General features: G+C 70.1%; 104 protein-coding genes, 1 tRNA gene and 2 pseudogenes (2 of these 107 running past the window's edge). 41 read left to right on the top strand and 66 right to left on the bottom strand.

Translation table 11 applies throughout. The features are described 5' to 3' along the window. The 3 genes from ACE3OG_RS04210 to ACE3OG_RS04200 all read left to right on the top strand — a co-directional run. Nucleotides 1-564, top strand: partial view of an SDR family NAD(P)-dependent oxidoreductase gene (locus tag ACE3OG_RS04210; RefSeq protein ID WP_374306254.1) — the 3' portion only. 234 nt of this gene lie to the left of the window's left edge; 564 of the gene's 798 nt are visible here — the last part of the coding sequence; its start codon lies off the left edge, out of view; the stop codon is at nt 562-564. A 61-nt stretch (nt 565-625) separates the two neighbouring features. Continuing rightward, on the top strand, nt 626-1,399 hold the full coding sequence (locus ACE3OG_RS04205) for a glutamine amidotransferase (protein WP_374306253.1): 774 nt from the start codon (nt 626-628) through the stop codon (nt 1,397-1,399). A 124-nt stretch (nt 1,400-1,523) separates the two neighbouring features. Next, nucleotides 1,524-1,952 carry a DUF3597 domain-containing protein gene (locus ACE3OG_RS04200; protein ID WP_374306252.1) on the top strand — a complete coding sequence of 143 codons (429 nt, stop codon included), beginning with the start codon at nt 1,524-1,526 and terminating at the stop codon, nt 1,950-1,952. A gap of 8 nt (nt 1,953-1,960) precedes the next feature. On the opposite strand, the gene ACE3OG_RS04195 is transcribed toward ACE3OG_RS04200, so the two are convergent. The 4 genes from ACE3OG_RS04195 to dapF form a co-directional block, all read right to left on the bottom strand. Beyond that, nucleotides 1,961-2,899: a site-specific tyrosine recombinase XerD gene (locus ACE3OG_RS04195; RefSeq protein ID WP_374306251.1), complete on the bottom strand. Its 939-nt coding sequence runs from the start codon at nt 2,897-2,899 to the stop codon at nt 1,961-1,963. Nucleotides 2,900-2,941: 42 nt separating this feature from the next. Next, entirely contained in the window at nt 2,942-3,085 is a 144-nt protein-coding gene (locus ACE3OG_RS04190) for a histidine kinase (protein WP_374306250.1), read from the bottom strand. 101 nt (nt 3,086-3,186) lie between these two features. Next, a complete protein-coding gene (gene mtaB / locus ACE3OG_RS04185; RefSeq protein ID WP_374306249.1) occupies nt 3,187-4,437 on the bottom strand; it encodes a tRNA (N(6)-L-threonylcarbamoyladenosine(37)-C(2))-methylthiotransferase MtaB in 1,251 nt (416 codons plus the stop codon). Beyond that, nucleotides 4,434-5,306, bottom strand: a complete 873-nt coding sequence (gene dapF, locus ACE3OG_RS04180) for a diaminopimelate epimerase (protein WP_374306248.1) — start codon at nt 5,304-5,306, stop codon at nt 4,434-4,436. The genes mtaB and dapF overlap by 4 nt, the downstream gene beginning before the upstream one ends. Before the next feature lie 154 nt (nt 5,307-5,460). Between dapF and ACE3OG_RS04175 the strand changes: the two genes are divergently transcribed. Then, entirely contained in the window at nt 5,461-6,165 is a 705-nt protein-coding gene (locus ACE3OG_RS04175; protein WP_374306246.1) for a GyrI-like domain-containing protein, read from the top strand. Nucleotides 6,166-6,291: 126 nt separating this feature from the next. Further along, the gene (locus ACE3OG_RS04170) at nt 6,292-6,792 is read left to right on the top strand and encodes a hypothetical protein (RefSeq protein ID WP_374306244.1); all 501 of its coding nucleotides are present in this window, start codon (nt 6,292-6,294) and stop codon (nt 6,790-6,792) included. Between the two features lie 448 nt (nt 6,793-7,240). On the opposite strand, the gene ACE3OG_RS04165 is transcribed toward ACE3OG_RS04170, so the two are convergent. Next, nucleotides 7,241-8,632: a GntP family permease gene (locus tag ACE3OG_RS04165; RefSeq protein ID WP_374306243.1), complete on the bottom strand. Its 1,392-nt coding sequence runs from the start codon at nt 8,630-8,632 to the stop codon at nt 7,241-7,243. A gap of 154 nt (nt 8,633-8,786) precedes the next feature. On the opposite strand from ACE3OG_RS04165, the gene ACE3OG_RS04160 reads away from it, so the two are divergent. Both ACE3OG_RS04160 and ACE3OG_RS04155 read left to right on the top strand, forming a co-directional pair. Next, nucleotides 8,787-9,443, top strand: coding sequence for a CoA transferase subunit A (locus ACE3OG_RS04160; RefSeq protein WP_374306317.1), 657 nt, complete (start codon nt 8,787-8,789; stop codon nt 9,441-9,443). Continuing rightward, nucleotides 9,440-10,102 carry a 3-oxoacid CoA-transferase subunit B gene (locus ACE3OG_RS04155; RefSeq protein ID WP_374306242.1) on the top strand — a complete coding sequence of 221 codons (663 nt, stop codon included), beginning with the start codon at nt 9,440-9,442 and terminating at the stop codon, nt 10,100-10,102. The genes ACE3OG_RS04160 and ACE3OG_RS04155 overlap by 4 nt, the downstream gene beginning before the upstream one ends. Nucleotides 10,103-10,107: 5 nt before the next feature. Here ACE3OG_RS04155 and ACE3OG_RS04150 read toward each other — a convergent pair whose 3' ends face one another. Beyond that, entirely contained in the window at nt 10,108-10,935 is an 828-nt protein-coding gene (locus ACE3OG_RS04150; protein ID WP_374306241.1) for a DUF3108 domain-containing protein, read from the bottom strand. Between the two features lie 203 nt (nt 10,936-11,138). Between ACE3OG_RS04150 and ACE3OG_RS04145 the strand changes: the two genes are divergently transcribed. Continuing rightward, entirely contained in the window at nt 11,139-11,924 is a 786-nt protein-coding gene (locus ACE3OG_RS04145; protein ID WP_374306240.1) for an AprI/Inh family metalloprotease inhibitor, read from the top strand. A 12-nt stretch (nt 11,925-11,936) separates the two neighbouring features. On the opposite strand, the gene pgi is transcribed toward ACE3OG_RS04145, so the two are convergent. The 7 genes from pgi to trxA form a co-directional block, all read right to left on the bottom strand. Then, nucleotides 11,937-13,577 (bottom strand): glucose-6-phosphate isomerase, encoded by a 1,641-nt coding sequence (gene pgi, locus ACE3OG_RS04140; protein WP_374306239.1) that lies wholly within the window; start codon nt 13,575-13,577, stop codon nt 11,937-11,939. Between the two features lie 197 nt (nt 13,578-13,774). Beyond that, on the bottom strand, nt 13,775-15,295 hold the full coding sequence (locus tag ACE3OG_RS04135) for an ammonium transporter (protein WP_374306238.1): 1,521 nt from the start codon (nt 15,293-15,295) through the stop codon (nt 13,775-13,777). 35 nt (nt 15,296-15,330) lie between these two features. Continuing rightward, on the bottom strand, nt 15,331-15,669 hold the full coding sequence (locus tag ACE3OG_RS04130; RefSeq protein WP_374306237.1) for a P-II family nitrogen regulator: 339 nt from the start codon (nt 15,667-15,669) through the stop codon (nt 15,331-15,333). Nucleotides 15,670-16,094: 425 nt separating this feature from the next. Next, nucleotides 16,095-17,018: an acyl-CoA thioesterase gene (locus tag ACE3OG_RS04125; protein ID WP_374306236.1), complete on the bottom strand. Its 924-nt coding sequence runs from the start codon at nt 17,016-17,018 to the stop codon at nt 16,095-16,097. After that, nucleotides 17,011-17,238 carry a Trm112 family protein gene (locus tag ACE3OG_RS04120; protein ID WP_374306235.1) on the bottom strand — a complete coding sequence of 76 codons (228 nt, stop codon included), beginning with the start codon at nt 17,236-17,238 and terminating at the stop codon, nt 17,011-17,013. The genes ACE3OG_RS04125 and ACE3OG_RS04120 overlap by 8 nt, the downstream gene beginning before the upstream one ends. Before the next feature lie 23 nt (nt 17,239-17,261). After that, entirely contained in the window at nt 17,262-17,918 is a 657-nt protein-coding gene (locus tag ACE3OG_RS04115) for an LON peptidase substrate-binding domain-containing protein (protein WP_374306234.1), read from the bottom strand. Between the two features lie 37 nt (nt 17,919-17,955). Then, nucleotides 17,956-18,867 (bottom strand): thioredoxin, encoded by a 912-nt coding sequence (gene trxA, locus ACE3OG_RS04110; protein WP_374306232.1) that lies wholly within the window; start codon nt 18,865-18,867, stop codon nt 17,956-17,958. Nucleotides 18,868-19,059: 192 nt separating this feature from the next. Between trxA and ACE3OG_RS04105 the strand changes: the two genes are divergently transcribed. Beyond that, on the top strand, nt 19,060-19,989 hold the full coding sequence (locus ACE3OG_RS04105) for a metallophosphoesterase (RefSeq protein WP_374306316.1): 930 nt from the start codon (nt 19,060-19,062) through the stop codon (nt 19,987-19,989). 1 nt (nt 19,990) lies between these two features. Here the strand turns inward: ACE3OG_RS04105 and ACE3OG_RS04100 are convergent, their stop codons facing one another. Further along, entirely contained in the window at nt 19,991-20,479 is a 489-nt protein-coding gene (locus ACE3OG_RS04100) for a CDP-archaeol synthase (protein WP_374306230.1), read from the bottom strand. 153 nt (nt 20,480-20,632) lie between these two features. Here ACE3OG_RS04100 and ACE3OG_RS04095 point away from each other — a divergent pair, with 153 nt between their 5' ends. After that, entirely contained in the window at nt 20,633-21,694 is a 1,062-nt protein-coding gene (locus ACE3OG_RS04095) for an NAD(P)H-dependent flavin oxidoreductase (RefSeq protein ID WP_374306229.1), read from the top strand. On the opposite strand, the gene argC is transcribed toward ACE3OG_RS04095, so the two are convergent. The 4 genes and pseudogenes from argC to ACE3OG_RS04075 all read right to left on the bottom strand — a co-directional run bounded on the left by argC (nt 21,691) and on the right by ACE3OG_RS04075 (nt 24,342). Further along, a complete protein-coding gene (gene argC, locus ACE3OG_RS04090) occupies nt 21,691-22,605 on the bottom strand; it encodes an N-acetyl-gamma-glutamyl-phosphate reductase (RefSeq protein WP_374306228.1) in 915 nt (304 codons plus the stop codon). The two genes, ACE3OG_RS04095 and argC, sit on opposite strands and share 4 nt — an antisense overlap. A 205-nt stretch (nt 22,606-22,810) precedes the next feature. Beyond that, nucleotides 22,811-23,290, bottom strand: coding sequence for a 30S ribosomal protein S9 (rpsI, locus tag ACE3OG_RS04085; protein ID WP_374306227.1), 480 nt, complete (start codon nt 23,288-23,290; stop codon nt 22,811-22,813). A 2-nt stretch (nt 23,291-23,292) separates the two neighbouring features. Continuing rightward, complete coding sequence (rplM, locus tag ACE3OG_RS04080; RefSeq protein ID WP_374306225.1) at nt 23,293-23,763, bottom strand: 50S ribosomal protein L13; 471 nt, start codon at nt 23,761-23,763, stop codon at nt 23,293-23,295. Between the two features lie 163 nt (nt 23,764-23,926). Next, nucleotides 23,927-24,342: pseudogene (locus tag ACE3OG_RS04075) on the bottom strand (cupin domain-containing protein). 80 nt (nt 24,343-24,422) lie between these two features. Between ACE3OG_RS04075 and ACE3OG_RS04070 the strand changes: the two are divergent. Continuing rightward, nucleotides 24,423-24,875: a CoA-binding protein gene (locus ACE3OG_RS04070; protein ID WP_374306223.1), complete on the top strand. Its 453-nt coding sequence runs from the start codon at nt 24,423-24,425 to the stop codon at nt 24,873-24,875. A gap of 5 nt (nt 24,876-24,880) precedes the next feature. On the opposite strand, the gene ACE3OG_RS04065 is transcribed toward ACE3OG_RS04070, so the two are convergent. Next, nucleotides 24,881-25,957 (bottom strand): COX15/CtaA family protein, encoded by a 1,077-nt coding sequence (locus tag ACE3OG_RS04065; protein WP_374306221.1) that lies wholly within the window; start codon nt 25,955-25,957, stop codon nt 24,881-24,883. A gap of 178 nt (nt 25,958-26,135) precedes the next feature. On the opposite strand from ACE3OG_RS04065, the gene ACE3OG_RS04060 reads away from it, so the two are divergent. Next, entirely contained in the window at nt 26,136-26,345 is a 210-nt protein-coding gene (locus ACE3OG_RS04060; RefSeq protein WP_374306219.1) for a DUF2842 domain-containing protein, read from the top strand. Nucleotides 26,346-26,356: 11 nt separating this feature from the next. Here ACE3OG_RS04060 and ACE3OG_RS04055 read toward each other — a convergent pair whose 3' ends face one another. The 4 genes from ACE3OG_RS04055 to ACE3OG_RS04040 all read right to left on the bottom strand — a co-directional run bounded on the left by ACE3OG_RS04055 (nt 26,357) and on the right by ACE3OG_RS04040 (nt 32,079). Further along, nucleotides 26,357-27,763 carry a hypothetical protein gene (locus ACE3OG_RS04055; RefSeq protein ID WP_374306218.1) on the bottom strand — a complete coding sequence of 469 codons (1,407 nt, stop codon included), beginning with the start codon at nt 27,761-27,763 and terminating at the stop codon, nt 26,357-26,359. A 105-nt stretch (nt 27,764-27,868) separates the two neighbouring features. Next, entirely contained in the window at nt 27,869-28,819 is a 951-nt protein-coding gene (locus ACE3OG_RS04050; protein WP_374306217.1) for a bifunctional 5,10-methylenetetrahydrofolate dehydrogenase/5,10-methenyltetrahydrofolate cyclohydrolase, read from the bottom strand. Nucleotides 28,820-28,959: 140 nt separating this feature from the next. Next, complete coding sequence (locus ACE3OG_RS04045) at nt 28,960-31,107, bottom strand: transglycosylase SLT domain-containing protein (protein ID WP_374306215.1); 2,148 nt, start codon at nt 31,105-31,107, stop codon at nt 28,960-28,962. Nucleotides 31,108-31,203: 96 nt separating this feature from the next. After that, nucleotides 31,204-32,079: an aldose 1-epimerase family protein gene (locus ACE3OG_RS04040; protein WP_374306213.1), complete on the bottom strand. Its 876-nt coding sequence runs from the start codon at nt 32,077-32,079 to the stop codon at nt 31,204-31,206. A 215-nt stretch (nt 32,080-32,294) separates the two neighbouring features. On the opposite strand from ACE3OG_RS04040, the gene ACE3OG_RS04035 reads away from it, so the two are divergent. Continuing rightward, nucleotides 32,295-33,740 (top strand): carbohydrate porin, encoded by a 1,446-nt coding sequence (locus ACE3OG_RS04035; protein WP_374306212.1) that lies wholly within the window; start codon nt 32,295-32,297, stop codon nt 33,738-33,740. Nucleotides 33,741-33,775: 35 nt separating this feature from the next. On the opposite strand, the gene ACE3OG_RS04030 is transcribed toward ACE3OG_RS04035, so the two are convergent. From ACE3OG_RS04030 to ACE3OG_RS04010, 5 genes are read right to left on the bottom strand one after another with little or no spacing between them, the layout of a single operon-like run. After that, nucleotides 33,776-34,930 (bottom strand): DUF1513 domain-containing protein, encoded by a 1,155-nt coding sequence (locus ACE3OG_RS04030; protein WP_374306210.1) that lies wholly within the window; start codon nt 34,928-34,930, stop codon nt 33,776-33,778. 2 nt (nt 34,931-34,932) lie between these two features. Further along, on the bottom strand, nt 34,933-36,012 hold the full coding sequence (locus ACE3OG_RS04025; RefSeq protein ID WP_374306209.1) for an imelysin family protein: 1,080 nt from the start codon (nt 36,010-36,012) through the stop codon (nt 34,933-34,935). A gap of 39 nt (nt 36,013-36,051) precedes the next feature. Continuing rightward, nucleotides 36,052-37,317 carry a di-heme oxidoredictase family protein gene (locus ACE3OG_RS04020; protein ID WP_374306208.1) on the bottom strand — a complete coding sequence of 422 codons (1,266 nt, stop codon included), beginning with the start codon at nt 37,315-37,317 and terminating at the stop codon, nt 36,052-36,054. Continuing rightward, entirely contained in the window at nt 37,314-38,780 is a 1,467-nt protein-coding gene (locus tag ACE3OG_RS04015) for a multicopper oxidase family protein (protein ID WP_374306206.1), read from the bottom strand. Before ACE3OG_RS04015 ends, ACE3OG_RS04020 begins: the two co-directional genes overlap by 4 nt. Before the next feature lie 14 nt (nt 38,781-38,794). Continuing rightward, nucleotides 38,795-40,069 (bottom strand): imelysin family protein, encoded by a 1,275-nt coding sequence (locus ACE3OG_RS04010; RefSeq protein ID WP_374306205.1) that lies wholly within the window; start codon nt 40,067-40,069, stop codon nt 38,795-38,797. Nucleotides 40,070-40,506: 437 nt separating this feature from the next. Here ACE3OG_RS04010 and ACE3OG_RS04005 point away from each other — a divergent pair, with 437 nt between their 5' ends. After that, nucleotides 40,507-41,355, top strand: a complete 849-nt coding sequence (locus ACE3OG_RS04005; protein WP_374306204.1) for an FTR1 family protein — start codon at nt 40,507-40,509, stop codon at nt 41,353-41,355. A 136-nt stretch (nt 41,356-41,491) separates the two neighbouring features. Here ACE3OG_RS04005 and ACE3OG_RS04000 read toward each other — a convergent pair whose 3' ends face one another. Further along, complete coding sequence (locus ACE3OG_RS04000; RefSeq protein WP_374306203.1) at nt 41,492-41,950, bottom strand: ferrous iron transport protein A; 459 nt, start codon at nt 41,948-41,950, stop codon at nt 41,492-41,494. Nucleotides 41,951-41,972: 22 nt separating this feature from the next. On the opposite strand from ACE3OG_RS04000, the gene ACE3OG_RS03995 reads away from it, so the two are divergent. From ACE3OG_RS03995 to ACE3OG_RS03975, 5 genes are all read left to right on the top strand, one after another. After that, the gene (locus tag ACE3OG_RS03995) at nt 41,973-42,347 is read left to right on the top strand and encodes a DUF2147 domain-containing protein (protein WP_374306202.1); all 375 of its coding nucleotides are present in this window, start codon (nt 41,973-41,975) and stop codon (nt 42,345-42,347) included. A gap of 154 nt (nt 42,348-42,501) precedes the next feature. Continuing rightward, nucleotides 42,502-44,874, top strand: coding sequence for an ATP-binding protein (locus ACE3OG_RS03990; RefSeq protein WP_374306201.1), 2,373 nt, complete (start codon nt 42,502-42,504; stop codon nt 44,872-44,874). Between the two features lie 10 nt (nt 44,875-44,884). Then, nucleotides 44,885-46,045 (top strand): adenylate/guanylate cyclase domain-containing protein, encoded by a 1,161-nt coding sequence (locus tag ACE3OG_RS03985; protein ID WP_374306200.1) that lies wholly within the window; start codon nt 44,885-44,887, stop codon nt 46,043-46,045. A 22-nt stretch (nt 46,046-46,067) separates the two neighbouring features. Further along, nucleotides 46,068-47,009: a M91 family zinc metallopeptidase gene (locus ACE3OG_RS03980; RefSeq protein ID WP_374306199.1), complete on the top strand. Its 942-nt coding sequence runs from the start codon at nt 46,068-46,070 to the stop codon at nt 47,007-47,009. A 66-nt stretch (nt 47,010-47,075) separates the two neighbouring features. Beyond that, complete coding sequence (locus ACE3OG_RS03975) at nt 47,076-47,588, top strand: hypothetical protein (protein ID WP_374306198.1); 513 nt, start codon at nt 47,076-47,078, stop codon at nt 47,586-47,588. A 7-nt stretch (nt 47,589-47,595) separates the two neighbouring features. On the opposite strand, the gene ACE3OG_RS03970 is transcribed toward ACE3OG_RS03975, so the two are convergent. From ACE3OG_RS03970 to ACE3OG_RS03955, 4 genes and pseudogenes are all read right to left on the bottom strand, one after another. Continuing rightward, nucleotides 47,596-50,682 (bottom strand): efflux RND transporter permease subunit, encoded by a 3,087-nt coding sequence (locus tag ACE3OG_RS03970; RefSeq protein WP_374306197.1) that lies wholly within the window; start codon nt 50,680-50,682, stop codon nt 47,596-47,598. Beyond that, nucleotides 50,682-51,686 carry an efflux RND transporter periplasmic adaptor subunit gene (locus ACE3OG_RS03965; protein ID WP_374306196.1) on the bottom strand — a complete coding sequence of 335 codons (1,005 nt, stop codon included), beginning with the start codon at nt 51,684-51,686 and terminating at the stop codon, nt 50,682-50,684. Before ACE3OG_RS03965 ends, ACE3OG_RS03970 begins: the two co-directional genes overlap by 1 nt. A 68-nt stretch (nt 51,687-51,754) precedes the next feature. Beyond that, nucleotides 51,755-53,311 carry an SUMF1/EgtB/PvdO family nonheme iron enzyme gene (locus ACE3OG_RS03960; protein ID WP_374306195.1) on the bottom strand — a complete coding sequence of 519 codons (1,557 nt, stop codon included), beginning with the start codon at nt 53,309-53,311 and terminating at the stop codon, nt 51,755-51,757. A 56-nt stretch (nt 53,312-53,367) separates the two neighbouring features. After that, nucleotides 53,368-54,027: pseudogene (locus ACE3OG_RS03955) on the bottom strand (UdgX family uracil-DNA binding protein); the annotation flags it as partial. A gap of 209 nt (nt 54,028-54,236) precedes the next feature. On the opposite strand from ACE3OG_RS03955, the gene ACE3OG_RS03950 reads away from it, so the two are divergent. Further along, nucleotides 54,237-54,314, top strand: a tRNA-Pro gene (locus tag ACE3OG_RS03950). 384 nt (nt 54,315-54,698) lie between these two features. Here ACE3OG_RS03950 and ACE3OG_RS03945 read toward each other — a convergent pair. The 6 genes from ACE3OG_RS03945 to ACE3OG_RS03920 form a co-directional block, all read right to left on the bottom strand. Beyond that, nucleotides 54,699-55,787, bottom strand: coding sequence for a PAS domain-containing protein (locus ACE3OG_RS03945; protein WP_374306194.1), 1,089 nt, complete (start codon nt 55,785-55,787; stop codon nt 54,699-54,701). Then, entirely contained in the window at nt 55,777-56,067 is a 291-nt protein-coding gene (locus ACE3OG_RS03940; RefSeq protein WP_374306193.1) for a hypothetical protein, read from the bottom strand. Before ACE3OG_RS03940 ends, ACE3OG_RS03945 begins: the two co-directional genes overlap by 11 nt. Nucleotides 56,068-56,175: 108 nt before the next feature. After that, a complete protein-coding gene (locus tag ACE3OG_RS03935; protein ID WP_374306191.1) occupies nt 56,176-56,505 on the bottom strand; it encodes a hypothetical protein in 330 nt (109 codons plus the stop codon). A gap of 271 nt (nt 56,506-56,776) precedes the next feature. Beyond that, nucleotides 56,777-57,688 carry a formylglycine-generating enzyme family protein gene (locus ACE3OG_RS03930; RefSeq protein WP_374306315.1) on the bottom strand — a complete coding sequence of 304 codons (912 nt, stop codon included), beginning with the start codon at nt 57,686-57,688 and terminating at the stop codon, nt 56,777-56,779. A gap of 81 nt (nt 57,689-57,769) precedes the next feature. After that, nucleotides 57,770-59,407: an arylsulfatase gene (locus ACE3OG_RS03925; protein WP_374306190.1), complete on the bottom strand. Its 1,638-nt coding sequence runs from the start codon at nt 59,405-59,407 to the stop codon at nt 57,770-57,772. 120 nt (nt 59,408-59,527) lie between these two features. Continuing rightward, nucleotides 59,528-59,875, bottom strand: coding sequence for an HdeA/HdeB family chaperone (locus tag ACE3OG_RS03920; protein WP_374306189.1), 348 nt, complete (start codon nt 59,873-59,875; stop codon nt 59,528-59,530). A gap of 155 nt (nt 59,876-60,030) precedes the next feature. Between ACE3OG_RS03920 and ACE3OG_RS03915 the strand changes: the two genes are divergently transcribed. The 7 genes from ACE3OG_RS03915 to ACE3OG_RS03885 all read left to right on the top strand — a co-directional run bounded on the left by ACE3OG_RS03915 (nt 60,031) and on the right by ACE3OG_RS03885 (nt 69,048). Beyond that, complete coding sequence (locus tag ACE3OG_RS03915; RefSeq protein WP_374306188.1) at nt 60,031-60,714, top strand: Crp/Fnr family transcriptional regulator; 684 nt, start codon at nt 60,031-60,033, stop codon at nt 60,712-60,714. Between the two features lie 314 nt (nt 60,715-61,028). Further along, the gene (kdpF, locus tag ACE3OG_RS03910) at nt 61,029-61,115 is read left to right on the top strand and encodes a K(+)-transporting ATPase subunit F (RefSeq protein ID WP_374306314.1); all 87 of its coding nucleotides are present in this window, start codon (nt 61,029-61,031) and stop codon (nt 61,113-61,115) included. 134 nt (nt 61,116-61,249) lie between these two features. Continuing rightward, on the top strand, nt 61,250-62,953 hold the full coding sequence (gene kdpA / locus ACE3OG_RS03905; RefSeq protein ID WP_374306187.1) for a potassium-transporting ATPase subunit KdpA: 1,704 nt from the start codon (nt 61,250-61,252) through the stop codon (nt 62,951-62,953). 14 nt (nt 62,954-62,967) lie between these two features. Continuing rightward, nucleotides 62,968-65,028: a potassium-transporting ATPase subunit KdpB gene (gene kdpB, locus ACE3OG_RS03900; RefSeq protein ID WP_374306186.1), complete on the top strand. Its 2,061-nt coding sequence runs from the start codon at nt 62,968-62,970 to the stop codon at nt 65,026-65,028. A gap of 11 nt (nt 65,029-65,039) precedes the next feature. After that, nucleotides 65,040-65,636, top strand: coding sequence for a potassium-transporting ATPase subunit KdpC (gene kdpC, locus ACE3OG_RS03895; protein ID WP_374306185.1), 597 nt, complete (start codon nt 65,040-65,042; stop codon nt 65,634-65,636). An 11-nt stretch (nt 65,637-65,647) separates the two neighbouring features. Beyond that, the gene (locus ACE3OG_RS03890) at nt 65,648-68,350 is read left to right on the top strand and encodes a DUF4118 domain-containing protein (RefSeq protein WP_374306184.1); all 2,703 of its coding nucleotides are present in this window, start codon (nt 65,648-65,650) and stop codon (nt 68,348-68,350) included. A 5-nt stretch (nt 68,351-68,355) separates the two neighbouring features. Further along, a complete protein-coding gene (locus ACE3OG_RS03885) occupies nt 68,356-69,048 on the top strand; it encodes a response regulator (RefSeq protein ID WP_374306183.1) in 693 nt (230 codons plus the stop codon). A gap of 15 nt (nt 69,049-69,063) precedes the next feature. Here the strand turns inward: ACE3OG_RS03885 and ACE3OG_RS03880 are convergent, their stop codons facing one another. The 8 genes from ACE3OG_RS03880 to ACE3OG_RS03845 are packed head-to-tail and all read right to left on the bottom strand — an operon-like array spanning nt 69,064 to nt 75,486. Beyond that, nucleotides 69,064-69,996 carry an acyltransferase domain-containing protein gene (locus tag ACE3OG_RS03880; RefSeq protein WP_374306182.1) on the bottom strand — a complete coding sequence of 311 codons (933 nt, stop codon included), beginning with the start codon at nt 69,994-69,996 and terminating at the stop codon, nt 69,064-69,066. Then, on the bottom strand, nt 69,993-70,835 hold the full coding sequence (gene mdcB / locus ACE3OG_RS03875; RefSeq protein ID WP_374306181.1) for a triphosphoribosyl-dephospho-CoA synthase MdcB: 843 nt from the start codon (nt 70,833-70,835) through the stop codon (nt 69,993-69,995). The genes ACE3OG_RS03880 and mdcB overlap by 4 nt, the downstream gene beginning before the upstream one ends. Next, a complete protein-coding gene (mdcG, locus tag ACE3OG_RS03870) occupies nt 70,832-71,533 on the bottom strand; it encodes a malonate decarboxylase holo-[acyl-carrier-protein] synthase (protein WP_374306180.1) in 702 nt (233 codons plus the stop codon). Before mdcG ends, mdcB begins: the two co-directional genes overlap by 4 nt. Continuing rightward, entirely contained in the window at nt 71,526-72,242 is a 717-nt protein-coding gene (locus ACE3OG_RS03865) for a biotin-independent malonate decarboxylase subunit gamma (protein ID WP_374306179.1), read from the bottom strand. The genes mdcG and ACE3OG_RS03865 overlap by 8 nt, the downstream gene beginning before the upstream one ends. Then, nucleotides 72,229-73,158, bottom strand: a complete 930-nt coding sequence (locus ACE3OG_RS03860; RefSeq protein ID WP_374306178.1) for a biotin-independent malonate decarboxylase subunit beta — start codon at nt 73,156-73,158, stop codon at nt 72,229-72,231. The genes ACE3OG_RS03865 and ACE3OG_RS03860 overlap by 14 nt, the downstream gene beginning before the upstream one ends. Beyond that, a complete protein-coding gene (gene mdcC / locus ACE3OG_RS03855) occupies nt 73,155-73,472 on the bottom strand; it encodes a malonate decarboxylase acyl carrier protein (RefSeq protein ID WP_374306177.1) in 318 nt (105 codons plus the stop codon). Before mdcC ends, ACE3OG_RS03860 begins: the two co-directional genes overlap by 4 nt. A 14-nt stretch (nt 73,473-73,486) precedes the next feature. After that, nucleotides 73,487-75,133, bottom strand: a complete 1,647-nt coding sequence (gene mdcA, locus ACE3OG_RS03850) for a malonate decarboxylase subunit alpha (RefSeq protein ID WP_374306313.1) — start codon at nt 75,131-75,133, stop codon at nt 73,487-73,489. Beyond that, complete coding sequence (locus ACE3OG_RS03845; RefSeq protein WP_374306176.1) at nt 75,133-75,486, bottom strand: hypothetical protein; 354 nt, start codon at nt 75,484-75,486, stop codon at nt 75,133-75,135. Before ACE3OG_RS03845 ends, mdcA begins: the two co-directional genes overlap by 1 nt. 118 nt (nt 75,487-75,604) lie before the next feature. Here ACE3OG_RS03845 and madL point away from each other — a divergent pair, with 118 nt between their 5' ends. From madL to ACE3OG_RS03830, 3 genes are read left to right on the top strand one after another with little or no spacing between them, the layout of a single operon-like run. Then, nucleotides 75,605-76,063, top strand: a complete 459-nt coding sequence (gene madL, locus ACE3OG_RS03840) for a malonate transporter subunit MadL (protein WP_374306175.1) — start codon at nt 75,605-75,607, stop codon at nt 76,061-76,063. Next, nucleotides 76,060-76,824 carry a malonate transporter subunit MadM gene (gene madM / locus ACE3OG_RS03835; RefSeq protein WP_374306174.1) on the top strand — a complete coding sequence of 255 codons (765 nt, stop codon included), beginning with the start codon at nt 76,060-76,062 and terminating at the stop codon, nt 76,822-76,824. Before madL ends, madM begins: the two co-directional genes overlap by 4 nt. A 2-nt stretch (nt 76,825-76,826) precedes the next feature. Next, a complete protein-coding gene (locus ACE3OG_RS03830) occupies nt 76,827-77,516 on the top strand; it encodes a GntR family transcriptional regulator (RefSeq protein WP_374306173.1) in 690 nt (229 codons plus the stop codon). Between the two features lie 27 nt (nt 77,517-77,543). On the opposite strand, the gene lpdA is transcribed toward ACE3OG_RS03830, so the two are convergent. From lpdA to zapE, 7 genes are all read right to left on the bottom strand, one after another. Beyond that, on the bottom strand, nt 77,544-78,947 hold the full coding sequence (gene lpdA / locus ACE3OG_RS03825; protein ID WP_374306172.1) for a dihydrolipoyl dehydrogenase: 1,404 nt from the start codon (nt 78,945-78,947) through the stop codon (nt 77,544-77,546). A 92-nt stretch (nt 78,948-79,039) separates the two neighbouring features. Next, the gene (gene odhB / locus ACE3OG_RS03820) at nt 79,040-80,245 is read right to left on the bottom strand and encodes a 2-oxoglutarate dehydrogenase complex dihydrolipoyllysine-residue succinyltransferase (protein ID WP_374306171.1); all 1,206 of its coding nucleotides are present in this window, start codon (nt 80,243-80,245) and stop codon (nt 79,040-79,042) included. Nucleotides 80,246-80,356: 111 nt separating this feature from the next. Further along, entirely contained in the window at nt 80,357-83,389 is a 3,033-nt protein-coding gene (locus ACE3OG_RS03815) for a 2-oxoglutarate dehydrogenase E1 component (protein ID WP_374306170.1), read from the bottom strand. A gap of 430 nt (nt 83,390-83,819) precedes the next feature. Then, complete coding sequence (gene sucD / locus ACE3OG_RS03810; RefSeq protein ID WP_374306169.1) at nt 83,820-84,704, bottom strand: succinate--CoA ligase subunit alpha; 885 nt, start codon at nt 84,702-84,704, stop codon at nt 83,820-83,822. A gap of 5 nt (nt 84,705-84,709) precedes the next feature. Beyond that, on the bottom strand, nt 84,710-85,906 hold the full coding sequence (gene sucC, locus ACE3OG_RS03805) for an ADP-forming succinate--CoA ligase subunit beta (protein WP_374306168.1): 1,197 nt from the start codon (nt 85,904-85,906) through the stop codon (nt 84,710-84,712). A gap of 231 nt (nt 85,907-86,137) precedes the next feature. Beyond that, nucleotides 86,138-87,103 carry a malate dehydrogenase gene (gene mdh / locus ACE3OG_RS03800; RefSeq protein ID WP_374306167.1) on the bottom strand — a complete coding sequence of 322 codons (966 nt, stop codon included), beginning with the start codon at nt 87,101-87,103 and terminating at the stop codon, nt 86,138-86,140. A 127-nt stretch (nt 87,104-87,230) separates the two neighbouring features. Further along, entirely contained in the window at nt 87,231-88,403 is a 1,173-nt protein-coding gene (gene zapE / locus ACE3OG_RS03795) for a cell division protein ZapE (RefSeq protein ID WP_374306165.1), read from the bottom strand. Between the two features lie 313 nt (nt 88,404-88,716). On the opposite strand from zapE, the gene ACE3OG_RS03790 reads away from it, so the two are divergent. Continuing rightward, complete coding sequence (locus ACE3OG_RS03790; protein WP_374306163.1) at nt 88,717-89,613, top strand: trypsin-like peptidase domain-containing protein; 897 nt, start codon at nt 88,717-88,719, stop codon at nt 89,611-89,613. Continuing rightward, complete coding sequence (locus tag ACE3OG_RS03785; RefSeq protein WP_374306162.1) at nt 89,600-90,031, top strand: acyl-CoA thioesterase; 432 nt, start codon at nt 89,600-89,602, stop codon at nt 90,029-90,031. The genes ACE3OG_RS03790 and ACE3OG_RS03785 overlap by 14 nt, the downstream gene beginning before the upstream one ends. A gap of 18 nt (nt 90,032-90,049) precedes the next feature. Here ACE3OG_RS03785 and ACE3OG_RS03780 read toward each other — a convergent pair whose 3' ends face one another. The 4 genes from ACE3OG_RS03780 to ACE3OG_RS03765 form a co-directional block, all read right to left on the bottom strand. Continuing rightward, the gene (locus ACE3OG_RS03780; protein ID WP_374306161.1) at nt 90,050-90,727 is read right to left on the bottom strand and encodes a 3'-5' exonuclease; all 678 of its coding nucleotides are present in this window, start codon (nt 90,725-90,727) and stop codon (nt 90,050-90,052) included. Further along, entirely contained in the window at nt 90,724-92,538 is a 1,815-nt protein-coding gene (locus tag ACE3OG_RS03775) for a putative nucleotidyltransferase substrate binding domain-containing protein (RefSeq protein ID WP_374306159.1), read from the bottom strand. The genes ACE3OG_RS03780 and ACE3OG_RS03775 overlap by 4 nt, the downstream gene beginning before the upstream one ends. Before the next feature lie 100 nt (nt 92,539-92,638). Further along, entirely contained in the window at nt 92,639-94,330 is a 1,692-nt protein-coding gene (locus tag ACE3OG_RS03770) for a cation acetate symporter (RefSeq protein WP_374306158.1), read from the bottom strand. Further along, nucleotides 94,330-94,635: a DUF485 domain-containing protein gene (locus ACE3OG_RS03765; RefSeq protein ID WP_374306157.1), complete on the bottom strand. Its 306-nt coding sequence runs from the start codon at nt 94,633-94,635 to the stop codon at nt 94,330-94,332. The genes ACE3OG_RS03770 and ACE3OG_RS03765 overlap by 1 nt, the downstream gene beginning before the upstream one ends. 279 nt (nt 94,636-94,914) lie before the next feature. On the opposite strand from ACE3OG_RS03765, the gene ACE3OG_RS03760 reads away from it, so the two are divergent. From ACE3OG_RS03760 to ACE3OG_RS03750, 3 genes are read left to right on the top strand one after another with little or no spacing between them, the layout of a single operon-like run. Further along, nucleotides 94,915-95,616, top strand: a complete 702-nt coding sequence (locus ACE3OG_RS03760) for a helix-turn-helix domain-containing protein (protein WP_374306156.1) — start codon at nt 94,915-94,917, stop codon at nt 95,614-95,616. 33 nt (nt 95,617-95,649) lie between these two features. Continuing rightward, nucleotides 95,650-96,054 carry a dihydrofolate reductase gene (locus ACE3OG_RS03755; protein ID WP_374306155.1) on the top strand — a complete coding sequence of 135 codons (405 nt, stop codon included), beginning with the start codon at nt 95,650-95,652 and terminating at the stop codon, nt 96,052-96,054. A gap of 32 nt (nt 96,055-96,086) precedes the next feature. Beyond that, nucleotides 96,087-96,773 (top strand): SDR family NAD(P)-dependent oxidoreductase, encoded by a 687-nt coding sequence (locus ACE3OG_RS03750; protein WP_374306154.1) that lies wholly within the window; start codon nt 96,087-96,089, stop codon nt 96,771-96,773. A 3-nt stretch (nt 96,774-96,776) separates the two neighbouring features. Here ACE3OG_RS03750 and ACE3OG_RS03745 read toward each other — a convergent pair whose 3' ends face one another. From ACE3OG_RS03745 to ACE3OG_RS03735, 3 genes are read right to left on the bottom strand one after another with little or no spacing between them, the layout of a single operon-like run. Next, on the bottom strand, nt 96,777-96,896 hold the full coding sequence (locus tag ACE3OG_RS03745) for a DUF2474 family protein (protein ID WP_374306152.1): 120 nt from the start codon (nt 96,894-96,896) through the stop codon (nt 96,777-96,779). Between the two features lie 25 nt (nt 96,897-96,921). Next, on the bottom strand, nt 96,922-97,929 hold the full coding sequence (gene cydB, locus ACE3OG_RS03740) for a cytochrome d ubiquinol oxidase subunit II (RefSeq protein WP_374306151.1): 1,008 nt from the start codon (nt 97,927-97,929) through the stop codon (nt 96,922-96,924). A 31-nt stretch (nt 97,930-97,960) separates the two neighbouring features. Then, the gene (locus ACE3OG_RS03735; RefSeq protein ID WP_374306150.1) at nt 97,961-99,382 is read right to left on the bottom strand and encodes a cytochrome ubiquinol oxidase subunit I; all 1,422 of its coding nucleotides are present in this window, start codon (nt 99,380-99,382) and stop codon (nt 97,961-97,963) included. A 107-nt stretch (nt 99,383-99,489) separates the two neighbouring features. On the opposite strand from ACE3OG_RS03735, the gene ACE3OG_RS03730 reads away from it, so the two are divergent. After that, nucleotides 99,490-100,275 carry an MgtC/SapB family protein gene (locus tag ACE3OG_RS03730; protein ID WP_374306149.1) on the top strand — a complete coding sequence of 262 codons (786 nt, stop codon included), beginning with the start codon at nt 99,490-99,492 and terminating at the stop codon, nt 100,273-100,275. Nucleotides 100,276-100,287: 12 nt separating this feature from the next. Here the strand turns inward: ACE3OG_RS03730 and ACE3OG_RS03725 are convergent, their stop codons facing one another. Genes ACE3OG_RS03725 through ACE3OG_RS03715 form a run of 3 tightly spaced genes read right to left on the bottom strand, consistent with a single transcriptional unit; the run spans nt 100,288 to nt 102,759 of the window. Continuing rightward, entirely contained in the window at nt 100,288-101,061 is a 774-nt protein-coding gene (locus tag ACE3OG_RS03725) for a ferredoxin--NADP reductase (protein ID WP_374306148.1), read from the bottom strand. Nucleotides 101,062-101,077: 16 nt separating this feature from the next. Further along, the gene (locus ACE3OG_RS03720; RefSeq protein ID WP_374306147.1) at nt 101,078-102,013 is read right to left on the bottom strand and encodes an electron transfer flavoprotein subunit alpha/FixB family protein; all 936 of its coding nucleotides are present in this window, start codon (nt 102,011-102,013) and stop codon (nt 101,078-101,080) included. Further along, nucleotides 102,010-102,759: an electron transfer flavoprotein subunit beta/FixA family protein gene (locus ACE3OG_RS03715; protein WP_374306146.1), complete on the bottom strand. Its 750-nt coding sequence runs from the start codon at nt 102,757-102,759 to the stop codon at nt 102,010-102,012. The genes ACE3OG_RS03720 and ACE3OG_RS03715 overlap by 4 nt, the downstream gene beginning before the upstream one ends. Nucleotides 102,760-102,908: 149 nt before the next feature. On the opposite strand from ACE3OG_RS03715, the gene ACE3OG_RS03710 reads away from it, so the two are divergent. Together ACE3OG_RS03710 and ACE3OG_RS03705 are read left to right on the top strand one after the other, a co-directional pair. Continuing rightward, on the top strand, nt 102,909-103,511 hold the full coding sequence (locus tag ACE3OG_RS03710) for a cation transporter (RefSeq protein ID WP_374306145.1): 603 nt from the start codon (nt 102,909-102,911) through the stop codon (nt 103,509-103,511). A 79-nt stretch (nt 103,512-103,590) separates the two neighbouring features. Further along, nucleotides 103,591-104,466 carry an undecaprenyl-diphosphate phosphatase gene (locus ACE3OG_RS03705; protein ID WP_374306144.1) on the top strand — a complete coding sequence of 292 codons (876 nt, stop codon included), beginning with the start codon at nt 103,591-103,593 and terminating at the stop codon, nt 104,464-104,466. Between the two features lie 19 nt (nt 104,467-104,485). Here ACE3OG_RS03705 and ACE3OG_RS03700 read toward each other — a convergent pair whose 3' ends face one another. Beyond that, complete coding sequence (locus ACE3OG_RS03700; protein WP_374306143.1) at nt 104,486-105,154, bottom strand: TetR/AcrR family transcriptional regulator; 669 nt, start codon at nt 105,152-105,154, stop codon at nt 104,486-104,488. Nucleotides 105,155-105,255: 101 nt separating this feature from the next. Between ACE3OG_RS03700 and ACE3OG_RS03695 the strand changes: the two genes are divergently transcribed. The 3 genes from ACE3OG_RS03695 to ACE3OG_RS03685 are packed head-to-tail and all read left to right on the top strand — an operon-like array spanning nt 105,256 to nt 109,645. Then, nucleotides 105,256-106,470, top strand: a complete 1,215-nt coding sequence (locus ACE3OG_RS03695) for an HlyD family secretion protein (protein WP_374306141.1) — start codon at nt 105,256-105,258, stop codon at nt 106,468-106,470. Then, entirely contained in the window at nt 106,467-108,116 is a 1,650-nt protein-coding gene (locus ACE3OG_RS03690; RefSeq protein WP_374306140.1) for a DHA2 family efflux MFS transporter permease subunit, read from the top strand. The genes ACE3OG_RS03695 and ACE3OG_RS03690 overlap by 4 nt, the downstream gene beginning before the upstream one ends. A 2-nt stretch (nt 108,117-108,118) precedes the next feature. Continuing rightward, nucleotides 108,119-109,645, top strand: a complete 1,527-nt coding sequence (locus tag ACE3OG_RS03685; protein WP_374306139.1) for an efflux transporter outer membrane subunit — start codon at nt 108,119-108,121, stop codon at nt 109,643-109,645. A 534-nt stretch (nt 109,646-110,179) separates the two neighbouring features. Here ACE3OG_RS03685 and ACE3OG_RS03680 read toward each other — a convergent pair. Continuing rightward, a protein-coding gene (locus tag ACE3OG_RS03680) for a substrate-binding periplasmic protein (RefSeq protein ID WP_374306138.1) crosses the window boundary here: on the bottom strand, nt 110,180-110,338 show its 3' portion. 492 nt of this gene lie beyond the right edge of the window; 159 of the gene's 651 nt are visible here — the last part of the coding sequence; the start codon falls outside the window, past its right edge — the gene reads right to left on this strand; it ends in the stop codon at nt 110,180-110,182.

Raw genomic sequence — 110,338 nt, 5'->3', positions numbered from 1 at the left:
GCCGCGCTCGCCGCCGCGGGCGCGCGCGTGGAGATTCTCGTCAACAACGCCGGCTTCGGCCTGATGGGCGAGGCCGGCGAGCTCGGCGAGGCCGACCAGCTCGCCATGGTCGACCTCGACGTGCGCGTTCCGACACAGCTTTGCGTGCGCTTCATGCCGCAGATAAAGGCGGCGCGCGGCAAGATTCTCAACGTCGCGTCGGTCGTCTCCTATTTTCCGGGCGGGCCGGGCATGGCGGTCTATTACGCGTCGAAAGCCTATGTGCTGTCTTTCTCCCGGGCGCTGGCGCAGGAATTGCTCGCAGACGGCGTGACCGTGACCGCTCTGTGTCCCGGCGTGACGCCGACGGGGTTTCAGGCGCGCGCGGGCATGAACGGGGCGTTCGAGGCCGTTCCGGCGACGTCCCCGGCGCGCGTCGCCGAGGAGGGGTACCGGGCGATGATCGGCGGGCGGCGGGAGGTCGCGCCGGGCCTCCTCAACGCCGCCGGGGCCTGGCTCATGCCTCTTCTGCCCGTCGGCCTGACGCTGAAGCTCGTCGCCCGCGCCCAGCGACGGCGAAGGTGACGGATCGATCGTTCCCCTGACGCAAGCAGGCCCCAGGACCTTCGGACCAAGACTCAAGATCATGACGACAGAGGCGCCGAAAAAACCCAAAGTGCTGGTCATCCTGCATCAGCATTGCTCGAGCCCCGGCCGCATCGGCCGCATCCTGACGAGCCTCGGCTACGCGCTCGACGTGCGGCGTCCGCGCTTCGACGATCCGCTGCCCGAGACGCTGGAGGGCCACGCCGGCGCGGTGATTTTCGGCGGATCGATGAGCGTCAACGACTCCGAGGCGTGGATCCGCCGTGAGATCGACTGGATCGGCGTCGCGCTCAAGGAGGAGAAGCCGTTCCTTGGCGTATGCCTTGGCGCGCAGATGCTGGCGCGCCATCTCGGTCATCGCGTCTGCGTCCACCCGGAGGGCCGGGTCGAGGTCGGCTATTATCCGATCCACCCGACCGAGCAGGGCCATCGCGTCTGCGGCCGGCGCTTTCCCGACCGCGTGTACCAGTGGCATCGCGAGGGCTTCGACCTGCCGAACGGAGCGGATCTCCTCGCCAGCGGCCAGGACTTCGAGGCGCAGGCCTTCCGCTACGGCCCGTGCGCCTACGGCTTCCAGTTCCACCCGGAGGTCACGCTGCCGATGATCTGCCGCTGGTCCGCGCGCCGCAGCGAGCGGCTCGTCGCCCCGGGAGCGCGGCCGCTGCACCGGCATCTCGCCGGCTGGCTGCGGCACGACGGCGCGATCGCGCGCTGGTCGGACGCGTTTCTGCGCAGCTGGGTCGAGGCCGGCGAGCCGCGGACGGCGGCCGTCGGCCCCACGCCGCCGCACGGCGCCGCTCCAGCCTATTCCTGACGAGGGCTCCTCGAGCGGCGAGGCGAAAGCTGAACTTTCGCGGCGACCTCTTGGCGGCGCGCGCGTTATCATGCGCCGCCGAAGCGCGAATCACGACGCGCGGGCCAAGCTCAAGGACCGTCACATGGGCATTTTCAGCAATATCGTGTCGAAGTTGTTCGGCCACTCCACGGCGCAGGCCGCTCCCGCCTCCGCCGCCGCCTCGACCGGGCCCGCCGCGACTCCGGCGGCGACGGCCGCCGCGGGCGGAGCCGCCGCAGGCGCCGCCACGGCGCCCTCGCCGACGGCGCTCGTCGACGTCGACGTCGCGCAGATCCTCGACGGCCTCGTCGCCAGGCATGGCGAAAAGCTGGACTGGCGCCGCTCCATCGTCGACCTCCTGAAAGCGCTCGACCTCGACTCCAGCCTCTCGGCCCGCAAGGAGCTCGCGCATGAGCTGCATTACACGGGCTCGACCGACGACACGGCGACGATGAACGTGTGGCTGATCAAGCAGGTGCTGCAAAAACTCAAGGAGAACGGCGGCAAGCTGCCGGCCGACCTCACGAGCTGAGACGCCGCTCATTCCTCGGCGAGCGGGTGGAGGTCGCGCACCATCGCCTTCATCCGCTCGTCGAGCACATGGGTGTAGATCTGCGTCGTGGCGACGTCGGCGTGGCCGAGCAGCTCCTGCACGACGCGAAGATCGGCGCCGTTCTGCAGCAGGTGGCTGGCGAAGGCGTGGCGCAGCACATGCGGGCTGACCCGCGCCGCCGGCAACCCGGCCGCAGCGGCGGCCGTCTTGAGGTCGCGCGCGAAGGCCTGGCGCGTCAGATGCCCGCCCTCCTCGGACGGGAACAGCCAGGGCCCCGCCGCCAGTCCCGGCGCGGTCTTCTCGAGCGCCGCGCGGAAGGCGGCGACCATCTCGCGCGCCCGCGCCGAGACCGGCGCGAGGCGCTCGCGCCCGCCCTTGCCACGCACGCGGATCAACGGCTCGCTTCCCCGCGCGACCGATTTCGGCAGGCCGACTAGCTCCGAGACGCGCAGGCCCGAGGCGTAGAGAAGCTCGATCAGGCAGGCCGTGCGCAGCGCGCGCAGCCGCTCGCGCGCCGGGCGCGCCTCGTCGTCAAGGCCCTCCTGCGCGACGGCGAGCAGGCGGTCGACCTCGGCGGCGGCGAGGATCTTCGGCAGCGGACGGCCGCGCCGCGGCCCCTCGACGATCGCGGCCGGATCGTCGGCGCGCAGCCCGTCGGCGACGAGGAAGCGGTGCAGCTGGCGGATCGCGGAAAGCTTTCGCGCCGAGGACGACGCTTTCAGCCCGCGCGCGGAAAACTGCGCGAGGGCCTCGCGGATATCCTCGGTCGTCGCCTCCAGCGGCCCGCGACCGAGCCCGGCGAGGATTTCGGCGTAGTCGGCGAGGTCGCGGGCGTAGGCCTGAAGCGTGTTCTTCGCGCCGCCGCGCTCGGCCGCGACCATGTCGAGGAAGGCGTCGATCAGCGCCCGCGTCTTTTTCGGTCCCATGCGCCGATCTCGCGCCGCGAACCTTTAAGACTTCGTCGACGCCTATTTGTTGAGCCGCTGCGGCGCGATCGTTTCGACGATCTCGCGCTGCTCCGGCTTCACGAAGGCGACGAGGGCGACCATCGCCGCGAAGGCGAGGCCGGCGAGGATTGCGATCACGGCGAGGAAACGCAGGAGCGTCGGCATCCATCAGGCCTCAGGAGCGCTTTCCACGAAATGTGCGGAGTTCGGCGTTAAGAAAATGCGTTCGGACAAATTCGCAGCGCCGGACCGGGCGCCCGAAGCCCCTACCCGACGAGCTCGCCGGCGATCGCCCGGCCTTCGTCCTTGAGCGCCAGAACCTGCGCCATCTCGCCCGGCCGCGCGCCGGGCGCGCGCAGCAGGGTGAAGTCGGCGGCGCGCAGAAAACCGCTGCGCTCGGCGAGCGCGCGCACGCGCGTTCCGATCTTGCCGGCGTGGTGGCGGGCGAGCGCCTTCGCGCCGGCCTCGCGCAGGCGCGCGGCGCGCGCCTTGACGAGCTGCGGCGCGAGCTGCGGCATGCGCGCGGCGGGCGCGCCAGAGCGGGGCGAGAAGGGGAAGGCGTGCAGATAGGAAAGGCCGCAGTCCTCGACGAGCGCCAGCGTGCCCTCGAACATCGCCTCGGTCTCGGTCGGGAAGCCGGCGATGAGGTCGGCGCCGAAGGCGACGTCGGGGCGCGCGGCGCGGACCCGATCGCAGAATTCGACCGCCTGCGCGCGGCTGTGGCGCCGCTTCATGCGCTTGAGAATCAGGTCGTCGCCCGCCTGCAGGGAAAGATGCAGGTGCGGCGCGAGCCGCTCCTCCTGCGCGAAAGCCTCGACGAGTTCCTTATCCGCCTCGACGCAGTCGAGCGAGGAGAGGCGCAGCCGCTCGAGCTCCGGCGCGCCCCTGAGGATCGCGCGCACGAGGGCGCCGAGCCGCGCGCCGCCCTCGCCCGTCCAGGAGGTGAGGTCCACGCCCGTAAGCACGATCTCGCGGAAGCCGCGCTGCGAGAGCCGCCGCGCCGAGGCGACGATCGCCTCAAGCGGCGCAGAGCGCGAAGGCCCCCGCGCGAAGGGGATGACGCAGAAGGTGCAGCGGTGGTCGCAGCCGGTCTGGATGGCGAGGAAGGCGCGGGTGTGGTCCTCGACCGCCTCGGCCGGCGCGTCGAGCGGCCCCGCCGTCTCCATCACGCTGCGCGCGGCGGGCGGCGCCGGCGCGAAGGCGGCCGGGTCTGATTTCGCCGCGTTGCCGAGCACGCGGGCGACCTCCGGCATGGCCGAGAAACGCGCGGGCTCGAGCTCGGCGGCGCAGCCGGCGACGACGATCTCGGCGCCCGGATGCTCGCGCGCGAGACGCCGGATCGCCTGTCGCGCCTGCCGCGTCGCCTCGTTGGTCACGGCGCAGGTGTTGACGACGATGAGATTGTCGCGCCCTGCGGCGAGCGCCGCGCGGCGCAAAGTCTCCGATTCGACGAGGTTGAGGCGGCAGCCGAACGTCTCGACCCTGACGCCGCATGAGGAGGAGCACGCGGCGCTCACGCGTAGAGGTCCGCGAAGACGGAAGGCTCCAGAACCGTCTCGAACTCGAGTTCGACGGGACCGGCCATGACCACCAAATCGTCGGCGCGCCACTCGATCTCGAGCTCGCCGCCCGGCAGAACGACCGTGGCGCGCCGTCCCGTCAGGCCCCGACGCGCGGCGGCGACGAGCGCGGCGCAGGCGGCGGACCCGCACGCCAGCGTCAGCCCGACGCCGCGCTCCCACACCCTGAGCTCGATGCGCTCCGGCGAGACGATTCTGGCGAGCGAGATGTTGGCGCGCTCGGGAAAGATCGGATCATGCTCGAGCGCCGGCCCGGCGACGGCGAGGTCGTAGGGAGCGAAATCCTCGACGAAGAAGATCGCGTGCGGATTGCCCATGTTGACGACGGCGGGGCGCCGCAGCGCCGGCCCGCCGCCGGGCGGCGCCCAGAAAAGCTCGATCGCGCGGGTGTCGGGAGCGGGGCGCGAGAGCGGAATCTCCGCGTCGCGCAGGCGCGGGCGCCCCATCTCGACGGAGAAGCGCAAGGGGGCGAGGCGCCGGCAGGCGAGGCGCCCCGCCTGCGTTTCGAGCGCGACCGTCTCCTCTTCGCCCTCGCGCAGCAGCGTGAAGGCGACGCAGCGCGTGCCGTTGCCGCAGGCGGCGGACTGCGAGCCGTCGGCGTTGAAGATGCGCATGAAGGCGCTCGTTCCGGCCGAGCGCGGGTCCTCGAGGACCATGAGCTGGTCGAATTTCAGGCGCGGCGCGCGGGCGATCGCGCGCGCCTCGGCCGGCGAGACGGCGAGGCCCGAGGCGCGCAGGTCGAGGACGAGGATTTCATTGCCGGCGCCGTTCATCCTGACGACGCGCCGGCCGGAAAGAGGGCTCATCGCGGGCGCAAACCTTGAAAGTTCCGTCCGATATAGGAAACTCGGCCGCGCGCGGCCAATGTTTTCTGCGTCGCCGTCTTCAACGCTTCGCGCGGACGCTCATGCCCGCTTGCGGCGTCCCGCGCGCGGGTTTAATCGGAGGCTGGCGCGGCTCTTGAAACGCGACGACGCGCCATGCCGGATCGCGCCGGCGCGGGGGGAGCTTATGGGCCTCAAGACCATGACGGCGCGCCTCGCGCGCGCGCTCGCCGCCGTCGCGGCGCTCGCCCTGCTGGCGCCCGCCGCGGGTCTGGCGCAGACGCCGCCGGCGGGGACGGCGCAGGGCGCGGGAACGTCCGACGCGCCCCTGCCCGAGTCGGACGCCAGCAAGCCCGCGCCGGGCGTCTCCGCCGACGCCACGATCGAGACCGTCGAGGTGCCCTCGCGCGCCGTCGCGCTCCTTGTCGGCGACGCGCCCTGGGCGGACGGCTTCAAGGCGATCCAGACCGCGCTCGACAAGGTGAAGGACGCGGTCGCCGCCGCCTCGCTGAAGCAGGCCGGCCCTCCCTTCACGGTGTTCCTGTCGACCGACGACGAGAGCTTCCATTTCGAGGCGATGATCCCGCTCGCCGCCAAGCCCGAGGGCAAGAGCGAGCTTTCCGACGGGGTGAAGATCGGCGATTCGCCGTCCGGCAAGGCGATCAAGTTCATGCATCGCGGCGCCTATGACGACATCGACTCGACCTACGACCTGATCACCGCCTATCTCGACGAGAAGGGTCTCGACTCGAAGAACCTGTTCATCGAGGAGTATCTGACGCCGACGAAAGAGAGCGACGACGCCGGGCTCGAGGCGGATATTTATGTGTTCTTGAAGTAGGATTGACAAATAAGAAAAATAGTTATTATATTATTTAATTAAAAAATGCGGCTGCGTATTACATAAAAATCCAGCCTGATCCAGACTGATTCTTATACTATAGATCAGCTTTGATGAGTTAAGAAAATGACACATGCCGAGGGGCCAGAGGAACAAAAGCCAGCTATAACTGCTCCGCAGAATTCAGCTATCACCACAAACAAAATCACGCTTTCTTCTTTACTTGAATGGAGCAAGCCTTATCGCGAGATAGGAGCAATACTTGCTACAACGGTCGGGTTAATGTCGGCCAGCATCGCTTGGATAGTTGCCCATTTTGCAACTCAAGCGGAATTGCATTATCTTGAGTGCCGTATTACGAATAGTATTCTTACTCAGCTTTTACCATTTCGAATGGAAGAGTTTGCCGGGAAGCTTGAGTGGCGCACGAGCCAAATTAAACTATTAGCGCAACGAGGAACAAAAAATGCCGATGATACGAATGCCATCACTGATCTAGTGGAACAAGTAAATAGCCTATCAAAAGCCCAGAAAGACGCTATTGAGCAGTTTCAGAAAAAGATAGACAATATAGCAAAAAGTTGCGTTTCTGGAACTCCCGGAATCGGAAAAACGATTGATGACTAACGCATCAAAATATATATTCCTCACCTTTGTAAGGTTTTTTTCATTGGCTGCCTACGTTTACGCCGATGAACTGGATGTTCGCCAAAACTCCACTTGCCTACCTCCTTTACCGGTTCCCGACTGTTCATCGATGCCAGATTGCAGTCGCGCAATAGATACAAGAAATTGCAGTGTTTGCCTAGCACATAACCCCTTCGGCGGATGCCTAATCAGGGGTAATGACCCAACCTGCGAAATTGCTAAGGCATCTCAGAATTCAGTGTATAGCGCAAGTAAATTAGAGTGCGAAGCTAACAAATCTTCGCAAAAAGCACAGTGCGAAACAGCAAAATCATCTGTGCTTGCCTTAAATTCTGAAAGAGCCTCTCTATGCGGTACCTCCAATACACCAAACGACGATAAACCGACGTCAAAATAATTATAAATATTTTACCTATCGTATAGTAGTTCAATACCACCCCGTCGCATAGTAAAACCCAATCACCACGAACACCGCCGCCGTCTTCAAAACCGTCACCGCGAAGATGTCGGCGTAGCTCTGGCGGTGCGTCAGGCCCGTCACCGCCAGCACCGTGATCACCGCGCCATTGTGCGGCAGCGTGTCCATGCCGCCGGACGCCATGGCGGCGATCCGGTGCAGGACCTCCATCGGGATGTGCGCGGCCTGCGCCGCCGCGATGAACTGCTGCGACATGGCGGCGAGCGCGATCGACAGGCCGCCCGATGCCGAGCCGGTGACGCCGGCGAGCGCCGAGACGCTGACCGCGACCTTGACCAGCGGATCGCCTATGCCCGCCAGCGCGTCGCGGATGAAGATGAAGCCGGGCAAAGCCGCGATCACCGCGCCAAAACCATATTCGGAGGCCGTGTTCATCGAGGCGAGCAGCGCGCCGCCGACCGCCGCCTTCGAGCCTTCCGCGAATTTTTTCGCGAGCGGCGCGAAAGCAAGCGCGAACACCGTCACGATCCCGAGCAGCAACGCCCCCTGCACCGCCCAGATCGCCGTCAGGGCGGCGGCGTCGGCGGAGACCGGCGCGGCCATGCCGGCGAGCCGCACCTCGTGCCTGCCGGGATAGGCTTGCGCGATCAGCATGGTGAGCAGCTTGTTCGCCGCGAACACCACGAGGAGCGGCGAGAGCGCGACGAGCGGATGCGCCGGCGCGCCGAGCTCGACGGGCTCCGGCTCGTTGAGATGGCCTTCGCCGTAGCCCTCGCCCGCCGCCGCGGCGCGCCGCCTGCGCCATTCGAGCCATGCAAGCCCGCTCGCCAGGATGAAGACGGCGCCGACGATTCCAAGGATCGGCGCGGCCCAGGAGGTGGTCTGGAAGAAGGCGCTCGGGATGATGTTCTGGATCTGCGGCGTGCCGGGCAGCGCGTCCATGGTGAAGCTGAAGGCGCCGAGCGCGATCGTCCCCGGAATGAGGCGCTTCGGAATGGCGCTGAGGCGGAACATCTCGGCGGCGAAGGGATAGACGGCGAAGACGACGACGAACAGCGAGACGCCGCCGTAGGTCAGCACGGCGCAGACCAGCACAATCGCAAGAATGGCTCTTGAGGCGCCGACGACGCCGATGACGGAGGCGACGATGGCGCGCGAAAAACCCGACATCTCGATCGCCTTGCCGAACACGGCGCCGAGCAGAAAGACCGGGAAATAGAGCTTCAGGAAGCCGACCATCTTCTCCATGAACAGGGAGGTGAAGAGGGTCGGCACGGCCGCGGGCTCGGTGGCGAGCACGGCGAGCATCGCCGCGACCGGCGCGAACAGGATCACGCTGAAGCCGCGATAGGCGACGAACATCAGGAGGCACAGCGCGGCGAGCGCGACAAGCAAGGCCATCCGCGATCCTTTCCTTCCTCCCGTCGGCCGCGGGCGTCCGGCCTTGAGCTTAAGAGTCTCCCCGCTCCTGTCAAAACCGTTCGCGCGCGGGCAGGATTCCTGCATGGGCCAAGCGCCCGTCGCGGGCGCGAAGCAGGAGGAGACCGGGCCCGGCATGAAAACCGCCATTTCGCCTGCGGCGGCGGCCGCGCTCATTCCCGACGGCGCCAGCCTGATGGTCGGCGGCTTCATGGGGGTCGGCTCGCCGCACCGGCTGATCGAGGCGCTGGCGAGCGCCGGCAAGCGCGGCTTCACGCTCATCGCCAACGACACCGGCCGCCCCAATTTCGGCGTCGCGCGTCTCGTCTCGGCGGGCTGCGTCAGCAAGGTGATCGCCTCGCACATCGGGCTCAATCCCGAGACGCAGAAGAAGATGTTCGCCGGCGAGATCGAGGTCGAGCTCACGCCGCAGGGCACGCTCGCCGAGCGCATCCGCGCCGGCGGCTACGGGCTCGGCGGCGTGCTCACCAAGACGGGCCTCGGCACCCTGGCGCAGGAGGGCCAGCGGGTGATCGACATCGACGGCGAGCCCTGGCTCTACGCGCCCCCGCTCAAGGCCGAATTCGCGCTGCTGGCCTGCGACTGCGCCGACTACAACGGCAATCTGCACTTCCAGCTCACCGCCACCAACTTCAACCCGCTGATGGCGATGGCCGGCGGCGTGGTGATCGCGGAGCCGCGCGAGATCCTGCCCGTCGGCGCCCTGCCGCCCGACGCCGTCGACACGCCCGGCGTCCTCGTCGACCATCTCATCGAAAGGCCGAAGATATGAAGCCTGAGGAGATCATCCAGCGCCGCGTCGCGCGCGAGCTGCGTCCGGGCACGCTGGTCAACCTCGGCATCGGCCTGCCGACCGGCGTCGCGCAGTTCATTTCTCCGCACGACGGCATCCTGCTCCAGTCGGAGAACGGCATCGTCGGCATGGGCGCGCGCCCGCCCGAGGGCATGGAGTGGGACGACCTCACCGACGCCGGCGGCGGCTTCGTCACCGCCGCGCCCGGCGCGGCGCGGGTCGACAGCGCGACCTCCTTCGGCCTCATCCGCGGCGGCCATCTCGACGCCACCGTGCTCGGCGGGCTCGAGGTCGACGAACAGGGCCGGCTCGCCAACTGGATGGCGCCGGGCAGGATGGTTCCGGGCATGGGCGGCGCGATGGACCTCGTGACGGGCGCGCGGCGGGTCGTCGTCGCCATGCAGCACACCGCGCGCGGCAAGCCGAAGATCGTCCCTTCCTGCTCGCTGCCGCTGACCTCGACGCGCCGCGTGACGCTGGTCGTCACCGAGCTCGCGGTGATCGAGCCGACCGACGACGGCCTCGCGCTGCGCGAGCGCGCGCCCGGCGTCGGCGTCGAGGACATTCTCGCGGCGACCGCGGCGCGGCTGATCATCGGCGAGACGACGCCCGAGATGGACCTGCGCGCCGCGGCCTGAGCCGGTCAGCGCGCCCCGGCGGAAACGCCGGGATCGATCTGGAACTCGACCGCCTCGATCACCGCGGCGCCGGCGAGCGTCGCCAGCGCGACGCGCACCGGCACGACGACATGGGCGCGCTCCACGGGCGCGAGCCAGACCTCGATGTCGCGGTTCTGGGCCATGAATCTGGCCGAACGCGACTGCAGCTTGTGGCCGGCGATCGGCGCGTAGCGCACCGCGCAGACCGAGACCGGGCCGGAATAGCCGGGCAGCGCGGCCTCGCGCGTCCCGGCGTAGGAGAGCGTCAGGTCGAAGCGCACGAAGCCGTCGAACACCGGGATGCGGCGGTTGCAGGCGGCCGGCCCGACGAGCGGCTGCCCGGGCGGGACCGGCATGATGAAGGCGCTCGTCGGGTCGAGCACGCCGCGCTTGTGCGCCTCCGTCACCGGCGCGCGGCCCTCGAGGTCGGTCCAGGGCGGAACGATGCTGACCGCCCTGACCACGCCGCCCTGCATCGCCATGCGCACGGTGCGCGTCTCCTGGGCGTTGGCCGAGGTCGTCGCGTAGGTCGCCGGCGAGACGACGCCGGGCTGCATCGTCCCCGTCGAGCTCAGCGCCATCTTGACGTCGGCGACCATCGCCGCGACGCCGGTGAGCCGCGCCGTGAAGTCGATCCGGTACTTGTCGGGGCCGAGCGCGCCGACCGCCGCGGCGTCGCCGATGCGGATGCCGACGAGGCTCACCGCGTAGCGGGCGCGCACGACGTCCGCCGCCGCGCGGCCGGACGCGGGCGGCGCGGCGATCAGCGCGAGCGCGAGCGCCGGCGCGAGAAACCCTGTGCGGCGCGTCAAGCTGTTCTCCTGAAACGACCCTGTGGGCCGGCGGCCGTGGGCCGCCCGCGCCGCGCGGCGGAAGCGGCCGCAGCATCGGCGCGAATATCGGCGAATTTTGGCGAAACGATCAAGCCGCGCGAAATAAGCCGGCGGCGATTGGCGCCGGCGCGGCTTCGCCTGTAAGCTCGTCGCCGCAGATTCGCGCCGGAAGACGCAACGCCATGCGACGCCTTCGCCCATCAAGCCTCGCCTCCGCACGTTTCCTCGTTCTCGCCGCAGCGCTCGCCGCGCCGGGCGCCGCCGGCGCGGCGGGACTCGATAAGCCGCTCGACAAGCCGGAGGCCGCGATCGGCCAATGGGACATGACGCTCGAGGGCGGCTCACGCGAGTGCCGGCTGGCGTTGCGGCCGGAGCGCCAGCTGAACGGCTTCTATATCGGACTGCCGCACGGCTGCCGGCGCGCGATCGCGAGCCTCGTCAACGCCGCGGCGTGGAACATCTCGGCGCCCGACCATATCGCGATCACCGACGTGCGCGGCGCGAGCCTGCTCGATTTCGCGCGCGAGCCGGACGGGACGCTGACCGCCGCCACGCCGAGCGGCGAAATCTATCGCCTGACCTTCGTCGGCCCGCTGCCGCTCGGTTCGCTCACCGCGTCAGCCGCGCCGGCAGTCGCCGCCGCGCCGCAGGCGGGGGGCGCCCATCCGGCCCCGCAGGCCGCGCCCGGCCGTCCGGCCGACGTCACCGGGCGCTACGCCGTGCTGCGCGACGGCGGGCGCGACACCGGCTGCATGGTGACGCTCGATCCGGGCGGGCGCGCCTATCTCGCCCCGGCCTGCCGCGACCAGGGCATCGTCACCTTCGATCCCGTCGGCTGGCGCCTCGCCTCCTCGCGTCTGGTGCTGACCGCCCGCAAGGGCCACACCACGACGCTCGACCAGCAGCCGGACGGCACATGGATGAAGGACGCCGCGCTCGGCAAGACGCTGGGGCTGAAGCGGTTGTGACGGCGCCGGCGGCTAGCGCCGCGCCCGCGCCGCCGCGATCAGCCCCGCCGTCGACGAATCGAGCCCGTCGAGCGGCGCGTCGGCGTCGGCGACAAGCGGGGCGAGCTTGACGGCGAGCTCCTTGCCGAGCTCGACGCCCCACTGGTCGAAGGTGTTGACGTTCCAGATCACCCCTTGCGTGAACACCTTGTGCTCGTAGAGCGCGATCAGCCGGCCGAGCGTGCGCGGCGTCAGGGAGCCGTAGAGCAGCGTGCTCGACGGCCGGTCGCCCTCGAACACTTTGTGCGGGGCGAGCATGGCCGCCTCCTGCGGCGCCATCCCCTGCGCCTCGAGCTGGCGCGCGACCTCCTCGATCCCGCGCCCCTGCGTCAGCGCCTGCGCCTGCGCGAGGCAGTTGGCGAACAAAAGCTCGTGATGACGCTCATCGGCCGCGATCGGCCGGGCGGCGACGAGGAAGTCGACGGGGACGATCTGCGTGCCCTGATGCAGCAGCTGGAAGAAGGCGTGCTGGCCGTTGGTGCCGGGCTCGCCCCAGACGACCGGCGCGGTGTCGAGCCGAACGCGCCGCCCGTCGCGCCCGACCGACTTGCCGTTCGACTCCATGTCGAGCTGCTGCAGATAGGCGGGAAAGCGGACGAGCCGCTGGTCGTAGGGGATCACCGCATGGGTCGGAAAGCCGAGCGCATTGCGGCAGAGCACGCCGATAAGCCCCATCAGCGCCGGAATGTTGCGTTCGAGCGGCGCCTCCTGAAAGTGCCGGTCGACGTCCTCCCCGCCGCGTAAAAAATCCTTGAAATTGTCGCGGCCGATCCCGATGGCGAGCGAGAGGCCGATCGCCGACCAGATCGAATAGCGCCCGCCGACCCAGTCCCAGAAGCCGAACACGCGGTCGGGACGCACGCCGAAGGCGGCGACGCGGTCGAGCTGCGTCGAGACGGCGCAGAAATGGTCGGCGACCGCCGCCTCGCCGAGCGCGGCGACAAGGCGCGCGCGCGCGGACGCCGCGTTGGTCATCGTCTCGAGCGTCGTGAAAGTTTTGGAGCAGACGACGAACAGCGTGGTCTCGAGCGCGACCCCCTTCAGCGCGTCGGCGATGTCGGCGCCGTCGACGTTGGCGACGAAATGCAGCTTGAGCCCGTCGGCGACGAAAGGCGAGAGCGCGCGCGCGGCCATCGCCGGGCCGAGGTCCGAGCCGCCGATGCCGAAATTGACGACGTCGGTGAAGCGCGCGCCGCTCGCCGCCCGGATCGCGCCCTCGCGCACGCCCTGCGCGAAGTCGAGCAGGCGCGCCCGCTCGGCCGCGACGATCGCGTCGACATCCTCGCCCTGCGCGCGCATCGGCGCGCCGGAGAGGTTGCGCAGGGCCATGTGCAGGGCCGCGCGCCTCTCCGTGCCGTTCACGGCGGCGCCGGAGAAAAGCTCCGCGCGGCGCCCCTCGAGATCGGCGGCGCGGGCGAGCGCGACGAGCAGGCGCAGCGTCGTCGCGTCGACGCGATGCCGCGAGAAGTCGAAGAGAAGGTCGTCGAAGGCGACGCTGAAGCGCGCGAAGCGGCCGGGGTCCGCCTTGAACAGGTCGGCGACGCGGGGAGCGTCGGAGCGTCCCGCGTGCGCGCGAAGCGCGGAAAGGGCGTCGGCGACTGTGCTGGCGTCCATGGCGGGCCTTGAGAGGAGGGAGCCGCCGTTCCTCTACTCCAAGACGACGAAGACGCAAAGCGACGACGAAGACGCAAAGCGACGGCGAAGGCGCGAAATCGAGGCCCGCGCGACGCGGCGGAACGTGTTTGAGACGGCGAAAAAAAGCCGCCGGGCCCGAAGGTCCGGCGGCGGGAGAAGGCGAGGGGCGCGATCGCTCACATGTTGTAGGCGCGCTCGCCGTGCGAGGTGATGTCGAGGCCCTCCATTTCGGCTTCCTTGCTCACGCGCAGGCCGAAGACGAGGTCGACGATCTTGTAGAGAATAAAGGAGCCGACGCCGGAATAGATCAGCGTGAACAGCACCGCCTTGACCTGCTTCAGGACCTGGTCGGCCATGACGTAGGTCGCGGGCGCGGCCGTGCCCGGATTGGTCGCGTAGTCGACGAGGCCGACGCCGCCGAGCGCCGGCGCGACGAGGAAGCCCGTGGCGACGGCGCCGACGATTCCGCCGACGCAGTGCACGCCGAACACGTCGAGCGAGTCGTCATAGCCGCCCCACCTCTTCACATAGTCGACGAAGAAGAAGCAGACGCCGCCGGCGACGAGGCCGAGGACGACCGAGCCCATCGGGCCGGCGAAGCCCGAGGCCGGGGTGATGGCGACGAGGCCGGCGACCGCGCCGGAGATCATGCCGAGCAGCGAGGGCTTGCCGCGCAGCGCCCATTCGACGAAGGCCCAGGAGAGGGTCGCCGCGGAGGTCGCCACGAAGGTGTTGACGAAGGCGAGCGCCGTCGCGCCGTTCGACTCGAGGTTCGAGCCGGCGTTGAAGCCGAACCAGCCGACCCACAGCAGGGAGGCGCCGATCATCGACATGGTGATCGAATGGGGCGGACCGACCTCGCGCGGGAAGCCGATGCGCTTGCCTATGACGAGGCAGCCGACGAAGCCCGCGATGCCGGCGTTGATGTGGACGACCGTGCCGCCCGCGAAGTCGAGCGCGCCGACCTGGAAGAGATAGCCCGCGTTGGCGTTGACCGCGTCGAGATGCGCCTGCGCCTCGGCCTTGGCGGCGTCGGTCGTCGCGGCGGCGAGCGCCCTGGCGGCGTCGGCGACGGCGTCGGGACCCGCCCAGTACCAGACCGAATGGGCGATCGGGAAGTAGATCAGCGTCACCCACAGCGCGACGAAGACGAGCAGCGAGGAGAATTTGATGCGCTCGGCGAAGGAGCCGATGATCAGCGCCGGCGTGATGCAGGCGAAGGTCATCTGGAACGCCATGTAGGCGAATTCCGGGATCACCACGCCGTTCGAGAAGGTGCCGGCGGTGGAGTTGGCGTCCATGCCGGCGAGGAAGGCTCGGCTGAAGCCTCCGACGAAGGCGTTGAGGTCGACGCCGAACAGGGGCACGGCGGCGTGCGAGCCTTCGGTGAAGGCGAGCGAATAACCGTAGACGACCCAGATGATGGAGACGAGCGCGACGATCGCGAACACCTGCGACAGCACCGAGGCCATGTTCCTGGTGCGCACGAGGCCGCCATAGAACAGCGCGAGGCCGGGGACCGACATCATCAGCACGAGCGCCGTTGAAACCAGCATCCAGGCGGTGTCGCCCTTGTTCGGGACCGGCGCGGCCGCGGCCGCCGCTGCGTCCTGCGCGAGGGCGGCGCCGGCGGCCGCGGCCGCGAGCAGCAGGCCCAGCCCGACCGCCCGCAACGGCGGAGGAAACGCGAACTTCATTCTGTTCTCCTCAGAAGCTTACAGGTGTCGAAGGCTCAAAGAGCGTCGAGGTCGCGCTCGCCGGTGCGGATGCGGATCGCCTGGTCGAGGCTCGAAACGAAAATCTTGCCGTCGCCGATCTGGCCGGTGCGCGCGGCCGAGCCGATCGCCTCGACGGTCGGTCCGACGAAATCGGACGGCACGGCCACTTCGATCTTCAGCTTCGGCAGGAAGCTCACCGCATATTCGGCGCCGCGATAGATCTCGGTGTGGCCCTTCTGACGTCCGTATCCCTTGACCTCGGTCACCGTCATGCCGTGCACGCCGACGCTGGTCAGCGCGTCGCGGACCTCGTCCAGCTTGAACGGCTTTATGATCGCAACAACGATTTTCATGTGGTTTTTCCCATTTGGGTCTCTCCGAAGGCCGGCTTGAGCGGGTTTCGCCCGCCGCCGACCCCGTCGAACAAGCCTGAAGCGCGTCCTCGCCGAAGCCCGCCTAGCAAACTGCGGGCCTTTCTGCGGCCGACGCCGTCCTTGCACGTGGGAAAATGCGCTGCGCCATTTCGGCCGGTCCGCGGCGCGGCGGCGCCGGACGGCCCGCAGCGCGCAGAATCCGAGTCGCGTGCCTAATTTTTAGGCGAGCAGGGCCAGAACTTGAGCCGAACCTTTATGCGCAGCGGCCCGCCGGAAGCCGAAATCGGCGCGCGAATCCGCGATTTCGGGCCGTCCGCATCGAGGATCGGCCATCCAAGCGGGTCAAAAGCGGCGAATCCGTCGTCGGAATGACGACGGCGGCCGTCAGAGGCTCGACGTCCGCGCTACGGCTTCAGCGGCCGCATCAGCCCTTCCTGCACGCTCGAGGCCACGAGCCGGCCGTCGCGCGCGTAGAAGCCGCCGCGCGCGAGCCCCCGGCCGCCGCCGGCGTTGGGGCTCTCCTGCGCGTAGAGCAGCCATTCGTCGGCGCGGAAGGGCCGATGCAGCCATAGCGCGTGGTCGAGGCTCGCCACCTGCAGCCCAGGGTCCATGACGATGCGGCCGTGACGCATCAGCGCCGTGTCGAGCAGGGTGAGGTCGGACATGTAGGCGAGCATCGCGCGATGGACGCCGGGGTCGTCCGGCAGCCGCCCGGAGGCGCGCAGCCAGACGTTCAGCCCGCTCGCGCCGCCCTCGCGCCGGAAATAGCCCTCGGGATCGACGGGGCGGGTCTCGATCGGCCGCTCGCTCGCCAGGAAGCGGCGCACCGGTTCGGACAGGCGCTCGGCGTGGCGGGCGAGCAGCTCGGCTTCGCTCGGCAGCGTCTCGGGCGCGGGGACGGCCGGCGGCGGCGCCATGTGCTCGAGGCCCGCCTCGGCGATCTGGAACGAGGCGGCGAGCGTGAAGATCGCCCGCCCGTGCTGCTTCGCCACGACGCGGCGGGTCGAGAAGCTGCCGCCGTCGCGCAGCCGCTCGACGTCGTAAAGGATCGGCGCGTAAGGATCGCCCGGCAGCAGGAAATAGGCGTGCAGCGAGTGCGGCTCGCGGCCTTCGACGCAGCGCTGCGCGGCGACGAGCGCCTGCGCGATCACGAGGCCGCCGTAGATGCGCCTGCCCGCGGGCGGCGCGAATCCGCGGAAGCTGTCCGCCCCGACCCGGTCGAGGTCGAACAGCCGCAGCAACGCCCCGAGCGGCGTCGCCGCGGCGTCGAGCAGGCCGGGCTCGGGCGCCTGCGCGGAGGCGCCGCGCCCGTCGGCGCGCTCAGTCATCGAGCGGACGCGCTTCCTCGGGCAGCATCACCGGCACGCCGTCGCGGATCGGATAGGCGAGGCGCGCGGCGCGCGAGATCAGCTCCTGGCGGTCGCGGTCGTATTCGAGCGTCGTCTTGGTCTGCGGGCAGACGAGAATCTCGAGCAGGCGCGGGTCGACGCCGGCGGCTTCGCCGCCGCTCCGCCTCGCGTCCGCTCCGGTCTTGCTGGCCTCGGTCATGCAGGCTTCCTTGCTGCCTTTGTCTACTGAAGAAAGGTCGGGGCCGCGCCGCCGCCGCGCGCGAGCTCGACCTCGGTGATGGCGACGAGCACGTCGGCGCGGCGCTTGAGGTCGGGGGCTTCGAGCAGCGCCTGCTTCTCGCGCGCGCCGAACGGGCTCATCATCGAGAGGGCGTTGACCAGCGCCTCGTTGGGCGCCGAATCGATGCTGTCCCAGTCGAGCTGCAGGCCGTTCGACCGGGCGAAGGCGCGCAGCGCGCGCAGGAGCCCGCCGCGGTCCACCTCGTCCTCGCCGGCGCGCGGCTCGAAATCGGCGGCGAAGGGCGAGAAGTCAACGAGCGCCCGGCGGTACGGCGTCGTCGCCGCGAGCTCGGAGTCGAGGCGGAAGCGGGCGACGCCGGTCAGCGTGACGAGATAGCGCCCGTCGCCGGTCTCGGCGATCTGGGTGAGGCGTCCGGCGCAGCCGACGGGAAACAGCGCGTCGCCCTGCTCGAGGTCGGGCTGGATCATGCCGATCAGCCGCTCCGACTTCATCGCGTCGTCGACCATGGCGAGATAGCGCGGCTCGAAGATGTTGAGCGGCAGCTCGCCGCGCGGCAGGAGAAGCGCCTTGAGCAGCGGAAACAGCGGCAGGGAGGCCGGCATGTCGCCGGGGCCCGCATAGGTCTTGTTGGTGCTCATAACCAGTCTCTTCGGCCTCCCTCCCCTCGGCGCCCTGTCACGCGAACAGGGCGGCGGACAGCTTCTTGCGCGCGAGGATGGTCGCCGGGTCGGTCGGCCCCCAGGCCTCGAACAGCTGCAGGAGCTGCTTGCGCGCGCCGTCGTCGCTCCATGAACGGTCGCGCCGGATGATGTCGAGAAGCGCCAGCGCCGCCTCCTCGCGCCGGCCGGCGGCGTTGAGGCCGAGCGCATAGTCGAAACGCGCCTGATGGTCGCTCGCGTCCGCCTCGAAGCGGCGCTTCAGCGCGTCGACGTCGCCGACCGACGCGGCCTGCTCGGCGAGCTCGAGCGCGGCGCGCGCCGCGGCGAATCTGGCGTTCGCCGGAGCCGTCGCAGACGCCGCGTCGAGCAGGGCGCGCGCCTCCTTGAGGTCGCCCGAATCGACATGGAGCCGCGCGAGGCCGGCGAGCGCGTCGAGGTCGCCGGGATCCTCGGCGAGCAGAGCGGCGTAGAACTCGGCCGCGCCGACCGCGTCGCCCTCGGCGACGAGCGCTTCGGCCTCGGCGATCGGATCCTCGCCGCCGAGCGGGCCGACGAGACGCTCGACGAAGCCGCGCGCCTCCGATTCGGGCAGCGCCCCCATGAAGCCGTCGACCGGCTGTCCGCGCTGGAAGGCGATCACCGCGGGGATCGAGCGCACGCCGAGCCGCCCGGCGATCTCGGGATGCTCGTCGATGTTCATCTTGACCAGCCTGACCTTGCCGGCGGCCTCCCTGACGATCTTCTCGAGCACCGGCGTCAATTGTCTGCACGGCCCGCACCACGGCGCCCAGAAATCGACGAGGACCGGCTGGCGCGCGGATTCGGCGACGACGTCGGCGCCGAAGGCGGCCGTCGTCGTGTCCTTGACGAAGCCGGCGTCCGCGCCCGGCTTGGCTTCCTTCGCGCTGAGGCCGTATAGTTCCGCCATCTTGAAAGCTCTCCTTTGGCCTGCGCCCGGCCCGTTCGCCAAAATGGAGCTTCGCCGCGCACATCGCAACCCTGACGCCGAGCCCTCGCGCGCCGGCGCAGCTGAAGGCGCCCCTCCTTGCCGACCAATCCCTCCGCAGCGAGCGCTCCCTCGCCCGAATCCTCTTCGGCTCCGCGCTCGGACGCCGACGAGATAAACGAGCGCCTCGCGCGCCGCCTCGGCCCGCTGCACGCCCGCCAGCGCCTCGGCATCGAGGACGCGCACGAGGCGCAGGCGTTCGGCCAGGGGCTGAACTTCTTCCATTTCGAGAACTGGTATTCCGTCCACGCCATGATGCGGCTCGTCCTGCGCCTTTGCGGCCTTTACGGGCGCGGGCGGCGCAACGCCGCGAAGGTCGCCCTGCGGCGCAACGACATCGTCTGCGCGCGCCTGCCGCGCGCCTTCGACGGCTATGTCCTTTTACATCTGTCGGACCTCCACGCCGACATGAGCGAGGCGGCGATGGCGGCGACGCGCGCGCTCGTCGGCGGGCTCGATTACGACCTCTGCGTCATGACCGGAGACTATCGCGCGCGCACCTGCGGCGGCTTCGAGGCCTCGCTCGCCGTCATGACGCCGCTCGTGCGCGCGTTGAGGGCGCCGATCTACGGCGTGCTCGGCAACCACGACACGATCCGCATGGCGCCGGCGCTCGAGGACCTCGGCGTGCGCCTGCTGCTCAACGAATCGGTCGCGATCTCGCGCGAGGGCGCGAGCATTTTTCTCGCCGGCGTCGACGACGCGCATTTCTTCCGCATGGACAATCTCGAGAAGGCGGCGGCGGGCGTTCCGCCCGAGGCTTTCTCGATCCTGTTGTCGCATACGCCGGAAATCTACGCGCAGGCGGCGCACGCGGGCTTTGACGCGATGCTGTCCGGCCACACGCACGGCGGGCAGATCTGCCTGCCCGGCGGCGCGCCGATCACGCTCGATTCGCACCTGCCGCGCCGCTTCGGCGCCGGCGCCTGGAGCTATTGCGGCATGAGCGGCTACACCTCGGTCGGCTGCGGCTCCAGCGTCCTGCCGGTGCGCCTCAACTGCCCGCCCGAGATCACCCTGCACCGGCTGCGGCGCGCTTCCTGAATTAATAAGGCGTCTCGCGCAGCTTGAGGGCGTGCAGGACGCGCGAGAGCGCGACCGCGCCGATCCAGAACAGGAACGCCGAAAAGACCGTCTCGACCAGCGTGAGGCCGAGCGCGCCGCGAATGAGGAACAACGGCAGCAGGCTCTCCGGCCCCTGGTCGACGCCCGGCGCCATGCCATGGGCGGGCATTTTCAGGCGACGCTTGAAAAAGCTCGACAGCGCGTCGCCGGCCATCGCGCCGAGCGCGGCGAGCGCCCCGAGCCGCCAGGAAAGCCCCAGCGCCGGCGCGGCGAGGCAGGCGGCCATGAGGCTCGCGGCGAGCCCGCGAAAAGTCTTCGATTCGCCAAGGACGCGGGCGCCGTCGGAAAGGCGCGCGTGAAAATCCATGGGGAAATCGAACCGCGTCCCGAGCAGGCGCGTCGCGATCACCGGCGCGCCGTTGGCGACGAACACCAGCATAAGGGCTTGCGCGATCGCGACCAGGTTCATGCGCGGGCTTCCCATGCGCGCCGGGACGGGTCTAGAAGCCTGGACCTGCGCGGGCGCGCTCGATGGATTCAACGTTGCGTGATCGGCGCCGGTTCCAGCGGCGGCGCGGCGGAAGGCGCAGCCAAGAAGCAGCCAAGAAAAAGCAGGGAGCGGATGACGGGCTTTCTCAACCTTGCGGTCGGCTGGCCGATCCTTCAGGCGCCGATGGCCGGCGTCTCGACGCCCGCCATGGCGGCGGCGGTCAGCGAGGCCGGCTGCCTCGGCGCGCTGGGGCTCGGCGCCTCGGGCGCGCAGGCCGCGCGCGGCGCAATCGAACGGACGCGGGCGCTCACCGCGCGCCCCTTCGCCGTCAACCTGTTCTGCCACGCGCCGGCCGCGCGCGACCCGGCCGCAGAGTCCGCCTGGCTCGCCCGCCTCGCGCCGCTGTTCCACGCGTTTTCGGCGCAGCCGCCGCAAGGGCTGTCCGAGATCTACAAAAGCTTCCTCGAAGATGACGCGATGCTCGAAGCCCTCATCGAGGAGAAGCCGGCGCTGGTCAGCTTTCATTTCGGCCTGCCGCAGGCGGAAAAGATCGCCGCGCTGAAGGCGGCGGGGATCGCGCTCGCCGCCAGCGCGACGAGCCTTGAGGAGGCGCGCAGAATCGAGGCCGCCGGGCTCGACGCCGTGATCGCGCAGGGGATCGAGGCGGGCGGCCATCGCGGGACTTTCGCGGCGGACGCGCCCGACGCGGGCCTCGGCGTTCTCCCGCTGACCCGCATTCTGGTCAAAAACCTTTCAATTCCGGTCGTCGCGGCGGGCGGGATCATGGACGGGGCGGGAATCGCCGCCGCGCTCAAGCTCGGCGCGGCGGGCGCCCAGCTCGGCACGGCGTTCGTCGCCTGCCCGGAATCATCCGCCGACGCGGCGTATCGCGCGGCGCTGCTGTCAGGGCCGGGCGAAACGCGCATGACCCGCGCCATCTCCGGGCGCCCCGCGCGCTGCCTCGAGAACCGTTTCACGCGATGGGGCGAGGCCGCAGGCGCCGAGGACGTTCCGGCCTATCCGCTCACCTACGACGCCGGCAAGGCGCTGAACGCTGCGGCGAAAGCGGCGGGGGAGACCGGCTTCGGCGCGCAATGGGCGGGCCAAGGCGCCCCGCTCGCGCGCGCCCTGCCGGCCGGCGAGCTCGCCGGGCTGTTGATTGAAGAGACGAAGGCGGCGCTGAACGCGCTCTAGCCGCCGAGCATCAGCTCCAGATTCTGCATCGCCGCGCCCGAGGCGCCCTTGCCGAGATTGTCGAGCCGGGCGACGAGCGCCGCCTGCCCGCGCGCCTCGTTGGCGAAGACATAGAGCTCGAGGTCGTTCGTCCCGTTGAGCGCCTCCGGCTCGATCCGGCCCGATTCGGGCGCGGAAAGGACGCGCACGCAGCGGGCGCCGGCGTAATGGCTCCGCAGCGCCGCCTCGAGGTCGCCCGCCTTCGGCCGCGCGGGCAACTCGTCGAGGAACAGCGGGATCGACACCAGCATCCCCTGCGCGAAACTGCCGACGGAGGGAACGAAGATCGGCCGGCGGGCCAGCCTGGCGTAGGCCTCGATCTCCGGCAGATGCTTGTGCGACAGGCCGAGGGCGTAAAGCTCGAAGGCCGGCGCCCGGTCCGCCTCATGATCGGCGATCATCGTCTTGCCGCCGCCGGAATAGCCGGAGACGGCGTTGATCGCGATCGGGAAATCGGGCGCGACCAGGCCGGCGTCGACGAGCGGGCGCAGCAGCGCGACGGCGCCGGTCGCATAGCAGCCGGGATTGGCGACCCGTTTCGCCCGCGCGACCGCCTCCGCCTGCCCGGCGCAAAGCTCGGGAAAGCCATAGGTCCAGCCCTGCGCGACGCGATGCGCGGTCGAGGCGTCGAGCAGGCGCGGGCCGTCCGCGCCGAGAGAGTCGACGAGGGCGGCGGTCTCCTTCGCCGCCTCGTCGGGCAGGCAGAGGATGGCGACGTCGACCTCGCGCAGGAGCTGCGCCTTGGCCTGCGGGTCCTTGCGCCGCTCCGGCGGCAGGCTCTTCAGCTCGACGCCGGGCTCCTTCGCGAGCCGGTCCTTGATGCCGAGGCCGGTGGTGCCGGCCTCACCGTCGATGAACACTTTTCCCTGCATCGCCCTTGAACCCCATGAAGGCCGCGCCCGCGCATATGGGCCGCGGCGCCTGAATTTGCGACGCCGCCGCGACGGCGCGACGACGCGAAGCGCCGGAGCCGATCACGCCGCATGCTTTTGGATGTCTCCATCCAAAGCGTCGTGATCCGGCGGCAAAGAAAAAGGCGGCCGAAGCCGCCTTGATCCCGAGTTCCGGCCGGCGCGGTCAGCGCTTCGAGAACTGGAAGCTGCGGCGGGCTTTCTTCTTGCCGTACTTCTTGCGCTCGACGACGCGCGAGTCGCGGGTGAGGAAGCCTTCCTTCTTGAGCACGGAGCGCAGCTCCGGCTCGAAGGCGACGAGCGCCTTGGCGAGGCCGTGGCGCACGGCGCCCGCCTGGCCGGAGAGGCCGCCGCCGGCGACGGTCACGGTCAGGTCGTACTGGTCGACACGGCCGGCGACGCCGAGCGGCTGGGCGAGGATCATGCGCAGCACGGGGCGGGCGAAATAGGTCTCGACGGCGCGGCCGTTGACGGTGATCTTGCCCGGGCCGGGCTTGATCCACACGCGGGCGACGGCGTCCTTGCGCTTGCCGGTGGCGTAGGCGCGACCCTGCGCGTCGAGCTTCTGGACATAAGTCGGGGCGTCCTGCGTCGGGACGGACGTCGCGGCCTTGAGGTCCTGCAGCGAAGAGAGAGTCTCGGCCATGGTCAGATCGTCCTCGCGTTCTTCTTGTTGAGGCTCGCGACGTCGAGCGTCACGGGCTGCTGCGCCTCATGCGGATGCTCGGCGCCCTTGTAGACGCGCAGGTTGGCCATCTGCCTGCGCCCGAGCGGCCCGCGCGGAACCATGCGCTCCACGGCCTTCTCGATGATCCGCTCCGGGAAGCGCCCCTCGAGGATGAATTTCGCCGAGCGCTCCTTGATGCCGCCCGGATAGCCGGTGTGGTGGTGATAGACCTTCTGGTCGCGCTTGCGGCCGGTGAAGACCACCTTCTCGGCGTTGATGACGACGATGTTGTCGCCGTCGTCCATATGGGGCGTGAAGGTCGCCTTGTGCTTGCCGCGCAGGCGCAGGGCGATGAGCGAGGCGAGCCGGCCGACGACGAGGCCCGAGGCGTCGATCAGAACCCATTTCTTTTCGATGTCCGCGGGCTTCGCGGAGTAGGTCTTGCCGAACATTGCGATGATCGTTTCCTGGTGTGTCCGCCGGCGAACGGCCCGACGAGGAGCGGTGCGACGGCGCGAGCGCGGCTCATAGCCCGCGCTCCGTCCCGCGTCAAGCGCGGCGAGCCCGAAAAAGCCTTGCGTCGCCGAACTTTAGCCCTTGAGGTATCTTTCTACCTCAATACGCCGCGCCGATGAAGCTCTCCGGCGCGCCGTCCTTCGGATCGACGAAGACGATGTCCTTCGGGTCGCGCCGCGGCGCGTCGACGGAAAGGAAGGCGATCGGCTCCTCGAGCATGTCCGGCAGGGCGTGGACGATGCGCCGGCGGAAGAACAAAAGGTCGCCGGGGCGGAATTCGCGCAGGTCCGAGGGATCGTTCATCCAGAACGCGCCGCGCCCGGACAGCACGTAGAGATATTCGTCGGAGCCTTCATGATAATGCGCCGGCGCGCCGCGATAACGCGCGCGCTCGACCCTGGCTCGTCGGTCAGATATGTGTCGAGCGGCAGCGTCTTCGCGGTCGGCGGGAACTCGCGCGAGATGGCGAGCGGATCGAAGCGGGCGAAGGCGGGACGCGCTTTCTGCGTGGTCATGGCGGTCCTCCCGGGCGCGCGCAACCGGCGCGGCCGCCCGCGCGTTCACTTCAGCATAAGCTTCAAGGAGGCGGGCGGCGATGGCGGGACAGGCGAACGGGATCGTGAACGAGGGGATGGACGAGGCGATCCGCTCTATCCTGCGCAAGACGAAGACTATCGCCCTCGTCGGCCTTTCCGACAATCCGGCGCGCGATTCCTATGAGGTCGCGGCCTTCCTGCTCTCGCGCGGCTTTCTTGTGACGGGGGTCAATCCCGGCCTCGCCGGGCGCGCGATCCTCGGCGCGCCGGTCGTCGGACGGCTCGCCGACCTCGCCGAGCCGGTCGACATGGTCGACGTGTTCCGCAACTCCGCCGCGGCCGGGCAGGTGGTGAACGAGGTTCTCGCCCTGCCCTGGCGGCCGAAGGTGATCTGGATGCAGCTCGGCGTCGTCAACGAGCCGGCCGCGGCGCTGGCGCGGGCGCAGGGAATCGAGGTGGTGATGGACCGCTGCCCGAAGATGGAGTGGGCGCGGCTCGGACCGTCCGGCTGAAGGTTTCAGCCCTCTCGCGCGAGGGCCTGCGCGTTGAGCGTCGCCGCCGCCAGCACGATCATCGCGAAGCCCTGATGGGCGAGGCCGGCCCATGGCGGCACGGCGAGCAGCAGCGTCGTGATCCCGAGCCCCGCCTGAACCGCGACGAGCGCGAGAAAGGCGAGCGCGCGCCGCGTGGCCGGGGCCGCCCCCTCCTCGATGGCGAGCCAGACCGCCTGCGCCAGCCCCAGCGCCAGCAGCAGATAGGCCGTGAAGCGGTGCTCGACCTGCACCGTAAGCATATTGTCGAGGACGTTGCGCCAGGGCGGCGACATCGCCGCGAGCTCGTCGAGCGGCGGAACGAATCGTCCCTCGATCAGCGGCCAGGTCATATAGACGCGTCCGGCGCGAAGGCCCGCGACGAGGCCGCCGAAGAAGATCTGGACGAACACGAGCGCCAGCAGGACGAAGGCGAAAATTCTCGCGCCGGGCGCCGGCTCCCCTTCGCCGGAGCGGCGAAACGTCTCGCCGGCCGCCATCCACACGGTCCAGGCGAAGGTGAGGCTCGCCAGCGTCAGATGGATGGCGAGGCGCTCCTGCGCCACCTCGGTGCGCTCCACGAGGCCGGACTTCACCATCCACCAGCCGACGAAGCCCTGCAGCGCGCCGAGCGCGATGAGGCCGAGCAGCTGCGGCTTCAGGCGGCCGGGCAGGCGCCCGTTCGCCCAGAAGAAGAGCATCGGCAGGGCGGCGTAGAGGCCGATGAGGCGCCCGAGCAGCCGGTGCGCCCATTCGAAGAAGAAGATGACCTTGAAGCCGGAAAGGTCCATGTCCGGGAAGACCTGCGCATATTGCGGGATCCTCCTGTAGTTCTCGAACTCGGCCGCCCATTGCTCCGGGGAGAGCGGCGGGACGACGCCGGTCAACGGTTTCCATTGCGTGATCGAGAGGCCCGATTCGGTGAGGCGCGTCGCGCCGCCGAGCAGGACCATCAGCAGGATGAGCCCGGCGAGGCTCCACAGCCAGGCCGCGACGGCGCAGCCCGTATCGCGGCGCGGCGGCGCGAAGACGCCCGGCGCCGGCGGATCGAACGTCCAGGTCATGAATGGAAAACCACAATCATCGCTTCGCCCGCCGTTCCGAATCCGCCTCGCCCGCGAAAGTGCGGCGCGCCCTGCCCTTCCATGAATCGCCCCCGCGAAGCAAGGGGCCTGAGGCGAGCCGCTTGCGCGCCGCCGCGCGCCGCGATTTAAGGAGGCTTTCGGCGGCGGGGACCCAGTCATGCGCATGCGCGCGCGCAAATTCATCGGCACGGTGATCACGATCGGCTTCGTGCCCTTCTACGCGCTGATCGCCATGGCGCTGGCGCAGGCGCGTCCGATCCAGCAGGCCGCGCCCGCCGTGCAGGTCGTCTGCTACGCGATTTTGGGGCTGATCTGGGTCGTTCCGCTGATGCCGCTGATTCGCTGGATGCAGAAGCCGGACGCCTGAGCGCCGCGCGGTCACGCCGCGCCGAGGCTGAGGCGGCGCGGCGGGCTCCTTCCCGGCGCGCCGATGACGAGCACGTCGCGCGCCCGCCAGCCGGCGCTCAGGGCCGCCTGCCCGAGCGGACGCGGCGCCTGGGGAGCGGAGAACAGCGCGACGACGTCGGCCTGCGCGGCGAGCGCCTCGAAGCTTTCGTCCTGCGGCTCCCCCGCCGCGGCGAGCCAGATGAAGTCATAGGCGCCGCTGAGCGCGTCGAGGATGGCCGACAGCTCCGCGCCGGCGACGAGCGCCTCGGGCGGCAGCGCGCCGGCGCCGCGCCCGACGAGATGCAGGCGCGTCGCGGCGTCGCGCCTTATCGTCTCGTCGAAGCTCGCCTCATGCGCCAGCAGCTCGGCGAGGCCGGGGGCCGCGCCCGGCGCGCCGGCGCGCAGACGGTCGGGCGCGAGATCGCCGAAGTCGATCAGGATCGAGCGCCCCTGCGCGCTCAGCCGGCGCGCCAGCGCGAGCGCGCCCTCGCCGGACGATGCGGCGGGCGCGCCGAGGGCGGCGCAGAAGATGCGCGTCGGGCCGTCCCGGCGCGCGGAGAGGACGCGCGCGGCGGCCTCCTCAAGGGCGAGCGCGTCCGCCGGCCGGGCGGCAAAGCGCTCGTCGCCGAGGCGCGCGGAGGCGAAGCCGCTCATCGCGAGGCCCGCTTCGCCGACCGGATGCGGCGCGGCGGGCGCCGCCGGCGCGCCGTGGCGGGCGCGCAGGAAAAAGCCGGCGCCGCCCGCGGTGAGCGCGAGAAGGGCGGCGAAGGCGATCATGTCGCGCGCGTCGGGGCCCATCGCCTCGCGCGGCGGCTGCGCTCTCGAAAGCACGCTCGCGCTCGCGAAGGCGGCGCGCGCGAAGGCGCCCGCGCCCGCCTCATGGGCGGCGGCGCCCGTCTCGACGAACAGGGCGGCGACCCGATTCGCCGCGTCGGCGGCGAAGGCGGCGTCGTCGGCCCTGAAGGCGATGGCGATCTGGCGCTCGCGCGGGGCGGGCGTGACGGAAAGGCGTTTGCCGAAGGCTTCGACCGCGCTCTCGCGCAGGCCCTCGCGGCCGGCCTCGCCGAAGCCGAGCGCGGCCAGCGCCCGGGCGGGCAGGGACGCGCGGGCCGCGAACTCCGGCCGCTCCCAGGCGTCGAGCGACTCGAGCGCGTCGCGCGCGAGCTCGCGCGAGCGGGCGAGCGCCGCCGCCTGCTCCAGCGGCGCCTGCGTCGCGGGAGCGGCGACGAAGACGCGCGCCTCGGCGCGATATTGCGGGACGCGGCCGGCGAGGAGGACGGCCGCCGCGACGGCGCCCGCCGCAAGGGCGGCGAGCGCTCCTGGACGGCGCGCCGCGAAGGCGCGCGCAAAGCCCGGAGGCGTCCCTGCGCGCGGCGTCCGCCTGACCCTGAGCTGCATGGGACCGCTCCAAAACCCGACGCCGCATTGAGCCGCCGTTATGGTTTCCGAGTGGTTAACGCCCCGATCACAGCCTGTGGAGGACTTGCGGCCGCACGCTTGGCGTCAGGCGATCCCGACGCTCTGCTTGGCCGCCTTGAGCGTGTTGCTCATCAGCATGGCGATGGTCATCGGCCCGACGCCGCCCGGCACCGGGGTGATCGCCGCCGCCGCGTCGAGGCACTCGGCGAAGGCGACGTCGCCGACGAGCTTGGTCTTGCTCTTGGCGTCGGGGTTGGGGTTCGGCACGCGGTTGATGCCGACGTCGATGACGATCGCGCCCGGCTTGACCCAGTCGCCCTTGATCATCTCCGGGCGGCCGACGGCGGCGATCAGCACGTCGGCGGAGCGCACCACGGCGGGCAGGTCCCTGGTGCGCGAATGGGCGATGGTCACGGTGGCGTTCTGGCCGAGCAGCAGCTGGGCGATCGGCTTGCCGACGAGGTTCGAGCGCCCGACCACCACGGCCTGCGCGCCGGAAAGCTTGAAGTTCAGCGCGGCGGCGGCCTTCTCCAGCAGGATCATGCTGCCCGCCGGCGTGCAGGGGATCAGCGCGCGCTTGACGTCGCCGATGGCGAGCAGGCCCGAATTCATCGGATGCAGGCCGTCGACGTCCTTCTCGGGCGCGATGCTCTCGATGATGTGGGTGGCGTCGCGCCCGCCCGGCAGCGGCAGCTGCAGCAGGATGCCGTGAATCTTCGGATCGGCGTTGAGGCGGCGAATGACGGCGAGGATGTCCTCCTCGCTGGCGTCGGCCGGCAGGTCGATCTGCTCGGAATGGAAGCCGATCGCCTTGGCGGCCTTGCCCTTGGCGCCGACATAGACCTGGCTCGCCGGGTCCGCGCCGACGAGGATGACGGCGAGGCCGGGCTGCACCTTGCCCTCGAGCGCCTTCACCTCCTGCGCGATCTCGGCGAGCACCTCGTCCGAGCCGCGCTTGCCGTCAATCAGGAGGGCCTTGCCGGCCGAGGGGCGCAGGACCCCGGTTTCCGGGCTCGACGTTTGGGCGACGGACATTTGGACCCTCCAGCTTGATCTTGGCCTTGTGCGGCTCGCTGCCGGCCGCGTCGGCGTGACGACGGCTGCGAAAAATAATCGGCGCGCCCGCCGACGAACACCAAAATAATTTTGGCCGCGGCCAAGCCGAATTTGTCCGCTCACCCCGCCGCGGCGACGAGCTCGTCCTGCTCCGGCTGTCGCTCCGGCGCGGGAGCGGCCGGGCGCAGCTCGGCGATCTCGAAATGCATGCCGTCGAGGCGCGAACGGAAATGGCCGCCCCAGTAGAAGCCGAAGTCGTTGGCGATCGGGACGAGCTCGCGCACGCTGCCGCGCTCGCCGACGAGGGCCGGGACGAATTTCAGGCGGTTGAAGGCGGCGTTGACGTCGAAGGCCGAGCCGAAGGCGTGGTTGCTGAGGCTCGTGCGGCTGCCGCGCACGAAACGCGGTTCGTAGGAGCCGTCGAAGCTGAGCACGCGGTCGATGAGCCCGCGTTTCTCCCATTCGCGCCAGAGCGCGACGAGCTGCGCCTCGCCCTTTCTGTGGAAGCGCATCCGCAGCGGCCCCGGACGGCCCGGGAAGCCGCTGATCGGAATCTCGACTTCGACGATGTTGCGCGCCTCCCAGTCGTCGGTGACGCGGATGCGCTCGGGATTGTCCGGCGCCGGGTCCGGGACGAAGGAGAAGGCGCCGAACAGCGCCTGCCGCTGCGCGAGGGTCGTGAGCGGCGGGAAAGCCGGCGGCGGCGGGACGTCCCGCGGCGAGGCGGGCCGTCGCGCGGGCGCGCCGGGAGACGGAGCGGCGGGCGCCGGCGCGCCGCGCGGCCCGGACTTGAGCGCCGCCACCTGGGCGGCGAAGCTCGGAACGAGGCCCGAAGCGCCCCAGCCGTCCTCGCCGCTGACCCGCATCGCGTCGTTGAAGAAGGCGACGAAGCGGTCGATATGCGCGCCCGTGCCGCGCGGGAAGCAGAGCATGCGCCAGCGGTTGCGCGGATCGTCGTCGCGCCGGAGCGAGCCGGCGTTGTAGGCCGCGGCGACGCGTGGCGGATCGAAATGGGTCGATCGGCTCTGCTGCGCGATATAGGACGTCCCGGCGAGGATCGAGGTCGCGGGGTCGCGCAGCTCGGCGGCGCTCACCCGCGCCCGCCCCAGCGCCTGCGCGGCGGTGCGCGTCAGGGTCTGCATCAGGCCGACGCTCTCGTCGTTGAGCTTCGGCTCGAAGCGGCGCGCGTCCGGACGCCCGCCGCTCTCCGTCGCGATGGTGGCGACGATCAGCTCGGCCGGCGCGCCGCAGCTTCGCGCGGCGGCGCCGATCGGATCGGAGAAATCGCGCCAGATTCGCCGCACGGTGTCCGGCGGGCCGGCGGTGCCCATCGCCGGCGCCCCGTCGATCGAGACGCCGTCCGGCGTCAGCGCCCAGGACGCGCCGTCCGGGAAATGGCGATGCGGCGTCGTGAGCTCCTCCATCGCCTGCGCGAACAGCCCCGGCCGCGGCGCGGCCTGCGGGTCCGCTTCGGGTTCGCGGTCCGCGTCCGACGCGGGTGCGGGCTCCGGCGCGGCCGGGGCCGGCCGCGTCTGCGCGCGCGCGCCGCCAGCCGGCGGGGCGCTCTCCGGCGCGGGCGCCGATCCTTGCGGCGAGGGCGTCGCCGGCGCCGCGGGCGGCGCGCCTCCGGGGGCCGGAGCAGGCGCGGGGCCGGGCGACGGCGCGATCCCGGTTATCCCCTGCGCCTCGATCAGCCGGTCCTTGCCGCGCGAGCCGAGCGAGGAGCCGAGCCAGAAATTCAGCACCGTGGCGAAGGCGGCGGCGAGCGCGCCGATCAGGATGTTGGCGATCTGCAGGACGTTCTCGGGCGTGTCCTTGGTGACCGGAACCTTGCCCGACGCCAGCCAGGCGACGAGCAGCAGGAAGCCCCCGACGACCATGTAGGACAGCACGGTCGGGGTCCACATCAGCATCGGGCTCGAGGCGGCGAGGAATTCCTGCAACTTCCGCGCGTCGGCCGTCGAGGCGTCGGCGAGCTCGTCTTCCTTCAGGGCGCTCGCCCGCGCGTCGCGCGCGTCGGCGAGCTCCGCCTCCCGCACGGAGGCCGCGATGCGCGCGAGCTCGGCCGTGAGGTCGGCGCGGACCTGTGGATCGTCCTGAATCTTCCGCGCGGCGTCGGGCGCAGATTGCGCCTGCGTCGCGTCGGTCACCGCCGCCTCGATCTTGCGCTGGGCCTGATCGCTCGCCGGCGAGCCTTTCGGCAGCGAGCGCAGGACGTCGAGAAGCTCCGGCAGCAGTGAGATCGCCACTCCGATCAGCGGGCTCATGGAATTCTCCCGAAATGACTGAAAGAAATTTCGGAAGGATACGCCTGCGCGGCGGCGCGCGCGCTTAATCCTTTGGCGCGCCGCCTTATGTTTTCCTTAGCCGCGCGCCGGCGAAAAACTGTAGCGCGCGACGTGATGGGCGACTGCGCCCGGGGCGAGCAGGCGCATCGAGGGCTTTTCGTAAAGGTCGCCGCGGAACCCTTCAGGATCGCCGTGGCCGGTCCAGCTCTCGACGCAGAGGAAGGGCGCGCCCGGCCGCGACCACAGCGCGACATGGTTGAAGTTGGAGGTTTCGACCTTCAGCGCCGCGCCGCGCGGTCCGACGAAGCGCAGGCTCCTGCTTCGCGCGTTCAGAAAGCACAGCGCCTCGGCCGCGAAGGCGTCGGGCGTCAGCGCGAGCCTGCGGCCCTCGAGCGGCGCCGCGCGCCGGCGCGCGCGGAAAAGCCCGTCGGCCGAGATTTCGGGAACGCGCGGATCCTCCTCCTCGGCGAATTCGACGGCGTAATCCTCCTGCCCGCCGCCGGCGAAAGGCCAGCGCAGGCCCGGATGCAGGCCGCAGGCGTAGGGCATCGGCGCGTCGCCGCGGTTCTTGACCGTGAGGCCGACCGCGAGCGCCGTCGGAAACAGCGCGTACTGGACGCCGAGCCAGAAATCGAAGGGATATGAGGCGCGGGTCTCCTCGCCGGCGGCGAGCGCGAAGCGCGCGCGCGAAGGCCCAAGACGGGTGGCGGCGAAGCGCATGCCGCGCGCGAAGCCGTGCAGGCCGAGCGGATAGGTCTTGCCCGCGACGCGCGCGCGTCCGCCCGCCGTCCAGCCGACCACCGGAAACAGGATCGGCGCGACGCCGTCCCAGACCCGCGGATCCTTGATCCACAGGAGCTGCGTCCCGGCGACGCTCCAGCGCGCCGCTTCGGCGCCCCGCGCGTCGATCGTCGCGCGCGCCGCGCCCGCCGCAAGCTCGACCCGCTCCATCGCCGTCCTCTCCAGTCCGCCGACGCACGCCCGCCGATGTTGCGCCGTTGCATCGCACGGACGGAATCTCGCCGCAATGCGGAAAGGTCGCACGGGAAAGACTGGAACGATCCTAAAGCGTTCCCAATCGGAGCGGCTTGCGGCGCGTCGGCGCTTCGACCTATTGAGAATCAAGGGACTTAAATTCCGATCTGCGCTCAACGGGGGACAATATGATGCGCGACTTTTCACCCGCCGCCGGAGCGCGGCGCGGCGCCCGGACGCGGCGGTTCGCGTCGACCGCCTCGGCGTTCGCTCTCCTTCTCGCCGGCGGCCTCGCGCACGCCGCCGACGTCGCGCCGCAGCCCGCCGAGCCGGCCAAGACCATCTGCGACGACCTGCCGTCGATCTCGACCAGCGTCGACATCCCCGGCCTGACCGCAGGTAAGAAATATCTCTGCGACCACGGGATCAACCTCTACGCCGCCTATATCGGCGAGGTGTTCGGCAACGTCTCGGGCGGAATCAAGCAGAACGCCCGCTACGAGCACCGCGTCGAGTTCGGAATCTACGCCGACATGGAGAAGCTCGCCGGCGTTCCGGGGCTCACCTTCCACGCCAACGGCTACAATATCGCGGGCCAGAGCATCTCCTCCTACAACCTGCTGAACTATTCGACGATCAGCAACATCGCAGCGCCGGCGCGGACCCTGCTGTTCGAGCTCTGGGCCGAGCAGAAGCTGTTCGACGACAAACTGTCGATCCGCCTCGGCCAGCTCGCCGCCGACAGCGAATTCTTCCAGAGCCGCATCGGCGGCCTGTTCACCAACGCCGCCTTCGGCTGGCCGACGATACTCGCCGCCGACCTGCCGAGCGGCGGCCCGGCCTATCCCTTCGCCACGCCCGGCGTGCGCGTGAGATATCAGCCGACCGAGGATTTCTCGGTCATGGCGGCGATCTTCAACGGCGACCCGACCGGAGCGGGCTTCGGCGACGTCGCCAACAACATGGACGTGGGCGGGGCCGCCTTCCGTCTCAAGGATTCGCCCTTCGCGATGGCGGAAGCCGCCTATTCCTACAACCAGAAGGGCCCGACGGGGCTCGCCGGCACCATCAAGTTCGGCGGCTGGAACTATTTCGGGAACGTCAACGACCAGCGCTTCGACGCCAACAACGTCCAGCTCGCCGCGCCCTTCAGCAACGGGACGCCTAAGCTGCTCGGCGGCACGTTCGGCCTCTATGGCGTCATCGACCAGATGCTGTGGCGCTTCGCCGACGACGATCCGACCAAGGGCCTCGGCTTCTTCGCCCGCGTCGCCGGCACGCAGATCGACCGCAACGACCTGAGCTTCTACGTCGACGGCGGCTTCTCGCTCACCGGCTTCTGGTCGCAGCGGCCGGACGACGCGATGGGCGTCGCCCTCACCTACGCCGAAGTGTCGCCGGCGGCGCGCGGCTACGACGTCGACACGTCCTTCTATTCGGGAGACTACACGCCCGCCCGCACCCATGAGGTGCTGGTCGAGCTCACCTACAGCGCGCAGATCGTCCCCGGCTTCACCGTCCAGCCGGTGTTCCAGTATGTGTTCAATCCGGGCGCGGGCGCGTCCAACCCGAACAATCCGACGCAGCGCATTCCGGACGCCGCGGTGTTCGGCCTGCGCACCAACATCACGTTCTGACCGGCCGCCGCCCCGGCCCGGCCGGGGCGGCTTCCTCAGACGGCGATCATGTGATTGTCGAAGCGCGGGCCGCCCGTGCGCCGCGAAAGCGCGCCGACGCGTCCGTCCTCGACGCCGATCAGGATCGTCTCGCCGTAGCCGCTCGCAGCGAGGAAACGGCCGGCCTGCGCCGCCGGAGCGAGGGCGCAGCCGTCGGGCAGCGGAACGGCGCCGAGATAGCGCCCGTCGGCGCGCCAGACCGCGACGCGCCCGCCTCTCGGCGAGGCGCAGGCGAGCAAGCCTCCCGAGCGGTCGTAGGCGATCGAGCCGACATAGCCGCGCAGCGCCCGCCATTCGTCGTCGGGGGCCTCGAACGGCTTCAAGGCGCCGTCCGGTCCGACCGCGAAGGCGAGCGGGCGCGCCTCGCCGTCCTTCAGAAGGTCCTGCGCCGCGACCGCCAGCGCGCCATCGGAGCCGCGCGCGAGGTGGCGCAGCGAAAGGCTCGCAAGGTCCGCGCCAAGCCGCCCCAGCGCCTCCTGCGCGCCCGTGCGCGGATCGAGCAGCGCGAGGCTCGATCCCGTGACCTCGGCGTCGCGCGCCTCGGGCGTGTTCGGCTCGATCCCGCCGTTGGCGACGGCGAGGAGGGCGCCGGCGCGCAGAAGGTCGTGCGGCCCGTCGCCGCCGCTCGGCCATTCCCCGACGATCGCGAAGCCGGCGTCGACGCGGCGCAGGCTGACCACGCCGCGGCCCATCTCCCCGCCCGGCCCTTCGCTCTCGCGCGGGCGTTCGATCTCGTTGACGAGGAAGGTTTCGCCGTCCTGCGAAAAGCGGCCGTGGCCGGAGAATGCGCGCCCCGGCGCCGGCGCGAAGGTCGCGGCGAGGCGCCCCGAGCGCGCGTCGAAGACGAGGGCGACATGGCCCGGCCGGCGCCCGACCGCGACCGCGAGCGGGCCATGCGCGTCGAGCCCGTGCAGGCGCGCGACGGAGGGCAGGCGCGCCGTCTCGTCGAGCGCCGCGTCGTAGGCGAGCGCGGCGAAGCCCTCCTCGACGCCCGCCGTGGCGATGAAGCCGTCCACGGCGGTCTCGGGCCGCGGCGCGGCGAAGGCGGACGCGCTCCCCGGCAGGCCGCGCGGCGCGCAGGCCAGGGCTGCGCCGGACGCGAGCGCGCCGGAGACGAGCGCGCGGCGGCTCGGACGAAAGGCGTCGCGCATGGTCAGTCTCCGTCGAGGGCGTTGAAGCCGAGGGACACGCCGAAATAGGAGGCGATCGGCCGATAGACCGTGAGCTGCGCCGCCTTGAAGATCTTGACCGCGGCGGCGATCGCCGCCGCCCCGTCCGGCGTCCCGGCCGCCGCGCCGAGGTCGGCGGGAAAGCCCTGCGCCGCGGCGTCGGCCGCGTTCGCCGCCTTGTTGACGACCCCTTGGGTGCGGGCGGGCATCTGCAGCGCGATCGCCTTGAGGAGGGCGTCGGCGCTGCGGACCATGTTGGCGACGACGCGGCCGGAGCGGCCGGAGCGCCAGGAATCGGCGAGCGCGGGCCTGGCGTCGTCGTGACCGCCGGAAAGGACCGGCGTGATCTTGGTGTCGTTGACGCGCTGGAAGGCGCCGGAAAGGTCGGTGAGGATCATGCCCGGCAGGGCCGCCGCGTCGGGGAAGAAGTCGGGATCGCCCTTGCCGGCGGCGACCGCGGCCATCAGGCCATGCGAGCGGTCGCCCCAGGCGTCGCGGATCTGCGCCGAGACGTCGGCGAGATTGCCGGCGACCGCGCTGCCGAGCGCGCAGCGGCGGGCGCCGTCCGCGCCGCCGGCGAGCGCCGCAGCCGCGCCCTCGTCGTAGAGCAGCCGCTCCAGCGCCGGCAGGCCCTGCGCGGCCGCGCTGGATTTGGAGAAGCGCTCGGGCGCGAGCCGCGCCTCGTCGGGATCGGCGAGGATTTCCGAAAGGGCGCGCGCGATGGCGTTGCGCCGGTCCGGGAAGAAGTCGATCCGGTCGGCGCGCAGCTCCTGGCTGACCGGCCCGAAGGTGACGAATTCGACGGCGTTCCAGGCGTCGGCGGCGGCGCCGTAGGCGTCCTTGAGCGCGCCGACGCCGGCTTCCTCGCGCGCCGCGCAGAATTTCCCCCACGCAGCCTTCTGCGCCGCCGCCGCCTCGGCGAAGGCGCCGTAGCGCGGCAGCAGCCAGGTTTCGATCAACGGCGCCGGATCGAGCGCGGGCGCTGCGCCGGCCGGAGCGGGCGCCAGCGCCGCGCCGAGCGCGAAGGCGAGGCCGGCGGCGGGAGAAAGGAGCGTGCGGATCATCGCGGGAGGCCTCGCCGGAAGGGATGGGAAGCGAAAGGGCTAGAGCCCCGACACATAGCTGAGCAGCGCCGCCTTCTGCGAGGCCGAAAGCGCGCCGAAACGCTTCGCCGACGCCTCCGCCTCGCCGGCGTGCCATTCGACCGCCTCCTTGACGTCGCGCGCGCGGCCGTCGTGCAGAAGGCCGGTGTCGCGGGCGAGCGCGTCGGAAAGCCCCGCGAGCGGCGCCGTGCGCCACTGGCGCGCCGAGGCGCCGGGCTCGGGCATCGTATCGGCGAGGCCCTCGCCCATGTCGTGCAGCAGCACGTCGGTGTAGAGGCGCGCGCTTCCGCCGTCGCTGGTCGGCAGCTCGGGGCGGTGGCATTGCGCGCAGCCGGCGTCGCCAAAGAGGCGCGCGCCGCGCGCCGGCGACGGCGACGGCGAGGCCATGGGGACAGGCGTCGCGGCGAGGAAGGCGACGACCCGCGAGAAGATGGCCTGCGAAATCTCGACGCCCTCGGGCTTGCTCGCCCCGCCGCCGCGCGGCGCGGCGCGGCACGCCGTTTCGCGCGCGGTGCAGTCGCCATAGGGATCGGGCCGCAGCGCGGTGGAGAGGCCGAGGTCGATCGAGAAGGCGTCCGCCGTCTGCTCGGCGAGGCTCGGCTGCGCCGCCTTCCAGCCGTAGCGGCCGATCGTCACGGTCCCGTCCGACAGCGTGACGCGCCGCGCCGCGCCGGCGACGGGGCCGCCGGCGCGCTTCTGCTCGGCCTCGATCGAAAGGATCGTCTCGTCGCTCACGGCGTCGAGCCGCCCGCGCCCGCGCGCGTCGGGCGCGACGCGCAGGGAGAGGCCGCTTTCCGGATCGAGCGGGCCATAGCCGAGGCGCAGCGCGAGCGGCTTCCTCAGGCGCCGGCCGTCCGGCAGCGCCTCGTCCTGCGCGCCGACGACCCCCTCGGGAGAAATCCCCGGCGCGGCGTCGATCTGGAGGCGATGGCCGTAGACAGGATCGCCCGAGCCGTCGGCGCGGCCGATCATCAGGACGACGCCGCGACCCTCGATCTCGCGGGCGTCGTCGAAGCGCGCGGCGGCGCGGCCTGTCCCCGGATGGCAGGAGGCGCAGGAGCGCGCGTCGAACAGCGGCCCGAGGCCGTCGTCGGCGCGCGTCGAGGCGGGCGCCGGCGCCCAGGCGCGCCTGAACAGCGCCCGGCCGATGGCGAGGTCGAGATCCTCGAGCGCGCCCGTCGCCGCCGCGGAAAGGACGCAGGCCGAAAGGCCGAGGAAGAGCGCGCGCCGCTTCGTCTTCAGCCGCGCGCCGGCCCGCCCTCTCATGCGATCTTGAACCAGCCCATCATGCCGGAGTCCATATGCTCCAGGATGTGGCAATGGAACACCCAGTCGCCGCGCGTCGCCTTGAAGGCGACGTCGAGCGTCTCGTTCGGCTCGACGACCATGGTGTCGGCGAGGACCTGCGGCAGATTCGGCTTCTTGGTCGAGGACAGGACCTTGAAGACGTGCCCGTGCAGATGCATCGGATGGACGTGCTTCGTCACGTTGGAGATGGAGAGGACATAGCTCGCGCCGTCGTCGAGGACGTTGAGCGGCGGCGGCAGGCGCAGGTCCGGGCCGGCGGCCCAGGAGGTGCGGTTGATCGCCCAGAAGGTTTTTCCGCCGACGCAGAAGGAGTTGACGAGCGCCTTCGCCAGCGGATCGCCGTCGGGCAGCGGCGGGGCGAGGATCGTCGCCCCGGCGGCGGTCTGGATCGTGAAGTCGAGCTTGCGCGCCCGCCTGACGTCGGCCTGCGGCAGGTCCGGCGGCGGCAGGGCGAGCGGCCGGAACGGGAGCTTCGGCTTGCCCTTGTCAACCGCGACGAGCGTCATGAGCAGGAACGGCTCGGCGCTGCGGTAGTCGTAGACCTTCACCTCCTCGCCGGGGCCGGGCATGCGCACGTGGACGTCGGCGCGCATCGCCGGGCCCATGCGCCAGACGGCGTCGGGCAGCGCGTCGAAATGGACGGGCTCGATCGCGTGGCCGTCGCAGGCGATCAGCGCCGAATCCTTCGCGTCGCAGCCGAAGTCGATGACGCGCGTGTTGTCGGCGACGATGGCCCTGAGGCGCACGTCGCCATGGGCCGGCGCCTCGACGCGCGCGGGAGCGACGCTGGCGTTGGTCGCGCGCACCGTGCCGAAGGTGCCGGCGGTCGAGGCGCCGTCGTCGGTGGTCATGGCGAGCCACTGGCCGTCCTCGCCGAGGCGCCAGTCCTTGACGACGATCACCTGCTCGAGGTCGAACGCGGGCGCGCTCCCGGGCTCGTCGTCGACGATGAGCAGCGCGGCGAGGCCGCGGCCGACCTGGCCGCTTTCGTCGCAATGGGGGTGGAAGAAATAGAGGCCCGGATCGGCGAGCGGGACCTCATAATGGAATTTCTCGCCCGGCGGGACGACTTGCTGCGTCAGCGGCGGCACGCCGTCGAAACGGTTGTCGACGCGCACGCCGTGCCAGTGGACGGTGGTCGAATCCGGCAGGCGGTTCTCGAACTCGACGTCGAGGACCGTTCCCTTCGGGAAGCGCCACGTCTCGAGCGGCGTCCCGTTGTAGGCGCAGAAGCGCTTCGTCGCAGGCTTGCCGGGGCCAAGGAGGGGAACCTCCATCTCCCCGGCGTAAAGCGTGCGCTTTTCGATCCGCGCGCCCCGCGCCGCGAGGGGACGGGTCGAGCGTCCTTTCGCCGCCGGGGCGATGGCCGCCGCCGCGCCCGCGGCGGCGGCGCCGGCGATGAGCGCGCGTCGCGAGAGCATGGCGGCGTCCTTCCTTACTTCTTCTTGACGTTCGCCGGATCGTCGAGGCTCGCCGAGCCCTCGACCTTGATCTGCAGCTTCAGCGCCGCGACGCCGCGCTCGATGGCGTGCGCCTGGGCGACGAGGGCGTCGACGCCGTCCTGGATGAGCTGGTTGCCCTTCGTATTGCCCTCGAGGAGCATGCGGTCGTAGAGGATCTCGCCGGAATCGGCGACGTCCTTGAGCTTCTTCAGCGCGGCGAGGGCGGCGTCGGACTTGGCGTCGATCTCGTCGGCGATCTTGGGATCGGCGGCGCGCACGAGGTCGGCGACCGAGGGGCCGGTCACTTCAGCGCCGTCGGCCTTCGCATAGCGGCCGTAATAGACGTCGCGGATGCCGACCTCATCGTAGTAATGGGCGTTCTGGGTGTTGTTCGAGAAGCAGTCGTGCGCCTCCTCGGTGTCGTGCAGCATGAGGCCGAGCTTCATGCGCTCGCCGGCGAGCTCGCCGTAGGACAGCGAGCCGAGGCCGGTGAAGATGACGGCGAGGCCCTGCTTGTCGCTCTTCTTGAACAGGGCGGCGCGCGCCTCGCCCTTCGGCCCCCAGGACGCGGCCATCTCCATGAGGTCGGCGACGAGCCGGTCGGTCGCGACCTTGAGATATTGCGCCCGACGGTCGCAATGGTCGTTGGTGCAGTTCTTGAGGTCGTAGTCGGTGTACGGGCGCTCCCCCGCGACCGTGCCTTCCTTGTGCAGGTTCTGGCCCCACAGCAGGAATTCGACGGCGTGCCAGCCGCTCGCCACATTGGCCTCGACGCCGCCGGCCGAGTTCAGCTGATGCAGCAGATCGCCGGTGATCTTGCTGACGTCGATCGTCTTCTTGCCGACGCGGATCGTCTTCGAGGCGATGATGTTGGCCGTGTAGAGCGGATTCTCGTCGGAGGATTCGCCGTAGCTCGCCTTGTCGACATAGTCGATCAGGCCCTCGTCGAGCGGCCAGGCGTTCACGTTGCCTTCCCAGGCGTCGACGATCTTGTTGCCGAAGCGGTAGGGCTCGGTCTGCTGGTAGGGATTGCGGGCCGCCTTCCAGGCGTCGCGCGCCTTCCGCAGCGCCTCGGCGCTCGGCGCGGCGAGGAAGGCGTTGATCGCCCCCTGCATGTCCTTGGCGGCGAGATAGGACGATTCATACATGACATGGGCGAGGTCGGCGTAATGGACGATCACCTCGCGCGGCGTCGGCGCTTCGGCCAGCGCGGCGCCGACGAAGGCGAACAGTCCCGCCGCGGCGCCAATCAGGGTTTTCGCGCGCATCGGCCTTTGTTCCTTTATATGAGGGCGAGGCGACCCCGGCGAACGCGGGGCGGCCTTGGAATCAGCGACGCGGCCCGGCGCGGCCGCGGCGACGGCGTTTCAGTCGCGCCGGGACGTTACGAACTCGTAATCTCGGCGACAAGTCCCGTCAAACAAATCTGGAACTATTCTATCTAAAAACTTCGGCTGTTTCATACTAGAAGATCAGTATCCATTCCTGTGAAGCGCGCGAAAACGTGATCTTGCGGCGCGCCGTCCCGCGTCCTTGCGTCGGCGTTTCGCACCTTTTGCGGATATGCCCTCACCGATTACTACAGAACTATTCTAAAACTCTACGAGGCCGATGACAGGACAGGCGGCGGCGCGTATGAACGGCGTTCGATCCATCGCCGCAGGCGCCCCGCGCCGATCCATTTCCGAAGACTCCAAGGACGCCCATGCTCGCCGCCCTGCTCATCGTGTTCCGCGAGGTCTTCGAAGCCGGGCTCATCGTCGGCGTGGCGCTCGCCGCGACCGAAGGCGTGCGCGGCCGCAGCCTGTGGATCGCCGGCGGCGTCCTCGCCGGCGTCGCCGCGTCCTCGCTCGTCGCGGTGTTCGCCGACGTCATCGCGAACCAGTTCGAAGGCTCGGGCCAGGAGGTGTTCAACGCCGCCGTGCTCGTAGTGGCCGTCGCCATGCTGGTGTGGACGGGCGTGTGGATGGCGAGCCACGGACGCGAGATGGCGGCCGAGATGAAGGCTGTCGGCCGCGACGTGAAGGAAGGGCGCAAGCCGCTCGCCGCGCTCGCCGTGGTGGTCGCCATGGCGACGCTGCGCGAGGGCGTCGAGATCGTGCTGTTCCTTTACGGCCTCGCCGCCACCGGCGCCTATCACGCCGGCGCGGTCGGCCTCGGCGCGCTCGGCGGGATCGCCGGCGGCGCGCTCGTCTCCTACGCCCTTTATCGCGGCCTCGTCGCCATTCCGCTGAAGCGCCTGTTCCAGGTCATCGCCGCGCTGATCACGCTGCTCGCCGCGGGCCTGGCCGCGCAGGCGGTCGGCATCCTGCAGGACGCGGGCTTCATAACGGCGCTCGCCGATCCGGTGTGGAACTCGACGTTCCTGCTGCCGGACGACAGCGCGCTCGGACGCGTCCTGCGCACCCTCGTCGGCTACCGGGCGCAGCCGACCGGCATGCAGCTCGCCGCCTATCTGGCGACCGTCGCCGTCATCGTCGCGCTCTCCCTCCTCGCCAATCGCGGCGGCGCCGCGAAGAAGACGCAGGCCGGGCAGCCGTCCCGCGCGAGCTAGGGCGTTTTCAGCGAAGCCGCCCATTTTTGCGTTGAGAAAACGCGTTCAAGCAAACGATTTGAGCGCGTTCGGCGAACTGGACTCCGCTGAACGCGCTCCAACGCCCTCGCCGCCTCCCTCCTGCGGCGCGACCCGCTCATAGATCCGCTCCTTGAGCTCGGCGACGCCCTCGCCGCACCATGCGCGCGTCGTCGTTGATCGCGACGAGCATGCCGTTCCCGGCCGAACGCCGCACAATTTCGAGCCGCGCTCCGACGCGCAGGCCAAGATCGTTGAGACGCCGCGCCTGGGCCTCGTCCGCGTTCAGCGCGACGACGCGCGCGCCCGCTCGCCACCTCGAAAGCGGGAATAATGGATTTATTCTATTTCTATACTTTGCTCCCGCGCGCGTACGGGCGGCGCGACGGCCGCCGGCGGAGCAGGCGTCCGTATGGGCGACCGGCGAGAAGCGGCGGCTGCGCCGGCGCGCCCGCCGTGGTATGCTGCGCGCGCCTGCGGCCGAAAGGCGTTCCGCGCAGGGCCGCGCGCCGTCGACGTGTGAAAAGTCACACAGGCGGCGCGCCGATTTCGTCCAAAGTGATTTGCGTCGCCGCATCCGTTTCCCGCGCGAGGGGTTCATGAGAGCATCGGACCTTTTCATCCTGTCCGCCCTGGCCTCCCTCGCCCTGGCGGCGCAGGCGCGCGCGGCGGCCGCGGATCCGGCCGGCGAATGGCGCATCGCCGACGGCACCGCCAATGTGCAGATCCGCCGCTGCGCCGCCGCCCTCTGCGGCCAGGTGTCGTGGGCGAAGGACGCCGCGATGATCGGCAGGCAGGTGCTCGTCTCGATGAAGCCGGACGGCGACGTCTGGGCCGGCCTCGTCGTCGACGCGCGCAACGGCGCGAAATACAACGGCCGCATCTCCCTGCGCGGCGAGCAGACGCTGCGCGTCGAGGGCTGCGTGCTCGGCGGAATGATCTGCGGCGGGCAGAACTGGTCGCGCGTCAGGTGAGGCGCGCCGGGCCGCGGCGGCGGGCGGGCGATTGAACGGGCTATGGCGTCGGGTGGTCGGGCATGAAGGAGAAGCCTCGCGCGCGGCTTGCGGCGCGACCCGCCCCGGGACACGGCGGCCCGGCGGACGGGCGCAGCCTGGCGGAGCGGGCGTGGTGACCGCGGCTCCCGACGCGCTCGGTCGCGACATGCGCGCGGCGGCGGTGAAGCGCCGCAGCCTGTCGCGCAAGTATATCGCCTATTTCGTCGGCCTGGTCGCCTTCGTGCTGACGGCGAGCGGCGCCGTCGACGCCTGGATCACCTATCGCGACGCCAAGCATCTTCTCCTGCGCGCGCAAGCGGAGCGGGCCGATTCCGCCGCGCAGCGCGTCGGCCAGTTCATGGCGTCGATCGAGCGCCAGCTCAGCTGGGCGAGCCGGGCGAGCGTGGCGAGCCCCGAGCAGCGTCTCGAAGACTACCGCCGCATCCTGGCGGAGACCCCGGCGATTCTCTCGCTCGCCCAGATCGACCGCAGCGGCAAGGAGATCGCGACCCTGTCGCGCGACGGCGGGACGACCGGCGGCGGCGAGGACTGGACCCTGACGGCGGCGGCGCGCGAGGCGCGTCAGGACGTCGCCTGGTTCGGCCCGGTGGTCTTCTCGCGCGAGGGGCCGCGCATGCAGGTGGCGATGGCCCATTCCGGCCCCGGCGGCGGCTTCACCGTCGCCGAGGTCGGCCTTTCCGTCCTGCCCGGGCTGCTCGCGGGCGCCGCTCCTGCGCTGAACGGCTATATCTATCTCGTCGACGGCGCCGGCAAGCTGATCGCCTCGACCGACGCGCGCCTCGCCGCGCGCGGCGTCGAGACGCTGCCGCAGGTGCGCGCCGTCGTGCTCCACCGGCCGCCGCTCGAGAACGGCGAGGACGTCGACGGCCGCAGCGTGCTGTCCTCCGTCGCCTCGGCGCCGCAGCAGGGCTGGTACGTGTTCGTCGAGCAGCCCGCGGCCACGGCCGTCGCGCCGGTCGCCAGCCTGCTGCTGCGGCTCCTGTGGCTGTTCGTCCTCGGCCTGCTCATCTGCGTCGGCGCGGCGATCGTGCTGGCGCGGCGCATGACGGCGCCGCTGCACGCCGTGCAGGAGGGCGCGGCGCGGCTCGCCTCCGGCGACTTCGGCCACGCCATCGACGTGCGCACCGGCGACGAGATCGAGATGCTCGCCGACGAGTTCAACCGCATGGCCGCCCAGCTGCGCGAGTTCTACGCAAGGCTCGAGCAGAAGGTCGAGGACCGCACGCACGACCTCGCCCGCTCGGTCAGCGAGCTCAAGACGCTCGAGGAGATCGGCCGCGCCCTCGCCGCCTCGCTCGACCTGTCGCTGGTGCTGAAGACGGCGCTGACGCGGGCGGTCGAGCTCGCCGAGGCGGACGGCGGCGCGATCTACACCTTCGACCGGAGCCGGCGCGCCTTCCATCTCGCCGAGGCCTACGGGCTCGACCCCTCCTTCGTCGCCGCCCTGCGCGAGGTGCAATTGACCCAGCTCGACGGGCTGCTCGGCGAGGTCGCCGAGCACGGCCGCACGGTCGAGGTGCGCGAGATCGCCGACTGCCCCGGCTTTCCGCTACGCGCGGCGACGCTCGCCGCCGGCTTCAGGTCGGCCCTCGTCGTGCCGCTGATCGCGCCCGACGGCGCGCTCGGCGCGCTCGTCGTCGAAAGCCTCCGGCCGCGCGTCTTCGCCGCCAACAAGGTCAGCCTGATGCAGGCCTTCGCGCATCAGGCCGTGCTCGCCATGCGCAACGCCCGCCTGTTCCGCGCCGTCGAGGAGAACGGCCGCGAGCTCGCCATAGCAAGCGAGCACAAGTCGCGTTTCTTCGCCAACATGAGCCATGAGCTGCGCACCCCGCTCAACGCCATCCTCGGCTACGCGGAGCTGCTGCGCGACGGGCTCTATGGCGAGCTGCCCGAGCGCGCCCGCCAGACGCTCGAGCGCATCGAGAGCAACGGCGCGCATCTGCTCGGCCTCATCAACGACGTGCTCGACCTTTCGAAGCTCGAGGCCGGCGAGCTCGCCCTGGCGCTCGACGACTATTCGCTGCGCGCCGTCGTCGAGCAGGCGGTGGGCGCGACCTTCTCGCTCGCCAAGGCCAAGGGCCTGCGGCTCGACCAGGAGGTCGAGGAGCCGCTGCCGCTCGGGCGCGGCGACGACCGGCGCCTGACGCAGGTGCTGATCAACGTCCTCTCCAACGCCATCAAGTTCACCGACGAAGGCTCGGTGTCGATCAGGGCGCGCGCCGTCGGCGACCTCTTCGAGATCGTCGTCGCCGACACCGGGCCGGGCATAGCGCCCGAGGACCAGGCGCGCATCTTCGAGGCGTTCCAGCAGGGCGACAACACCTCGACGCGGCTCAAGGGCGGCACCGGCCTCGGCCTTTCGATCTCCAAGCGCTTCGTCGACATGCACGGCGGCTCGATCTGCGTCGCCTCGAGGCTCGGCGAGGGCGCGCGCTTCGCCATCCTCATCCCCATTCGCGTCGAGCGCCAGAAGGCCGCGGCGTAAAGAGGCCGTCATGCATGAGCCGCCCCTCATCCTCGCCGTCGACGACGTCGCCGAGAATCTCGAGATCGTCGTCGTGCGCCTCGAGGCGCACGGCTACCGCATCGTCACCGCGGGCGACGGGGAGGAGGGCCTCGCCAGGGCGCGCGCGCTGAAGCCCGACCTCATCCTGCTCGACATCATGATGCCCAAGCTCGACGGCGTGTCGGTCCTGAAGCTCCTGAAGGCCGACGAGAGCCTCGGCTTCATTCCCGTCATCCTGCTCACCGCCAAGGCCGACCGCACCGACGTCGTCGCCGGCCTCGACGCCGGGGCGGACGACTATCTGACGAAGCCGTTCGACCAGGCCGCGCTCGTCGCCCGCGTGCGCTCCATGTTGCGCATAAAAAGCCTGCACGACCTGACGCAGGCGCAGGCGGAGAAGCTCGCCGAGCAGACGCGCGAGCTCGCCGCCTTCAACGCCACGCTCGAGGCGCGCGTCGCCGCCCAGGTCGGCGAGATCGAGCGCATGAGCCGCCTCAAGCGCTTCCTGTCGCCGCAGATCGCCGACGTCGTCGCCGCCAGCGGCGAGGCGCAGAGCCTGCTCGAGAGCCATCGCCGCGAGGTCAGCGTGCTGTTCTGCGACCTGCGCGGCTTCACCGCCTTCACCGAGAGCGCCGAGCCCGAGGAGGTGATGCGCGTCCTCAAGGACTATCACGAGACGCTCGGCGCCATCATTGACCGCTACGAGGCGACGCTCGAGCGCTTCGCCGGCGACGGCATGCTCGTGCTGCTCAACGACCCCCTGCCCTGCGAGCGGCACGTCGAGCGCGCGGTCCTGATGGCGCTCGACATGATGGCGGCGATCCGCGCGCGGGCGGCCGCTTGGCGCAAGCTCGGCCACGAGCTCGGCTTCGGCATCGGCCTCGCCTGTGGGTACGCCACGCTGGGGCGCATCGGCTTTTCCCGGCGCTTCGACTACTCCGCTGTGGGAAGCGTCACAAACCTCGCCTCGCGCCTGTGCGATGAAGCGAAGTCGGGCGAGATCCTCCTCGCCTCGCGCGCCTTTCACGCGCTCGAGGAGGGCATGTTCCTCGCCCGCCCGCGCGAGCCGATGTCGCTCAAGGGGTTCCGGCGTCCGGTCGACGTCTTCGAGATCCTCGGGCGCGCGGAGGCTGGCGAGGGGGTGGCCTGAAGACGAAGGAAGGAAACGGAAAATGTCCTTCGAGCCGCGCTGGCGGATCGACGAATACATCGAGCGGCACGCGACGATCGACGACGAGGGCGATCTCGTCGAGCCGCCCGACGTTCCGATCGACCCGCGCTTCCCGCGCGTCGCCGCGCCGTTCTGGCCGATGGGCGACTGGATGGAGTGGCTCGACGTGCCGCTCGACGATAGCGCCTTCCGCATCATCCTGCATCGCTACCGCAAGGACGCCGCCGACTATCAGGGCAAGGTCGCAAGGCAGTTCGCGCCGCTGCCGGGCATGCTGAGCGGGCAGGCCCTGCTCGCCGAGATCGGCCGCTCGCGCCATGTCGCGCGCTTCGTCCCGAACTGGAACATCGACGATCCGCTCAACGCCGACGCGACGCCGCGCGCCAGCCTGCGTTCGGACAGGGACGACGAGGAGGACGCCCACGCCGCCGGCGTCAGGTTCACATACGAGGGCCGCCGGCGCGTCGGAACCGGACGCGGGTCGAATTCCCGCGTGCGCTACACCCCGGAGCTGTGGGGTCCGGGACGCGCCGCGAACTCGCAGGCCGACGCCGACCAGCCCGACGTCGTCATCTTCCACGAGCTCGTCCACGCCGCGCGCCAGATGCGCGGGCTGCAGGAGACGAATGGCGCAACCGATTACGGCGACTACGACACGCTGGAGGAGTTCCTCGCGATCGTCGTCGCCAACATCTACATGTCCGAGCGCGGCCTCAAGGGGCTGCTCGGCGGCCATGACGACGAGAAGCTGAAAAACCCCGACAAATTCCTGAACGACCCGCTGGCGCGCCGGACGATGGCCCATTTCAAGGCGACGCAGCGCGAATTCTTCGACGCGCTCGCGGCGATCGAGGAAAGGCGCGCGCCGTTCAATCCGCCGCGCCAATATGAGGTCGAGCTGCGCGCCGGCAGGGCGCTGATGGGGGCGATGACCGGCGGCTGAGATCGACGCCTTGCGCCGCCGCGTCCCGCTCGCCATCTCAAGGGAAGGGTTTCGACGGAGGCGGTCATGCGGCGTCTTGCGATTGTGGGGATGGTCATCGGCGCCTTCGGCGCGTCGGCGTTCGCGGCGCAGGCCGCGCCGCGCGGGACGCAATCCTCCCTGCGCGCGGCGACGCCCGGCGCGCACAAGACGCGGCTCGCCCATGCGCCCCGCCCCATGCATGAAGGGCGCAGCGTCGCGCGCCTCTCCTATGCGCCCTCGGCGCGGCTCGGCTACGCGCCGCTCGTCGGCGATCCGGGATCGGGCCTCGGCTTTTACGCGCTGCCGAACGGCGTGCGCGCCGGCGCGGCCCGCTACGCGGCGCGCGGCGAACGCAACCCGCTGAGCAATCCGGTGCGCTTCGCGATCATGGCCGACTCGCTGCGCGCCCAGCCGTGGGGGCCCGTCGCCAACACGCCCTACCGCTACGGCGTGTTCAACCCGAACGACGGCGTCGGCACGCCCTTCTTCGCCGGCTGGTACGGGCCCGCCGGCGGCTGGACCTCCTCGCCCTACTACGCCGGCCCCGGCCTCTGGTAGTCCGGGATTATTCCGCCGGCGGCGCCTCGGCCGGCGCCGCCGGCTTCTGCGCGCCATAGCGCCGCCACAGCGCGAAGATTCCGCGTCCCGCGTCGTCCATCACCGCGAAGAAGGCCGGCACGAACAGCAGCGACAGCACCGTCGAGGCGGCGAGGCCGCCGATCACCGCGATCGCCATCGGCGAGCGGAACTCGCCGCCCGCGCCGATCGCGAGGGCGCTCGGGACCATGCCGGCGATCATCGCGATGGTCGTCATCACGATCGGCCGCGCGCGCTTCTTGCCGGCCTCGACGATCGCCCTCGTGCGCTCCATGCCGAGCCGCATCGCCTCGATCGAGAAATCGACCAGCATGATGGCGTTCTTGGTGACGATGCCCATCAGCATCAATATGCCGATGATCACCGGCATGGAGATCGGCCGCTGCGCGATGAGGAGGCCGACGATCGCGCCGCCGATCGACAGCGGCAGCGAGAACAGGATGGTGATCGGCTGCAGGAAGCTCGCGAACAGGATGACGAGCACCGCGTAGACCATCACGAGGCCGTTGCGCATCGCCTCCGAGAAGCCGCCCATCAGCTCGGCCATCGCCTCGGCGTCGCCGGACTTGCCGACCTTGACGCCGGGCGGCGGGTTCTTCATCAGCGGCAGCTCGGCGATCGCGCTTTCGGCCTGCGACAGCGTCGCGCCGGGGGCGAGCGCGGCCTGAACCTGCGCCTGCCGCTGGCGGTCGAAGCGGGAGATCGCCGCCTCGCCCTGCCCGAGCGCGACGCTGGCGATCGAGGAGAGCGGCACGACCGCGCCGGTCCCCGTCGGCACGCCGATCGCGTCGATCCTGTCCATCTGCGAGCGCGCCTCGGCGTCGAGCTTGGCCCTGATCGGAATCTGGCGGCCGTCGACGTTGAACTGCGACAACGCCGGCCCGACGTCGCCGATGGTGGCGACGCGCAGCGTCTCGGCGAGGCTTTCGGTCGAGACGCCGAGCCGCGCCGCGAGCTCGCGGTCGGGCCGCACCAGCAGCTCGGGCCGATCGAGGGTCGTCGAGGCGATGACGTTGGCGAGCGCAGGAAGCCCGCTCATCTGCGCCCCGAGCTCGGCGGCGAAGGTCGAGACGGTGGTCGCGTTGGGGCCGGTGACGACGAGCGAGACGGGGCGTTGGCCGTAGTCGTCGACGAACCAGCTGCGCAGGTCCGGGACGAGCGCGAGGTCGGCCGAAATCTCCGCCTCGATCTCGCGCACGCTCTTCGCGCGCTCGCCGCGCGGCACGTAGTTGACGACGACGGCCGCCTTGCGCACGTCGCTGACCGCCGGCGGCAGATGGCCGCCGTCGACGAAGACATGGGCGATCTCGGGCCGCGCGCGCAGCCGCCGCGTCACCTCGTCGGCGACGCCTTGCGTGCGCGCGAGCGTCGAGCCGGCCGGCAGCTCCAGCGCGAGATGGGAGCGCCCGGCGTCCTGCGTCGGCTGGAAGTCGGAGCCGATCAGCCGCGTCGAGAGGATCGAGGCGGCGAACAGGGCGAGGCCGATGGTCACCGTCAGATAGCGCCGCTCGACCGACCATGCGACGAGCGAGGCGTAGCGCGCGACGAACGGCCCCTCCTTCTCCTCGCGATGGCCGACGCCTGAGAGGAAATAGGCGGCGAGCATCGGCGTGACGAGGCGCGCGGCGAGCAGCGAAAAGAGCACCTCGGCCGAGACGGTGAGGCCGAACTGCTTGAAGTACTGCCCGGCGATGTTGTTCATGAAGCTCACCGGCGCGAACACCGCGACGATGGTCAGGCTGATCGCGACGACGGCGAGGCCGATCTCGTCGGCGGCGTCGATCGCCGCCCGGAACGGCGTCTTGCCCATGCGGATGTGCCGCACGATGTTCTCGATCTCGACGATGGCGTCGTCGACGAGGATGCCGGTGGCGAGCGTGATGGCGAGCAGGCTGACGAGGTTCAGCGTGAAGCCGAGCGCGTCCATCACGAAGAAGGCCGGGATGATCGACAGCGGCAGCGCGACCGCCGCGATCGCCGTCGCCCGCCAGTCGCGCAGGAAGGCGAACACCACGATCACGGCGAGCGCCGCCCCCTCGAACAGCGTGCTCATCGCCGAGTGGTAGTTGCCGAGCGTGTAGGCGACGGAGGTGTCGATGAGCTTGAGCTCGATCTCGGGGTTCGCCTCGCGCAGCGCCGCGATCTTCTTCTCGACCTCGGCGGCGACGGCGACGTCGCTCGCCCCGCGCGCGCGCTGGATCGAGAAGGCGACGACCGGCTCGCCGTCGAGCCTTGCGAAGGCGCGCGGCTCGGCCACCGTGTCGGCGACGAGGCCGAGGTCGTCGAGGCGCACGGCGCCGCCGCGCGGCAGCGCCAGCGGCAGGCCGGCGATCTCGTCGAGCGAGCGGGCGCCGGCGACGGCGCGGATCGCCTGCGTCCCGCCGCCGATCTCCGCCTGGCCGCCGGCGAGGTCGAGGTTGAAGCCGCGCAGGCGCCGCGACACGTCGAAGGCGGTGAGGCCGAAGGCGGTGAGCCGCCCGGGGTCGAGCGCCACCAGGATCTCGCGGTCGACGCCGCCGACGCGGTCCACCGCGCCGACGCCGCGCGCCTCCTGCAGGCGCGGCTTGACGATCTCGTCGACATAGATCGACAGCTGCTCCGGCGTCTTGCCCGGCGCCAGCGCGGCGTAGGTCAGGATGCTGGAGCCGACGACGCCGACCTGCCGCACCAGCGGCTCGGAGACGTTGCGCGGCAGGAAGCTCCTGACCCGGGTCACGGCGTCCTTGACGTCGTTCAGCGCCCGGTCGACGTCGACGCCGAGCGCCAGCGTGATCGTCGTCACCGAGACGCCGTCGCCGACCTGGCTGATGATGTGGCGCACGCCCTCGACGCCGGCCACCGCGTCCTCGATCGGGCGGGTCACCTGCACCTCGAGGTCGGCCGGCGCCGAGCCGAACTGCGCCACGGCCACGGTGACGATCGGCTGGTCGACGTTGGGCAGAAGCGTGATCGGCAGGCGCATGAAGCTCGTGAGCCCGAGCGCCAGCAGGACGATGGCGAGGACGACCGCCGGCAGCGGACGGCGGATCGAGGCGGCCGAGACGTTGAGCGCCATCAGCGTCTCTCCTCCGGCTGACCGCCGCCGGAAAGCGCCGGGCCCGCGTCGGGCGCCGGCGTCAGGATGGGGGCGACCGCGTCGCCGTCGCGCAGCGAGCCGCCGGCGTTGAGCACGACGAGGTCGCCGGCGCGCAGGCCCTCGCGGATCTCGACGGCCTCGCCCGAGCGCAGGCCGACGCGCACGCGCGCCGTCTCGACGAGGCGCCCGCGCACGATCTGCACGCTCGGCCCTTCGGCGGAGTAGAAGATCGCCGAGCGCGGAATGGCGAGGCCGCAGCTGCGCCTCGCCTCGACGCGCACCCGCGCGAGACGCCCGACGCGCGCGCCCGGATCGCGCTCGAAGGCGATGCGCGCCTCCCCCATCTGGGTCTGCGGATCGATCGCCGCGCCGATGCGGCGCACGCGGCCGGGCAGCTCGCGGCCGTCGTCGAGCGTCACCACCGCCTCCTGGTCGGGCTTCAGCGCGTTGATATGGACGCTCGGAACCTGCGCCATCGCCTCGATCAGCCCGTCGACGGCGATGCGGTAGAGAGGCTCCTTCGGATCGAAGGAGGCGCCGAGGCGCGCCCGCGACTCGACGACGACGCCGGCCGCCGGCGCGCGCAGCACGATCGAGGCCGGCAGCGGCGGCCCGGCCGGGGCGGGCGGGCCCATGCCGGCGGGATAGGGATTCGGCCCCTCGATCTTCTGCAGCCGCGCCAGCGGCTGGCCCTCGACGACCTCCTCGCCGGCGCCGACGAGGATTTCAGCCACCTGATACGTGTCGAGGAGGACGACGACGACCGCGTAGGCGCGCGGCTGCAGATAGGCGCCGAGGTTGATCGTCTGCGTGAAGCAGCCGGACTCCGCCTGGGCGACGTGGACCGGCACGCCATGAGCGGCCGTCGCGGGCTCGGCCGTCGTCGCGCCCTGCGCCGCGGAGGCGCAGGCCAGCGCCGCGCAGAGGAGCGGAAGGCCGGAGCGTCGGCGGCCATGCGCCGACGTGGGCGGCTGATGCGTCATCTGAAGGCGGAGCCCCGTAATTGCGGGAACGGCGGGCGAAATCGAGGACGGCGGGCGGGCGGGCGAGGTCAGGGCAGGTCGCGCGCGACGCGCAGCCCGTTGGCATGATAGCGCAGCTCAGCCTGCGTCGGAAAGCGCGCGGCGGAGCGCGCGAAACGCGCCGCCGAATCATAGGAGCCGCCGCGCGCGACGCGGATGCGGCAGTCCGGCGCGTCGAACGCGCCGCCGTCGCGCGGCGCGTCGGCGTAGCTGTCGCGCCAGCAGTCGGCGACCCATTCGGCGACATTGCCGGACGTGTCATAGAGGCCGAACGGATTGGCCGGATAGGCGCCGGCGACGGTCGGGCGTCCCGGGCCGCCGCAGCCGCGGCAGTTGGCGTGGTCCGAACCCGCCTCCTCGCCCCACCAGAATGCGTCCGTCGTTCCGCCGCGCGCGGAAAACTCCCATTCGGCCTCGCTCGGCAGGCGATACGGCGCGCCGGTCGTCCTGGCGAGCCAGGCGACATAGGCGCGCGCGTCCTCGAAGCTGACGCCGCCGGCCGGCGCGTCCGGCTCGCCTTCGCTTTCCAGGCGAGGCCCTTCGCATCCGCCCGCCGCGACGCAGGCGTCCCACTGCGCCCGCGTCACCTCGAAACGGCCGATGGCGAAGGGCCTGGCGATTTTGACCGCATGCACCGGCCGCTCGGCGGGAAAGGCCTCCGAGCCCATCTGGAACTCGCCGGCCGGCGCGACGACGAGGCTCGGGCAGGCGGCGCAGTCGCGGAAGACTGCGCGCGGACGCAGCGGGCGCGGCGGCCCGAAGCCCGCCTGCGCGTCCGCCGGGCCGTCCTCGTTCAGGCCGGGCGGCGGCGCGAGGCTTTGCGGCGCGAGGAAGAAGGGCGCCGTCAGCGTCGAGCGCACGAGCGGCGTCTGGCGTCCGCCGCTGGCGCGCGAGACGCCGAGCCGCGTGCGGTTGAACACGTCGTCGGCGCTGGCGTCGGGCGCGCGCATCTCCTTGATCAGCTCGCTGACGAACACGCCGGCCGCCGGCCCCGTCCCTGACGCGCCCTCGACGACCTGCCCCTCCTGCGCCGCCGACAGGAGCAGGCTCTGCGGCGGCGGCTCGAGCGCGCCGAGTCCGGCCGAGAAGCCGCGGAAGCGCCGCTCGAACGGATTGCGGCGCGAGGCGTCGAGGATGACGACCTTGGGGACGGCGCCGGCCTTGTCCATCGCCGCGAACACGGAGGCGAGGGCGATCCCTTGGGCGCGCGCGTCCGCCTCGGTCCACACGTCCGCGCCGAGCGGGATGAGACAGGCCTCTCCCTTCGCCTCGACGCCGTAGCCCGAGAAGAAGAACAGCGCCGGCGCGCCCGGCCTGATCGCCGCCGCGAAGGCGTCGAGCGCGCGGCGCATGCCGGCGCGGTCGAGGTCGACGGCGAGCGTCGCCTCGAAGCCGAGCCGGGTCAGCTCGCGCTCGAGGGCGCGCGCGCCGGCGAGCGGCGCTTCGCCGAGCCGGCCCCCGACGTAGGCGGAGTTGGCGACGAGCAGGGCGGCGCCGCGCGCGCCGGCGCGGGGCTCGGGCGCGGCGGCGCAGGGGCGCGGCGCGCAGGCGGCGAGAAGCAGGACGAGCAGAACGAAAACGCGCATGTGGCGTGCAGCAGGGCGGGGCCTTCGCGAGGCTAAAGGATTCCCGCCGAAATGCTTCAGCTTTTTGCGCCCGGAAGGGCGGTTTCAACAGCTTGCGGGCGTCCCCGGACGGCGAGCGCGGACGGCGCCCGCGCGAGGCCGCCGATCTCGCGCAGGTCGGCGAGGAAGTCGGCGTAGCCGCGCCGCCTCGACTCCTCGTCCGGCAGACGCAGCAGGAAGGACGGATGCACGGTGATGAAACCGGCCCGTCCGCGCAGCGCCGCCGGCCCGCGCGAGCGCAGGACGGAGAGCGGCTTGCCGGCGAGCGCCAGAACGGCCGTCGCGCCGAGCGCCACGACGAGGCCGGGGGCGACGAAATCGAGCTCCTTGTCGAGCGCGAAGCGGTAGCGCCGGACCTCGCCGGCGGTCGGCTTCTCGTGGATGCGGCGGCCGCCGCGCCGCTCGAATTTGAAATGCTTGACGGCGTTGGTGAGGTAACATTTTTCGCGGTCGATCCCGGCCTCCGCCATGGCTCGGGTCAGGAGCTGGCCGGCCGGCCCGACGAAGGGCCGCCCCTGCGTCTCCTCCTGGTCGCCCGGCTGCTCGCCGACGAAGGCGAGCGCCGCGCCGATCGGCCCCTCGCCGAGGACGGCGCGCGGCGCGCCCTCGCAAAGCGGCGGCGCGGCGCTGAGCATCGCGTTGAGTTCGGCGAGCGATCGCGGCTCGCCCTTAAGGAGGAGCTCCCCGCCGCCGTCGCATCCAGAGGCCATCTCTCCCTCCCTGCTCTCCTTCCCCGGGAAACGGCCTTTAACGCGCGAACGGGCGCGAGGGATTCCGGCCGCGGACGAAAAAGCGGGACAGACGCGGGCCACGGCGAAATCGCATCGGGCGAAGCGCCGCCACAAGCGTTGCGCGCCCCCGAAGCATTATCTATAAGACGCGCAGTCGGAGTGTAGCGCAGCCCGGTTAGCGCACTAGTCTGGGGGACTAGGGGTCGGAGGTTCGAATCCTCTCACTCCGACCATTCTATTCATATGATTTTACTGCTATATGCGCCTTTCTGGCGCTCGTTTTCAGCCGCCCCGCGGCATGGAGCGCAAGGGGCGCAAGCGCGCGTATTGGAGCGCAAATCCCCATGACAAGTCCCATGACTGTTCCGCGGGCGTTCTGAGGTCCCTCACGCCCCGAAGCCGCGCGCGGCCTTGGCCTCTTTCTTGACCTGGCGGTGAGCTTGTCAGCTCCACGGCGTCAGCGCGAGGCTGCTCGTGGCGGGAACATGAAGACTATGAAGGCTGCAGGCGCCTTCAAGCTTTCGCTTGAAAATGAGTTCCTGCGGGCCGGCGGCGTTTCGCCAAGGCCCATGCGACGCTCGTCGGCCGGCGCGAAAACCGTCATATGACGACGCAATCTACCAGTCACGCAGCAGTTTCTCGAAGCCGCGAACGATCTCGTCTTCGCCGTCGTCGGCGATGTCGGTGACGAACCCCTCCAGCGCCAGGATTTCTCCCGTGCTGGAAAACACGCCCTTGCCTTGCTCCCACACCCATCTGACCTGTCCGGAGCGGGTCACGATCCGATAGACCAGCTGGAATTTTCGGCGCAGGGCGACCTGTCGCCGCACGAACTCCCAGGCGGAGGTTCGGTCGTCGGGATGGACGATCTCGATATAGGAAAGTTCGGAATCCCCGACGATCTCGTAGGGCTCATAGCCGGTTACGTCGACGCATCCGTCGCTGGCGAAGTCGAAGCTCCAGTTGCGGTCGTTCTTGCAGCGATACACCATGCCGGGAACATTGCTCAGCAGCATGCTCAGCGAGCGGCGGTTCGCCCGCAAGCTGGCTTCCGTGCGTTTCATCCGGCTGATGTCGGCGAGGGTGCCGACGACGCTGCTTCGCTCGCCCCTGACCGAAGACGTCGAGCGGGCGCGCAACTCCATCCAGCATGAGGTTCCGGTCTTCGCGGTCATACGGACTTCGACGTGGCAACTGTCGCGTTCGCCGCGCGCGAGGGCCATCAATTGCGTCTCGGCCACCGGCCTGGCCTCGGGATGGGCGAAGTCCATTAGCGGCTTGCCGAGACTGGCGGAGAGAGGATGGTCGAGACTCGTCTCCCGGGAGGCGTTAAGGAAGACCAGCTGGCCTCCCGCATCGATCTTGAACACGATCTCCTCGATGCGATCGATCAGCAGACGGCTGTCGCAATCATCCACGGCGGAATCGGCGGGCGCGTTTTGCGGGATCTGCGTGCCTTGAAGACCGCGCAGGACGTCAGGCGCCCGGTCGGCGGCGCCAGAGCCTTCGCGCGTCTCGTCCGGCGGACCAGCCGCCGACGCGAAAGGGCTGGCGGCGATCGTCAGGATGATGACCGAAAACGCCGCCGCGACGGCTGCGAGGCCCGCCAGCTGCAGCCCGAGCGGGCTCCCGCCGTCCCACCAGCCGCCCAGAACGGCCAGGAAGGCAATGCCCAGAACCGCCGTGCAAAAAATCTCAAGACGCACGACGTCCGCCCGGGAAAATGAGCGCGGCGTCCTCGCGCTTCGCGGCGGCGATAGGGATATTAGCGGGTCGGAGCGCCACGGCGAAGACAAAGCCCGGGCTCCAGGACGCGTCCGTCGCCGATGGACTTTGCAATGGGACCGTTTCATCATCGATTTTTGCGTCGAACGCCGAATTCAGACGCAGGACGGTCAAAAAGGCGATGCTCGGAACCGCCGCGCAGAAGATTTCGGGGCGCATGATGTCGGCGGGCGGGCGTCTGCGCAGGGTTCTGACGCGCATTTCGCAGCCGCCGTCACGGCGTCCGATATATGTCCGGCTGCTGGGGCTGCTGTTTTGCGTTGCGGTCACGGCGACCCTGGTCCAGGCCGGATCGCTCTTTCTGGACGACTATATCTCCGTCAACCGGACGCTCCACGCATCTTTGGGAAATCGCGAACGGCCGAGATCGAACAGGTCGAAATGGACCGTCACCGCGCCCAGCTTTCGGGCGGCGTCAGAAAACTCGTCGAAAAATAGCGCGCCATCTTCGACTGGGACGCGCCGGACGTCGATCAGTCGGCCGCGGCCGGCCTGATTCCGGCGTAGGTCCGCAAGGCGCTCGACGCCGTCCAGGTCGAGCTCGCGCCAAAGAACGCCTGAGTTCGGCGCAACTGCGGCGGACGCGACGCTCGGCTTGACGCCTCGTCCCCCCAGCGGCCGCGAAGGAAGGCGTCGCATCCGATGCGGCGTCCGGCTTTCAGTTCAGATCGCGCCATTTTCGGGAAAGCAGGGCGTTCTGGATATGGAAAGCCCGGCGAAGGTGTGAAGCCGGAAAGCGGGTCCGGGGCCGGGCGGATGTTCCAGGAAGGCAAAGGATCGGCGGGCGAGGGATCGGCCGCGACGGCCGGGGACGTCGGGACCGGTTGCGCGCCCGACGGCGCGGCCGCGGCGAACGCGAGAGCGGCGGCGAACGCCGCGCGCAAGATCAGGGCGAAGCCGGCCTTGAGCGTCATGCCGAAACTTCGCGCCGCACGCAGCGAAAGCCGACATGGCTCGTCGAGGTGTCGATCGCTTCGGCGTGGCGCGCCGCCGGACGGTAGCGGCGGCAATAGTTCGGCGCGCACAGATGCGAGCCGCCCTTGAGCACCCGTTGCGCGATCCGCGCGCCGGAGTAGCTCGCCTCCTTCGGCCCGCCGCGCGGATTTTGCGGGACGCAGCAGGCCTTCGCCGCGTCGGCGGGATGGCGCGTCGACCACCAGTCGGCGGTCCATTCCCAGACGTTGCCGATCATGTCGTAAAGCCCGTAGCCGTTCGCGGCGAAGGATTTGACCGGCGAGGTGCGCTCAAAGCCGTCGAGCGCGAGGTTCTGGAACGGGAACTCGCCCTGCCAGGTGTTGGCCATCTGGCGTCCGCCCGGCGCAAGCTCGTCGCCCCAGGCGAATTCGGCGCCCTCGAGGCCGCCGCGCGCGGCGAACTCCCATTCGGCCTCGGTCGGCAGCGCCTTGCCCGCCCAGGCCGCATAGGCTTCGGCGTCGGCGCAGGCGACATGGACGACGGGATGCTCGTCGAGGCCCCTGATCGAGCTGCCCGGTCCGTAAGGGCGGCGCCAGTTGGCGCCGAAGCGGAAGGCCCACCACTGGCTCCAGTCGCGCAGGTCGAAGACGGGATGGTCCGGCGGCGCGAAGACGAGCGAGCCCGCCTTCAGCATGTCCGGCAGCGCGCCGGGGTAATCTTTCCGCTTCGGGGCGATCTCGGCGAAAGTGACGTGTCCGGTGGCCTCGACGAAGGCGCGAAACTGCGCGTTGGTCACCGGCGTCTCGTCCATGAAGAAGCCGTCCACCCTGACGCGGTGGGCCGGCTTCTCCTCGGCGTAGTGGTCGTCCGAGCCCATGCGGAATTCGCCGCTCTCGATGAAGACCATCGGCGCCTCGACCTTCGCGCGCGCGCGCCGCCCGCTTTGTCCGCCCATGACGTCTCCCTTCGACAGCTCGCGGGCGGCCGTCTAATCGGCGCCGGCGCCCCGCTTCAACGCTTCCTCGACCGCCTTCAGATTGAAGGAGCCGGGACTCTGGCTCGGCGGATAGTCCTTCATGGTGGCGAGGAAATTCGCCGCCATCTCCTGAATCGGCACGATCACGAAAATGCGGCTCATGTACCAGTCGTTGTAGGTGTTGGAATTGTGCTGGGCAAGCTCGAACGGATCGCGCCGCAGATTGAACAAAAGCGGCGCCCGCAACTCGACGAACGGCTCGCGCCAGACCTGCAGCCCTTCCGCCCGGTTCTCGAGGAAGACGACCTTCCAATCGTTGTAGCGGGCGGCGACCACCTGCCCTTCGTCGTTGACGTACCAGAACTCCTTGCGCGGCGAATCTTTCGTCTTGCCGGTCCAGTAGTCGAGCTGGTTGTAGCCGTCGATGTAGTTGCGGTAATGGCGGCCGTTGAGGTCGACGCCGGCGAGAAGCTTCTCCTTGATGTCCGGCGCCCCGGCGACGGCGGCGAGCGTCGGCAGCCAGTCTTCGTGCGCGACGACGCCGTTGAGCGTCGCGCCCGCCGGAAACTTGCCGGGCCAGCGCACGAACGCCGGAATGCGGTAGGCGCCTTCCCAGTTCGAGTTTTTCTCGCTGCGGAACGGCGTCGTGGCGCCGTCCGGCCAGGCGTTATAGTGCGGTCCGTTGTCGGTCGAATACATGATGATGGTGTCGTCGGCGAGGCCGAGGTCGTCGATCAGCTTCAGGAGCTCCCCGACCTGCCCGTCGTGCTCGACCATGCCGTCCGAATATTCGTCCTGCCCCGATACGCCGCGATGCTCCGGGCGGACATGAGTGCGGAAGTGCATCCGCGTCGCGTTCCACCAGGTGAAGAACGGCTTGCCGGCCTTGACCTGCCGCGTGATGAAATCCTTGGCGGCGGCGAGCGTCTCGTCGTCGATCGTCTCCATGCGCTTCTTGGTGAGCGGGCCCGTGTCTTCTATCTTCTGCGTCCCGTCGCCGTTCGCCCAGCTGTGGATGACGCCGCGCGGCCCGTATTTCTTGCGGAACGCCGGGTCCTTCGGGTAGTCCTCGTTCTCCGGCTCCTCCTCGGCGTTGAGGTGGTAGAGATTGCCGAGGAACTCGTCGAAGCCGTGCATCGTCGGCAGGTGCTCGTCGCGGTCGCCCTGATGGTTCTTGCCGAACTGGCCGGTCGCGTAGCCCTGCGCCTTGAGCACCGTCGCGATGGTCACGTCGCTTTTCCGCCAGCCCTGCGGCGCGCCGGGCAGTCCGACCTTGGTCATGCCCGTGCGCACCGGCACGTTGCCGCCGAGGAAGGCGGCGCGGCCCGCCGTGCAGCTCTGCTGGCCGTAATAGTCGGTGAAGCTCAGCCCCTCGCGGCCGATGCGGTCGATGTTGGGCGTCTTGTATCCCATCATGCCGCGGCTGTTGAAGCTGATGTTCCACAGGCCGATGTCGTCGCCCCAGATGACGAGGACGTTCGGCTTGCGCCCCGGAAGCGCGCCGGCGGCGGAGGGCTGCGGTTGCTGCGCCTGCGCAGGAGCCGCGCCGGCGCCGGCCGCCGCGATCGTCGCGCCCGCGAGCAGGATGTGGCGGCGATTGAGGGCCGCGCTCTTGGCGCGCGAGATGTTCTGGTCATCGCTCCTGGACATGCTCGCTCTCGTGGCGCGCCGCAAACTGGATAGGCGGCGTCAGGCGGCCTCGGCCGCTAAAGTTGATCGAGAAATGACGAGATCGCCGGCGCAGGACGAAGACGTTTCCGAATAGGGCGCCTATCTGGCGCTCTGCGCTTTTTCCGCCTTCAGCACGGCGTCGACCGCCTGCATGAGCTTCTTGTCGCGATGATCCTTGCAGTAGACGATGACCTGATGAATGTTTTCTTTCACTCTGGGGATATTGATCGACGACTTCTTGGCCAGCCCGTTGTACCAGCCGCTATACCATACGCCGAGAAAGTCTGCGTCTTCCTGAAATGTGTCGGCGAGCTGCGCGCAAGTCAACGTCTTGACGTTGAGATAGCCCTCGGAGTCGGCGTAGGCGTTCAGCTGGGTCTGGGCCTGCGCCGGAGCGGACGCGGCGATCAGCGACCCCGCGACCAGAGCGAACGTCGATTTGAGCATGAATTCCTCCCTTGCGCGGACGCCGGGCGTTGATCTTGCGGCGCGCCGTCGCCAAACTGCGCGCCGGCGTCGTCCCGCCGCGGCCGGACCGGTTCGGGACGAGCCTAGCGGATCGCCGCGAAAAGAATGGTCGATATGAGTCAATCTTCGGCGCCATGAACCAGATCAAGGTCGCTCCGCTCGCCAGGATCGCGCCGCTCGACCAGATCGGCTGGCTCGCCCGCGAGCCGCAGGCCTTTCGGGAGTGGGTCGCCGAGGCCGGGCGCTGGCGCGTCTATGAGGCCGGTCAGGCCATATATAGCGCCGGCGACGAGTCGGACGGCGTCTACGGGCTGGGGTCCGGCTGCCTCGAGATCACGCTGCCGTTGATCGGCGACGAACCCGTTTTCCTGCATCTCGCGGAAATCGGCTTCTGGATCGGCGACACGGCGGAGCTCGCCGAAGTGCCGCGCGTCGTGTCCCTCGCCGCCGCCTCCCGATGCCGGACGCTGTTTCTGCCGAGCCGCGACATCCAGGCGATCCTCGTCGCAAGGCCCGAGTTCTGGCGCAGCTTCTATCGACTCGGCGCAATCAACGTCAGCGCGACGGCGAAATATTACGCCGAGGCCCTGTCGCTGACGGTCCGCGCCCGCGTCTGCCGGCATCTGCTTCGCCTTTCCGAGGCGCCGCAGGTGGTGGAGGCGACGCAGGACGATCTCGCCCGCCTCGTCGGGGTGGCGCGCGGCACGCTTCGGCGTTGCCTCATGGAGCTCGCCGAACTCAAGGCGATCGACGTCAGCTACCGCAAGCTGCGCGTCCTCGACCCCGCCATCCTCGCCCGCTTCCGCAACGAACAATAGGCCCTCGGGCGCGCCGCCGGCCGCCCGCCGTCGACGCTCCCCGCGGCATGGCGCGACGCCGGCCTTCGGCCGGCCGCGTTTATGGGATTTTTACGCGCGCCGCCGACGAAACGCATTGAATCTTTACGCGGCCCCCGCCGAAAATCAGGGCGTCAAAGCAGCAGGGGCGATCAATGTTCGACATCGTCTTTCTGGCGGGCCCGGCGATTCTGTTCGGCGCCCTCGTCGCCTACGCGGGCTTCTGCGCGACTCTCTAGCGTCGGCGGGACTTCGCGCGACGCCGCGCGAAGCAGGCCCGTCTTGCGGAGCTCATCATGGCCGAACCGATCTTCGGACTGATCGTCGCCGTCTGCCTCGGCGTCTATCTGGTCTACACCCTGCTCCATCCCGAGAAGTTCTAGAGCGCGTTCAGCGGAGTCCAATTCGCTGAACGCGCTCCAGCTATTTGTTTAAACGCGTTTTCTCAACGCAAAAGTCTGCAACTTTTGCTGAAAACGCTCTAGATCGAGGCGCAGGCGCCGCCTGCGGACATAACATGACGCTGGTTGGCTGGTCGCAGATCGCGACCGTGCTCGCGCTCGTCGCCGCCGTTCCGCTCGGCGCCCATATGGCGCGCGTCCTCGGCGGCGAGCGCACGTTTCTTTCGCCCGTCTTCGGACCGGTCGAGGCCGGCTTCTATCGTCTCGCCGGAGTCGATCCGGCGCGCGAGCAGAGCGCCTTCGCCTACACGATCGCGATGATCGCCTTCAGCGTCGCCGGCTTCGCGACGCTCTACGCCCTGCAGCGGCTGCAGAACCTTCTGCCGCTCAACCCGCAGGGCTTCGACGGCGTTCCGGCGGATCTCGCGTTCAACACCTCGATGAGCTTCGTCACCAACACCAACTGGCAGAACTACGGCGGCGAAACGACGATGAGCCATCTCGTGCAGATGCTCGGCCTCACCGTCCACAATTTCGTTTCGGCCGCGACCGGCCTCGCCATGGCTTTCGCGCTCGTGCGCGGCTTCGGCCGTTCGCAGTCCGCGACGGTCGGCAATTTCTGGGTCGACCTGACGCGGTCGACGCTTTACGTCCTGCTGCCGATCTCGGTCATCGGCGCGCTCGCGCTCGTCGCCGCCGGCGTCCCGCAAACTCTGCTCGGCTCGGTCGAGGCGCGGACGCTCGAGGGCGCAAGGCAGGTCATCTCGATCGGGCCGGTCGCGAGCCAGGAGTTCATCAAGGAGCTCGGCACCAACGGCGGCGGCTTCTTCAACGCCAACTCGGCGCACCCGTTCGAGAACCCCAACGCCTTCACGAACATGCTTGAGATCTGGGCGATCCTGATCGTCCCCATCGCTTCGGTCCTCGCCTTCGGCCGCGTGATCGGCGACCAGCGGCAGGGCGCGGCGATCCTCGCCACGATGACGGCCATCCTGATCGTCGGCGCGCTCGTCGCCTATTTCTACGAAAGCGGCGGCAACCCGTTGCTGACCGCGCTCGGCGTCGACCCGGCGCAAGGCAACATGGAAGGCAAGGAGGTCCGCTTCGGCCAGGCGATGAGCGCGTTCTTCGCCGCGGCGACGACCGGCACGAGCACGGGCGCGGTGAACGCCATGCACGACTCGCTGCTGCCGCTCGCCGGCCTCGCGCCCATGTTCAACATGCTGCTCGGCTGCATCTCGCCCGGCGGCGACGGCGCCGGCCTCTACGGCTTCCTGGTGGTGGCGGTCATCGCGGTGTTCGTCGCCGGCCTGATGGTCGGACGCACGCCCGAATATCTCGGCAAGAAGATCGAGGCGCGCGAGATGAAGCTCGCGATGCTCGCCGTCCTCGTCTACCCGTTGACCGTGCTCGGCTTCTCCGGCGCGTCGGTCACGCTCAAGGCCGGTCTCGATTCGCTGGGCGCCGCGGGCCCGCACGGACTGAGCGAGGCGCTCTACGCCTTCGCCTCGACCAGCGCCAACAACGGCTCGGCCTTCGGCGGCCTCTCGGGCGACACGCTCTGGTACAACACGACGCTTGGCCTCGCCATGTTCATCGGACGGTTCGTCTATGTGATTCCCGTCCTCGCCATGGCCGGGTCGCTCGCGGCCAAGAAGCGTATCGCGCCCTCCGCCGGCACGCTCCCGACGCACGGGCCGCTGTTCGTCGGCCTGCTGCTCGGCGTCATCGTCATTCTCTACATGCTGCAATATTTCCCGGGCCTCGCGCTCGGCCCGATCGTCGAGCACTTCCTCATGCTCGACGGCAAGACGTTCTGAACGGAGCTCCGCAGATGACTTCGAAGACAGCTTCGCCCAGCCTGTTCGACGGCGCCGTCATCCGGCGCGCGGCGCTCGACGCCGTCCGCAAGCTCGACCCGCGGAAACTGGCGAAAAACCCCGTGATCTTCGTCACGGAAGTCGTGTCGGCCGTGGTCGCCGTGTTGTTCGCGCGCGATCTTGCGACGCACGCCGACGGCGCCGCCTTCACCGGCCAGATCGCGGCCTGGCTGTGGTTCACCGTGCTGTTCGCCAATTTCGCGGAAGCCGTCGCGGAAGGGCGCGGCAAGGCGCAGGCCGACGCGTTGCGCAAGACGCGCACGGACGCGCGCGCCAAGCTGCTGATCGACCCGGACGGCAGGTCCGGCATGGCGGCGGTGGCGCAGGGCGTCTCGGCGCTCGACCTCAGGATCGGCGACGTCGTTCTGGTCGAGGCGGGCGACCTCGTGCCCGGCGACGGCGAGGTGATCGAGGGCGTCGCTTCGGTCAACGAATCCGCGATCACAGGCGAGTCCGCGCCCGTCATCCGCGAATCCGGCGGCGACCGTTCGGCCGTCACGGGCGGCACCATGGTGCTGTCGGACTGGATCAAGGTGCGCGTCACCGCCGCCCCCGGCTCGACCTTCATCGACCGCATGATCGCGCTGGTGGAGGGCGCGGAGCGGCGCAAGACGCCGAACGAGCTCGCGCTCTCCATCCTGCTGTCGGGCCTGACGATCATCTTCCTCATCGTCTGCTCGACGCTCTGGCCGCTCGCCGCCTATTCCGGCGCGACGCTCTCCGTGACGGTGTTGATCGCCCTGCTGGTCTGCCTGATCCCGACGACGATCGGCGGCCTGCTGTCCGCCATCGGCATCGCCGGCATGGACCGCCTCGTCCGCTTCAACGTCATCGCCACCTCAGGACGCGCCGTCGAGGCCGCCGGCGACGTCGACACGCTGCTGCTCGACAAGACCGGCACGATCACATTCGGCAACCGCATGGCCGACGAATTCCTGCCCGTCCAGGGCGTCCCGGAGCGCGCGCTGGCGGAAGCCGCGCTGATGTCGAGCCTTTGCGACGAGACGCCGGAGGGCCGGTCCGTCGTCGCGCTGGCGCGTTCGCGCTACGGCGTCGAGGCGGTCGAGGCGCCGAAGGACGCGCGGCTCGCGCCGTTCACCGCGCAGACGCGGGTTTCCGGCGTCGACCTCGAGGGGCGCTCGCTGCGCAAGGGCGCGGTCGACGCCATCCTCGCGAAAGCCGGAAAGACGATAGACGACGCGCCGGCGCAGTTCAGGCAGGCGGTGGAGCGCATCGCGCGCGCCGGCGGCACGCCGCTCGCCGTCTGCGAGAACGGTCGGCTTCTCGGCGTCATTCACCTCAAGGACATCGTCAAGCCCGACATCAAGTCGCGCTTTTCGGCGTTGCGCGCCATGGGAATCAAGACCGTCATGGTGACCGGCGACAATCCCATAACCGCGGCGGCGATCGCCTCGGAGGCCGGCGTCGACGATTTTCTCGCGCAGGCGACGCCGGAGGACAAGCTCGCCTTCATCCGCAAGGAGCAGGAGGGCGGCCGCCTGATCGCCATGTGCGGCGACGGCTCCAACGACGCGCCCGCCCTCGCCCAGGCCGACGTCGGCGTCGCCATGCAGACCGGCACGCAGGCCGCGCGCGAGGCGGGCAACATGGTCGACCTCGATTCCGATCCGACCAAGCTCATCGAGATCGTCGAGATCGGCAAGCAGCTGCTGATGACGCGCGGCTCGCTCACCACGTTCTCGATCGCCAACGACGTCGCCAAATATTTCGCGATCATTCCGGCGCTGTTCATCGGCGCCTATCCGCAGCTTCAGGCGCTCAACGTGATGAAGCTCGGCTCGCCCCAGTCGGCGATCCTGTCGGCCGTCATCTTCAACGCGCTGATCATCGTCGCGCTGATCCCGCTGGCGCTGCGCGGCGTGGCGTATCGCCCGATCGGCGCCGCCGCGCTGCTGCGCCGCAATCTGGCGATCTACGGCCTCGGCGGCGTCCTCGCGCCGTTCGTCGGCATAAAGGTCATCGACCTCGCCGTCGCCGCCCTGCATCTGGCCTGAGGACGAAAGCCATGTTCAGCCAAATCCGCCCGGCGATCGTCATGATCGTCCTGTTCACCCTGCTCACCGGGATCGCCTATCCGCTGCTCGTCGCCGGCCTCGCCCGCGTCGCGCTGCGTCCGCAGGCCGACGGCAGCCTGCTCGCGCGGGACGGCGAGATCGTCGGCTCGGCGCTGATCGGCCAGAACTTCACGTCGGACAAATATTTCCACGGCCGCCCGTCGGCCACCGCCGCGCCCGACCCGACGGACGCCGGCAAGACCGTCGAGGCCCCCTACAACGCGGCGAATTCCGGCGGCTCGAACCTTGGGCCGACCTCGCAAAAGCTCGTCGACCGCGTGAAAGCCGGCGTGGCGGCGCTCGGCGGCGGCCCGCACAGGCCGGTCCCGGCCGACGCCGTCACGACCTCCGCCTCCGGGCTCGATCCGCATATCTCGCCGCAGTATGCTCTGTGGCAGGTCGGCCGCGTCGCCGCGGCGCGCGGCCTCAAGGAGGAGAGCGTCAGGCGGCTGGTGGCGCGCAGGATCGAGGCGCCGTTTCTCGGCGTCTTCGGCGAACCGCGCGTCAACGTGCTGACGCTCAACCTCGATCTCGACCGCGGCGCCTGAGTTGAGGATCGATGGCCGGCGCGGACGAGAAGGACCTTCGGCCCGATCCCGACAGCCTGCTCGCGGCCGCGCGGCGGGAGGGCCGCGGCAAGCTCAAGATCTTTCTCGGCGCGGCGCCCGGCGTCGGCAAGACCTACGCCATGCTTTCGGGCGCGCGGCGGCTGCGCTGCGAGGGCGTCGACGTCGTGATCGGCCTCGTCGAAACGCATGGGCGGGCCGAGACCGAGGCTTTGCTCGAGGGGCTCGAGGTCCTGCCGCGCCGCCATGTCGACTACCGCGGCCGCGTCATCGAGGAATTCGACATCGACGCCGCCCTCGCCCGCAAGCCGGCGCTGATCGTCGTCGACGAGCTCGCGCACACGAACGCGCCCGAGAGCCGCCATCCCAAGCGCCATCAGGACGTCGAGGAGCTGCTGCGCGCCGGCGTCGACGTCTGGACCGCGGTCAACATCCAGCATCTCGAAAGCCTCGCCGACGTCGTCTCGCGGATAACCGGCGTGCGCGTGCGCGAGACGACCCCGGACACCGTCCTCGAGAAGGCCGACGAAGTCGTGGTGGTCGACATCACGCCCGCCGAGCTGCTGGAGCGCCTGAAGGAAGGCAAGGTCTACCTGCCCGACAACGCGCGGCGCGCCGCCGAGGGCTTCTTCAGGATCGGCAACATCACCGCGCTGCGCGAGCTCGCGCTGCGCCGCACGGCCGACCGCGTCGACGACCAGATGGTCGAATATCTGCGCCAGAACGCGATCCAGGGCGCATGGCCGACGGCCGAGCGGATCCTCGCATGCGTCGGGCCGGACCCGGCCTCGGAGGCGCTCATAAGATCCGCGAGCCGCATCGCGAGCGGCCTCAACGCGTCGTGGATGGCCGTCGCGCTCGAACGGAGCGCCGCGACGACGGACGAGCCCGAGCTGCGGCGGCTCGAGCAGAACCTGCGGCTCGCCGAGCGGCTCGGCGCGGACTCGCGCAGGATCGCCGCCAATAATATGGCGGACGACCTCCTGCGGCTCGCGCGCCGGGAGAACATCACGCAGATATTCGTCAACCGCGCCCGCGGCGGGCCGTTCGCGCGATGGCGCAGGCGCGACCTCGCGGGCGCGCTGATCCGCGGCGCGTCGGACATCGCGATCCATGTCCTCGCCGGCGAGAACGCGCCGCGGAGACGGCGCCCGCGCAAGCCCGTCGCGCCTTCCGCCTTCGCCGCCGCGGCGGCGACGGTCGTGCTGCTCGTCGCGGCGGCGGTGGGCGTCGGCGAGATCGTCGCGGCCCATCTGCGGCTGCCGAACCTGTCGATGATCTTCCTGACCGCCGTGCTGGGCTCGGCCGTCCTGTTCGGCGCGGCGGCGGCGATCGCGGCGGCGCTGCTCTCCTTCTTCGCCTATAATTTCTTCTTCATTCCGCCGCTCTACACCTTCACGATCGCCGAGCCGCACGAGCTGTTCGCGCTCGTCGTCTTCCTGATCGTCGCGGTGCTGACCGGCGGCCTCGCCGGCCGCGCGCGGGAGGAGGCGTCGGCCGCGCGCAGGCGCGCCGCGACGACGCAGAGCCTCTATGACTTCGCGCGCAAGCTCGCGGGCGTCGCGCGGCTCGACGACGTTCTGTGGACCTTCGTCGCGCAGGTCGCCAACATCCTGAAGTCGCAGGCGATCATCCTGCTGCCGCGCGACGGCGACCTCGAAATCCGCGCCGCCTTTCCGCCGGAGGACGCGATCGCGCCGGCCGAATGGGCGGCGGCGCAATGGGCCCTGAAGCACGGCGAGCCGGCGGGCTGCGGGCTCGACACGCTGCCCAACGCGAAATACCAGTTCCACCCGCTGCGCACGTCGCGCGGCGTCATCGGCGCAGTCGGCGTCGAGCCTCCCGACGGACGCAAGACCTTCGCCGCCGAAGAGGAGCGGATGCTGCTCGCGCTGGGCGACCAGGCCGCGATTTCGATCGAACGCACCCTGCTCGTCGAGGAGGCGGCGAAGACGGCCGCGGCGATGGAGAAGGAGCGCTTGCGCAACGCCCTGCTGTCGTCGCTGTCCCACGATTTGCGCACGCCGCTCGCTTCGGTGCTGGGCTCGGTGACGACGCTACGGCAGTTCGGCGCCAGCCTTTGCGACAGGGACAAGGACGACCTGTTGCTGGCGATCGAGGAGGAGGCGCGCCGGCTCGCGCGTTTCGTCTCCAACCTGTTCGACATGACCCGCGTCGAATCCGGCGCGCTCGACGTCAAGCATGAGCTGGTCGACGTCGAGGACGCCATCGGCGGCGCCGTCTCGCGGGCCCGGAAAGCTTTCCCGGAGCGCAGGATCGACGCCGCCCTGGCCGAGGACCTGCCGCTCGTGCGCGGCGACGGTCCGCTGCTCGAACAGGTCTTCTTCAATCTTCTCGACAACGCCGACAAATACGTCCCCGCGGGCGCGACGACGCGGGTGCGCGCGAGGCGGCGGGGAAACGAGGTCGTCGCCATGGTGGAGGACGACGGGCCGGGCGCGGCGCCGGACAAGCTCGAGATGATCTTCGAGAAATTCTACAGGGGCGAGCCCGGCGACGGGCGCCCGCCCGGGACGGGGCTGGGGCTTGCGATCTGCCGCGGCGTCGTCGAGGCTATGGACGGCTCGATCGTCGCGGAGAGCCCGATCGCGCAGGGGCGGGGCCTTCGCGTCTCCATAACCCTGCCGGCGGCCGACCTCGCCGACGAGCAGGCCGAAAAAGCGCTGGAAGGCTGAACGCCATGGCGCCGACCAGGATTCTCGTCGTCGACGACGAGCCGCAGATCCACCGCTTCCTGAAGCCGAGCCTCGCCGCGGCCGGTTACGAAGCGTTCAGCGCCCTGACGGCCGCCGAGGCGCTGGAGGCGTTCAGGCGTCATGGGGCGGACCTCGTCGTCCTCGACCTCGGCCTGCCCGACTGCGACGGCAAGGAGCTGATCCGCGCGTTCAGGGAGAAGGGCCAGACGCCGATCATCGTGCTGTCGGCGCGCGACCAGGAGGACGAGAAGGTGCAGGCGCTGGACCTCGGCGCCGACGACTACGTCAACAAGCCGTTCGGCGTCGGCGAATTGATGGCGCGCATCCGCACGGCGCTGCGCCGCAACCTCGTCGCCTCTGGCGAGACGGCGGTCTATCGCAGCGGCGACCTCGTCGTCGACACGCTCGCGCACAGCGTCACCCTGAAGGGCGCGCCCGTCAAGCTGACGCCCAAGGAGTTCGACGTCCTGCGGCTGCTCGTGCGGCACGCCGGCCGGGTGCTGACGCACCGCCAGATCCTGACGGAAGTCTGGGGGCCGGCGCATGTCGACGACGCGCAATATCTGCGCGTGTTCGTCAGAAAGCTCCGGCAGAAGCTCGAAGGCGACGGCGCCGGGCCGCGTTTCATCCTGACCGAGCCCGGCGTCGGATATCGCGTCGTCTGGCGGGGACCGTGAGGGATGTTTCGCGACTCAGGGCGCCGACAGCCAATCGCGCGCGCCTTCGAGCGTGCGGAAATCCTCCAGCGCGCGCGCGGACGCCCCGCCGGCGAGGTCCGCCGCCATGGCCGCCAGCGCATGGCCGGGGCCGAGCTCGAGGAAGCGCGTCGCTCCGGCCTCGACGCAGGCCACAAGGCATCCCGCCCAGTCGATCGTCTGCGAAATCTGCCGGCTGAGTTTTTCGCGCGCCTGAGCGGGCGTGAACACGCGGGCGGCGTCGATCCCGCTGAAGAGGCGCACGCCCGCGCGCGGGCGGGCCATGTCCTGCGCGGCCAGCGCCTGCGCGAAGCCCTCGCTCGCCGCCGCCAGGCGCGGCGTGTGCGAGGCGACGGAAACCTTGAGCGCGCCGGCCTTGGCCGCGCCCTCGGCCAGAGCCGCCGCGCATAATTCGGGAAGCGCCACGCGGGCGCCGCCGACGACGAAAGTCAGGCCGGGATTGACGATGGCGACGTTTGCGTCGAAGCGCGCGCAAAGCGCGTCGATTTTCGCGCGAGGAAGGCCTCGCACGAACGAAAGTCCGCCGTCGGCGCCGCCCGCCGCGTCCATGAGCGCGGCGCGGCGCGCGGCGAGCTCGAGCGCCGGCTGCGGCGCCAGCATGCCGGCCAGCGCGCAGGCGGCGAGCTCGCCGATGCTGTATCCGGCGACGGCGAGATCGACGCCCGGGGCCTCAAGCGCCTCGCGCAGCGCCGCGAAGGCGGCGAGCGCCTGCGTCACGCACAGGATCTGGCCGGCGCGGTTGGCGTGCGGCGCGGCTTCGTCGGCCTCCCGCGCGAAGTCGCGCGGATCCTCGCCAAGCGCCTTCGTCGCCGCCGCGAACACAGGCTGCGCCTGCGGCGCGTCCGCGGTCAGCGCGAACATGTCGCGATGCTGCGTTCCCTGCCCCGAGCACAGGATGGCGATCGTCATGACGCCTCCACGGCGCGCACGAACAGGCTGAAGGCGAGGAGATCGGCCGAGCCGCCGGGGCTGAGCCGCCGGCGGACGAAGGCGACATGGACGCGCTCCGCCTCCCGGCGCCAGTCCGGCGCGCCGACGCCGCCGCGCGCCATGAACTCATGCGCCTGCGCCCGCGCGAAAGCGAGGCCGTCCGCGCCGCCGCGATGCAGGAGGTTGGTGTCCTCGACGCGCGCGATCAGCGCGAAGCAGGCGTTCACGCGCGCCGCTTCCGCATCGCCCGGCGCGAGCCGCTCCGCGTGCGCCAGAGCCGGCAGGCCGACGCCATAGACGCTCGGAAAGCCGGCCGCCGCCTCGCCCCGCGCGCCCTGCGCGCCGAAGCGGCGGCGCGCGCGCGTCCCGTGGCTCAGGAGCGCCACGGGACCCTTGACGATCGCCTCGCCGTAGCGCCGCCGCACGGTCGCGCCAAGGCTCTCCGCCGCGGGCGCGGCTGCGGCGGCGCAAAGCAGGCCGAGGCCGAAGATCGCGCCGCGATGGGCGTTGACGCCGCAGGTCGCGGCCATCATCGCCGCCTCCGCGTCGAGGCCGACGACGCGCAATTCGTCCATCCGCGCATGGCGCGCGCCGGCCTTGGCGAGGCGGACGAAGAACGGCTCCAGAGCGTCGGCGCTGGCCCGCAGCGTGTCGGCCGTCATATCGCTATGGCTGCCGTTGTCGACGTGGCTGACGAGGCCGGGCTTGGGAAAGGTCTCGACCTCGCGGCGCAGGCAGTCGGCGGCGAGCGCGCCGAGCGCCTGCGGCGAAAGCGGATGACGCCGCGGCGCCCGGCGCGGAGCGAAGGCGAGGCTCATATGACGACGCTCATGGCGCCGCGCGCCGCAAGAAAGGCGTCGCGCGCGACGAGCCCCGCGCCCTGCATGGATTTGACGAGTATCTGCGGCGCGCCGTCGACAAGCTCGCGCCAGTTCGCGGCGAGGCCGCTTTCGGCGAGGATGATCTCGCCGTCGATCCGCATCGGCGCGCGCGCGGCGATCTCTTCAAGGCCGGCCAAAAGCTGTCGAACGTCGGTCGTCGCGTCCGCGACGAAGATCACGTCGAGGTCGGAGGCGGGGCCGAGATACGCGAGCTCTGTCAGCGCGCTCCAGGCGAGCGAGCCGAAGCAGCGCGGCGCGACGCCCGCGACGGCTCCGGCTTCGAGGAGCGCGCCGATCGCAGCGCCCCAGGCCGGCGGCGCGAAAGCGGCGCAGGCTTCAAGCTCTGGCGGCGGCTCCAGCGCCTCGACGTCGGCGGGCTCGAGCGACAGCGCGAGCCGCGCCTTGCCCTGCGCCGGCGGCAGCGGCAGGCCGGCGGCGATCCGCCCCGCCGCGTCGCAGGGCCCGCGCCGCCGCGCGATCAGCGGGCGCCCCAGCGCCGCCCACTGCGCGACGAGCGGCGCCGGCTCCGCGCCCGAGCGGGCGAGCGCCCGCGCGAAGCCTTCGACGCCGACGCGCAGCAGACCATGGCGGCCCGGCGCGGCGACCGTTCCGAAAGCCGCGGCGTCCTCAGCCATCGGCCAGCGCTTCGACGCGACGGGCGACGTCCTGCGCGCGCGGGCGCCCTCCGCGCTGCGCGCCGAGCTCGTCGCGGACGTCGGCGCCGACCGGCTGCGCGAGCAGCGCCGCGAGCTGCTCCGGCAACGGGCGCGCCGGGTCCCACACCTCGCGCACGGCGCCCGTCCTCGCGAGATTGTCGAGGCCCGGGGCGAACACCGGCGTCGATTTCGCCTTCTCCTGCAGCACCTCGAGCGGCAGCTTGGTGACGCGCGCCATCGAGGGCAGGTCCATCACCTCGGGGTTCGCGCCCGGCAGCGCGACGAGGACGCCGGTCGCGAGCGCGGTGGCGATGAAGGCGCCCGCCGCCGTATGGCCGTAGAGGATTCCGACCGTGCGCACGCCGGAGAGCTCGGCGAGCCTCAGGCATTTGGCGAGATGGGCGAGATATTCGGAAAGGCCGAGCAGTTCGTCGCGCCGGCTCATGCGCTGGCTGTCGCTGTCGATCAGCACGAGCAGCGGCCGCCCGCGCCCCGCCTTTATGATGTCGAGCGTCATGCCCGCGAGGCGGGCCGCGCCTTCGACGCCGAGCGCCGCGCCATTGGCGACGCCGACGACGTCCGCCTCGCCGACGCCCGGGATCGTCCCGGCGCCGGAAATCAGCCCGTCGTCGCCGACGCGCGCGCCGCCGCCCGGAAAGAGGGAGGCGAGAATCTCATCGAGCGTCATGAGCGTCCTCCGCAATTTTTCCGGCGAGCGCGGCGAAGTCCTGCGTCGCGAGCTCGGGGATCGCCGCCGGATCGGGGGCGCCGAGCGCGGCCCAGACGTCGCGAGCCTCGCGCATCGCGCCGAAGCGCGCAAGGCGGCGCTCGAGCCGCGCCTGCTCCTTCTCCATCGTCGCAAGGTCGAAGGGCGGCGGGTCTTTCAGGAGCTCCAGCGCCGCCGCGCGAAAACTTTCCGGCGCATCGTCGCAGAAGGCCTGCGCCGCGCCGATCAGCAGGCGGTGCTTGCCGCCCATCGTGCGCCAGACCAGCGCGCGATCCTTCGAGTCGAACTCCTCGACGCCCTTGTTGGTCTCGATGACCTCCGGCCCCGAGACGCTGAGCCGGCCCTCCTCGGAGATGGCGAGCGCGCCGCAGCAGCCGGCGATCAGCCCGCCGCCGCCGTAGCAGCCCGCCCGCCCGCCGATCAGCCCGACGACGGCGCCGCCGGCGGCGCGGAAGTCGAGGATGGCGCGCATGATCTCGGCGACGGCGAGCTCGCCGGCGTTCGCCTCCTGCAGCCTGACGCCGCCCGTGTCGAACAGGATCAGAACGGCGCGGATTTTTCCTTTGGACGCGCGCGCCGCGCGAAGGAGGCCGACGAGCTTGGCGCCATGGACCTCGCCGAAGGCGCCGCCCATGAAGCGGCCCTCCTGCGCCGCGACGAAGACGTCTTCGCCGGAAAGCCGCGCGCGTCCGACGACCATGCCGTCGTCGAACTGCTTCGGCAGGTCGAAGATGTCGAGATGCGGGCTCGTCTCGCGCGCCTCGGGGCCGATGAATTCGACGAAGGAGCCGTAGTCGACGAGCGCGGCGAGACGGCGGCGCGCGCACACCTCGCTCCAGCTCATGGCGGGCGCCGGCGTTTCGGCGGGGGCGTTCATGGCCGCCCCTCCTCGATCGTCCTGACGCCCTGCGCGAGGCGCAGCGCGACCGTGTCCGGCCGCGCGCCGCCGTCGTTGACGCAAAAGCGCAGCCCGCCCGGAGAATGGCGCTCGACGAAGTCGGCGACGACCGCCGCCCAGACGTCGGAAAAGCCATGGGCGGAGGTCGCTATCTCGACGCGGCATGTGCGCTCGGGCAGCACGCGCTCGACGAGCGCCTCGAGATTGCCGGAGGCGACGACGCCGACGAGCGCCTGCCGGCGCGTCCCGCGCGCCGGCGCGCGCGTCTCATGCTCGAAACAGAGGGTCTCCACGATAAAGTCTCCCCTCACCAGTTGCGGAATTTCGACGGCGGACGGTAAAGGCCGCCCGACCAGCGCGCGAGATCCTTGATCGAGCGCGCGGCGAGCAGGCTGCGGTCGGCGTCGAGCACGTCGACGCCGAGGTCCTCAGGCCGCCGGATCACGCCGCGCGCGCGCAGGCGCTCGACCATTTTTTTGTCGCGGCCGCGCCCAACCGGCGTATAGCCGGCGACGCCCCGCACCGCCTGCTCGCGCTCGTCGGCGTCGCGGCAGAGCAGCAGGTTGGCGATCCCCTCCTCCGTCACGATATGGGTCACGTCGTCGCCGTAGATCATCACCGGCGCGAGGTCGAGCTTGAGCTTTTCGGCCAGCGCCAGCGCGTCGAGCTTTTCGACGAAGGTCGGCGCGTTGCCCTCGCCGAAAGTCTCGCCGATCTGCACGACGAGCTTTCGCCCGCGCCGCAGGGCGGGCGGCGTATCCGGATCGGCCTCGGCGCCGGCCTTGATCCACGGCTGCGCCGGATGCCGGCGCCCGCGCGCGTCGGACCCCATGTTCGGCGCGCCGCCGAAGCCGGCGATGCGCGTCGGCGTGACGGTCGAGGAATGGCCGGCGAGGTCGATCTGCAGCGTCGAGCCGATGAACATGTCGCAGGCGTAGAGGCCGGCGGTCTGGCAGAAGGCGCGGTTCGAACGCAGCGAGCCGTCTGGGCCGGTGAAGAAGACGTCGGAGCGCGCCTCGATGTAGCCGTCCATGCCGACTTCCGAGCCGAAGCAGTGGATCTGCTCCACCCAGCCGCTTTCGATCGCCGGAATCAGCGTCGGATGCGGGTTGAGCGCGAAATGGGTGCACACCTTGCCCTTGAGGCCGAGGCGCTCGGCGAAGGTCGGCAGCAACAGCTCGATCGCCGCGGTGTTGAAGCCGATGCCGTGGTTGAGCCGGCGCACGCCATAGGGCGCGTAGATGCCCTTGATCGCCAGCATGGCGGTCAGGATCTGCGTCTCGGTGATGGCGGCCGGATCGCGGGTGAACAGCGGCTCGACGTAGAACGGCTTCTTCGCGTCCACCACGAAATGCACGCGGTCGCCCGGAATGTCGACGCGCGGCACGCGCTCGACCACCTCGCCCACCTGCGCGACGACGATCCCGTCCTTGAAGGCGGTCGCCTCGACGACGGTCGGCGTGTCCTCGGTGTTGGGCCCGGTGTAGAGATTGCCGTCGCGGTCGGCGCTCACCGCCGCGACGAGCGCGACGTTCGGCGTCAGGTCGATGAAGTAGCGCGCGAACAGCTCGAGATAGGTGTGGACGGCGCCGAGCTCGATCTGGCCGCCGTAGAGCATCCTGGCGATGCGGCCGGCCTGCGGCCCCGAATAGGCGAAGTCGAGCCGTTTCGCGACGCCCGTCTCGAACACGTCGAGATGCTCGGGCAGGACGACGCCGGACTGCACCATGTGCAGGTCATGCAGCTTTTCGGGATCGGCGGCGGCGAGCGCCCTGGCGAGAAGGTCCGCCTGCTTCTGGTTGTCGCCCTCGAGGCAGACGCGGTCGGACGGCCGGATCACCGCCTCGAGCAGCGCCGCGGCGTCGGCCGCGGCGACGATCTTGCCTTTCGCGAACGCGGCGCCCGCGGCGATCCGCGAGGCGCGCGCCTCGCGCTCCAAGTCCCAGCGCCTCATCAGCTCCAGCGCCCCATCTGCGTTCCCCATTTTTCGCCGGCCTCCGGGCGACGCGCGGACTCTTCAAACCATGATTCGCGCGGCGACTGCGGCCATTTGTCTCTTTTGTATACGAAAATTTTCTCTTTGCAATATCCCGCATACACGACGGCGGAAAAATTCGACTCGCGCCATCGCCCGCGCAGCGCCGGGCGCCTGGAGGTCATGCGCCATAACGAGGGAAAATGATGAGACGCCAGAGGAGTTTCGTCAAGCGCGTCGATGTCGGGGGACTCTTTGCGGCGCGCGGCGGACGGAGAGGAATGGCGCGCAGGCGCCTCCCGGTTAAATTTTTTTGTATGCACTATTGCCAATTAACGGGCTTCACGTATACTTGATCTGCCGCCGAAAGAGCGGCTCATTGGAGAAACGCCCCATGCCCCACCGCCTTGCCGGCGGCCGCCGCCGCATCCGATCAGGGAGGGCCGAAGCATGACGATCTTCGGCGTCGCCCTTCTCTCCATCTGCACTCTGGTCGGGGTCTTCCTCGGCGATCTCCTCGGCGTCCTGCTCGGCGTCAAGGCGAACGTCGGCGGCGTCGGCCTCGCCATGATGCTGCTCATCGCCGCCCGCGTTTACCTGCAGAAGTCCGGCGCGCTGAACCACGGCGTCAAGCTCGGCGTCGAGTTCTGGGGGACGATGTACATCCCCATCGTCGTCGCCATGGCCGCGCAGCAGAACGTCGTCGCGGCGCTGAGCGGCGGCCCGCTCGTCGCCATCGTGGCGGCCGCCACCGTCTCCTCCTGCTTCGTCGCCCTCGCCCTGCTCGGGCGCATCGGCCGCGAGCGTCCCTCGGACGTGCACGACCCCGCCGGCGTCGAGCATGGCGGCGAGATCATCTCCGGCGACCTCCTCCCGAACGACCCGACAGGAAAGACCCGCACGCCATGATGCACATGATCGAGCACGTCTTCATCGAGCAGAACCTCGTCGCCGCCTTCGCCGTCGTCGGCGCGGTGATGTGGATCTCGCTCTTCGTCTCGAAGCGGCTGACCGCGGGCCGCATCCACGGCTCGGCCATAGCGATCCTTCTCGGCCTGCTGCTCGCCTATGTCGGCGGCGTCGTCACCGGCGGCAAGAAAGGCCTCGCCGACATCCCGATCTTCGCCGGCGTCGGGCTTATGGGCGGCGCCATGCTGCGCGACTTCGCCATCGTCGCGACCGCCTTCGAGGTCGACGTCGTCGAGGCGCGCAAGGCCGGCCTCCTCGGCGTCTGCGCGCTCGCCATCGGCACCGTGCTGCCGTTCGTCATCGGCGCGTCGATCGCCTGGGTCTACGGCTACCGCGACGCCATCAGCCTGACGACGATCGGCGCCGGGGCCATCACCTATATCGTCGGTCCGGTGACCGGGGCGGCGCTCGGCGCGAGCTCCGTCGTCATCGCCCTGTCGATCGCCACCGGCGTGCTCAAGGCCGTGCTGGTGATGGTGTTCACCCCCATGCTCGCGAAGGTCGTCGGGCTCGACAATCCGCGCTCGGCGATGGCCTTCGGCGGACTGATGGGCACGGTGAGCGGCGTCGCCGGCGGCCTCGCCGCGACCGACCCCAAGCTCGTCCCCTATGGCGCTTTGACGGCGACCTTCCATACTGGCATTGGATGCTTGGTTGGACCGTCCGTTCTCTATCTGGCGGTCCGTGCGCTGGTGGGATGAGCATGACCGACTTTCCGCGGGGCGACCTCAAGGGGAAAGAGCAGGGCCTCCTCTCCGATCAGATCCGCAACGCGCTCGCCGACGAGATCACCGCCGGCGCCTTCGCCGCCGGCGCGGCGCTCGACGAGCAGGATCTCGCCGACCGTTTCGGCGCCTCGCGCACTCCGGTGCGCGAGGCGCTTCGTCAGCTCGCGGCGAACGGCCTCGTCAAGATGCGTCCGCGCCGCGGCGTCGTCGTCGCGCGCATGACGCCCGAGCGGATCATGGACATGTTCGAGACCTGCGCCGAGATCGAGGCGATGTGCGTGCGGCTCGCCACCTACCGCATCACCCCGATCGAGCGCAGCCGGCTCATGGAGCTGCACGACTCCTCGCGCGCCCTCGTCGCGGCGAAGGACGTCGACGGCTACGACGCCTTCAACACGCAGTTCCACGAAGCGATCTACGCCGCGACCCACAACGGCTTCATGGCCGAGCAGGCGATCTCCGTGCGCGCCCGCCTCAAGGCCTTCCGCCGCGCGCAGCTGCGCCACGCCTCGCGCGTCGAGCGCTCGCGCGAGGAGCATGATTCGATCATGACCTCGATCGCGCAGGGCGACGGCGAGGAGGCGGCGCGCCGCATGCGCGCGCACATGATGAACGCCGCCGGCGCCATCGGCGCCTACATCGCCGAGCACGCCAGCGAGTTCTGAAGGCTCCGCTGGGGAAGCCTTCAAGCCTCACATATGGATCGGGCGCTTGTCGGCCGCGAGCGCCGCTTCGCGCACGGCCTCCGAAAGCGTCGGATGGGCGTGGCAGGTGCGCGCGAGATCCTCGGACGAGCCGCCGAACTCCATCAGCACGCAGGCCTCCGCGATGAGCTCGCCCGCCCCCGCGCCGAGAATGTGCACGCCGAGCACCTTGTCGGTTTGCGCGTCGGCGAGGAGCTTCACGAAGCCTTCCGTCTGGCGCATGGCGCGCGCCCGCCCGTTCGCCGTGAAGGGGAACTTGCCAACCTTGTAGGCGACGCCCTTCTCCTTCAGCTCCTCCTCGGTCGCGCCGACGGAGGCGATCTCGGGCGAGGTGTAGACGACGCCCGGAATGACCCCATAGTTCACATGGCCGTGCTGGCCGGCGAGGATCTCGGCGACGGCGATCCCCTCGTCCTCGGCCTTGTGGGCGAGCATCGGCCCGCGCACGACGTCGCCGATGGCGTAGATCCCCGGGACGTTCGTCTGAAACTTCTGGTCGATGACGACGCGGCCGCGCTCCACGGCGACGCCCGCCGCCTCGAGGCCGAGGCCCTCGGTGACCGGACGGCGGCCGATGGCGACGAGCGCGACGTCGGCTTCGAGCGTCAGCGGGGCGCCGCCCGCCGCCGGCTCGATCGTCGCCTTGAGCCGCTCGCCTTTCTCGACGCCGGTCACCTTGTGGCCGAGATGGAAGCTGAAGCCCTGCTTCTGCAGCACCCGCTGGAACTGCTTGGCCGTCTCGCCGTCGATCCCGGGCAGGATGCGGTCGAGGAACTCGACGACGGTGACGTTGGAGCCGAGCCTCGCCCACACCGAGCCGAGCTCGAGGCCGATGACGCCGGCGCCGATCACGAGCAGGTCCTTCGGCGGCGCCTCGAGCGCCAGCGCCCCGGTCGAGGAGACGATGCGCTTCTCGTCGATCTCGACGCCGGGCAGCGGCGCGACGTCCGAGCCTGTGGCGATGACGATGTTCTTCGTCTCCAGCGTCTGCGTCGCGCCGTCCTCGGCCGTGACCGTCACCTTGCCCGGCGCGGCGATCGAGCCCGTCCCGTAGAAGGGCTCGATCTTGTGCTTCTTGAACAGGAAGGCGATGCCGCCGACGTTGGCCGAAACCGTGTCGTCCTTGTGCTTCATCATGGCCGGAAGGTCGAGCTTCGGCGCGTCGACGATCACGCCGAGGGCTTTCAGGCCGTGGCCCGCCTTCTCGAACTCCTCCGAGGCGTAGAGCAGCGCCTTCGACGGGATGCAGCCGATGTTGAGGCAGGTGCCGCCAAACGTCTTCGTCGCGCGCTTCTCGACGACGGCGACCTTCATCCCGAGCTGCGCCGCGCGGATGGCGCAGACATAGCCGCCGGGACCGGTCCCGATGACGACGAGATCATAGGATGACATGGAGCCTCACAAACTGCGCGGGAAAGCCCTGACGGGCGCGGGCGGGAGGAGACGCCGGCCGGACGGCCGGCGCAAGGCGGGACGGACGGCTTTCAGATGTCGAGGACGAGGCGCGCCGGATCCTCGAGCGCCTCCTTGACGCGCACGAGGAAGGTCACCGCCTCCTTGCCGTCGACGATGCGGTGGTCGTAGGAGAGCGCGAGATACATCATCGGGCGGATCTCCACCTTGCCGCCCACGGCCATCGGCCGCTCCTGGATCTTGTGCATGCCGAGGATGCCCGACTGCGGCGCGTTGAGGATCGGCGTCGACATCAGCGAGCCGTAGATGCCGCCGTTGGTGATGGTGAAGGTGCCGCCCTGCATCTCCTCGATCTTGAGCTGGCCCTCGCGGGCGCGCTTGCCGAAGGCGGCGATCTGCTTCTCGATGTCGGCGAGGCCGAGCTGATCGGCGTCGCGCACCACCGGCACGACGAGGCCCTTGTCGGAGCCGACGGCGATGCCGATGTGGTAGTAGTTCTTGTAGACGAGGTCGTCGCCGTCGATCTCGGCGTTGACCGCCGGGATCTCCTTCAACGCGCCGACCACGGCCTTCACGAAGAAGCCCATGAAGCCGAGCTTGGCGCCGTGCTTCTTCTCGAACACGTCCTTGTAGCGCGCGCGCAGGGCCATGACTTCGGTCATGTCGACCTCGTTGAACGTCGTCAGCATGGCCGCGACGTTCTGCGCCTCCTTGAGCCGGCGCGCGATGGTCTGGCGCAGCCGCGTCATGCGCACGCGCTCCTCGCGCGCGGCGTCCGCGGCCGGCGCGGGCGGGCGCGCCTGAGCCGGAGCGGGCGCGGCGGCCGGAGCGGGGCTCGCGAGCTTCGCCAGCACGTCGCCCTTCAGCACCTGCCCGCGCACGCCCGAACCGGCGACGCCCGCCGGATCGAGGCCGCCGTCGGCGGCGATTTTTGCGGCGGCGGGCGAAGGCGCCATGGCCGGGCCGCCGGAGGCGGGGGCGGGCGCCGGGGCCGCGGGCGCGGCCTTCGGAGCCTCGGCGGCGGGGGCGGGCGCCGCGCCCGATTCGCCGATCTGGCCGAGCAGCGCGCCGACGCCCACCGTGTCGCCGTCCTTGGCGACGATCTCGGCGAGCACGCCGGCCGACGGCGCGTTCACTTCGAGCGTGACCTTGTCGGTCTCGAGCTCGAGCAGCGGCTCGTCCGCCTTGACGGGATCGCCGGCCTTCTTGAACCAGCGCCCGATAGTCGCCTCGCTGACCGATTCGCCGAGAGTGGGAACGCGTATCTCGATGGTCATCTCGTCTCGCCCCGCGCCATGCGCCAAGGCCCCGTCGGGGCCGCATCTTCAGGTTGGATGAACGGGACGCCGCCGCAGCGACGGCGCCCGCATTGAGCCGCCCGCGCCCCGTCAGGGCGCGTAAACCTCGTCGAGGAAAGCCTTGAGCTGCGCCTGATGCTTGGACATCAGGCCGGTCGCCGTCGCCGCGGAGGCGGGGCGTCCGGCGTAGCGCGCGCGCTTCGAGACGCCGCCGACCTGGGTCAGAACCCATTCGAGATAGGGCTCGACGAAGGTCCAGGCGCCCATGTTCTTCGGCTCCTCCTGGCACCAGACGACCTCGGCCTGCCTGAAGCGGCCGAGCAGGTTGACGAGCGCCTTGAGAGGGAAGGGGTAGAGCTGCTCGACGCGCAGCAGATAGACGTCGTCGATCCCGCGCTTCTCGCGCTCCTCGAGCAGGTCGTAGTAGACTTTGCCCGTGCACAGCACGACGCGGCGGATCTCGGCGTCCGGCCTGATACGGCATTCCTGCGGGAACTTCTCGGCGTGGTCGCGCAGCACGCGATGGAACGAGGAGCCGATGATGAACTCGTCGAAGCTCGACACGCAGCGCTTGTGGCGCAGCAGCGACTTCGGCGTCATCAGGATCAGCGGCTTGCGGACGTCGCGCCGCAGCTGCCGACGCAGGATATGGAAGTAGTTGGCGGGCGTCGTGCAGTTGGCGACCTGCATGTTGTCCTCGGCGCACATCTGCAGATAGCGCTCGAGGCGGGCCGAGGAATGCTCGGGCCCCTGCCCCTCGTAGCCGTGCGGCAGCAGGCAGACGAGGGCGGACATGCGCAGCCATTTGCGCTCGCCCGACGACACGAACTGGTCGAACACCACCTGCGCGCCGTTGGCGAAGTCGCCGAACTGCCCCTCCCACAGCACCAGCGCGTTCGGCTCGGCGAGCGAGTAGCCGTATTCGAAGCCGAGCACCGCCTCCTCGGAGAGCATCGAGTTGATGACCTCGTAATGCGCCTGCTCGTCGCGGATGTGGTTCAGCGGCGCGTAGCGCGCTTCGGTCGCCTGGTCGTTCAGCACGGAGTGGCGCTGCGAGAAGGTGCCGCGCTCCGAATCCTGGCCCGACAGCCGCACCGGATTGCCCTCGTCGACGAGCGAGCCGAAGGCCAGCGCCTCGGCCATCGCCCAGTCGATCCCCTGGCCCGTCTCGATCATCTTGCGGCGGTTGTCGATGAGGCGCGCGACCGTCTTGTGGACGTGGAAGTCCGGCGGGACCTCGGTGAGCCGCTCGCCGATCTCCCTGAGCCGCGCGGGATCGACGCCCGTGCGCCCGCGCCGCGCGTCCTCCGCGCTCATCAGGGCGGGCTTGATGCCGGCCCAGCGGCCGTCGAGCCAGTCGGCCTTGTTCGGCTGATAGGACTGCCCGGCCTCGAACTCGATCTCGAGGCGATGGCGCCATTGCGCCTGCAGCTTCTCGACCTCGCCCGCCTCGACGACGCCCTCGCCCAGGAGCTTCTCGGCGTAGATGTCGAGGGTCGTGCGGTGCGAGCGGATCTTCTTGTACATGATCGGCTGCGTGAAGCCCGGCTCGTCGCCCTCGTTGTGGCCGAAGCGCCGGTAGCAGAACATGTCGATCACGACCGGCTTGTGGAATTTCTGCCGGAACTCGATGGCGATCTTGGCGGCGTAGACGACCGCCTCCGGGTCGTCGCCGTTCACATGGATGATCGGCGCCTCGATCATCTTCGCCGTGTCGGACGGATAGGGCGAGGAGCGCGAATAGCGCGGCGAGGTGGTGAAGCCGATCTGGTTGTTGACGATGAAATGGATCGAGCCGCCGGTGCGGTAGCCCTTGAGGCCGGACAGGCCAAAGCACTCCGCGATGACGCCCTGGCCGGCGAAGGCGGCGTCGCCGTGCAGCAGCAGCGGCAGCACCTTGGTGCGGTCGACGACGTCGTGATGCTGGTCCTGCTTGGCGCGCACCTTGCCGAGCACCACGGGATCGACGATCTCGAGATGCGACGGATTGGCGGTGAGCGACAGATGCACCGTGTTGCGGTCGAACTCGCGGTCGGAGGACGCGCCGAGATGGTATTTGACGTCGCCCGAGCCCTCGACGTCGTCGGGCGAGGCCGAGCCGCCCTTGAACTCGTGGAAGATCGCCCGATGCGGCTTGCCCATCACCTGCGAGAGCACGTTGAGGCGTCCGCGGTGCGGCATCCCGAACACGATCTCGCTCACGCCGAGGGCGCCGCCGCGCTTGATGATCTGCTCGAGCGCGGGCACGAGCGATTCGCCGCCGTCGAGGCCGAAGCGCTTGGTGCCGGTGAATTTGACGTCGAGGAACTTCTCGAAGCCCTCGGCCTCGATCAGCTTGTTGAGGATGGCGCGCTTGCCCTCGCGGGTGAAGGAGATCTCCTTGCCGGGCCCCTCGATGCGCTCCTGCATCCAGGCCTTCTCGGCGGGATCGGAGATATGCATGAACTCGAAGCCGATGGTGTCGCAATAGGTGCGGCGCAGGATCGGCAGCATTTCGCGGATGGTCGCGAATTCGAGCCCGAGCACGCCGTCGAGGAAGATCTTGCGGTCGTAGTCGTTCTCGGTGAAGCCGTAGGTGGCCGGATGCAGCTCCTCGGTGGCGCTCGGGCGCTGCAGCCCGAGCGGGTCGAGGTTGGCGTGCAGATGGCCGCGCATGCGGTAGGCGCGAATCATCATCAGCGCGCGCACCGAATCGCGCGTCGCGCGCTGCACCTCGGCGCCGGAGACGGGCGCGGCCGGGGCGGGCGCCGTCGCCGGAGCGGGAGCGCCCTTGTCTCCTCCCTTGCCGGGAGCGGGCTTTGCCGGGCCCCAGTCGCCGTCGAGCGCCGAGACGAGCTCGCCGTTGGCGGCGATCGGCCAGTTGGGCTTGCGCCAGCGCGGGCCGCGCGCGCCCGTCTCGACGGCGGCGCGGTCGTCGTTCAGCTCCGCGAAGAAGGCCCGCCACTGCGGATCGACCGAATTCGGATCGGCCTCATAGGCGGCCTGCAGCCGCTCCACATAGGCGGCGTTGCCGCCGTAGAGGAAGGACGTTTCGAGGAAAGCGGCGTTGGCCCCGGAGCGGGGCCCGCCCGCCGAGCCCACGCCCGCGCCGTCCGCCCCATCGGCTCCGTTCTGTCGCGCCATGTCCGCTCACCTCCCAATTGAAACGCGCCGGCTGCCTCGCTCCGGAGCGGCGCAGGAAGCGCCGCTCCGCCGTCGGACGCATCAGCGGCCGGGCGCGCCGCAGCGTCGGTCCGGCGCGGCTACGCCGCAATTCATTTCAGCTTGAGCCGACGCCGCGCCCGGCCGCGGCCAGCGCGCCCCAAGCTCCGTCAAATCGTCCCGGGCCATGTTCGACGCCCGCCGCGGGTAGGAAGCGCTCTCCCGCCGGACGCGTCGTCCGGCCGCAGACGCTCCAGCTTCAAACGCCGGGGCCGCGTCCCGCCGGCCGGCGATTCGATCAGGCGGAAACCGCATCCCCAAGGCCGCGTCAATTCGCCGCGGGCTTGAGAGCAGTCTTAGCAAAGGACGCCGCCCCGCGCCATCCCGGATCGGCGCCAAGCGCTGCGTCCGCTCAGGCGCGCAGCAGCTCGGCGAGCGTGCGGCCAAGGCGCGCCGGCGACGGCGAGACCTTGATTCCGGCGCTCTCCATGGCCGCGATCTTGTCCTCGGCGCCGCCCTTGCCGCCCGAGATGATGGCGCCGGCGTGGCCCATGCGCCGCCCGGGCGGCGCGGTGCGTCCGGCGATGAAGCCGACGATCGGCTTCTTGCGCCCGCGCTTCGCCTCGTCCTTGAGGAACTGCGCCGCGTCCTCCTCCGCCCCGCCGCCGATCTCGCCGATCATGACGATCGACTTGGTCGCCTCGTCGGCGAGGAACAGCTCAAGGACGTCGACGAACTCCGCGCCCTTGACCGGATCGCCGCCGATGCCGACGGCGGTCGTCTGGCCGAGCCCCTCGCGCGTCGTCTGGAACACCGCCTCATAGGTCAGCGTGCCCGAGCGCGAGACGACGCCGACGGAGCCGGGGCTGAAGATGTTCGCCGGCATGATGCCGATCTTGCTCTCGCCGGCGGTCACGACGCCGGGGCAGTTCGGCCCGATCAGGGTGGACTTCGAGCCGCACAGGGAGCGCTTCACCCGCACCATGTCGGCGACCGGGATGCCTTCGGTGATGCAGACGATCAGCGGGATCCCGGCGTCGATCGCCTCGCAGATGGCGTCGGCCGCGCCGGGCGGGGGCACATAGATGACGCTGGCGTCGGCGCCGGTCGCCTCCCTCGCCTCCTGCACGGTGTCGAACACCGGCAGGCCGAGATGCTTCGAGCCGCCCTTGCCGGGCGAGATGCCGCCGACGACCCTGGAGCCGTAGGCGATGGACTGCTCGGAATGGAAGGTGCCGTTCGTGCCGGTGAAGCCCTGGCAGATGATCTTGGTGTCTTTTTTCAAAAGGATCGACATCGGCGTCAGGCCTTCTTCACGGCGTCGACGATCTTCTGCGCGGCGTCGTCGAGATCGTCGGCGGGGATGACGTTCAGCCCCGATTGCGACAGGATCTTCTTGCCGAGCTCGACGTTGGTGCCCTCGAGGCGCACGACGAGCGGCACGGCGAGGCCGACCTCCTTGACCGCCGCGACGACGCCCTCGGCGATGACGTCGCATTTCATGATGCCGCCGAAGATGTTGACGAGGATGCCCTTCACCTGCGGATCGGCGGTGATGATCTTGAACGCCGCCTTCACCTTCTCCTTGCTGGCGCCGCCGCCGACGTCGAGGAAGTTCGCGGGCTCGCGGCCGTAGAGCTTGATGATGTCCATCGTCGCCATGGCGAGGCCGGCGCCGTTGACCATGCAGCCGATGTCGCCGTTGAGCGAGATGTAGTTGAGGTCGTGCTTGGAGGCCTCGATCTCCTTCTGGTCCTCCTCCGTCTCGTCGCGCAGGGCGAAGAGGTCGGGATGGCGGAAGAGGGCGTTGGAGTCGAAAGAGACCTTGGCGTCGAGGCAGACGAGGCGCTGGTCCTTCGTCACGATCAGCGGATTGATCTCGAGCATCGCCATGTCGGTCGCGACGAACGCCGTATAAAGCTTCTCGGCGAGCGCCCCGGCCTGCTTGGCGAGATCGCCCGAAAGGCCGAGCGCCTTGGCGAGGCGGCGGCCGTGATGCGGCATGACCCCGGTCGCCGGATCGACGAAGAAGGTGACGATCTTCTCGGGGCTCTTGTGGGCGACCTGCTCGATGTCCATGCCGCCCTCCGTCGAGGCGACGAAGGCGACCCTGCTCGCGCCGCGGTCGACGAGGAGCGAAAGATAGAACTCCTTCTCGATGTCCGAGCCGTCCTCGAGATAAAGGCGGTTGACCTGCTTGCCGGCCGGGCCCGTCTGCACGGTGACGAGGGTGCGCCCGAACATTTCGTCGACGAAGCGGGCGACTTCTTCAGGACTCTTCGCGAGCCGCACGCCGCCCTTTTCGCCGGCCTCGGGCTCCTTGAACCTGCCCTTGCCGCGCCCGCCGGCGTGGATCTGCGACTTCACGACATAGAGCGGGCCCGGCAGTGCGGCGAGGGCCGCCGCGACGCCGGCCTTGTCGAGGATCGGCGCGCCCTTCGACACCGGGACGCCGAACTCCTTCAGGACCGCCTTGGCCTGATATTCATGGATGTTCATGCAGCTAATTTCCTGAGGCGCTTCCGTTTTGCGGCGGACCTTACGCTCCGTCCAAATACGATGGAATAGCGCGAATGGCGCAGTTTGCGGCAAAATTTCGCATTTGCGAATTCGCAGACGCGAACACGCCCGCGGCCGGCCGGTCAGGATGGGCGGCGAGACGGCCGGACGGCGTCCCCGACAGGAAAGAGAGGGCGGCCGGCGCGGGCCCGCCGCGCGCCGGCCGGACCGTCAGCCGGCGAGCGCCGGATTGATCGCCTTGCAGGCCTCGACGAGGCTCTTCACCGAATCGACGGACTTGGCGAACATCGCCTTCTCGGTGGCGTCGAGCTCGACCTCGACCACCTTCTCGACGCCGCCCGCGCCGATCACCACCGGCACGCCGACGTAAAGGCCGGAGACGCCGTATTCGCCGTTGAGCTCGGCCGCGCAGGGCAGAACCCGGCGCTTGTCCTTGAGATAGGACTCGGCCATGGCGATCGCCGAGGCCGCCGGCGCGTAGAAGGCGGAGCCGGTCTTGAGCAGGTTGACGATCTCGCCGCCGCCCTTTCGCGTGCGCTCGACGATGGCGTCGAGACGCTCCTGGCTCGTCCAGCCGATCTTGACGAGGTCGGTCAGCGGAATGCCGGCGACGGTGGAGTAGCGCAGCGAAGGCACCATGTCGTCGCCGTGGCCGCCGAGCACGAAGGCGGTGACGTCCTCGACCGAGACCTTGAACTCCTCGGACAGGAAGTAGCGGAAGCGCGCCGAATCGAGCACGCCGGCCATGCCGACGACCTTTTGCGGCGGCAGGCCCGAGGCCTTCTGCAGCGCCCAGACCATCGCGTCGAGCGGATTGGTGATGCAGATGACGAAGGCGTTCGGCGCGTATTGCTTCACGCCGGCGCCGACCGCGTCCATGACCTTGAGGTTGATGCCGAGCAGGTCGTCGCGGCTCATGCCGGGCTTGCGCGGCACGCCGGCGGTGACGATGACGACGTCCGCGCCCTCGATGTCGGCGTAGGTGTTGGCGCCCTTGAGCGCGGCGTTGAAGCCTTCGACCGGACCCGATTCTGCGAGATCGAGCGCCTTGCCCTGCGGGGTGCCTTCGGCGATGTCGAAGAGCACGACGTCGCCGAGCTCCTTCAGCGCCGCGAGATGGGCGAGCGTGCCGCCGATCTGTCCCGCGCCAATCAATGCGATCTTGCTACGCGCCATGTCCTGTCCACCCTCCGGCGCGCCTGTCGCGGCGCGCTTGCGCACGTCCATGAAAACGGCGCGGACCTTAATGGAATTCCCAAGCCCCCGCCAGCGCGCAGCTTGCTACTTATCGGCTAGACGCGTCTCACGTCTCGACGAGGCCGCTCGCCGCGCCCGACCCCTGCGAGGCGATCGAGCCGTGCGGCAGGTCCATGTAGGCCGAGGAGCGCATCTCCATGAGGCGGGAGACCGTGCGGGCGAATTCGAAGCCCTCGCGCTTGTCGCCGGCGTAGATCTGCGCGGGCTGCGCCGCCGCCGAGGCGAACAGCTTGACGTGCTCCTCGTAGAGCGCGTCGACGAGCAGGATGAAGCGCTTGACGACGTCGCGCCGCTCCGGCGCGACGACCGGCACGTCGTCGACGATCAGCGTATGGAAGGCGCGCGCGATGGCGAGGTAGTCCGTCGCCCCGAGCGGGCGCTCGCACAGCTCGGCGAAGGAGAAGCGCGCGACATTGGCGCGCGCCTCAGGCACCGGCACGGCGCGGCCGAGCACGCGCAGGGCCAGCGGCTTGCCCTCAGGGGCGCCGGTCAGCGTCTCGAAGACGCCGGTCAGCGCGGCCTGCGCCTCGTCGTTGGCCGGAACGTGCCAGCTGGGCCGCCCCTCGAGCTTCTCGCGGCGGTAGTCGCGGCGCGCCGAAAGCTCGACGATCTCCATCTTGGCGGCGATGAGGTCGATGAAGGGCAGGAACAGGGCGCGGTTGAGCCCGTCCTTGTAGAGCTCCGTCGGCTCGACGTTGGAGGTGGCGACGACGACGACGCCGCGCGCGAACAGGGCGCTGAACAGGCGCCCGAGAATCATCGCGTCGGTGATGTCGGTGACGTGGAACTCGTCGAAGCACAGCAGCGAGGCCTTGGCGGCGATGTCGTCGGCGACCGCGGCGATCGGATCGTCGTTCTTCGGCTTTTTCGTCTTCGCCGCCTCGCGCCAGGCGAAGATCGCGGCGTGGACGTCGGCCATGAAGGCGTGGAAATGGGCGCGGCGCTTCCGCGCGGGCGCGACGGCCTCGTAGAAGAGGTCCATCAGCATGGTCTTGCCGCGCCCGACCGAGCCCCAGACGTAGAGGCCGAGCGGGGCCTCGGCGCGCCGGCCGGCGCCGAAGAAGCGCGCGAGGCCGGAGGGCTTGCCCGCAGGTTCGTAGTCCTCGACCTCGGCGCGCAGCCGCTCGAAGCTCTCGAGCGCATGGCGCTGCGCCTCGTCGCCCGAGAGCAGCCCGCCGTCGACGCGCGCCTGATAGCGATCGAGGAGATTGGCGGACAAACCGGGCTTCCCTGGCCTTCCCGACGGAGGTAAGCGGCCGGTTTACGCTAGAGCGTCGCTTTTGGCCAGACCCCATCGCGCGCGTCTCGCGCCGGGAGAGGCCGGCGCAAGGTCGGCGCGCTTTGATGCGGCGGCGTCGCCGCGGGACGCGAGACGCGAGACGCGCGCAAGCGTCGGTCTTAGCGAAGGCTTAACCCAAACGGCGGCATTCTCGCCGCCGCCGGGTCGCCATTTTCTGCTCGCAATCTGGCCCTACGGTCCGGTCTGACGCGAGCTGCGCGCGACGCCGACGCCTTGAGGAGACAGTTTGACGATGAACCCGAAAGGCCGGAAATCCGCCGCGCGAGCCGCCTCCTTCGCCCTCGCCTCCGGCGCCCTCGTTTCGGCTTTTCCGCTTTGCGCCGCGCCCCTTTCCCCTCTTCCATCGGCCGCCCCGGCGCAGGGCTTCGACGGCGCGCGGATCGAACAGGTCGTCACCTTCGGCCGCGACAGCCGCCGCTCGCTCGAGGAGGCCGCGGCCGCGCAGAACGCGCCCGTCGCGGAGCTGCGCCGCAAATTCGCCGCCTCCGGGCTCATCGAATGCGGCGGCGCGCATGGCGCGGGCCAGCTCACCCTGACCGACGATCTCGTCACCACCGCCGCCCATGTCTTCTTCGACGAGCAGGGCGTCCCGCGCGCGAAAACCTGCGTCTTCGTCAACGAGGTCGAGGGCCGCGAAATCCGCACGCCGGTCGAAATGGGCAGCATCGTCGCCGGCAGCCGCGACCCCTACGCCGTCGCCGCGGTGCATGACTGGGCGGTGGCGCGCCTGGCGCGGCCGCTCACCGGCGTCACGCCCTACGGCCTCGCCAGCGGACAGGCGCCCGGCGCGTCGGTCGCCTTCGTCGCCCGCGGCCATATCGACTGGGGCGAGGGCCGCCGCCTCTCCTTCGAGAAATGCGGCTTCAAGGACCAGCTTTCGGTCGGCGAGGAAGGCACGCGCGAATTCTCCTTCGACTGCGAGACCGGCGACGGCGCCTCGGGCGGCGCGGTGATCTTCGGCGACAAGGGCGAGCCTCTGGTCGGCGCCGTGCTCGTCGGCTGGCGCTCCAACAAGCCGTTCCGCGCGGCGCCTTTCTCGCCGACCCATTACAATTTCGCCGTGACGATCGAGGGCGCCTTCAGGAAGGCGGTCGTCGGCGCCGCCGCGAAAGCCTATGTCGCGCGCTGAGTCTTCGCGCGCCGCTCCGCCCCGGCCGGAGGATTTCCGTTTCCGCGCCTCGGAAAAGATCCGCTACGCCGACCAGGACCCTCAGGGCCACGTCAACAACGTGGTGTTCGCGACCTATCTCGAGATCGGCCGCACCTCGATCCTGCCGGCGCTGCTCGAGATCGAGGAGGGCGCCGCCTTCGTCGTGGCGCGGCTCGCCATCGACTATCTCACCGAGCTCGCCTTTCCGGGCGAGGTCTTGATCTGCACCCGTCTCGTCTCCGCCGGGCGCACCTCGCTGAACATCGAGCAGGCGCTGTTCCAGTCCGGCCATTGCGCCGCGACGGCCTTGAGCGTCGTCGTGCTGGTCGAACGGGCGAGCCGGCGCCCGCGCTCCCTGTCGCAGGCGGGCCGCGAATGGATCTCCGCGCGAAGCTGACGCGGACGCGGCGGTCCGCTACCCGACGCCCGAATGATGATGGGCGCCGCCCTCCTGGCGCGGGCGCGGGATGCGCACGCCGCGCTCCTTCATGTCGCGCAGCTTCAGATACATCATCGCCGTCATCAGCGCGTCGTTGAAGGCGTCGTGCTGGTCGAGCGTCGGCAGGTCGAGGTCGCGCAGGATCGCCGCGAAGGAGAGGTCGATCGAGACGCCCGGCGGCGCGTCGCCATATTTGCGCTCGTAATAGAGCTTCGAGACCTCGATCAGCGGATTGGGCAGCTCGAAGCCGAGAAGGCCGAGCAGATATTTGTCGACCATCCTGACGTCGAAATCGACGTAATAGCCGACGAGCGGGCGCCCACCGATGAAATGCAGGAATTCCGGCATGATCTTTTCGATGCGCGCGGCCGCCTCGACGTCGGCCTCGCGCAGCCTGTGCACCTTGATCGCCTCGGCGTTCATGCGCGCCTCCGGCCGCGCCACCGCCTCGAAGCGCTCGCTCGTCAGGATGCGGTCGCCCCTGATCCTGACCGCGGCGATGGTCACGATGTCGTCGCGGCGCGGATCGAGCCCGGTCGTCTCGCAGTCGAAGGCGACCGCCTCGCCCGGCGGCCCGGGACGGAACATGAAGCGGTAGGACTGGTCGCCGATCGAGATCTGGTGGAACAGCCGCTTCAGCGCGCGCGGAATCATGAGAACATGCTCAGATTGAATTTCCGGCGCACCACGTCGCGAAATTGCTTCACGACCTGGAAGGCGTCGCGCAGCAGGTCGCGCTGCAGGCTCGTGAGTTCGGCCGGGCGCACGAGGGCGCTCTGCGCCGAGGTTTTGGCGAGCTCGGCGGCGAGCTGCGCGTCGAGGCGCAGGCTCATGAGGAAATAGAGCGACTGCGTGAGCTCGTCGCCGAGCCGCTTGCTCAGCGCGCCGATCTCGACGAGCTTGGCGATGCGCTCGGCCGTGTTGGTCTCGTAGAGGCCGCGCTCGAGGGCGAGGCTGCGCACGCCGTGCACGATCGGGAAGATGCCGCCCTTCTTGAGGTCGACGGCGTCGCCGCGCCCGTCGAGGGTGAGCAGGTTGTTGAAGAAGCCGATCGGCGCGGGGAAGGCGTCGGTCGCCCGCGCGAAATGCGACAGATAGGCCGAGGAGCCGCGCGCCGCCTCGATCAGCGCCGCCTTGGCCTTTTCGAGCAGCGCAGCGTCGCCGCCGACGGCGACGGCGTCGTAGAAGATCGCGACGTTCATGTGCGCCGTCTCGTCCGGCAGGCTCGTCCAGCGGCGGAACGCGGCGAGATAGTCGTCGAGGGTTTGCGACCAGATCGGATTGCGCACCATGACTTCGCCCGGACAGGGCGCGAAGCCGAACGAATCGAGCGCGCTGGTGAAGGCGGCGCGGAAGGCGTCGAGATCCTCCTGCGGGACCGGCGCCGCGAGGATCAGCGCATTGTCCTGGTCGGTGCGCGCCGTCTGCTCGCCGCGCCCCTCGCTGCCCATCACGATGAGGCAGCCCTCGCGCGCGATGGAGGGCGGCGCGAGGAGCTGGAACACCCGCTCGAACAGGCGCCGGTTGAGGTCCGAGACGATCTCGGCGACGACGGCGATCTTGACGCCCTGCCGGCGCAGCAGCTTCACCTGCGCCCCGATCTCGCGCGCGGCGACGGCGAGGTCCGGCATCCCCTGCGCCCGGTCGATGCGGCCGGCGACGAGCTGGGCGGCGCCGGCGACGAAGCCGAGGATCTCGATGTCCTCGAGGATGCCGACATAGGCGTCGCCGTCGCGCACGACGACGCGGCGCTTGTTGGTCTTGGTCATCAGGATCAGCGCGGCGTAGACGAAATCCTGCCTGTCGAGGGCGACGAGCTCGTAATGCGCGATCGCCCCGACCGGATCCTCGATCTTCATGCCGCGCAGCACCACCGCCTTCGACAGGTTCATGCCGGTGACGACGCCGACGCGCTCGCCGTCGCGCACGAACAGCGCGTTGGAGTCGATGTCGCGCATGAGGCGCCCCGCCGTCTCGATCGAGTCCGAGGCGTCGACGAAATGCGCCGGGCGCAGGTTCATGTCGCCGACGCGCGCGCGCATGAGCGCGCCGACCGCGGCGTCCTCGTCCTCGCGCGCCATGGCGTCGAGCTTGTGCGAGATGTCGAGATAGAAGAAGGCGGCGAAGCGCGGGTTGGCGCGCACGAGCTCCAGCGCCGCCTCGCGCGGCAGGAGGTAGAGCAGCGTCTCCTCCCGGGCGCGGAAATCGTGCTCGCTGGCGCCCTGGATGAGGCCGCGGCTGTCGAAGAAGTCGTTCGCCTCGTAAAGGGCGACGAGCTCCTCGCCCGCGCGCTCCTCGACGACGCCCTTGATCACCACGTAGAGCGCCTGCGCCGGGGCGCCGGCCTTGATGACGTCCTCGCCGGGACGGACATAGGCGACGTCGAGGGCGCGGCGCAGCGTCTGCGCCTCGGCTTCGCTCAGCCGGTCGAAGGGCGGGTTTGAGGCGTCGAAGGCGTTGGGCATCGTGGCGTCGGGATGCGCCGCGCGCCGGAACGGGCGGCTCCCGCCGCGCTGGAAGACGCGCGGCGGGGCGGATTGAAGGCGGGCGCGGGGCCGGGGCCCGTCAGTGCGCCGAAGCGCCGGCGGCGCCGATGCCGGTCTGGCAGCGCACGAACTGCGCGTCGAAGCCGGCGCGGTCGATTTCCGCGCGCTTCGAATGGTCGAGCTTGGAGAACAGCCAGATCGAGACGAAGGCGATGGTCATCGAGAACAGCGCCGGATTGTCGATCGGGAACGGCGCCGAGCCCTTCGGATTGTGCAGCGTCGCCTCCCACACGGCCGGCGAGAGCACGACCATCACGACCGCCGAGATGAGGCCGAGGAAGCCGCCGATCAGCGCCCCGCGCGTGGTGAGGCCGCGCCAGAACATCGACAGCAGCAGCACCGGGAAGTTGCACGAGGCGGCGATGCAGAAGGCGAGGCCGACCATGAAGGCGACGTTCTGCGTCTCGAAGGCGATGCCGAGCCCGATGGCGAGGATGCCGAGGCAGACGGTGGCGATCTTCGACACCCTGATCTCGTCCTGCTCGTTCGCCTTTCCGCCGCGAATCACCGTGGCGTAGAGGTCGTGGCTGATCGCCGAGGCGCCGGCGAGCGCGAGGCCCGACACCACCGCGAGGATGGTCGCGAAGGCCACCGCCGAGATGAAGCCGAGGAACAGGTCGCCGCCGACCGCGTCGGCGAGATGCACCGCCGCCATGTTCGAGCCGCCGCGCAGCGAGGCGAGCGCGCCCTTGGTCGCGACCGTCGCCTGGTCGATGAACTGCGGGTTGGTCAGCACCAGGGTGATCGCGCCGAAGCCGATGATGAAGGTCAGGATGTAGAAATAGCCGATGAAGCCGGTCGCGTAGAACACCGACTTGCGCGCCGCGGTGGCGTCGGAGACGGTGAAGAAGCGCATCAGGATGTGCGGCAGGCCGGCGGTGCCGAAGATCAGCGCGACGCCGAGCGAGATCGCCGCGATCGGGCTCGTGACCAGCTTGCCGGGCGCCATGATGGCGGCGTGGCCGGGATGCACCTCGATCGCTTTTGCGAACATCGCGTTGAGGCTGAAGCCGAAGTGCCACAGCACGGAGAGCGCCATGAAGGTCGCGCCGGACAGCAGCAGGATGGCCTTGATGATCTGCACCCAGGTCGTCGCCAGCATGCCGCCGAAGGTGACGTAGACGATCATCAGGGCGCCGACGATGACGACGGCGATCCAGTAGTCGAGGCCGAACAGGATCTGGATCAGCTTGCCGGCGCCGACCATCTGCGCGATCAGGTAGAAGGCGACGGTGACGAGCGAGCCGCACGCGGCGAGCACGCGGATCTCGGTTTGCGAGAGGCGGAACGAGGCGACGTCGGCGAAGGTGTACTTGCCGAGGTTGCGCAGCGGCTCGGCGATCAGGAACGTGACGATCGGCCAGCCGACGAGGAAGCCGACCGAATAGATGAGGCCGTCGTAGCCCGACATGTAGACGAGCCCGGAGATGCCGAGAAAGGAGGCGGCCGACATGTAGTCGCCGGCGATGGCGATGCCGTTCTGGAAGCCGGTGATGCCGCCGCCCGCTGAATAGAACTGCGCCGCGGACTTGGTCTGCTTGGCCGCCCAGTAAGTGATGCCGAGCGTGAAGCAGACGAAGATCAGGAACATGGAGATGGCCGACCAGTTGGTGGCCTGCTTGTCGCCGCCTTCGACGGCGCCCGCCGCGAGCGCGGCGACGGGAAGGGCGGCGAAGGCCGCCGCGAGGAGATGCTTGCGGAGCGAGCCCATCAGCGCGCCTCCTCGACAATGTCGCGCGTCAGGCTGTCGTAGAGCGCGTTGGCGCGCATCACGTAGATTCCGACGAGGACGAAGGCGGAAAGGATGACGGCGACGCCGATCGGGATGCCGATCGTGACGACGCTCGATCCGATCGGCGTGCCGAGGAAATGCGGCGCATAGGCGATGAGGAGGATGAAGCCGAAGTAGATCGCCAGCATGATCGCCGAGAGCGTCCACCCGAAGGTCGAGCGTCGCCGCACGAGCTCCTGATATTTTGGATTTCGCTGGATAGCTTCGTAGCCCTGAAAAGCCATGAGACGCGCATCCCCCATTCAGCTGCGGCGCATCCGCGCCCTTATTGTGGTTCGCCGCACATTGGCCCAAGCGGCGCAGTTCCGCAATCCTCGGACGGCTTGACATGGCCTTCTTTCCGCTTCTATTTCGTCGCCTTCCCTCGGAGCGGCGAATACGTACGACCTAACGGCTATGTCGTCGCGCGCTTTGGCGCGCCGGTCCATTGTGCCTTGCGCCGGGCCGGCTTATACTTGTTTTACAGGAAAGTAAGTTTCTCGATTTGTGAAACGGAGCGCGAAATGGAGCGAGCTGCAGCCAAATCCGCGAAGCGGCGCGTCGCGGCCGAACCCGAGCCCCCGGCCCTGCCTCCTTCGCCGCCGCAGACGGAGCTTTACACCGACTCCGGCGCGCCGCGCGCGGGCCTCAGGACCCTTGAGGAGGCGATCGGGGCGCAGATCCGCATGCACCGCAAGCGGCTCGACATCACCGGCGGCGAGCTCGCCGGCGCCGCCGGGCTCTCGACGGGCATGCTGTCGAAGATCGAGAACGGCCAGATCTCGCCCTCGCTGGCGACGCTGCAGTCGCTCGGCAGAGCGCTGAACCAGCCGCTCTCCTCCTTCTTCACGCCGTTCGAGGAGCGGCGCGACTGCTCCTTCGTCAAGGCCGGGGCGGGAGCCTCCATCGAGCGCCGCGGCACCAAGGTCGGCCATCATTATCAGCTGCTCGGCCATTCGCTCGGCGGCAACGACGTCACGATCGAGCCCTATCTGATCCGGCTCAGCGAGGAGGCCAAGCCCTATCCGTCCTTCCAGCACGCCGGCGTCGAGCTCATCTATATGCTGAGCGGCAAGGTGCTCTATCGCCACGCCGAGCGCACATACGCCATGGAGCCCGGCGACACGCTGTTCTTCGACGCCGCGGCGCCGCACGGCCCCGAGGAGCTGACGCAGCTGCCGATGACTTATCTCTCGGTCATCATCTATCCTGAGCAGACGAAATAGGCGCGGAGCCGAAAGCGGGATGGGAGCGCCGACATGACGACGCCGGACGTGCGGGTGATCTGCGCCATCGGCCGGCGCGGCCAGCTCGGCCTTGACGGACGCCTGCCCTGGGAGGGAAACCCCGGACGCGAATACAAGGCCGACGTCGCCCGCTTCTTCGACCTGACGCGCGGCCATGCGCTCGTCGCCGGGCCGCGCACCATCGCCTCGTTTCCCGACTGGGCGCGGCCGGAGCGCACGCTGGTCGCCGTCCGCTCGCACGAGGATCCGCAGGAGGTGCTGTCGCGTTTTCCCGGCCGCGTCGTCTTCGTCGGCGGCGGCCCGCCGGTGTGGGCGGCCTACGCCCGCTTCGTGCGGCACTGGGACGTGACCAAGCTGCCCTATGACGGCGAGGCCGACCGCTGGTTCGATCCGGCCTGGATGACGGCGGGCGCCTGACGGGGCGCCGTCTGAAAGGAAAAGGAGCCGCCATGCCCGACCGCAAGATAGCCCTCGTCGCCGGCGCCTCGCGCGGGATCGGCCTCGGCCTCGTCGAGGCCTTCCTCGCGCGCGGCTGGCGCGTGATCGGAACGCAGCGCGGCGCGAGCGCCACGGGGCTCGCCGCCCTGCCGCAGGAGCGTCTCGTCGTCGAGACGCTCGACGTCGCCGACCCCGCGAGCGTCGAGGCGCTGCGGCTGCGCCTGTCGGGCGGACGGCTCGACGCGCTGTTCGTCAACGCCGGCATTCTCGACGAGCCGCAGAAGCCGATCGGCGAGACGGACGCCGCCGTGTTTCTGCGCCTCATGGAGGTCAACGCCTTCGGCGCGCTCAGGGTGGTCGAGGCGCTGCACGCCCTCGCTCCGGACGGCTCCGTCGTCGGCGCCATGTCGTCGGGCCTTGGCAGCCTCGCGCGCAACGAAAGCGGCGGCTACGAGGCCTATCGCGCCTCGAAGGCCGCGCTCAACATGATGATGCGCTCCTTTTCGGCGCGCGCCGGAAAGGGCCGCGCGGCGGTCGTGATCGATCCGGGCTGGGTGCGCACCGACATGGGCGGGAGCGAGGCGCCGCTTTCCGTCGCCGACAGCGCGCCGAAGATCGTCGACGTTCTGATCGGCGAGATGGGCCGCTCCGGCCCGGCGCGCTTTCTCAACTATCGCGGCGAGACCGTGCCGTGGTGAAGGTCAGCTCGCGCGCAGCCCCGCCGCGGTCATAAGGACGCGCAGGAGGAGGGCGACGACGCCGAGCGCGAGCACGCTCAGCGTCCAGATGGCCGCGAGCCAGAGGAGGCGGCGCGCCCACAACCCGGCGCGCGCGCCCGGCGAGCGCTCAATGATAGCCGACCCCGACTTCGACCTTGCCGCGGAACACGTGATAGGACCAAGCGGTGTAGGTCAGGATGATCGGGATGATGAACAGCGCCCCGACGAGCGCGAAGCCGAGGCTCTGCGGCGGGCCGGCGGCGTCATGGATCGAGAGCCCGGGCGGAATGATGTTCGGCCAAAAGCTGATGGCGAGGCCGGTGTAGCCCAGAAAGAGGATCCCGAGCGCCAGCGCGAAGGGCAGCGCGTTGGGCGAGCGTCCGAGGTCGCGCAGCAGCAGCCACGTCGCCGCCAGCACGAGGACGGGCACGGGCGAGAAGAAGACCAGGTTCGGCAGGCTGAACCAGCGCGCCGCCACGGCCGGGTGGGCGAGCGGGGTCCACAGGCTGACGGCGCCGATGAAGGCGAGCAGGATCAGCGTCACGGGGCGGGCGAGCTCGATCATCCGGCGCTGCAGGTCGCCCTCGGTCTTCATGACGAGCCAGGTCGCGCCGAGCAGGGCGTAGGCGACGACGACGCCGGCGCCGGTGAACAGGCTGAAGGGCGAGACCCAGTCGAAGGCGCCGCCCGTGTAGGCCGGCCCCTTGACCTCGAAGCCGCCGATCGCAGCGCCAAGCGCGGCGCCCTGGAAGAAGGCGGCGACATAGGAGCCGACGGCGAAGGCCGAGCCCCAGATCTCGCGCCGCTCGCCGTTCGCCTTGAAGCGAAACTCGAAGGCGACGCCGCGCAGGATGAGGCCGGCCAGCATCATCGCGAGCGGGATGTAGAGCGCGCTGAGCAGGAAGGAATAGACGATCGGGAAGGCGGCGAGCAGTCCGGCGCCGCCGAGCACCAGCCAGGTCTCGTTGCCGTCCCAGATCGGCGCGACGGAGTTGATGATGGCGTCGCGCTCGTCGTGGCCCTTGACGAAGGGATAAAGGATCCCGATCCCGAGGTCGAAGCCGTCCATGACGACGTACATCATGAGGCCGAAGCCGATGATCACGGCCCAGATGAGCGGAAGGTCGATTCCCATGGCGGGCCCTCTTCTGATCTTTGCGGCTAGGCTAGAAGCTCGCGTCGGGGGCGGCCGACATCGGGCGCGCCGGGCGTTCGTCCAGCGGCCCGCCCTCGAGGCCGCCGGTCGGCGGGCCGTCGACGGGGCCAAGGTCCTTCGGCGGATGGCCGACGATCGACAGCAGATAATAGACGCCGGTCCCGAACACGACGCAATAGAGGACGACGAAGATCGACAGCGTCAGGCCCATGACCGGCCCGGAATGGTTCGAGACGGCGTCGGCGGTGCGCATGACGCCGTAGACGACATAGGGCTGGCGCCCGATCTCGGTGGTCAGCCAGCCGGCGAGGAGGGCGACCAGGCCGGACGGGCCCATCAGCAGGGCGAAGCGCTGGAAGACGCGCGATCCGTAAAGGCGTCCTTCGGGGCGCAGCAGCAGCCCCCAGACGGCGAGCGCCAGCATCAAAAGGCCGAGCCCGACCATGACGCGGAAGGTCCAGAACACGACCGTCGAGTTCGGCCGCTCGTTCGGCGGGAAATCGGAAAGGCCCTTGAACTTGCCGTCCCAGTCATGGGCCAGGATGAGGCCGCCGAGGCGCGGGACCTCGATCTTGTAGAGCGTCTCCTCCCTCGCCATGTCCGGCCAGCCGAACAGGATCAGCGGCGTGCCCTGCTCGCCCGGCGCGTCGCGCCAGTGGCCCTCGATGGCGGCGATCTTGGCCGGCTGATGTTCGAGCGTGTTGAGGCCGTGCGCGTCGCCGGCGAAGATCTGGACCGGCGTGACGACGAGCAGCATCCACAGCGCCATCGAGAACATGGTCCGCACGCGCACCGTGTTCTCGCCGCGCAGGAGATGCCAGGCGCCCGCCGCGCCGACGAACAGCGCCGTCGCGAGATAGGCGGCGAGCGTCATGTGGACGAGGCGGTAGGGGAAGGACGGGTTGAAGATCACCTTGAACCAGTCGACGGGGACGACGCGGCCGCCGACGATCTCGTAGCCCTGCGGCGTCTGCATCCAGCTGTTCGAGGCGAGGATCCAGCTCGCCGAAACGAGCGTGCCGAAGGCGACCATCAGCGTCGCGAAGAAATGCAGCTCCGGCCCGACCTTCTTCCAGCCGAACAGCATGACGCCCAGAAAACCCGCCTCGAGGAAGAAGGCGGTCAGCACCTCGTAGGCGAGCAGCGGGCCGGTGACGCCGCCGGCGAAGGCGCTGAAATAGCTCCAGTTGGTGCCGAACTGATAGGCCATGACGATGCCGGACACGACGCCCATGGCGAAGGTGACGGCGAAGATGCGCGACCAGTACAGATAGAGGTCGCGATAGACGCGGTCCTTGCGCCACAGCCACAGGCCCTCGAGCACCGCGAGGTAGCTCGCGAGCCCGATGGTGATCGCCGGAAAGATGATATGGAAGGAGACGGTGAAGCCGAACTGGATGCGGGCGAGGTCGAGGGCGCTCAAACCGAACATTGCGGAACCCTTCCGTTTGACGGTCCGGCCTTGGACGCCGCCTGGCGGCCTCTCGCGGGCCGCTCCTCGCCCATTCTAGCCACGCTTCGCCGCAAGTCGAGAGCCGCGTGGCCTCCCGCGCGTCAGATCCGAGGAGCCCCGCCCTGTCCCTCGCCTTCCTCGCCGATTTTTTCGCCTCCCCGCTCGCGCCGATGTCGGCGCGCCTCGACTGGTCCGACGTCGCCGCGCGGCTCGCCTGCGCCTGCGTCGTCGGGCTCCTGCTCGGCTTCAACCGCGTCGAGAGCGGCAAGGCCGCCGGCGCGCGCACCACGACGATCGTCTGCCTCGCCATGATCGAGGCCAACGCGCTGCTCTCCACGACCGGGCGCGCGGCGGACGGCTTCGCGACGATGGACCCGATGCGCCTGCCGCTCGGCGTGCTGACCGGGGTCGGCTTCATCGGCGCCGGCGCGATCCTGCGCCGCGGCGAATTCATCGTCGGGCTCACCACCGCCGCGATCCTGTGGCTCGCCACCGTCCTCGGCCTGTGCGCCGGCGGCGGGCGGCTCGCGCTCGCGCTCGTCGGATCGGCCGTCGGCCTCGCCGCGCTGCGCGCCCTCGGATGGATCGAGGCGAGGGCGCCGCGCCGCCACGAAGCGCGGCTCGTCGTCGCCATCGCCGCCCCGGGACCGAGCGAGGCGCAGGTGCGCGCGATCCTGGCGCAGGCCGGGCTCGCCGTCGCGGCGAGCTCAACGACCATCGAGCCGGGGCGGCGGCGCTACGACTTCGACCTGATCCAGAGAAGCCGCCCCGGGCGGACGCAGACGCCCGAGGCGATCGAGGCGCTGGCGCATGAGGACGGCGTCGAGCGGCTCGAATGGCGCCGCGGCGGCCTCGCCGTCGACGCCTATTGACGCCTTCCCGGACTATTTCTCGACGAAGGCCTTCTCGACCACGAAGTCGCCCGGCTCGCCCTGGTTGCCCTCCTTGAGGCCGCGCGCGGAGAGCAGCTTGTGCATGTCCTTGATCATCTCGGGGCTGCCGCACATCATGAAGCGGTCGTCGTCGGCGGAAAGCGGCGGCAGGCCGAGGTCGGCGGCGAGCTTGCCCGAGGCGATGAGGTCGGTCACCCGACCCTGGTTGCGGAACGGCTCGCGCGTCACCGCCGGATAATAGAGAAGCTGGCCCGAGACCATCTCCCCCAGAAGCTCGTCCTTCGGCAGCTCCTTCTCGATCCACTCGGCGAAGGCGAGCTCGGCCTTCTCGCGCACGCCGTGGAAGAGGATCACCCTCTCGAAGCGGGCGTAGGTGTCGGGATCCTTGATGATCGACAGGAAGGGCGCGAGGCCCGTGCCGGTGCCGAGCAGGTAGAGATGGCGTCCGTCGGCGAGATTGTCGATGACCAGCGTGCCGGTCGACTTCCGGCCGACGAGCACCGCGTCGCCCGGCTTGACGTGCTGGAGCCGCGAGGTGAGGGGGCCGTTGCGCACCTTGATCGAGAAGAACGCGAGCGTGTCCTCGTAATTGGCGCTCGCCACCGAATAGGCGCGCATCAGCGGCTTGCCCTCGACCTCGAGCCCGATCATGACGAACTCGCCGTTGCGGAAGCGGAAAGCCTGGTCGCGCGTCGTCCTGAAGCTGAAAAGCCGGTCCGTCCAGTGCCGGACCTCCAGCACCTTCTCCTCGGTGTGCTTGCTCATGTCCCCTCTCTTCGCCTCAGAGCTTGCGCGTCAGCTCGGGCACGGCCTCGAACAGGTCGGCGACGAGGCCGATGTCGGCGATCTGGAAGATCGGCGCCTCCTCGTCGGTGTTGATCGCGACGATGACCTTGGAATCCTTCATGCCGGCGAGATGCTGGATCGCCCCGGAGACGCCGATCGCGAGGTAGACCTCGGGCGCGACGACCTTGCCGGTCTGGCCGACCTGATAGTCGTTCGGCGCGTAGCCGGCGTCGACCGCCGCGCGGCTCGCCCCGACCGCCGCCTTCAGCCTGTCGGCGAGCGGCTCGAGCACCTCCCTGAAACGCTCGGCCGAGCCGAGCGCCCGGCCGCCCGTCACCACCACTTTCGCCGAGGTGAGCTCGGGCCGGCTCGAATCGGACAGCGCCTGCGACACGAAGCTCGAAAGGGGCGCGGCCGGCGCGGCGGCCGCCTCGACCGGCTCGATCCTCCCGGCCCCGCCCTCGCGGGACGCCTTCGCGAAGGCCGTGCCGCGCACGGTGACGACGATCTTGGGGTCGGCGCTCTCGACGAGGGCGACCGCGGCGCCGGCGTAGATCGGCCGGGTGAAGCGGCGCTCGCCCTCGACCGACAGGACGTCGGAGATCTGCGCCACGTCGAGAAGGGCGGCGACGCGCGGCGCGACGTTGCGCCCTTCGGACGTCGCCGGCGCGAGGAAGGCGTCATGCGTCGCCATCAGCGCGACGACGAGCGGGGCGAGCGCCTCCGGGAGCTGATGCGCGAGGCTCTCCGCGTCGGCCGCGAACACGGTCGAAACGCCCGCGATCTTCGCCGCCGCCTGCGCGACGCCCTCGATCCCGCGTCCGGCGACGAGCAGATTGACCTCGCCGAGCCTGCTCGCCGCCGTCACCGCCGAAAGCGTCGCGTCGCGGACGGCGCGCCCGTCGTGCTCGACGAGGACCAGCGTCTTCATGGCGTAGCTCCAAGGCTCTTCAGTCTCGCGACCAGCTCGTCCACATTCTTCACCTTCACGCCGGCCTGGCGCGCCGGCGGCTCGCTCACCTTGAGCACCTTGAGGCGCGGCGCGACGTCGACGCCGTAGTCGGCCGGGCTCTTCACGGCGAGCGGCTTGGATTTCGCCTTCATGATGCCGGGCAGCGAGGCGTAGCGCGGCTCGTTGAGGCGCAAATCGGCGGTGACCACGGCCGGCCCCTTAAGCCGCACCGTCTCGAGGCCGCCGTCGATCTCGCGCGTGACGAGGAAATCCTCGCCCTCGACCTCGATCCTGGAGGCGAAGGCGCCCTGCGGCCATCCGAGCAGGGCGGCGAGCATCTGGCCGGTCTGGCCGCAGTCGTCGTCGATCGCCTGCTTGCCGAGCAGGACAAGGCCGGGCTTCTCCTCCTCGACGACCGCCTTGAGGATCCTGGCGACGGCGAGCGGCTCGACCGCCTCGTCGGTCTGCACGAGCACGCCGCGGTCGATTCCGAGCGCCATCGCCGCGCGAATCGTCTCCTGCGCCTTGGCCGGGCCGATCGAGACGGCGACCGCCTCGCCGGCGAGTTTCTTCTCCTTGAGCCGCACGGCTTCCTCGACGGCGATCTCGTCGAAAGGGTTCATGGACATCTTGGAGTTGGCGAGGTCGACCCCGGTTCCGTCCGGCTTGACCCGGACCTTGACGTTATAGTCAAGCACGCGCTTGACCGCGACCAGCACTTTCATCTCATTCTCCCCGGCGCGGCCCGGCCTGCGCCGCGCCTTCGGGCGCGCGCCGCATCCGCCCCCCGCCCGTCCCATGCCGCCTGAAACGGCGCGCGTCAATGCGCTTCGCCGCGCAAGGCCATGCGGCGACGCGCGGACAGGAGCCCGAAGTGACGCCGACCGCCGAACCGGACCCCTCCCTGCGCCGCGCGGTCGCTCTCGTCGCCCTGCTCAACCTCGGCTATTTCGGCGTCGAATTCGCCGTCGCACTCGTCATCGGCTCGGTGTCGCTGTTCGCCGACAGCATCGACTTCCTCGAGGACACGGCGATCAATTTCCTGATCTTCGCCGCGCTGCGCTGGAGCCCGGCGCGGCGCGCGCGCGTCGGCATGGTCCTTGCCGCCATTCTGCTCGTCCCCGCGCTCGCCACCCTCTGGGCCATCGTCGGCAAGCTCTCGAATTTCGTTCCGCCCGCGCCGGCGCCGCTCGCGCTCGCCGGCCTCGGCGCCTTCGCCGTCAATCTGGCCTGCGCCCTTCTGCTCGCCCGCCATCGTCGGGGCGCCGGCAGCCTGACGCGCGCCGCCTTCCTGTCGGCGCGCAACGACGCGCTGGCCAACGCCGCGGTCGTCCTCGCGGGGCTGGCCACCGCTTTCCTGTGGCCCTCGGCCTGGCCCGACCTCCTCGTCGGCGCCGGAATCGCCGCGCTCAACGCCGACGCGGCGCGCGAGGTGTTCGAGGCGGCGCGTGAGGAGCATGCGGCGGCGCGGTCCTGAGCGCGCCGTTGACAGCGCGGGCTTCGTCGCGGGAAAGAAGGGCGCGCGGCATCCGGCGCCAAGACATCGAAGGCGGCCCATGACCGAAACCCTGACGGCGCAAGGCGCGCCCGCGACGTCTCCGGCGCTCGAATGGTTCGAGGCCGGCGTCCTCGGCCTCGTGCAGGGGCTCACCGAATTCCTGCCGATCTCCTCGAGCGCGCATCTGCGCGTCGTCGGCGCGCTGCTGCCGTCCGCCGCCGATCCCGGCGCGGCCTTCACCGCGATCACCCAGATCGGCACCGAGACGGCGGTGCTCATCTATTTCCGCCGCGACATTTTTCGCATTTCTCGCGCGTGGCTCTCGTCGCTGATCGGTCCGCGCGCGGAAAAGGACGCCGCCGACGCGCGACTCGGCTGGCTCGTCATCCTCGGCACATTGCCGATCGCGATCCTCGGCCTCCTGTTCAGGGACGCGATCGAGGGCGGCCTGCGCAACCTCTACGTCACCGCGACGACGCTCGTCGTCTTCGCGCTCGTCCTCGGCCTCGCCGACCGATTCGGCGCGCGAAAGCTCGCCCTCGACCAGATCGGCTGGGGGCGCGGGCTGGCGCTCGGCTTCGCGCAGGCGCTGGCGCTCGTCCCCGGCGTGTCGCGCTCGGGCGGCACGATCAGCGCCGGGCTGATCCTCGGGCTGACGCGCGAGGCGGCGGCGCGCTACTCCTTCCTGCTCGCCGTTCCAGCGGTGCTGGCCTCGGGCTTCTACCAGCTCTGGCGCCATTTCGGACAGTTCGGGCCGATCGGCCCGTGGCCGACGCTGTTCGCCACGCTCGTCGCCTTCGTCGTCGGCTACGCCGTCATCGTCGGCTTCCTGAAGCTCGTCTCGACGCGCAGCTACATGCCCTTCGTGTGGTACCGGCTGGCGCTCGGAGCGCTGCTGTTCGTCCTGCTCGGCGCCGGCGCGCTGCGGCCCTGAGCGGGCGCCGCGCGCTTCGTCAGCCGTCGCGCGGCGCGCCATGGCCGGCGAGAAACATCTCCACCGCCGCCCGCGCATGGCGGCGCGGCTCGCCGCCGGGCAGCGGCGCGCCGAGCAGCAGCGCGCTCGCCTGCGGATAGGAGATCAGCGCGCCGAGGAACAGCCAGGCCGAGCCGTGCGGGTCGGGGCAGTCGAGCTCGCCCCGCCGCGCCGCCTCGCGCAGATAGTCGGCGAGGCGGGCGACCAGCCGCCCCGGCCCCTGGTCAAAGAAGATGCGGCCGAGCTCGGGCTCGCGCGCCGATTCGGCGACGACGAGGCGATAGAGGCGCAGCGAGTCCGGCCTGCCGAGGAACTCGACGAACTCGACGGCGAGTCCGGCCAGCGCCTCGCGCGGGGGGCCGCGCAACGCGTCGTCGGCGTTGAGATAGCGCGCGCAGCGGCGGCGCACGACCTCGGCGAACAGCTCCGCCTTGGTCCCGAAATGACGGTACAGCGTCTCCTTCGAGGCCTCGGCCAGCGCGGCGATGGCGGCCATCGTCGTCTCGGCGTAGCCGCGCTCGAGGAAGGCGGCCTCGGCGACGATCGCGATCTGGTCGCGCCTCCGGTCGCCCCGGGGGATTTTTCGCGTCTGCGGCTCTACGGCGTGAATGGGATCGCCTCCATCGATGGGGTCGGTGATTTGACTCATACTCCGATGCGATATACCCGTACCAGTGAGTTCGGATAAATTTTTGCGCGACGCCCCGCCGGCGGCCCGGCCCGGACGTTCCGCCGCCGCACGGAGTCATCATGGACAAGAGCGCGGAGTTCGACCAGATCGACGAGGCGGCGGAGCAAGAGGCTTACGCGCCGCATGGGCGCGAGGCGAAGCGCGAGGAGGAGCCGCGCGAGGACGCGCAAGACGACGTCGAGGCGCGGACGAAACCTTCGCCCGGAGCGGACGAGGCGCAGCCCGAACCCGCGACGCGCCGGCGCAAGCGCCCGCTCCTTCTCGCCGCGCTGCTCGTCGCCGGCGCGCTGGCCGGCGGCGGCGCCTATCTGCATTTCGCCACGCTCGGGACGGTTTCGACCGACGACGCCTTCACCGACGGGCGGGCGATCACCATCTCCCCGCAGGTCTCCGGGCAGGTCGTGGCGCTCGAGGTCACGGACAACCAGTTCGTGCACAAGGGCGATCCGCTGATCCGCATCGACCCGCGCCGCTACGAGCAGGACCGCGCGGCGGCCGAAGGCGCGCTCGCGATCGCCAAGGCGCAGCTCGAATCGCTGCGGTTCGGCGCCGAGATCGCCCGCAAGAACTTTCCCGCCGCGCTCGATCAGGCCAAGGCGCAGCTCGCCGCGGCGCGGGCGGCCGAGGCCAAGGCCGAGGCCGACTACCAGCGCCAGAAGAGCCTGCCGAAACAGGCGACGACGCAGCAGGAGGTCGACGCCGCGACGGCCGCGCTGCGGCAGGCGCAGGCGCAGGTGGCGCTGGCGCAGGCGCAGCTCGTCGAGGCCGAGCCGGTCCCGCAGCGCATCGGCCAGGCCGACGCCGACGTCAGCCGGCTCACGGGCCAGGTGGGACAGGCGCAGGCGCAGCTCGACCAGGCGGACCTCAACCTCGACTGGACGGTGGTGCGGGCGCCGCAGGACGGCTGGATCACCAAGCGCAACGTCGAGACGGGCGCCTATGTGACGCCCGGCCAGTCGCTGTTCTCGATCGTCTCGCCCGACGTCTGGGTCACCGCCAATTTCAAGGAGACCCAGCTCGCGAGCATCCGCAAGGGCCAGGAGGTCGAGATCGAGGTCGACGCCTATCCGCAGCTCGCGCTCAAGGGCCGCGTCGACAGCGTGCAGCTCGGCTCGGGCTCTAAGTTCACCGCCTTCCCGCCGGAGAACGCCACCGGCAACTTCGTCAAGATCGTGCAGCGCGTGCCGGTCAAGATCGCCATCGAGAGCGGGCTCGATCCGCAGCTGCCGCTGCCGCTCGGCGTCTCCGTCACGCCGCGGGTGCACGTGAAATGAGCGCGGCCGTCGCGGCGCCGGCGCGCGCCGCGGGGAGCGCGCAGGCCGCGCGGGAGGCCGCCGCCCGGGCGGCGCGCGAGGCGGACGAGCACGCGCGCTGGCGCCCGTCGGCCAATCCGTGGGCGATCGCCGTCGTCGTCACCATGGCCGCCTTCATGGAGATCCTCGACACGACGATCGTCAACGTCGCGCTGCCGCACATCGCCGGCAGCTTGTCGTCGAGCGTCAACGAGGCGACCTGGGCGCTGACTTCATACCTCGTCGCCAACGCCATCGTGCTGACGATCTCGGGCTGGCTCTCCTCGGCGATCGGGCGCAAGCTCTATTTCCTGATCTGCATCGTCATGTTCACGGTCTGCTCGTTCCTGTGCGGGATCGCCTCGAGCCTGCCCGAGCTCGTGATCTTCCGTCTGGCGCAGGGCTTCTTCGGCGGCGGCCTGCAGCCGGTGCAGCAGGCGATCATCCTCGACACCTTTCCGCCCGAGAAGCGCGGCGCGGCCTTCGGCGTCACCGCGATCGCGACCATCGTCGCCCCCGTCCTCGGCCCGACGCTCGGCGGCTACGTCACCGACGCCTACGACTGGCGCTGGATTTTCTTCATGAACATCCCCGTCGGCGCGCTCGCCGCCGCGCTGATCTTCGCCCTCGTCGAGGACCCGCCCTGGCTGAAGCGGGCCGCGGCCAAGCACATCGACGTCGTCGGCCTCGCCCTCATCACCCTTGGCCTTGGCGCCCTGCAGGTGATGCTCGACCGCGGCGAGGACGACGACTGGTTCGACTCGGGCTTCATCCAGCTCATGGCCGTCCTCGCCGCCGCCGGGATCGCCGGGGCGATCCTGTGGCTGCGCACGGCGAAGCGTCCGATCGTCAACCTCGAGGTGTTCAGGGACCGCAACTTCGCCATGGGCTGCGTGTGCATCTCGGCCGTCGGCGGCGTGCTCTACGCCGGCGCCGTGGTCATTCCGCAGTTCGCGCAGTCGATCATGGGCTACACCGCGACCTGGTCCGGCCTCATCCTGTCGCCGGGGGGCCTTGCGATCATCGTCATGATCCCGATCATCGGACAGGCGATGCGCCACCTGCAGACGCGGCTCATCATCGCCGCCGGCTTCTTCGTGATGGGCTGCGCCTTCATCTATTCGAGCCGGCTCTCGCCCGACATCGACTTCGGCACGCTCGTCGGGATGCGCGCGGCGCAGACCGTCGGCCTCGCCTTCCTGTTCGTGCCGATCTCGACGATCGCCTACGTCACCCTGCCGCGCTCGCTGAACGGCGACGCGACGGCGTTGTTCTCGATGTTCCGCAACGTGTTCGGCTCGATCGGCATCTCGCTCGCGACCGCCGCGATCACGCAGCGTTCGCAGGTCCATCAGGCGCAGCTGTCGAAATGGGCGAGCCCGTTCCACCAGCCGTTCAACGACCTCGTCGCCTCCTATCAGGCCTCGCTGGTCGCGATGGGCCATACGGCGGCGGCGGCGCATGACGTCGCGGTCGGCATGGTCTACCAGGCCTTCCGCAAGCAGGCGCAGATCCTCGCCTATTCCGACGTCTTCCTCTACGCCGGGTTCGTCGCGCTCTGCGTCGTCCCGTTCTGCTTCTTCCTCACCAAACGCAAGGCGGCGCGCGGCGCCGGCGGAGGACATTGACGTTGGGCGCTCCCCTGACCGCTCCCCTCTCGCGCGCCAGCCTTCTGGCCGTCCTCCTCGCGCTCGGCGGCTGCGATTCCGTCGGGCCGAATTTTTCGCCGCCCGACCCGCAGCTGCCGCGCGCCTCCTTCCGCGGCCCGCCGGCGCCGGGACAGCCCGCTCCGGCGCCGACGCCGGCTCAGGCGCGCGTCGAGGAGAAGCTCGACTCCTGGTGGCTATCCTTCCGCGACCCGACGCTGGCCGCGCTCGCCGAGCGGGCGGCGGACGAGAATCTCGACGTCGCGGAGGCCTCCGCCCGCATCGGGCAGGCGCGGGCGCAGCGCGGCGTCGCTGCGTCGGCGGCGCTGCCCGGGATCAACGGAGACGCCTCCTACCAGCGCGAGCTCTACAGCAAGAACGGCATCCTGAGCCTCGCCGGGCCGGACCTCTCCGCGCCGCCGATCAGCGTCTGGCAGACCGGCTTCGACGCCTCCTGGGAGCTCGACCTCTGGGGCCGGGTGCGCCGGCAGGTCGAGGCCGCGAGCGCCGACGTCGCCGCCGCCGAGGAGCGCCGGCGCGACGTCCTCGTCTCGACGCAGGCCGAGATCGCACGCAATTACGCGGCGCTGCGCGGCGCGCAGCGGCGGGTGGGGATTCTCGAGGCCAATCTGAAAAGCGCCGAGGAAAGCCTCGAGCTGACGCGCACGCGCGCGGCGAAGGGCCTCGTCAGCGACCTCGACGTGCAGAACGCCGCCGCCCTCGTCTCCGGCGTGAAGGCGCAGATTCCGGCCGCGCGCAACGAGATCGACGCCGACGCCAACGCGCTCGCGCTGCTGCTCGGCCAGCCGCCCGGCGCGCTCGCGGCGCAGGTGGCGAAGCCCTCGCGCCTGCGCGCCCCGCCGGTTCCCGCGCTCGGCGTGCCGGGCGAGCTCGCGCGGCGGCGTCCCGACATCCGCGCCGCCGAGGCCGACCTGCACGCCGCGACCGCCGACATCGGCGTCGCCGTCGCCGACTTCTACCCGAGCGTCAAGCTCAACGGCACGGTCGCGCTCAACGCGCTCGACGCCGCCAAGCTGTGGCGCGGAAGCTCGCTGCAATATCAGTTCGGCCCCGCCCTCTCGCTGCCGATCTTCGAGGGCGGCCGGCTCAAGTCGACGCTGGAGCTGCGCGAGGCGCGCCAGCAGGAGACGGCGATCGCCTGGCGCAAGAGCGTGCTCAACGCCTGGCGCGAGGTCGTCGACGCGCTCAACGCCTATGACGCGGAGCGCCGCCGCGGCGTCGAGCTCGCCGCGCAGGTCGATCACGCGCGCCAGGCGCTCGCGATCTCGCGCACGCGCTATGAGGGCGGCGTCGCCGACTTCATCCGCGTGCTCGACGCCCAGCGCACCATGCTCGAGGCGATGGTCGAGCAGGAGCGCAGCGACACCAGCCTCTGCGTCGACGCGATCGCCCTCTACAAGGCGCTCGGCGGCGGCTGGCGGGGACGGTTTCCGCCGGCTCCGCCCGCTCCCGAAGCCTCGCCGATCGAGGCCGCGCTCGCGCCGCTCTAGGGCGTTTTCAGCAAAAGTTGCAGACTTTTGCGTTGAGAAAACGCGTTTAAACAAATAGCTAGAGCGCGTTCGGCGAATTGGATTTCGCTGAACGCGCTCTAGCGCCGGAACCACGAAGGCGCCAAGGTCGTCGCCGCTTAGACGATTGTATTTAGATATATCTTATATCAAAATCCACCCGCGCGGAGCCGACAGGCCGCGCCGATCCTTGCGGCGCCGCGCGGGACGCGGCCGCCGCCACGCTGCGCCATCCGCCGGCGTGGGCGAAGGCGACCGGCTGCTGGATCAAGAGCGTCGCCGACGCCCACGGGAAGCTCTCGGCGCCACCGGCGCTTCGCGACGCAAAAAACCCGCCGACTGAAGACGGCGGGCGAAGTTGGTCGGGGAGAAAGGTCGGGGAAGGCGCGCGGCCCGAGCGGGAGCCGCCGCGCAAGTGCGGGCAAGTGTTTGAAGCGACGGCTTCAGCGCCGGGTTATTCGATGGAGGCGAGGCCAGCCTTCGCCCGGCGCCTTGCCGCTCCGGCGATCGCGCCGGTCATGTCGGCTTCTCATAAGTCAGGCCGTAACGCGAAAAGATCGCCTGCAGCTCGTCGTCCTCGATCATTTTCCCCAGCGCCTCGTCGATCTTCCGCAACGCCGCGGCGTCGGCTCGCCGCAGGCCCATCGCGGCGGAATAGTCGAAGCTCGGATCAAG

Source organism: Methylocella sp. (assembly GCF_041905455.1).
Classification (GTDB): domain Bacteria; phylum Pseudomonadota; class Alphaproteobacteria; order Rhizobiales; family Beijerinckiaceae; genus Methylocapsa.
Note: the sequence above shows the minus strand (reverse complement) of the source record. Positions and strands in the feature narration are given on the sequence as shown.

Coding starts and splice junctions, on each gene's coding strand:
- ACE3OG_RS04205 (WP_374306253.1), top strand. CDS start 626: ATGACGACAGAGGCGCCGAAAAAACCCAAAGTGCTGGTCATCCTGCAT.
- ACE3OG_RS04200 (WP_374306252.1), top strand. CDS start 1,524: ATGGGCATTTTCAGCAATATCGTGTCGAAGTTGTTCGGCCACTCCACG.
- ACE3OG_RS04195 (WP_374306251.1), bottom strand. CDS start 2,899: ATGGGACCGAAAAAGACGCGGGCGCTGATCGACGCCTTCCTCGACATG.
- ACE3OG_RS04190 (WP_374306250.1), bottom strand. CDS start 3,085: ATGCCGACGCTCCTGCGTTTCCTCGCCGTGATCGCAATCCTCGCCGGC.
- dapF (WP_374306248.1), bottom strand. CDS start 5,306: ATGAGCCCTCTTTCCGGCCGGCGCGTCGTCAGGATGAACGGCGCCGGC.
- ACE3OG_RS04170 (WP_374306244.1), top strand. CDS start 6,292: ATGACACATGCCGAGGGGCCAGAGGAACAAAAGCCAGCTATAACTGCT.
- ACE3OG_RS04165 (WP_374306243.1), bottom strand. CDS start 8,632: ATGGCCTTGCTTGTCGCGCTCGCCGCGCTGTGCCTCCTGATGTTCGTC.
- ACE3OG_RS04160 (WP_374306317.1), top strand. CDS start 8,787: ATGAAAACCGCCATTTCGCCTGCGGCGGCGGCCGCGCTCATTCCCGAC.
- ACE3OG_RS04155 (WP_374306242.1), top strand. CDS start 9,440: ATGAAGCCTGAGGAGATCATCCAGCGCCGCGTCGCGCGCGAGCTGCGT.
- ACE3OG_RS04145 (WP_374306240.1), top strand. CDS start 11,139: ATGCGACGCCTTCGCCCATCAAGCCTCGCCTCCGCACGTTTCCTCGTT.
- pgi (WP_374306239.1), bottom strand. CDS start 13,577: ATGGACGCCAGCACAGTCGCCGACGCCCTTTCCGCGCTTCGCGCGCAC.
- ACE3OG_RS04135 (WP_374306238.1), bottom strand. CDS start 15,295: ATGAAGTTCGCGTTTCCTCCGCCGTTGCGGGCGGTCGGGCTGGGCCTG.
- ACE3OG_RS04130 (WP_374306237.1), bottom strand. CDS start 15,669: ATGAAAATCGTTGTTGCGATCATAAAGCCGTTCAAGCTGGACGAGGTC.
- ACE3OG_RS04125 (WP_374306236.1), bottom strand. CDS start 17,018: ATGACTGAGCGCGCCGACGGGCGCGGCGCCTCCGCGCAGGCGCCCGAG.
- ACE3OG_RS04120 (WP_374306235.1), bottom strand. CDS start 17,238: ATGACCGAGGCCAGCAAGACCGGAGCGGACGCGAGGCGGAGCGGCGGC.
- ACE3OG_RS04115 (WP_374306234.1), bottom strand. CDS start 17,918: ATGAGCACCAACAAGACCTATGCGGGCCCCGGCGACATGCCGGCCTCC.
- trxA (WP_374306232.1), bottom strand. CDS start 18,867: ATGGCGGAACTATACGGCCTCAGCGCGAAGGAAGCCAAGCCGGGCGCG.
- ACE3OG_RS04100 (WP_374306230.1), bottom strand. CDS start 20,479: ATGAACCTGGTCGCGATCGCGCAAGCCCTTATGCTGGTGTTCGTCGCC.
- ACE3OG_RS04095 (WP_374306229.1), top strand. CDS start 20,633: ATGACGGGCTTTCTCAACCTTGCGGTCGGCTGGCCGATCCTTCAGGCG.
- argC (WP_374306228.1), bottom strand. CDS start 22,605: ATGCAGGGAAAAGTGTTCATCGACGGTGAGGCCGGCACCACCGGCCTC.
- rpsI (WP_374306227.1), bottom strand. CDS start 23,290: ATGGCCGAGACTCTCTCTTCGCTGCAGGACCTCAAGGCCGCGACGTCC.
- rplM (WP_374306225.1), bottom strand. CDS start 23,763: ATGTTCGGCAAGACCTACTCCGCGAAGCCCGCGGACATCGAAAAGAAA.
- ACE3OG_RS04070 (WP_374306223.1), top strand. CDS start 24,423: ATGGCGGGACAGGCGAACGGGATCGTGAACGAGGGGATGGACGAGGCG.
- ACE3OG_RS04065 (WP_374306221.1), bottom strand. CDS start 25,957: ATGACCTGGACGTTCGATCCGCCGGCGCCGGGCGTCTTCGCGCCGCCG.
- ACE3OG_RS04060 (WP_374306219.1), top strand. CDS start 26,136: ATGCGCATGCGCGCGCGCAAATTCATCGGCACGGTGATCACGATCGGC.
- ACE3OG_RS04055 (WP_374306218.1), bottom strand. CDS start 27,763: ATGCAGCTCAGGGTCAGGCGGACGCCGCGCGCAGGGACGCCTCCGGGC.
- ACE3OG_RS04050 (WP_374306217.1), bottom strand. CDS start 28,819: ATGTCCGTCGCCCAAACGTCGAGCCCGGAAACCGGGGTCCTGCGCCCC.
- ACE3OG_RS04045 (WP_374306215.1), bottom strand. CDS start 31,107: ATGAGCCCGCTGATCGGAGTGGCGATCTCACTGCTGCCGGAGCTTCTC.
- ACE3OG_RS04040 (WP_374306213.1), bottom strand. CDS start 32,079: ATGGAGCGGGTCGAGCTTGCGGCGGGCGCGGCGCGCGCGACGATCGAC.
- ACE3OG_RS04035 (WP_374306212.1), top strand. CDS start 32,295: ATGCGCGACTTTTCACCCGCCGCCGGAGCGCGGCGCGGCGCCCGGACG.
- ACE3OG_RS04030 (WP_374306210.1), bottom strand. CDS start 34,930: ATGCGCGACGCCTTTCGTCCGAGCCGCCGCGCGCTCGTCTCCGGCGCG.
- ACE3OG_RS04025 (WP_374306209.1), bottom strand. CDS start 36,012: ATGATCCGCACGCTCCTTTCTCCCGCCGCCGGCCTCGCCTTCGCGCTC.
- ACE3OG_RS04020 (WP_374306208.1), bottom strand. CDS start 37,317: ATGAGAGGGCGGGCCGGCGCGCGGCTGAAGACGAAGCGGCGCGCGCTC.
- ACE3OG_RS04015 (WP_374306206.1), bottom strand. CDS start 38,780: ATGCTCTCGCGACGCGCGCTCATCGCCGGCGCCGCCGCCGCGGGCGCG.
- ACE3OG_RS04010 (WP_374306205.1), bottom strand. CDS start 40,069: ATGCGCGCGAAAACCCTGATTGGCGCCGCGGCGGGACTGTTCGCCTTC.
- ACE3OG_RS04005 (WP_374306204.1), top strand. CDS start 40,507: ATGCTCGCCGCCCTGCTCATCGTGTTCCGCGAGGTCTTCGAAGCCGGG.
- ACE3OG_RS04000 (WP_374306203.1), bottom strand. CDS start 41,950: ATGCGGCGACGCAAATCACTTTGGACGAAATCGGCGCGCCGCCTGTGT.
- ACE3OG_RS03995 (WP_374306202.1), top strand. CDS start 41,973: ATGAGAGCATCGGACCTTTTCATCCTGTCCGCCCTGGCCTCCCTCGCC.
- ACE3OG_RS03985 (WP_374306200.1), top strand. CDS start 44,885: ATGCATGAGCCGCCCCTCATCCTCGCCGTCGACGACGTCGCCGAGAAT.
- ACE3OG_RS03980 (WP_374306199.1), top strand. CDS start 46,068: ATGTCCTTCGAGCCGCGCTGGCGGATCGACGAATACATCGAGCGGCAC.
- ACE3OG_RS03975 (WP_374306198.1), top strand. CDS start 47,076: ATGCGGCGTCTTGCGATTGTGGGGATGGTCATCGGCGCCTTCGGCGCG.
- ACE3OG_RS03970 (WP_374306197.1), bottom strand. CDS start 50,682: ATGGCGCTCAACGTCTCGGCCGCCTCGATCCGCCGTCCGCTGCCGGCG.
- ACE3OG_RS03965 (WP_374306196.1), bottom strand. CDS start 51,686: ATGACGCATCAGCCGCCCACGTCGGCGCATGGCCGCCGACGCTCCGGC.
- ACE3OG_RS03960 (WP_374306195.1), bottom strand. CDS start 53,311: ATGCGCGTTTTCGTTCTGCTCGTCCTGCTTCTCGCCGCCTGCGCGCCG.
- ACE3OG_RS03940 (WP_374306193.1), bottom strand. CDS start 56,067: ATGCGCGTCAGAACCCTGCGCAGACGCCCGCCCGCCGACATCATGCGC.
- ACE3OG_RS03935 (WP_374306191.1), bottom strand. CDS start 56,505: ATGCGACGCCTTCCTTCGCGGCCGCTGGGGGGACGAGGCGTCAAGCCG.
- ACE3OG_RS03930 (WP_374306315.1), bottom strand. CDS start 57,688: ATGGTCTTCATCGAGAGCGGCGAATTCCGCATGGGCTCGGACGACCAC.
- ACE3OG_RS03925 (WP_374306190.1), bottom strand. CDS start 59,407: ATGTCCAGGAGCGATGACCAGAACATCTCGCGCGCCAAGAGCGCGGCC.
- ACE3OG_RS03920 (WP_374306189.1), bottom strand. CDS start 59,875: ATGCTCAAATCGACGTTCGCTCTGGTCGCGGGGTCGCTGATCGCCGCG.
- ACE3OG_RS03915 (WP_374306188.1), top strand. CDS start 60,031: ATGAACCAGATCAAGGTCGCTCCGCTCGCCAGGATCGCGCCGCTCGAC.
- kdpF (WP_374306314.1), top strand. CDS start 61,029: ATGGCCGAACCGATCTTCGGACTGATCGTCGCCGTCTGCCTCGGCGTC.
- kdpA (WP_374306187.1), top strand. CDS start 61,250: ATGACGCTGGTTGGCTGGTCGCAGATCGCGACCGTGCTCGCGCTCGTC.
- kdpB (WP_374306186.1), top strand. CDS start 62,968: ATGACTTCGAAGACAGCTTCGCCCAGCCTGTTCGACGGCGCCGTCATC.
- kdpC (WP_374306185.1), top strand. CDS start 65,040: ATGTTCAGCCAAATCCGCCCGGCGATCGTCATGATCGTCCTGTTCACC.
- ACE3OG_RS03890 (WP_374306184.1), top strand. CDS start 65,648: ATGGCCGGCGCGGACGAGAAGGACCTTCGGCCCGATCCCGACAGCCTG.
- ACE3OG_RS03885 (WP_374306183.1), top strand. CDS start 68,356: ATGGCGCCGACCAGGATTCTCGTCGTCGACGACGAGCCGCAGATCCAC.
- ACE3OG_RS03880 (WP_374306182.1), bottom strand. CDS start 69,996: ATGACGATCGCCATCCTGTGCTCGGGGCAGGGAACGCAGCATCGCGAC.
- mdcB (WP_374306181.1), bottom strand. CDS start 70,835: ATGAGCCTCGCCTTCGCTCCGCGCCGGGCGCCGCGGCGTCATCCGCTT.
- mdcG (WP_374306180.1), bottom strand. CDS start 71,533: ATGGCTGAGGACGCCGCGGCTTTCGGAACGGTCGCCGCGCCGGGCCGC.
- ACE3OG_RS03865 (WP_374306179.1), bottom strand. CDS start 72,242: ATGACGCTCGATGAGATTCTCGCCTCCCTCTTTCCGGGCGGCGGCGCG.
- ACE3OG_RS03860 (WP_374306178.1), bottom strand. CDS start 73,158: ATGAACGCCCCCGCCGAAACGCCGGCGCCCGCCATGAGCTGGAGCGAG.
- mdcA (WP_374306313.1), bottom strand. CDS start 75,133: ATGAGGCGCTGGGACTTGGAGCGCGAGGCGCGCGCCTCGCGGATCGCC.
- madL (WP_374306175.1), top strand. CDS start 75,605: ATGACGATCTTCGGCGTCGCCCTTCTCTCCATCTGCACTCTGGTCGGG.
- madM (WP_374306174.1), top strand. CDS start 76,060: ATGATGCACATGATCGAGCACGTCTTCATCGAGCAGAACCTCGTCGCC.
- ACE3OG_RS03830 (WP_374306173.1), top strand. CDS start 76,827: ATGACCGACTTTCCGCGGGGCGACCTCAAGGGGAAAGAGCAGGGCCTC.
- lpdA (WP_374306172.1), bottom strand. CDS start 78,947: ATGTCATCCTATGATCTCGTCGTCATCGGGACCGGTCCCGGCGGCTAT.
- odhB (WP_374306171.1), bottom strand. CDS start 80,245: ATGACCATCGAGATACGCGTTCCCACTCTCGGCGAATCGGTCAGCGAG.
- ACE3OG_RS03815 (WP_374306170.1), bottom strand. CDS start 83,389: ATGGCGCGACAGAACGGAGCCGATGGGGCGGACGGCGCGGGCGTGGGC.
- sucD (WP_374306169.1), bottom strand. CDS start 84,704: ATGTCGATCCTTTTGAAAAAAGACACCAAGATCATCTGCCAGGGCTTC.
- sucC (WP_374306168.1), bottom strand. CDS start 85,906: ATGAACATCCATGAATATCAGGCCAAGGCGGTCCTGAAGGAGTTCGGC.
- mdh (WP_374306167.1), bottom strand. CDS start 87,103: ATGGCGCGTAGCAAGATCGCATTGATTGGCGCGGGACAGATCGGCGGC.
- ACE3OG_RS03790 (WP_374306163.1), top strand. CDS start 88,717: ATGAACCCGAAAGGCCGGAAATCCGCCGCGCGAGCCGCCTCCTTCGCC.
- ACE3OG_RS03785 (WP_374306162.1), top strand. CDS start 89,600: ATGTCGCGCGCTGAGTCTTCGCGCGCCGCTCCGCCCCGGCCGGAGGAT.
- ACE3OG_RS03780 (WP_374306161.1), bottom strand. CDS start 90,727: ATGATTCCGCGCGCGCTGAAGCGGCTGTTCCACCAGATCTCGATCGGC.
- ACE3OG_RS03775 (WP_374306159.1), bottom strand. CDS start 92,538: ATGCCCAACGCCTTCGACGCCTCAAACCCGCCCTTCGACCGGCTGAGC.
- ACE3OG_RS03770 (WP_374306158.1), bottom strand. CDS start 94,330: ATGGGCTCGCTCCGCAAGCATCTCCTCGCGGCGGCCTTCGCCGCCCTT.
- ACE3OG_RS03765 (WP_374306157.1), bottom strand. CDS start 94,635: ATGGCTTTTCAGGGCTACGAAGCTATCCAGCGAAATCCAAAATATCAG.
- ACE3OG_RS03760 (WP_374306156.1), top strand. CDS start 94,915: ATGGAGCGAGCTGCAGCCAAATCCGCGAAGCGGCGCGTCGCGGCCGAA.
- ACE3OG_RS03755 (WP_374306155.1), top strand. CDS start 95,650: ATGACGACGCCGGACGTGCGGGTGATCTGCGCCATCGGCCGGCGCGGC.
- ACE3OG_RS03750 (WP_374306154.1), top strand. CDS start 96,087: ATGCCCGACCGCAAGATAGCCCTCGTCGCCGGCGCCTCGCGCGGGATC.
- cydB (WP_374306151.1), bottom strand. CDS start 97,929: ATGGGAATCGACCTTCCGCTCATCTGGGCCGTGATCATCGGCTTCGGC.
- ACE3OG_RS03735 (WP_374306150.1), bottom strand. CDS start 99,382: ATGTTCGGTTTGAGCGCCCTCGACCTCGCCCGCATCCAGTTCGGCTTC.
- ACE3OG_RS03725 (WP_374306148.1), bottom strand. CDS start 101,061: ATGAGCAAGCACACCGAGGAGAAGGTGCTGGAGGTCCGGCACTGGACG.
- ACE3OG_RS03720 (WP_374306147.1), bottom strand. CDS start 102,013: ATGAAGACGCTGGTCCTCGTCGAGCACGACGGGCGCGCCGTCCGCGAC.
- ACE3OG_RS03715 (WP_374306146.1), bottom strand. CDS start 102,759: ATGAAAGTGCTGGTCGCGGTCAAGCGCGTGCTTGACTATAACGTCAAG.
- ACE3OG_RS03705 (WP_374306144.1), top strand. CDS start 103,591: ATGACCGAAACCCTGACGGCGCAAGGCGCGCCCGCGACGTCTCCGGCG.
- ACE3OG_RS03700 (WP_374306143.1), bottom strand. CDS start 105,154: ATGAGTCAAATCACCGACCCCATCGATGGAGGCGATCCCATTCACGCC.
- ACE3OG_RS03695 (WP_374306141.1), top strand. CDS start 105,256: ATGGACAAGAGCGCGGAGTTCGACCAGATCGACGAGGCGGCGGAGCAA.
- ACE3OG_RS03690 (WP_374306140.1), top strand. CDS start 106,467: ATGAGCGCGGCCGTCGCGGCGCCGGCGCGCGCCGCGGGGAGCGCGCAG.